At 65.1% G+C, this 96,091-nt stretch carries 86 protein-coding genes, 2 tRNA genes and 1 pseudogene (1 of these 89 cut by a window edge); 43 read left to right on the top strand and 46 right to left on the bottom strand.

Going from position 1 to position 96,091, the window contains the following annotated elements:
• On the bottom strand, window positions 1–854 hold an 854-nt coding region (cobG, locus tag DN388_RS15020), incomplete at its 3' end, for a precorrin-3B synthase (RefSeq protein ID WP_303627121.1).
• A 116-nt stretch (window positions 855–970) separates the two neighbouring features.
• Here cobG and DN388_RS15015 point away from each other — a divergent pair.
• The 12 genes from DN388_RS15015 (at window position 971) to cycA (ending at window position 14,413) form a co-directional block, all read left to right on the top strand.
• On the top strand, window positions 971–2,182 hold the full coding sequence (locus DN388_RS15015; RefSeq protein ID WP_043863474.1) for a bifunctional cobalt-precorrin-7 (C(5))-methyltransferase/cobalt-precorrin-6B (C(15))-methyltransferase: 1,212 nt from the start codon (window positions 971–973) through the stop codon (window positions 2,180–2,182).
• On the top strand, window positions 2,175–3,269 hold the full coding sequence (locus DN388_RS15010; RefSeq protein WP_043863475.1) for a cobalt-precorrin-5B (C(1))-methyltransferase: 1,095 nt from the start codon (window positions 2,175–2,177) through the stop codon (window positions 3,267–3,269). Before DN388_RS15015 ends, DN388_RS15010 begins: the two co-directional genes overlap by 8 nt.
• Window positions 3,266–3,979 (top strand): cobalt-precorrin-6A reductase, encoded by a 714-nt coding sequence (locus tag DN388_RS15005; RefSeq protein ID WP_104572974.1) that lies wholly within the window; start codon window positions 3,266–3,268, stop codon window positions 3,977–3,979. Before DN388_RS15010 ends, DN388_RS15005 begins: the two co-directional genes overlap by 4 nt.
• A 175-nt stretch (window positions 3,980–4,154) precedes the next feature.
• Entirely contained in the window at window positions 4,155–4,541 is a 387-nt protein-coding gene (locus DN388_RS15000) for a DUF2946 domain-containing protein (RefSeq protein WP_116052611.1), read from the top strand.
• Between the two features lie 47 nt (window positions 4,542–4,588).
• The gene (locus DN388_RS14995; protein ID WP_043863478.1) at window positions 4,589–5,059 is read left to right on the top strand and encodes a copper chaperone PCu(A)C; all 471 of its coding nucleotides are present in this window, start codon (window positions 4,589–4,591) and stop codon (window positions 5,057–5,059) included.
• Window positions 5,060–5,079: 20 nt separating this feature from the next.
• Window positions 5,080–5,496 (top strand): DUF2946 domain-containing protein, encoded by a 417-nt coding sequence (locus DN388_RS14990; RefSeq protein WP_088514157.1) that lies wholly within the window; start codon window positions 5,080–5,082, stop codon window positions 5,494–5,496.
• An 82-nt stretch (window positions 5,497–5,578) separates the two neighbouring features.
• A complete protein-coding gene (locus DN388_RS14985; protein WP_043863480.1) occupies window positions 5,579–7,639 on the top strand; it encodes a TonB-dependent copper receptor in 2,061 nt (686 codons plus the stop codon).
• A gap of 198 nt (window positions 7,640–7,837) precedes the next feature.
• Window positions 7,838–9,976, top strand: coding sequence for a TonB-dependent siderophore receptor (locus DN388_RS14980; protein WP_043863481.1), 2,139 nt, complete (start codon window positions 7,838–7,840; stop codon window positions 9,974–9,976).
• A gap of 97 nt (window positions 9,977–10,073) precedes the next feature.
• Window positions 10,074–10,862, top strand: coding sequence for an ABC transporter ATP-binding protein (locus DN388_RS14975; RefSeq protein ID WP_043863482.1), 789 nt, complete (start codon window positions 10,074–10,076; stop codon window positions 10,860–10,862).
• A complete protein-coding gene (locus DN388_RS14970) occupies window positions 10,859–11,803 on the top strand; it encodes an ABC transporter substrate-binding protein (RefSeq protein ID WP_210013874.1) in 945 nt (314 codons plus the stop codon). Before DN388_RS14975 ends, DN388_RS14970 begins: the two co-directional genes overlap by 4 nt.
• The gene (locus DN388_RS14965; RefSeq protein ID WP_043863484.1) at window positions 11,800–12,813 is read left to right on the top strand and encodes an iron ABC transporter permease; all 1,014 of its coding nucleotides are present in this window, start codon (window positions 11,800–11,802) and stop codon (window positions 12,811–12,813) included. Before DN388_RS14970 ends, DN388_RS14965 begins: the two co-directional genes overlap by 4 nt.
• A 178-nt stretch (window positions 12,814–12,991) precedes the next feature.
• Window positions 12,992–14,413, top strand: coding sequence for a D-serine/D-alanine/glycine transporter (cycA, locus tag DN388_RS14960; RefSeq protein WP_054916158.1), 1,422 nt, complete (start codon window positions 12,992–12,994; stop codon window positions 14,411–14,413).
• Here cycA and DN388_RS14955 read toward each other — a convergent pair.
• Window positions 14,404–14,934 carry a hypothetical protein gene (locus tag DN388_RS14955; RefSeq protein WP_043863486.1) on the bottom strand — a complete coding sequence of 177 codons (531 nt, stop codon included), beginning with the start codon at window positions 14,932–14,934 and terminating at the stop codon, window positions 14,404–14,406. The two genes, cycA and DN388_RS14955, sit on opposite strands and share 10 nt — an antisense overlap.
• Before the next feature lie 247 nt (window positions 14,935–15,181).
• On the opposite strand from DN388_RS14955, the gene urtA reads away from it, so the two are divergent.
• From urtA to DN388_RS14925, 6 genes are all read left to right on the top strand, one after another.
• Window positions 15,182–16,447: an urea ABC transporter substrate-binding protein gene (gene urtA, locus DN388_RS14950; protein WP_043863487.1), complete on the top strand. Its 1,266-nt coding sequence runs from the start codon at window positions 15,182–15,184 to the stop codon at window positions 16,445–16,447.
• Window positions 16,448–16,544: 97 nt separating this feature from the next.
• The gene (gene urtB, locus DN388_RS14945) at window positions 16,545–18,044 is read left to right on the top strand and encodes an urea ABC transporter permease subunit UrtB (protein WP_255000763.1); all 1,500 of its coding nucleotides are present in this window, start codon (window positions 16,545–16,547) and stop codon (window positions 18,042–18,044) included.
• Window positions 18,044–19,123: an urea ABC transporter permease subunit UrtC gene (gene urtC, locus DN388_RS14940; protein WP_255000743.1), complete on the top strand. Its 1,080-nt coding sequence runs from the start codon at window positions 18,044–18,046 to the stop codon at window positions 19,121–19,123. Before urtB ends, urtC begins: the two co-directional genes overlap by 1 nt.
• Entirely contained in the window at window positions 19,120–19,980 is an 861-nt protein-coding gene (gene urtD, locus DN388_RS14935) for an urea ABC transporter ATP-binding protein UrtD (protein WP_167400197.1), read from the top strand. The genes urtC and urtD overlap by 4 nt, the downstream gene beginning before the upstream one ends.
• A gap of 91 nt (window positions 19,981–20,071) precedes the next feature.
• A complete protein-coding gene (urtE, locus tag DN388_RS14930; RefSeq protein WP_043863491.1) occupies window positions 20,072–20,770 on the top strand; it encodes an urea ABC transporter ATP-binding subunit UrtE in 699 nt (232 codons plus the stop codon).
• Between the two features lie 32 nt (window positions 20,771–20,802).
• Complete coding sequence (locus tag DN388_RS14925; RefSeq protein ID WP_078479886.1) at window positions 20,803–21,324, top strand: GNAT family N-acetyltransferase; 522 nt, start codon at window positions 20,803–20,805, stop codon at window positions 21,322–21,324.
• A gap of 15 nt (window positions 21,325–21,339) precedes the next feature.
• Here the strand turns inward: DN388_RS14925 and DN388_RS14920 are convergent, their stop codons facing one another.
• Window positions 21,340–21,645, bottom strand: a complete 306-nt coding sequence (locus DN388_RS14920; protein WP_043863493.1) for a chaperone modulator CbpM — start codon at window positions 21,643–21,645, stop codon at window positions 21,340–21,342.
• Window positions 21,646–21,647: 2 nt separating this feature from the next.
• Window positions 21,648–22,610 (bottom strand): curved DNA-binding protein, encoded by a 963-nt coding sequence (gene cbpA, locus DN388_RS14915; protein ID WP_043863494.1) that lies wholly within the window; start codon window positions 22,608–22,610, stop codon window positions 21,648–21,650.
• A 166-nt stretch (window positions 22,611–22,776) separates the two neighbouring features.
• Here cbpA and DN388_RS14910 point away from each other — a divergent pair, with 166 nt between their 5' ends.
• Genes DN388_RS14910 through DN388_RS14900 form a run of 3 tightly spaced genes read left to right on the top strand, consistent with a single transcriptional unit; the run spans window position 22,777 to window position 25,919 of the window.
• Entirely contained in the window at window positions 22,777–24,042 is a 1,266-nt protein-coding gene (locus DN388_RS14910) for an Hsp70 family protein (protein WP_043863495.1), read from the top strand.
• A 27-nt stretch (window positions 24,043–24,069) separates the two neighbouring features.
• Window positions 24,070–24,984, top strand: coding sequence for a hypothetical protein (locus DN388_RS14905; protein ID WP_043863496.1), 915 nt, complete (start codon window positions 24,070–24,072; stop codon window positions 24,982–24,984).
• Window positions 24,981–25,919 carry a hypothetical protein gene (locus DN388_RS14900; protein WP_043863497.1) on the top strand — a complete coding sequence of 313 codons (939 nt, stop codon included), beginning with the start codon at window positions 24,981–24,983 and terminating at the stop codon, window positions 25,917–25,919. The genes DN388_RS14905 and DN388_RS14900 overlap by 4 nt, the downstream gene beginning before the upstream one ends.
• A gap of 44 nt (window positions 25,920–25,963) precedes the next feature.
• On the opposite strand, the gene DN388_RS14895 is transcribed toward DN388_RS14900, so the two are convergent.
• Window positions 25,964–26,971, bottom strand: coding sequence for an AI-2E family transporter (locus tag DN388_RS14895; RefSeq protein WP_054916161.1), 1,008 nt, complete (start codon window positions 26,969–26,971; stop codon window positions 25,964–25,966).
• A gap of 166 nt (window positions 26,972–27,137) precedes the next feature.
• Between DN388_RS14895 and DN388_RS14890 the strand changes: the two genes are divergently transcribed.
• Entirely contained in the window at window positions 27,138–27,689 is a 552-nt protein-coding gene (locus DN388_RS14890) for a hypothetical protein (protein ID WP_213606834.1), read from the top strand.
• A complete protein-coding gene (locus DN388_RS14885) occupies window positions 27,682–28,626 on the top strand; it encodes a hypothetical protein (protein ID WP_043863500.1) in 945 nt (314 codons plus the stop codon). Before DN388_RS14890 ends, DN388_RS14885 begins: the two co-directional genes overlap by 8 nt.
• Window positions 28,627–28,639: 13 nt before the next feature.
• Here DN388_RS14885 and DN388_RS14880 read toward each other — a convergent pair whose 3' ends face one another.
• Window positions 28,640–28,924, bottom strand: a complete 285-nt coding sequence (locus DN388_RS14880) for a PsiF family protein (protein WP_043863501.1) — start codon at window positions 28,922–28,924, stop codon at window positions 28,640–28,642.
• Between the two features lie 75 nt (window positions 28,925–28,999).
• Window positions 29,000–29,785, bottom strand: coding sequence for a helix-turn-helix domain-containing protein (locus DN388_RS14875; RefSeq protein WP_255000733.1), 786 nt, complete (start codon window positions 29,783–29,785; stop codon window positions 29,000–29,002).
• A 113-nt stretch (window positions 29,786–29,898) separates the two neighbouring features.
• Between DN388_RS14875 and DN388_RS14870 the strand changes: the two genes are divergently transcribed.
• Entirely contained in the window at window positions 29,899–30,810 is a 912-nt protein-coding gene (locus DN388_RS14870) for a DMT family transporter (RefSeq protein ID WP_043863503.1), read from the top strand.
• Here the strand turns inward: DN388_RS14870 and DN388_RS14865 are convergent.
• A complete protein-coding gene (locus DN388_RS14865) occupies window positions 30,770–31,660 on the bottom strand; it encodes a triacylglycerol lipase (protein ID WP_255000731.1) in 891 nt (296 codons plus the stop codon). The genes DN388_RS14870 and DN388_RS14865 overlap by 41 nt on opposite strands.
• A gap of 134 nt (window positions 31,661–31,794) precedes the next feature.
• Here DN388_RS14865 and osmE point away from each other — a divergent pair, with 134 nt between their 5' ends.
• Together osmE and DN388_RS14855 are read left to right on the top strand one after the other, a co-directional pair.
• On the top strand, window positions 31,795–32,139 hold the full coding sequence (gene osmE / locus DN388_RS14860; protein ID WP_043863505.1) for an osmotically-inducible lipoprotein OsmE: 345 nt from the start codon (window positions 31,795–31,797) through the stop codon (window positions 32,137–32,139).
• A gap of 85 nt (window positions 32,140–32,224) precedes the next feature.
• Window positions 32,225–32,755 carry a bacterioferritin gene (locus DN388_RS14855; RefSeq protein WP_043863506.1) on the top strand — a complete coding sequence of 177 codons (531 nt, stop codon included), beginning with the start codon at window positions 32,225–32,227 and terminating at the stop codon, window positions 32,753–32,755.
• Window positions 32,756–32,840: 85 nt separating this feature from the next.
• Here the strand turns inward: DN388_RS14855 and DN388_RS14850 are convergent, their stop codons facing one another.
• Window positions 32,841–34,913: an AsmA family protein gene (locus DN388_RS14850; RefSeq protein ID WP_043863507.1), complete on the bottom strand. Its 2,073-nt coding sequence runs from the start codon at window positions 34,911–34,913 to the stop codon at window positions 32,841–32,843.
• Between the two features lie 177 nt (window positions 34,914–35,090).
• Between DN388_RS14850 and DN388_RS14845 the strand changes: the two are divergent.
• From DN388_RS14845 to DN388_RS14835, 3 genes and pseudogenes are all read left to right on the top strand, one after another.
• Window positions 35,091–35,354 (top strand): annotated as a pseudogene (locus DN388_RS14845) (phage infection protein); the annotation flags it as partial.
• A gap of 124 nt (window positions 35,355–35,478) precedes the next feature.
• Entirely contained in the window at window positions 35,479–36,111 is a 633-nt protein-coding gene (locus DN388_RS14840; protein WP_058541583.1) for a TetR family transcriptional regulator, read from the top strand.
• Between the two features lie 90 nt (window positions 36,112–36,201).
• On the top strand, window positions 36,202–37,311 hold the full coding sequence (locus tag DN388_RS14835; protein ID WP_255000725.1) for an AGE family epimerase/isomerase: 1,110 nt from the start codon (window positions 36,202–36,204) through the stop codon (window positions 37,309–37,311).
• 66 nt (window positions 37,312–37,377) lie between these two features.
• On the opposite strand, the gene DN388_RS14830 is transcribed toward DN388_RS14835, so the two are convergent.
• The 6 genes from DN388_RS14830 to DN388_RS14805 form a co-directional block, all read right to left on the bottom strand.
• Window positions 37,378–38,142 (bottom strand): SDR family oxidoreductase, encoded by a 765-nt coding sequence (locus DN388_RS14830; protein ID WP_255000722.1) that lies wholly within the window; start codon window positions 38,140–38,142, stop codon window positions 37,378–37,380.
• An 804-nt stretch (window positions 38,143–38,946) separates the two neighbouring features.
• Complete coding sequence (locus DN388_RS14825) at window positions 38,947–39,663, bottom strand: ABC transporter ATP-binding protein (RefSeq protein ID WP_043863511.1); 717 nt, start codon at window positions 39,661–39,663, stop codon at window positions 38,947–38,949.
• The gene (locus tag DN388_RS14820) at window positions 39,660–40,535 is read right to left on the bottom strand and encodes an ATP-binding cassette domain-containing protein (RefSeq protein ID WP_054916169.1); all 876 of its coding nucleotides are present in this window, start codon (window positions 40,533–40,535) and stop codon (window positions 39,660–39,662) included. The genes DN388_RS14825 and DN388_RS14820 overlap by 4 nt, the downstream gene beginning before the upstream one ends.
• Entirely contained in the window at window positions 40,532–41,815 is a 1,284-nt protein-coding gene (livM, locus tag DN388_RS14815) for a high-affinity branched-chain amino acid ABC transporter permease LivM (protein WP_043863512.1), read from the bottom strand. Before livM ends, DN388_RS14820 begins: the two co-directional genes overlap by 4 nt.
• Before the next feature lie 2 nt (window positions 41,816–41,817).
• Window positions 41,818–42,732, bottom strand: coding sequence for a branched-chain amino acid ABC transporter permease (locus tag DN388_RS14810; protein WP_043863513.1), 915 nt, complete (start codon window positions 42,730–42,732; stop codon window positions 41,818–41,820).
• Between the two features lie 162 nt (window positions 42,733–42,894).
• A complete protein-coding gene (locus DN388_RS14805) occupies window positions 42,895–44,031 on the bottom strand; it encodes a branched-chain amino acid ABC transporter substrate-binding protein (RefSeq protein WP_043863514.1) in 1,137 nt (378 codons plus the stop codon).
• 458 nt (window positions 44,032–44,489) lie between these two features.
• Here DN388_RS14805 and pncB point away from each other — a divergent pair, with 458 nt between their 5' ends.
• Both pncB and nadE read left to right on the top strand, forming a co-directional pair.
• Window positions 44,490–45,692 (top strand): nicotinate phosphoribosyltransferase, encoded by a 1,203-nt coding sequence (gene pncB / locus DN388_RS14800; RefSeq protein WP_043863515.1) that lies wholly within the window; start codon window positions 44,490–44,492, stop codon window positions 45,690–45,692.
• A gap of 3 nt (window positions 45,693–45,695) precedes the next feature.
• Window positions 45,696–46,523: an ammonia-dependent NAD(+) synthetase gene (gene nadE / locus DN388_RS14795; protein WP_043863516.1), complete on the top strand. Its 828-nt coding sequence runs from the start codon at window positions 45,696–45,698 to the stop codon at window positions 46,521–46,523.
• A 101-nt stretch (window positions 46,524–46,624) separates the two neighbouring features.
• Here the strand turns inward: nadE and azu are convergent, their stop codons facing one another.
• The 11 genes from azu to rnr form a co-directional block, all read right to left on the bottom strand.
• Window positions 46,625–47,071, bottom strand: a complete 447-nt coding sequence (gene azu / locus DN388_RS14790) for an azurin (protein WP_043863517.1) — start codon at window positions 47,069–47,071, stop codon at window positions 46,625–46,627.
• Window positions 47,072–47,366: 295 nt separating this feature from the next.
• Entirely contained in the window at window positions 47,367–48,269 is a 903-nt protein-coding gene (locus DN388_RS14785; protein WP_058541585.1) for a transglutaminase family protein, read from the bottom strand.
• Window positions 48,269–50,740 (bottom strand): circularly permuted type 2 ATP-grasp protein, encoded by a 2,472-nt coding sequence (locus tag DN388_RS14780; protein WP_196932994.1) that lies wholly within the window; start codon window positions 50,738–50,740, stop codon window positions 48,269–48,271. The genes DN388_RS14785 and DN388_RS14780 overlap by 1 nt, the downstream gene beginning before the upstream one ends.
• A gap of 180 nt (window positions 50,741–50,920) precedes the next feature.
• Complete coding sequence (locus DN388_RS14775) at window positions 50,921–53,224, bottom strand: YgiQ family radical SAM protein (protein WP_255000707.1); 2,304 nt, start codon at window positions 53,222–53,224, stop codon at window positions 50,921–50,923.
• Between the two features lie 101 nt (window positions 53,225–53,325).
• Window positions 53,326–54,723 (bottom strand): replicative DNA helicase, encoded by a 1,398-nt coding sequence (gene dnaB, locus DN388_RS14770; RefSeq protein WP_043863521.1) that lies wholly within the window; start codon window positions 54,721–54,723, stop codon window positions 53,326–53,328.
• 110 nt (window positions 54,724–54,833) lie between these two features.
• Window positions 54,834–55,280 (bottom strand): 50S ribosomal protein L9, encoded by a 447-nt coding sequence (rplI, locus tag DN388_RS14765; protein WP_043863522.1) that lies wholly within the window; start codon window positions 55,278–55,280, stop codon window positions 54,834–54,836.
• A gap of 21 nt (window positions 55,281–55,301) precedes the next feature.
• On the bottom strand, window positions 55,302–56,192 hold the full coding sequence (locus DN388_RS14760) for a hypothetical protein (RefSeq protein WP_043863523.1): 891 nt from the start codon (window positions 56,190–56,192) through the stop codon (window positions 55,302–55,304).
• A 36-nt stretch (window positions 56,193–56,228) separates the two neighbouring features.
• Window positions 56,229–56,459: a 30S ribosomal protein S18 gene (gene rpsR / locus DN388_RS14755; protein ID WP_003171373.1), complete on the bottom strand. Its 231-nt coding sequence runs from the start codon at window positions 56,457–56,459 to the stop codon at window positions 56,229–56,231.
• 28 nt (window positions 56,460–56,487) lie between these two features.
• Window positions 56,488–56,913, bottom strand: coding sequence for a 30S ribosomal protein S6 (gene rpsF / locus DN388_RS14750; RefSeq protein WP_043863524.1), 426 nt, complete (start codon window positions 56,911–56,913; stop codon window positions 56,488–56,490).
• Window positions 56,914–57,177: 264 nt separating this feature from the next.
• Complete coding sequence (rlmB, locus tag DN388_RS14745; RefSeq protein ID WP_043863525.1) at window positions 57,178–57,930, bottom strand: 23S rRNA (guanosine(2251)-2'-O)-methyltransferase RlmB; 753 nt, start codon at window positions 57,928–57,930, stop codon at window positions 57,178–57,180.
• The gene (gene rnr, locus DN388_RS14740) at window positions 57,927–60,566 is read right to left on the bottom strand and encodes a ribonuclease R (RefSeq protein WP_058541588.1); all 2,640 of its coding nucleotides are present in this window, start codon (window positions 60,564–60,566) and stop codon (window positions 57,927–57,929) included. Before rnr ends, rlmB begins: the two co-directional genes overlap by 4 nt.
• A 264-nt stretch (window positions 60,567–60,830) precedes the next feature.
• Here rnr and DN388_RS14735 point away from each other — a divergent pair.
• The 4 genes from DN388_RS14735 (at window position 60,831) to DN388_RS14720 (ending at window position 63,888) form a co-directional block, all read left to right on the top strand.
• A tRNA-Leu gene (locus DN388_RS14735) sits at window positions 60,831–60,917 on the top strand.
• A gap of 83 nt (window positions 60,918–61,000) precedes the next feature.
• Window positions 61,001–61,087, top strand: a tRNA-Leu gene (locus tag DN388_RS14730).
• Window positions 61,088–61,309: 222 nt separating this feature from the next.
• Window positions 61,310–62,323 carry an extracellular solute-binding protein gene (locus DN388_RS14725; RefSeq protein ID WP_043863527.1) on the top strand — a complete coding sequence of 338 codons (1,014 nt, stop codon included), beginning with the start codon at window positions 61,310–61,312 and terminating at the stop codon, window positions 62,321–62,323.
• Window positions 62,323–63,888, top strand: a complete 1,566-nt coding sequence (locus DN388_RS14720) for an iron ABC transporter permease (protein ID WP_043863528.1) — start codon at window positions 62,323–62,325, stop codon at window positions 63,886–63,888. Before DN388_RS14725 ends, DN388_RS14720 begins: the two co-directional genes overlap by 1 nt.
• Window positions 63,889–63,975: 87 nt before the next feature.
• On the opposite strand, the gene DN388_RS14715 is transcribed toward DN388_RS14720, so the two are convergent.
• The 12 genes from DN388_RS14715 to DN388_RS14660 all read right to left on the bottom strand — a co-directional run bounded on the left by DN388_RS14715 (window position 63,976) and on the right by DN388_RS14660 (window position 78,348).
• Complete coding sequence (locus DN388_RS14715) at window positions 63,976–65,910, bottom strand: methyl-accepting chemotaxis protein (protein ID WP_043863529.1); 1,935 nt, start codon at window positions 65,908–65,910, stop codon at window positions 63,976–63,978.
• A 199-nt stretch (window positions 65,911–66,109) separates the two neighbouring features.
• A complete protein-coding gene (locus DN388_RS14710; protein WP_043863530.1) occupies window positions 66,110–67,399 on the bottom strand; it encodes an adenylosuccinate synthase in 1,290 nt (429 codons plus the stop codon).
• Window positions 67,400–67,453: 54 nt separating this feature from the next.
• Window positions 67,454–68,641, bottom strand: a complete 1,188-nt coding sequence (locus tag DN388_RS14705) for an ATP phosphoribosyltransferase regulatory subunit (RefSeq protein ID WP_043863531.1) — start codon at window positions 68,639–68,641, stop codon at window positions 67,454–67,456.
• Window positions 68,642–68,919: 278 nt separating this feature from the next.
• Entirely contained in the window at window positions 68,920–69,789 is an 870-nt protein-coding gene (gene hflC, locus DN388_RS14700) for a protease modulator HflC (protein WP_043863532.1), read from the bottom strand.
• Window positions 69,789–70,955, bottom strand: coding sequence for an FtsH protease activity modulator HflK (gene hflK, locus DN388_RS14695; RefSeq protein ID WP_043863533.1), 1,167 nt, complete (start codon window positions 70,953–70,955; stop codon window positions 69,789–69,791). The genes hflC and hflK overlap by 1 nt, the downstream gene beginning before the upstream one ends.
• 66 nt (window positions 70,956–71,021) lie before the next feature.
• A complete protein-coding gene (gene hflX, locus DN388_RS14690) occupies window positions 71,022–72,353 on the bottom strand; it encodes a ribosome rescue GTPase HflX (protein ID WP_058541590.1) in 1,332 nt (443 codons plus the stop codon).
• Window positions 72,354–72,365: 12 nt separating this feature from the next.
• Window positions 72,366–72,626, bottom strand: coding sequence for an RNA chaperone Hfq (gene hfq, locus DN388_RS14685; RefSeq protein WP_043863535.1), 261 nt, complete (start codon window positions 72,624–72,626; stop codon window positions 72,366–72,368).
• 95 nt (window positions 72,627–72,721) lie between these two features.
• Window positions 72,722–73,696, bottom strand: a complete 975-nt coding sequence (gene miaA, locus DN388_RS14680; protein ID WP_043863536.1) for a tRNA (adenosine(37)-N6)-dimethylallyltransferase MiaA — start codon at window positions 73,694–73,696, stop codon at window positions 72,722–72,724.
• 1 nt (window position 73,697) lies between these two features.
• Window positions 73,698–75,605, bottom strand: coding sequence for a DNA mismatch repair endonuclease MutL (gene mutL / locus DN388_RS14675; RefSeq protein ID WP_043863537.1), 1,908 nt, complete (start codon window positions 75,603–75,605; stop codon window positions 73,698–73,700).
• A complete protein-coding gene (locus DN388_RS14670; RefSeq protein ID WP_196932996.1) occupies window positions 75,602–77,026 on the bottom strand; it encodes an N-acetylmuramoyl-L-alanine amidase in 1,425 nt (474 codons plus the stop codon). The genes mutL and DN388_RS14670 overlap by 4 nt, the downstream gene beginning before the upstream one ends.
• A gap of 3 nt (window positions 77,027–77,029) precedes the next feature.
• Window positions 77,030–77,500 (bottom strand): tRNA (adenosine(37)-N6)-threonylcarbamoyltransferase complex ATPase subunit type 1 TsaE, encoded by a 471-nt coding sequence (gene tsaE / locus DN388_RS14665; protein WP_054916175.1) that lies wholly within the window; start codon window positions 77,498–77,500, stop codon window positions 77,030–77,032.
• Entirely contained in the window at window positions 77,488–78,348 is an 861-nt protein-coding gene (locus DN388_RS14660) for an NAD(P)H-hydrate dehydratase (RefSeq protein ID WP_255000683.1), read from the bottom strand. The genes tsaE and DN388_RS14660 overlap by 13 nt, the downstream gene beginning before the upstream one ends.
• Before the next feature lie 64 nt (window positions 78,349–78,412).
• Here DN388_RS14660 and queG point away from each other — a divergent pair, with 64 nt between their 5' ends.
• Window positions 78,413–79,480, top strand: coding sequence for a tRNA epoxyqueuosine(34) reductase QueG (gene queG, locus DN388_RS14655; RefSeq protein ID WP_043863541.1), 1,068 nt, complete (start codon window positions 78,413–78,415; stop codon window positions 79,478–79,480).
• 106 nt (window positions 79,481–79,586) lie between these two features.
• Here the strand turns inward: queG and DN388_RS14650 are convergent, their stop codons facing one another.
• Window positions 79,587–80,201 (bottom strand): trimeric intracellular cation channel family protein, encoded by a 615-nt coding sequence (locus tag DN388_RS14650; RefSeq protein WP_173925102.1) that lies wholly within the window; start codon window positions 80,199–80,201, stop codon window positions 79,587–79,589.
• A gap of 90 nt (window positions 80,202–80,291) precedes the next feature.
• Window positions 80,292–80,834: an oligoribonuclease gene (gene orn, locus DN388_RS14645; protein WP_043863543.1), complete on the bottom strand. Its 543-nt coding sequence runs from the start codon at window positions 80,832–80,834 to the stop codon at window positions 80,292–80,294.
• A gap of 100 nt (window positions 80,835–80,934) precedes the next feature.
• On the opposite strand from orn, the gene rsgA reads away from it, so the two are divergent.
• Window positions 80,935–81,963 (top strand): small ribosomal subunit biogenesis GTPase RsgA, encoded by a 1,029-nt coding sequence (gene rsgA / locus DN388_RS14640; protein ID WP_255000677.1) that lies wholly within the window; start codon window positions 80,935–80,937, stop codon window positions 81,961–81,963.
• A gap of 6 nt (window positions 81,964–81,969) precedes the next feature.
• On the opposite strand, the gene DN388_RS14635 is transcribed toward rsgA, so the two are convergent.
• Window positions 81,970–82,257: a DUF3077 domain-containing protein gene (locus DN388_RS14635; protein WP_255000675.1), complete on the bottom strand. Its 288-nt coding sequence runs from the start codon at window positions 82,255–82,257 to the stop codon at window positions 81,970–81,972.
• A gap of 681 nt (window positions 82,258–82,938) precedes the next feature.
• On the opposite strand from DN388_RS14635, the gene DN388_RS14630 reads away from it, so the two are divergent.
• Window positions 82,939–83,418: a toll/interleukin-1 receptor domain-containing protein gene (locus tag DN388_RS14630; RefSeq protein WP_043863546.1), complete on the top strand. Its 480-nt coding sequence runs from the start codon at window positions 82,939–82,941 to the stop codon at window positions 83,416–83,418.
• 67 nt (window positions 83,419–83,485) lie between these two features.
• Here the strand turns inward: DN388_RS14630 and motB are convergent, their stop codons facing one another.
• Together motB and motA are read right to left on the bottom strand one after the other, a co-directional pair.
• A complete protein-coding gene (gene motB, locus DN388_RS14625) occupies window positions 83,486–84,502 on the bottom strand; it encodes a flagellar motor protein MotB (RefSeq protein WP_043863547.1) in 1,017 nt (338 codons plus the stop codon).
• 3 nt (window positions 84,503–84,505) lie between these two features.
• Window positions 84,506–85,357, bottom strand: a complete 852-nt coding sequence (gene motA / locus DN388_RS14620) for a flagellar motor stator protein MotA (RefSeq protein WP_043863548.1) — start codon at window positions 85,355–85,357, stop codon at window positions 84,506–84,508.
• Window positions 85,358–85,505: 148 nt separating this feature from the next.
• Here motA and DN388_RS14615 point away from each other — a divergent pair, with 148 nt between their 5' ends.
• The 3 genes from DN388_RS14615 to asd are packed head-to-tail and all read left to right on the top strand — an operon-like array spanning window position 85,506 to window position 88,755.
• Window positions 85,506–87,026, top strand: coding sequence for an HDOD domain-containing protein (locus DN388_RS14615; protein ID WP_054916178.1), 1,521 nt, complete (start codon window positions 85,506–85,508; stop codon window positions 87,024–87,026).
• Window positions 87,027–87,072: 46 nt separating this feature from the next.
• Window positions 87,073–87,879, top strand: a complete 807-nt coding sequence (locus tag DN388_RS14610; RefSeq protein ID WP_255000667.1) for a rhodanese-like domain-containing protein — start codon at window positions 87,073–87,075, stop codon at window positions 87,877–87,879.
• 9 nt (window positions 87,880–87,888) lie between these two features.
• Window positions 87,889–88,755, top strand: coding sequence for an archaetidylserine decarboxylase (asd, locus tag DN388_RS14605; protein WP_043863551.1), 867 nt, complete (start codon window positions 87,889–87,891; stop codon window positions 88,753–88,755).
• 153 nt (window positions 88,756–88,908) lie between these two features.
• Here the strand turns inward: asd and serB are convergent, their stop codons facing one another.
• Window positions 88,909–90,123 (bottom strand): phosphoserine phosphatase SerB, encoded by a 1,215-nt coding sequence (gene serB, locus DN388_RS14600; protein ID WP_104572992.1) that lies wholly within the window; start codon window positions 90,121–90,123, stop codon window positions 88,909–88,911.
• Window positions 90,124–90,258: 135 nt separating this feature from the next.
• On the opposite strand from serB, the gene DN388_RS14595 reads away from it, so the two are divergent.
• Together DN388_RS14595 and DN388_RS14590 are read left to right on the top strand one after the other, a co-directional pair.
• The gene (locus DN388_RS14595; protein ID WP_043863553.1) at window positions 90,259–91,752 is read left to right on the top strand and encodes a HAMP domain-containing protein; all 1,494 of its coding nucleotides are present in this window, start codon (window positions 90,259–90,261) and stop codon (window positions 91,750–91,752) included.
• A gap of 123 nt (window positions 91,753–91,875) precedes the next feature.
• A protein-coding gene (locus DN388_RS14590) for an IS3 family transposase (protein WP_100635030.1) occupies window positions 91,876–93,095 on the top strand; the annotation gives its coding sequence in 2 pieces (ribosomal slippage) (window positions 91,876–92,224 and window positions 92,224–93,095; 1,221 coding nt in all).
• 52 nt (window positions 93,096–93,147) lie between these two features.
• Here DN388_RS14590 and DN388_RS14585 read toward each other — a convergent pair.
• Together DN388_RS14585 and parC are read right to left on the bottom strand one after the other, a co-directional pair.
• The gene (locus DN388_RS14585) at window positions 93,148–93,858 is read right to left on the bottom strand and encodes a membrane integrity-associated transporter subunit PqiC (RefSeq protein ID WP_043863554.1); all 711 of its coding nucleotides are present in this window, start codon (window positions 93,856–93,858) and stop codon (window positions 93,148–93,150) included.
• A 172-nt stretch (window positions 93,859–94,030) separates the two neighbouring features.
• Window positions 94,031–96,091 carry the 3' portion of a DNA topoisomerase IV subunit A gene (gene parC, locus DN388_RS14580; protein WP_255000659.1) on the bottom strand. It continues 204 nt past the right edge of the window, so the window shows 2,061 of its 2,265 coding nt (coding positions 205–2,265); its start codon lies off the right edge, out of view; it ends in the stop codon at window positions 94,031–94,033.

Below are 96,091 nucleotides of genomic sequence, written 5' to 3'. Positions count from 1 at the left end.
CGCAACTGCGCGGCGCTCAGGCGCCCCAGCGGTGCGGCGGCGCCCACCGCGACCCTGCCCGTCTGGCGCTGTGGGTAGACACCCAGATGGCGGGCCTGGTCACGTCGCGGCCGGCGCCAGCCCAGCACCGCGTGGTCGCGGCGCAGCGCCACGCCAAGGCCCTGCACGAAAGCCTCGCTGCCGCATTCGGCCAGCAACTGGCGCATGCGCGCCTGCTGCGCAGTGGCCAGGTCGAGAAACCGCTGCAACACCGCCAGCACCAGCGCGTGCCCAGCGGCCAGCGGCACCGCGCCCAGCGCACCCTCCTCGGCCGGGCAGCCGGCCAGGCCGAAGGCCAGCCACACCTCGCCGTCCAGGCGCAGTGCCGACAGCCACAGGTCGTGGGGGTGGGTGAGCATGGCCAGGTCTTCGCCAGCGTCCAGTTGCACGGCGAACTTGGCAGACAACTGATGAAAGCGCTCGCAGGTCTGCAGCGATTCGAGGATCTGCCCCGCCAGCGCCCGGCTGTCGAACAGCATGGCCGGGTCGAGACCGGCCGCCGGGCTGAGCATCAGGTTGCGCACATCGTCGCCCGCCGCCTGGCGCGGGCCCAGGCCGGCGTCGAGCAGGCATGCCACCAGCCCGGCGTGGTCGGCACCGATGCCGCGAATCTGCAGGTTGCTGCGGTTGGTTACCTCGATCACGCCGCCGGCAAAGCGCTCGGCGGCGTCGGCCACTGCGTGTGCCTGGGCCGCGCTCAGGGTGCCGGCGTCGAGCTTGATGCGTGAAATGCCGCCGTCCAGCGCCTGCACGATACGCCACAACCCCGGGCAGGCCGAGGGGCGAAGAGCTGGAGTGGGCAGGGGTTGTGGCAAGGGATCACCCGGCAATCGTCAAAAGGCGCTGGTAGCACAAAGGCGCGGTATTATGCCTGCTTTGTCCGTCGGCAGGCTAAGCCAGCCGGTCGGATAGGCAAGCGAAGAGGAACGGCATGGCGCCCTGGTTGACGGTAGTAGGTATTGGCGAAGACGGCTTCACGGGCCTGGGCAAACAGGCTCGGCATGCCCTGCTGCGAGCCACCAAGGTGTTCGGCAGCCCGCGCCAGCTGGCCCTGCTGCCCCACTGCTCGCGCGCCGAACGGGTCGCCTGGCCCAGCCCGTTTTCCCTGGCGCCGCTGCTGGCCGAACGTGGCGAGCCGGTGTGCGTGCTGGCCAGCGGCGACCCGATGCTCTACGGCGTAGGCGCCAGCCTGGCGCGCCAGCTGCCGGCCGAGGCCATGCGGGTGCTGCCTGCACCGTCTTCCTACTCGCTGGCCGCCGCCCGCCTGGGGTGGCCCCTGCAGGACGTGGTCACGCTGTCGGTGGTAGCGCGCCCGGTCGCCGCCGTGGCCGCCCACCTGTACAGCGGCCAGCGCCTGCTGGTGCTGAGCAATGACCGCAGCAGCCCCGCCGCCCTGGCCGCCCTGTTGCGCGAGCGCGGCTTCGGCCCCAGCCACCTGAGCGTGCTGGAGCACCTGGGCGGCGCCGACGAACGGCGCATCGATGCCCGTGCCGATGGCTGGCAGGACGCCGACTTCGCCGACCTCAACCTGGTGGCCATCGACTGCCGGGCCGGCGCCGATGCACCACGCCTGTCGCCGCTGGCCGGCCTGCCCGATTCGGCCTTCGCGCACGACGGGCAGATCACCAAGCGCGACGTGCGCGCCATCACCCTCGCCCGCCTGGCCCCGCAGCCGGGCGAGCTGCTGTGGGACGTGGGCGCCGGCAGCGGCTCGATCGGCATCGAATGGATGCGCGCCCACCCCAGCTGCCGGGCGCTGGCCATCGAGGCCGACGCCGGCCGCCAGCAACTGATCGAACACAACCGCGACGCCCTGGGCGTGCCTGGCCTGCAACTGGTGCGCGGGCGCGCCCCGCAGGCGTTGCAGGGCCTGGAGCGGCCCCACGCGATCTTCATCGGTGGCGGCGTGACCCGCGAGGGCGTGCTGGACGAATGCTGGGCGCACCTGCGCCCCGGTGGCCGGCTGGTGGCCAATGCCGTGACCCTGCAGAGCGAGACCCTGCTGATGAGCTGGCGCGAACGTCATGGCGGCGAGCTCACCCGTATCCATGTGGCCCAGGCGCAGCCGCTGGGCGAGTTCGACACCTGGCGCCAGGCGCTGCCGATCACCCTGCTTGATGTGGTAAAGCCCCTCGATGCGTGACGAAACCGCAGAACAGCCGGCGCCGCTGCGCAGCGGCCTGACCACGGGCAGTTGCGCCACCGCCACCAGCCTGGCGGCGGCGCGCCTGCTGTTGAGCGGGCAATGCGACGACGCGGTGCAGATCACCCTGCCCAAGGGCAGACAGGTGCAGATGCGCCTGGAGTTCTGCCGGCTGGCCGGGCCAGGCGCCGAAGCCGGCACCCTCAAGGATGCCGGCGACGACCCCGACGTGACCCATGGCGCGCTGCTCTACAGCCAGGTGCGGCTGCTGGCCGAGCCGGGCGTACGTTTTGTCGCCGGCATCGGCGTGGGCACCGTGACCCGCCCCGGGCTGGTACTGGGGGTGGGCGAGCCGGCGATCAACCCGGTGCCGCGGCGCATGATGACCGAGCACCTGCAGCGTCTGGCGCTGGAGTGCGATTACGCGGGGGGCTTCGAGGTCACCGTGAACGTGCAGGACGGCGACAGCCTGGCCCTCAAGACCATGAACCCGCGCCTGGGCATCCTCGGCGGGCTGTCGATACTGGGCACCAGCGGCATCGTGCGGCCGTTTTCCTGCGCGGCCTACATTGCCTCGATCCACCAGGGCATCGACGTGGCCAAGACCAATGGCTATGAACACATTGCCGCGTGTACCGGCAATGCCAGCGAAGACACCATGCGCCGGGTCTACGGCATTCCCGACATCGCCCTGATCGAGATGGGCGATTTTGTCGGCGCGGTGCTCAAGCACCTGCGCAAGGTGCCGGTTGGCAAGCTGAGCATCTGCGGCGGCTTCGGCAAGATCAGCAAACTGGCGGCCGGGCACATGGACCTGCACAGCCGGCATTCGAGCATCGACCTGCCGCAACTGGCTGGCTGGGCGGCGGCGGTGGGTGCCGACGCCGCGTTGCAGGCGGCGATCATCGGCGCCAACACCAGCCAGCAGGCGTTGGCCCTGGCCAGTGCGGCGGGGGTCGGGCTGGGGGATGCGGTGTGCGAGCACGCGCTGGCTTTCGCCCGCAGCGTGGTGCCGGCGCAGGTACAGGTGGAGGTGTTCGCCATCGACCGCCAGGGCGGCATCGTCGGCCGGGCGGGTGTTCGATGAGCCGGCGCATCCTGTTGCTGGGCGGCGTGACCGAGGCGCTGTTGATAGCCCGTCAGCTGGGCCCGCAGCACGTCTACAGCCTGGCCGGTATCGGCCGGGTGCCCAGCGACCTGGCGTGCCAGGTGCGGGTGGGCGGCTATGGTGGGGCCGAGGGCCTGGCCGCTTACCTGCGGGCCGAAGGCATCGGTCTGGTGATCGACGCGACCCACCCGTATGCGGCGCAGATCAGCCGCAATGCGGCGCAGGCAGCGCGCCTGGCCGGGGTTGAATGCTGGGCGTTGCGGCGCCCGGCGTGGCAGGCGCAGGCCGGTGACGACTGGCGGGAAGTGGCAGACTGGACGCAGTTGATCGAGGCATTGAAACCGTTTCGCCGGCCCCTGTTCACCCTGGGGCGCGAGCCGTTGCAGCACCTGCACGAGATACCCGCGCAGCAGTTCTGGACCTTGCGCGCGCTGGAGGCGTGCGAGGGGAATGCGCGATGCGAAGTGATCGGCGCGCGGGGGCCGTTTCGCCTGGAGGATGAACGGGCGTTGTTCGAGCGTTGCCGGGTGGATGTGCTGATCAGCAAGAACAGTGGCAGCGCCGCGACCGAACCCAAGCTCGAAGTGGCGCGCGAGCGGGGTGTGCCGGTACTGATCCTGAAGCGGCCGGCGCTGGCGGGGATGGATCGGGAGTTCGTGGGGGTGGCCGATGTGCTGGCGGCGCTTTGACGGGCGCACACAGCTCCAGAGTCGATCAAAAAAGGCTGACACAAGGTCAGGGGAAGGATAGATGCGCTGTCGACGCAGTTACCCCACCTGCGACACTCCATCACACCCCGGCTTTTTTACATATACTTCGACATCTGGCTAAATAGCCCCACTCGATTCCTGACCGGATCTCCCCATGCCCGCACACCGGCTCGCCTACGCCTGGATCGCCTGCTTCGCAGTGCTGTTCAATCTGCTGGCCATGCCGTTGTCCGCCGCCGCTGCAAAAGCCCAACCCGAACAACTGCTGTGGGGCACCTTCTGCTCCAGCGGCGTGACCAAGATGATCGCCATCTCGCTGAATGCCCCCGACGGCCAACAGCAGAACGACGACCACTCCACCATGCAGCACTGCTGGTGCTGCTCCGGCACTGCCCCGCTGCTGGCCCTGCCCGGCCACCCGCCACGGCTGGTGACGTCCGAGCCCACCCTCAACACCCCGTCACCGCTACTCGCCAGCTACCACCCCACGCCACGCCAGCAATGGCCCGCGCTCAATCCCCGCGCCTCCCCCCAGGCCTGAGTTCACTACGCTACCAGTTGCGAACCTGACCCGAACGGAGATTGACCATGCTCAAGAACGCCCTGCTGCTGGCCGCCCTGCTGCTGCCCGCCACCTTTGCCAACGCCCATGAATACACCGTGGGCGACCTGCATATCGCCCACCCGTGGTCGCAGGAGCTGCCGCCCAACGCCCCCAACGTGGCCGCCTATTTCATCGTGCACAACAACGGCAAGAGCGCCGACCGCCTGCTCGGCGTCGACAGCCCGATCACCGACAACGCCGAACTGCACGAGCATGTGCACAAGGACGGCCTGATGAAGATGCAGCAGGTGCAGGGTGTCGACATCCCCGCCGGTGCCGACCTGGTGTTCGCCCCCGGCGCCTACCACGTGATGCTGATGCAGCCCAAGGACCGCAGCCTGCTCAGCGACGGCAAGCGCTTCCCGCTGACCCTGCATTTCCAGAAGGCCGGCAACATCACGGTCGAAGTGGCCGTGCAGAAACAGGCCCCCGAGGGCACTGCCCACAGCCATTGATTCGCTGACGGCTGCACGCCATGCGCCTGCCCCGCAGCAGGCTCGCCCGCCCCGCTGACCTCCAACGAGCACGCGGCAGCTGGCTGAGCCTGTTCGCCATGTTGATGATCTTCATCGGCCCACTGGTCTCCCAGTCGATGCCGATGGATCACCGTGCCTCCATGCCCGGCATGGACATGGCCATGGACTGCCACTCAGGCAGCCACGCCAGCAGCCCGGCCGACAACCCGGCAGCGCTGCACGTCATCTGGGAAAAGTGCGGCTACTGCAGCCTGTTCTTCCACTGCCCGGCGCTGCCGCAGACGCTCAGCCTGCTCGACACCGAGGCCGTCTCGCCCCACACCACCCTGCGCGCCCAGCCGCGCCAGGGCCATGCGCGCCAGGCCATCTTCCCCGGCGCCCGCAGCCGCGCGCCACCTGCCCACATCGTCGTCTGAACCCACTTTGCATGCGCCCCAGGGCCCGGCTTGCTGCCGAGGCTCTTGCGCACCCTCACGACCACACGATGTTGGAAATACTATGTCCGGCTCTACCGTTACCCTGCGCCTGTCGCTGCAAGGCACCATCGCCCTGCTGTGCGGCACCCTGTTCAGCCACGTGGCCCTGGCCGCCGACAGCGGCCACGAAGGCCACGACCACGCCGAACTGAGCCCCACGGTGATCACTGCCGTGGCGCCCAGCTCGCCGCTGACCATCGTCACCAACCCCAAGGACCCACGCCAGCCGGTACCGGCCAGCGACGGCGCCGACTACCTCAAGACCATCCCGGGCTTCTCGGCCATCCGCGCCGGTGGCACCAACGGCGACCCGGTGCTGCGCGGCATGTTCGGCTCGCGCCTGAACATCCTTACCAACGGCGGCGTGATGCTCGGCGCCTGCCCCAACCGCATGGACGCACCCACCTCGTACATCTCGCCGGAAACCTACGACCGCCTCACCGTGATCAAGGGCCCGCAGAGCGTGCAGTGGGGCCCCGGCGCCTCGGCCGGCACCATCCTCTTCGACCGCGAGCCCGAACAGTTCGGCGAGCTCGGCAGCCGCGTCAACGCAAGCCTGCTGGCCGGCTCCAACGGGCGCTTCGACAAGGTGCTGGATGCTGCGGCAGGCAACGCACAGGGCTATGCACGCTTTGTCGGCAACCAGTCGCGCTCCGACGACTACAAGGACGGCAACGGCGACACCGTGCCCTCGCGCTGGGACAAGTGGAACGGTGACGTGGCCCTGGGCTGGACCCCGGATGCCGACACCCTGCTCGAACTCACTGCCGGCAAGGGCGATGGAGAGGCGCGCTATGCCGGGCGCGGCATGGACGGTTCGCAGTTCAAGCGCGAAAGCCTGGGCCTGCGCTTTGAGAAATCCAACCTGGGCGGGGTGCTCGACAAGCTCGAAGCCCAGGTCTACTACAACTACGCCGACCACGTGATGGACAACTACAGCCTGCGCACCTCGCCCACCAGCGGCATGATGGCCGGGCCGATGGTCAGCAACGTCGACCGCCGCACCCTCGGCGGGCGGCTCAAGGCCACCTGGCGCTGGGAGGACGTGACCCTGGTCAGCGGTGTCGATGCGCAGACCAACGAACATCGCCAGCGCGGCGGCATGGGCGTGGATGCGCACAAGGCCGAGCCCTGGACCAAGGACGCGGACTTTCACAACTACGGCGTGTTCGGCGAGCTGACCTGGGAAACCTCCAGCCAGGACCGCCTGGTCAGCGGCGCGCGCCTGGACCGCGCCTCGGCCAAGGATTTTCGTGAAGCCAGCGCCACCCGCGGCAACACCCGCGCCGACACCCTGCCCAGCGGGTTCGTGCGCTACGAGCACGACCTGCTCGACCTCCCGGCCACCACCTATGTGGGCCTGGGCCATGCCCAGCGCTTCCCCGACTACTGGGAGCTGTTCTCGCCCAAGTCGGGCCCGGCCGGCTCGCTCAATGCGTTCGACTCGATCAAGCCGGAGAAGACCACCCAGCTCGACGTGGGCATCCAGTACAAGACCGAGCAGCTCGAAGCCTGGGCCTCGGGCTATGTCGGCCAGGTGCGCGACTACATCCTGTTCGACTACCGTCCCGGCATGATGGGCATGCTCAGCTCCCAGGCGCAGAACATCGATGCCCGTATCATGGGCGGCGAGCTGGGCGCGGCCTATCAGTTCGCGCCCAACTGGAAAGCCGACGCCACTCTGGCCTACGCCTGGGGCAAGAACAGCAGCGATGGCAAGGCGCTGCCGCAGATGCCGCCGCTGGAAAGCCGCCTGGGCCTGACCTACAGCCGCGACGCCTGGAGCGCCGGTGCGCTGTGGCGCCTGGTCTCGGCGCAGAACCGCATCGCCGAGGGTTCCGGCAACGTGGTGGGCAAGGACTACGAGAAAAGCGCAGGCTTCGGCGTGTTCTCGCTCAACGGCGCCTACCGCGTGAGCAAGAACATCAAGCTCAGTGCCGGCGTCGACAACCTGTTCGACAAGGCCTACGCCGAGCACCTGAACCTGGCGGGCAATGCCGGCTTCGGCTACCCGGCCAGTGATCCGCAGGCGATCAACGAGCCAGGGCGTACCCTCTGGACCAAGGTCGACCTGAGCTTCTGATGCACCACACGGGCGCGGCCACTGGCCGCGCCCTCTGGCAGACCGGCGGCGCCAACCTGAGCCCTGCTCATGCAGCACATGAGCACGCTGCGCTACCGCCAATCGGCAAAATGTTACATTATACGCCCCGAAAAACACCCGCCTCGAACCCGGCGCACCGACGCGCCCGGGCCTTATGGACAAGCGATTTCCCTTCCGATGAACAAGTACCTGATCGGCTCCCTGAGCCTGCTGGCCGCGTGCGATTGCGCCCTGGCCAACACCCTGACCCTGCCTGCCGGCACCATCACCGCCACGGCCGACGCCGAACAGCGGGTCAGCCTCGATACCCCGACCAGCGCCGGTTCGCGCCTGAACCTGAACGCCCTGCAAACCCCGGGCAGCGTCGAGAGCCTGAGCGGCGAGCAGGTACGCGCACGTGGCGATCGCAGCGTACAGGACGGCGTGTCGCGCAGTACCGGCATCAGCCGCACCGGCACCCCGGGCGATGGCGGCACCTCGCTGCAGGCCCGCGGCTTCACCGGGCAGAGCTCGGTGATGCAGCTGTTCGACGGCAACCGCATGTACACCGGCATGGGCACCGTGACCTTCCCGGTAGACACCTGGTCGGTGGAACGCATCGACGTTCTGCGCGGCCCGGCCTCGGTGCTGTATGGCGAAGGCGCCACCGGTGCGGTGGTCAACGTGGTGCCGAAAAAGCCCTTCGAGGGCGAGATCGTCAACCACCTGCGCCTGGGCTACGGCAGCCACGACAGCCAGCAGACCGCCCTCGACAGCGGCGGCTCGCTCACCGACAGCCTGAGCTACCGCCTGAACATCAACCAGCTGCGCAGCAACGGCTGGATCGACCACGGCGACTCCAGCAGCACCGCCATCAGTGCGGCGCTGCGCTGGCAGGCCAATGACGACCTGGCCTTCACCCTGGCGCACGACTATGGCGACCAGAAGCCGATGAACTACTTCGGCACGCCGCTGATCAACGGCCACCTGCGCGAGAGCCTGCGCGACAAGAACTACAACATCAGCAACGACAAGCAGCACTACAACGACCAGTGGACGCGCCTGACCACCGAGTGGCAGATCAGCGACAGCGTCAGCTCCACCAACGAGCTGTACTACCTCAAGGCCAACCGCCGCTGGCAGAACGCCGAGAACTACACCTGGGATGCGGCCAGCCAGCAACTGCTGCGCAGTGGCAACTTCGGCATCAAGCACCAGCAGGAGCAGCTGGGTGATCGCCAGACCTTCACCTTCAGGCACAGCCTGTTCGGCCTCGACAGCCAGACCCTGGTGGGCGCCGACTACAACCGCATCCGCTTCCAGCTCAACAGCAACGCGCCATTCAACGACAGCATCGTCGGCGGCGAGCCGATCGACCTGCGCCACCCGCAGCGCAGCGGCTTTGCCAGCGATTCGGCGTACCGTCCGCAGTTCGACAGCCTGACCCACCAGTTCGCGCTGTTCGCAGAAAACCGCCTGCAACTGACCGAGCGCCTGTCGCTGGTGACGGGCGTGCGCCGCGACGTGGTGCACCTGGACCGCAACGACCTGCGCAGCGAAGTGACCGGCAACACACGCAGCGACACCAGCCTGGACGGCAACAACTGGAAGGCCGGGCTGGTGTTCGCCCTCACCCCCGAAACGTCGCTGTATGCCCAGCACGCCACCAGCACCGATGGCGTTGGCGGCTTGATCTCGCTGAGCCCCGACCAGCAGCAGTACGGCCTGGCCAAGGCGCGCCAGACCGAGGTCGGAGTCAAGCAGCAGTTCTGGCAGCAGCGTGGCGAATGGACCCTGGCGGCATACCACATCGTCAAGAAGGACCTGCTCACCGACGACCCGTCGCAGATCGGCACCGGCCGGCAACTGCAGGTGGGCAAGCAGTCGTCCGACGGCATCGAGGCCAGCCTGGACCTGCAGCTGCCGCACGACTGGCAGGTACAGGCCAACGCCGCGTTCGTGCGTGCACGCTATGACGAATTCGAGCAGGAGGTGAACGGCGTGATGGTATCGCGGGCCGGCAACCGCCCCACCGACGTACCGGGGCGCACCGCCAACCTGTGGCTGAGCAAGGGCCTGACCGACAGCCTGCGCGCCGGCGCCGGGGTGCGCTATGTGGACGGGCGCTATGCCGACATGGGCAACACTACCCGGCTGCCGAGCTACACGGTGGTGGATGCCTCGGTGGCGTGGCAGGTGCTCAGCGATACCACGCTGGGCCTGCAGTTGAACAACCTGTTCGACCGTCGGTACGCCCAAAGTCAGTACAATGACGGCCAGCAATGGATCCTGGGTGAGCCGCGCTCGTTCTTCGTGACGGCCGACTACACCTTCTGACCGCGTCGCCCCATTCGCCGGCAAGGCCGGCTCCTACACACCACACCGGTCCTGCAGGAGCCGGCCTTGCCGGCGAAGAGGCCCGAATAGACGACACATGACCACCCTGAATATCCACAACCTGCACTGGTCCCCCAAAGGCCACGGCCACTGCCACCACCAGTTCCAGCTGCGTGGCGTCGACCTGCAGGTGCGCCCCGGCGAATTCGTCGGCCTCATTGGCCCCAACGGCAGCGGCAAGACCAGCCTGCTGCGGTGCGCCTACCGCTTCAACGCGCCCGAACGCGGGCACATCACCCTCGACGACCACAACCTCTGGCAACAATCGCCGCGCTGGTGTGCCCAGCGCATCGCGGTGGTGCTGCAGGAGTTTCCCGACGCGTTTGGCCTGAGCGTGGCCGAAGTGGTCGCCATGGGGCGCATTCCGCACCAGGGCCTGTTCGACGGCGACAGCCGCCAAGACCGCCAGCGTGTGCAGCAGGCGCTGCTCGATGTCGGCCTGCACGGCTTCGACGACCACGCCTTCGCCACCCTTTCGGGCGGTGAAAAGCAGCGCGTGATCCTGGCCCGCGCCCTGGTGCAGCAACCGCGCGTGCTGATCCTCGACGAACCGACCAACCACCTCGACCCGCGTTACCAACTGGCCCTGCTGCACCAGGTGCGCCAGCTGCGCATTGCCACCCTGGCCAGCATCCACGACCTGAACCTGGCCGCGGCCTTCTGCGACCGCCTGTACGTGCTCGACCACGGCCGCATCGTGGCCAGTGGCACACCGCACCAGGTCCTCACCGCCGAGCTGCTGCGCGAGGTGTTCGGCGTTCAGGCGCTGATCGACCGCCACCCGCTGGCCGACCATCCACGCATCACCTGGATAGCCCCCCAATGATTCGATCCGCCCTGCTTGCCGCGCTGCTGCTGGTCGCCGGCCCGGCCCTGGCCGAGGTCACGCACTACCCGCTCACGGTGCACAGCTGCAACCGCGAGGTGACCTTCGCCAAGGCCCCCGAACGCGCCCTGAGCCACGACATCAACATGACCCAGATGATGCTCGCCCTGGGCCTGCGCACGAAGATGGTCGGCTACAGCGGCGTCAGCGGCTGGAAGGCAGTGACCCCGGCGCTGCGCAAGGAACTCGACGGCCTGCCGGAGCTGGCCAGCAAGTACCCTTCGGTGGAAACCCTGCTCAACGCCAACGTCGACTTCTTCTTCGCCGGCTGGGACTACGGCATGCGCGTGGGCGGCGACCTCACCCCGCAGAGCCTGGCGCCGCTGGGCATCGCGGTGTACGAGCTGACCGAATCGTGCGCGTTCGTGATGAAGCGCCCGCCGGCGAGCCTGGACGACACCTACACCGACCTGCGCAACCTGGGCCGGATCTTCGACGTGCAGGCCCGCGCCAGCCAGCTGATCGAGCAGATGCAGCAGCGCGTGGCCAGCGTGCAGCAGCACCTGCCGACGCAGCGCCCGCGGGTGTTCCTGTATGACAGCGGCGAAGACCGCGCCATGACCTCCGGGCGCCTGGGCATGCCCGAGGCGCTGATCAACGCCGCCGGCGGGCGCAACATCCTCGATGACATCGAGGCCAGCTGGACCCGCGTGAACTGGGAAAGCGTGGTCGAACGCAACCCCGAGGTGATCGTGATCGTCGACTACGGCGAGATCACCGCCGCGCAGAAGCAGCAGTTTCTGGAACAGCACCCGGCCCTGCAATCGGTCGACGCGGTGCGTAACCGGCGCTTCGTGGTCATCCCCTATGTGGCCGCCACGCCGAGCCTGGAAAACGTCGAGGCGATCGAGGCCATCGCCAAGGGCCTGCACGGCGCATGAACACTCGCTATCGCCTGATGCTGCTGGCGCTGAGCGGCCTGCTGCTGGTGTCGTGCGTGCTCTCGCTGGGGTTCGGTTCGGCCCCGGTGCCGGTCGAGGTGGTCGCCCGGGTGCTGCTGTTCAAGGTGTTCGGTATTGCCCCCGAGGTGCCCGCCTGGACCGCCGGCCAGGAACATATCGTGTGGCTGATCCGGGTGCCGCGCATGCTCCTGGGCGCGCTGGTGGGCGGCGGCCTGGCGATGATCGGCGCGGTGCTGCAGGCGGTCACGCGCAACCCGCTGGCCGACCCGCACCTGCTCGGCGTGACCTCCGGCGCCACGCTGGGTGCGGTGCTGGTGGTGCTGCATGTGGGTGAACTGATCGGCGTGCTGACCCTGCCGCTGGCAGCCTTTGTCGGCGCGCTGTGCAGCATGCTGCTGGTGCTGGCGATTGCCAGCCGGCATGGCCGCCTGGACAGCGACCGCCTGTTGCTGTGCGGGGTGGCCGTGGCCTTCGTGATGATGGCGCTGGCCAACCTGCTGCTGTTCATGGGCGATCATCGTGCAAGCTCGGCGGTGATGTTCTGGATGCTCGGCGGCCTGGGCCTGGCGCGCTGGGAACTGCTGGCGGTGCCGGCAGCCAGCGTGCTGCTGGGGCTGGGCCTGCTGCTGGGCATGGCACGCGCGCTCAATGCGCTGATGGCCGGCGAGCAGACCGCCGTGACCCTGGGCCTGAACGCACGCTCGGTGCGCCTGCTGGCGTTTCTGATCTGCTCGCTGCTGACCGGCGTGCTGGTGGCGATCAGCGGTTCCATCGGCTTTGTCGGCCTGATGGTGCCGCACATTGCGCGGCGCCTGGTGGGCGCCGAGCACCGCCGGCTGCTGCCGGTGTCGCTGCTGCTGGGCAGCCTGTTCCTGATCTGGGTGGATGTGGCCGCACGCACCCTGATCGCCCCTGAAGACCTGCCCATCGGCATCGCCACGGCAGCCATCGGCGGGCTGTTCTTCATCGGCATGATGCGCCGGCGCTGAACTGCTGCCTGGCGCTGAGCCCTTGCCTGGCCGGGAAATCCTGCCTTGACCGCGATCAACAAAGCGGTGCGAACGTACCAACTTGAGACGTATTGCCACCTCGCCAGGGCAAAAGCCCGTGATAGCCTAGCGAGCGCTTCACGCACAAGAAGACTGACTCCTCAATGGAATGCCACCCATGACCAACCAGCAACCGCCGGACACCCCGGCCCACGACCTGCAACGCAACCTCACCAATCGCCATATCCAGCTCATCGCGATTGGCGGGGCCATCGGCACCGGCCTGTTCATGGGCTCGGGCAAGACCATCAGCCTGGCTGGCCCGTCGATCATCTTCGTCTACATGATCATCGGTTTCATGCTGTTCTTCGTCATGCGTGCCATGGGCGAACTGCTGCTGTCGAACCTCAACTACAAGTCGTTCATCGATTTCTCCGCCGACCTGCTCGGCCCCTGGGCCGGCTACTTCACCGGCTGGACCTACTGGTTCTGCTGGATCATCACCGGCATTGCCGACGTGATCGCAATCGCCGCCTACTCGCAGTTCTGGTTCCCTGACCTGCCGCAGTGGGCGCCAGCCCTGGCCTGCGTCGGCGTGCTGCTGTCGCTGAACCTGATCACGGTGAAGCTGTTCGGCGAAATCGAGTTCTGGTTCGCCCTGATCAAGATCATCGCGATCATGGCGCTGGTGTGCACCGGCCTGTACATGGTGTTCGTCGGCTTCCAATCACCCACCGGCACCAGTGCACAGCTGAGCAACCTGTGGAATGACGCGGGCATGTTCCCCCATGGCCTGATGGGCTTTTTCGCGGGCTTCCAGATTGCCGTGTTCGCCTTCGTCGGCATCGAACTGGTGGGCACCACCGCCGCCGAGGCGAAGAACCCCGAGCGCACCCTGCCGCGGGCGATCAACTCGATCCCGATCCGCATCATCATGTTCTACGTGCTGGCGCTGATCGCGATCATGGCCGTCACCCCGTGGCGCGACGTGGTGCCGGGCAAGAGCCCGTTCGTCGAGCTGTTCGTGCTGGCCGGGCTGCCGGCGGCGGCGAGCATCATCAACTTCGTGGTGCTGACCTCGGCGGCCTCCTCGGCCAACAGCGGGGTGTTTTCCACCAGCCGCATGCTGTTCGGCCTGGCCCAGCAGGGCGATGCGCCGAAAAGCTTCGAGACCCTGTCCAGCCGCAAGGTGCCGGCCAACGGCCTGTACTTCTCGTGCACCTGCCTGCTGCTGGGCGCGGCCCTGATGTACGTGATCCCCGACCTGATCGAGGCCTTCACCCTGGTGACCACGGTGTCGGCGATCCTGTTCATGTTCGTGTGGACGCTGATCCTGCTGTCGTACCTCACTTACCGCAAGGAGCGTGCGCCGCTGCACCAGGCCTCGAAGTACAAGATGCCGGGCGGGCGCTTCATGTGCTGGGTATGCCTGACGTTCTTCGCCTTCATCCTGGTGTTGCTGTGCCTGGAGAGCGATACCCGCCAGGCCCTGCTGGTGACGCCGCTGTGGTTCGTGCTGCTGGCCGTGACCTACCAGACCGTGCGCCGCAAGCGCCAGGCGCGTGTGCCGGTGCCCGCTACCACGCCGCGTCAGTCGTAGTCGTACTCCTGCTGCTGGAGGGCTTGGGCAAGCCCTTCCAGCACGCCATCGGCCTCGGCCCGCTGTTCGGGCGAAGGGCCGCTGGCAAACTGGCTGCGCTGCTGGCCCAGGGTGAGGAACGCATTGTCGCCATCACCCCAGATATACGAATAGACCAGCAGGAAGCTGTCCGACTCCGGCTTGGCGTACTTCGCCATCTGACGCAGAGGGGCCAGCAGCTGGATCATCTCGCCGTAATTGTTGGTGAACTCCACCAACGCGAACTGCCAGACCTGCGACGCCTCGTCGTACTGCATCAGGCTGCCGTACATGCAGTCGACCCAGCCCTGAAGCAAATCGCCCAGCGCCACCGCATTTTCAGGCGCCTTCTGGTCAAGATCACGTACCCCGTGCACCTCCGCGGCGTCCAGCCATTGCTGCCAGTCATCGAACTCGCCAGCGCCCGCCGCAGGTGAGGTCACCGCGGCCTGGTACTGGGCCGGGGTGATGTTGCAGCGAAAGTACAGCGATGACGCTTCCATGGCGAAAATCCTTGAGCCGAGTTGAAGTGAGGGCGCAAGCATAAGGCATCGCCGTGAACTATTGCTGTGCAGCCTTGCGCGTACTGCACCACGGCAAGCGCCATCCCGGTGCACCCACCCTACCCTGCACCTTGTGAACACGCCGCTGGCAAGCCTGTGTACGACATCGGCACAGCCCTTGCTAAAGCTCTCTGCACAAAGTCGCCGTCTGCCCAGCAGAACCATTCGATCCCATGGAGAGAGCACTATGAAGCGTCGCAGTCTGATCAAGGCATTCACCCTCAGCGCGTCGATTGCCGCGATGGGCCTGAGCTGGACGGTCCAGGCCGCCGAGACCATCAAGGTCGGCATCCTGCATTCGCTGTCGGGCACCATGGCGATCTCCGAGACCTCGCTCAAGGACATGGCCCTGATGACCATCGAGCAGATCAACGCCAAGGGCGGGGTCAACGGCAAGCTGCTGGAGCCGGTGGTGGTCGACCCGGCCTCCAACTGGCCGCTGTTCGCCGAGAAGAGCCGCCAGTTGCTGACCCAGGACAAGGTCGCGGTGGTGTTCGGCTGCTGGACCTCGGTGTCGCGCAAGTCGGTGCTGCCGGTGTTCGAGGAACTCAACGGGCTGCTGTTCTACCCGGTGCAGTACGAAGGTGAAGAGATGTCGCCCAACGTGTTCTACACCGGGGCAGCGCCCAACCAGCAGGCGATACCGGCGGTGGAATACCTGATGAGCGAGGACGGTGGCGCAGCCAAGCGCTTCTTCCTGCTGGGCACCGACTACGTGTACCCACGCACCACCAACAAGATTCTGCGTGCGTTCCTGCACAGCAAGGGCGTGGCCGACAAGGACATCGAGGAGGTGTACACCCCGTTCGGCCACAGCGATTACCAGACCATCGTGGCCAACATCAAGAAGTTCTCGGCCGGGGGCAAGACGGCGGTGATCTCCACCGTCAACGGCGACTCCAACGTGCCGTTCTACAAGGAACTGGCCAACCAGGGCCTGAAGGCCACCGACGTGCCGGTGGTGGCGTTCTCGGTGGGTGAAGAGGAGCTTCGCGGCATCGACACCAAGCCGCTGGTGGGGCACCTGGCGGCATGGAACTACTTCGAATCGGTGGACAACCCGGTCAACACGCAGTTCGTGGCCGATTGGAAGGCCTATGCCAAGGCGAAGAACCTGCCGGGCGCCGACAAGGCAGTGACCAACGACCCGATGGAGGCCACCTATGTGGGCATCCATATGTGGGCCCAGGCGGTGGAAAAGGCCAAGAGCACCGATGTGGACAAGGTGCGCGAGGCGCTGGCGGGGCAGACGTTCAAGGCGCCGTCGGGCTTCACCCTGACCATGGACAAGACCAACCACCACCTGCACAAGCCGGTGATGATCGGCGAGATCCAGGATGACGGGCAGTTCAGCGTGGTGTGGCAGACCGAGCAGCCGCTGCGCGCGCAGCCGTGGAGCCCGTTCATTCCGGGCAACGACAAGCGGCCGGATTATGCCGTGAAAGGCAACTGAGGCAGGGGGCCGCCGTGCGGCCCATTCGCCGGCAAGGCGCTGCCTTGCCGTTGTAGGAGCCGGCCTTGCCGGCGAATGCCGACTCCAGGACACCGATATGCCCAAGGTCCTCCACCGACTGTTGCTCGCCCTGCTCCTGCTGCCTCTGGCAGCCCGGGCCGCTGGCGACGCCGACTACTTCATCGCCGCCAAGCCCAACGAACAGGCCAGCCTGCTGCAAGGCTGGGCGGCGCAACCCGACCCCGCGCGCCTCGAACTGCTGAGTTCGCTGCAGCAAGGCCGCCTGGGCCCGGACGACAGCCGCAAGCTGCGCCTGAACAACCGCCTGCGCGGCCTGGTGGACAACGCCCTGGCCAGCCATCAACTGCTCAGCGATGACGCCAGGGTCCGCCTGGCCGCCGCCCAGCAACTGCAGAAAAGCGCGCAGCCCGCTCAGGTCGCCTTCCTCGACCGGCGCTTTGCCAGCGAGCCCGACGCCGCCGTGCACGCAGCCCTGGGCCTGGCCCTGGCCAACCTGCAACTGGTCGCGACAGACCCCGCCGTACGCCTGGCCGCCGTGCGCCTGCTGGGCGAAACCGGCGACCCGATGGCCCGCACCCGCCTCGAAAGCCTGCTCGACCCCAGTGTGGAAACCGACCCCACGGTGCGCACCGCCGCCGAAACCAGCCTGGCCCAGGTCAAGCGCAAGCTGCTGATCGGCGAGCTGCTCGGCCAGGCCTTCAGCGGGCTGTCGCTGGGTTCGATACTGCTGCTGGCAGCCCTGGGCCTGGCGATCACCTTCGGCCTGCTGGGGGTGATCAACATGGCCCACGGCGAAATGCTGATGCTCGGCGCCTACAGCACCTACGTGGTGCAAGTGCTGGTGCAGCGCTACGCCCCCGGCGCGCTGGACTTCTACCCGTTGCTGGCACTGCCGGTGGCCTTCGGTGTGAGTGCCGGGGTCGGCATGCTGCTCGAACGCACGGTGATCCGCCACCTGTACGGGCGCCCGCTGGAAACCCTGCTGGCCACCTGGGGCATCAGCCTGATCCTGATCCAGGCCATCCGCCTGCTGTTCGGCGCGCAGAACGTCGAGGTGGCCAACCCGGCCTGGCTCTCCGGCGGCCTGCAGGTACTGCCCAACCTGGTGCTGCCCTACAGCCGCCTGGTGATCATCGGTTTCGCCCTGTGCGTGGTGCTGCTCACCTGGCTGCTGCTCAACCGCACCCGCCTGGGCCTGAACGTGCGCGCCGTCACCCAGAACCGCAACATGGCCGCCTGCTGCGGCGTGCCCACCGGGCGCGTGGACATGCTCGCCTTCGGCCTGGGTTCGGGTATCGCCGGCCTTGGCGGCGTGGCCCTGAGCCAGATCGGCAACGTCGGCCCGGATCTGGGCCAGAGCTACATCATCGACTCGTTCCTGGTGGTGGTGCTCGGTGGCGTCGGGCAACTGGCCGGCAGCCTGTGGGCCGCGTTCGGCCTGGGCATAGCCAACAAGTTGCTGGAGCCGCAGATCGGTGCGGTGCTCGGCAAGATCCTCATCCTTGCGCTGATCATTCTGTTCATCCAGAAGCGTCCGCAAGGCCTGTTCGCCCTCAAGGGACGGGTAATCGACTGATGAACCAGCCACTGCTTGTCACTGCTACACAAAAGGCCGGCCCGCGCCTGACCCTGGCCGTCGGCGCCCTGGTGCTGCTGGTGCTGATCGCCCTGCCACTGCTGTCGTTGCTGCCAGCCGGCCACAGCCTGCAGGTGTCGGCCTACACCCTGACCCTGGTGGGCAAGATCCTGTGCTACGCCATCGTTGCCCTGGCGCTGGACCTGGTGTGGGGCTACGCCGGGTTGCTGTCGCTGGGCCATGGCCTGTTCTTCGCCCTGGGCGGCTACGCCATGGGCATGTACCTGATGCGCGAAGCGGCCGGCGACGGCCTGCCGGCGTTCATGACCTTTCTGTCGTGGAGCGAGCTGCCGTGGTACTGGGCCGGCACCCAGCACTTTGCCTGGGCACTGTGCCTGGTGGTGCTGGCGCCGGGGCTTTTGGCGCTGGTGTTCGGCTACTTCGCGTTCCGTTCGCGGATCAAGGGCGTGTACTTCTCGATCATGACCCAGGCCCTGACCTTTGCCGGCATGCTGCTGTTCTTTCGCAACGAGACCGGCTTTGGCGGCAACAACGGCTTCACCAACTTTCGCAGCATCCTGGGTTTCGAGATCACCGCCCAGGGCACCCGCGCGGTGCTGTTCCTGCTCACCGTGGCCTTGCTGGCGGGCAGCCTGTACCTGGGCTGGCGCCTGGCGCGCAGCAAGTTCGGGCGCGTGCTCACGGCGCTGCGCGACGCCGAGAACCGCCTGATGTTCTGCGGCTACGACCCGCGTGGCTTCAAGCTGTTCGTGTGGGTGCTGAGCGCCGTGCTGTGCGGCCTGGCGGGTGCGCTGTACGTGCCGCAGGTGGGCATCATCAACCCCAGCGAGATGTCGCCCACCAATTCCATCGAGGCCGCCGTGTGGGTAGCCCTGGGCGGGCGCGGCACGCTGATCGGGCCGTTGCTGGGCGCCGGCGTGGTCAATGGCATGAAGAGCTGGTTCACCGTGGCGTTCCCCGAGTTCTGGCTGTTCTTTCTCGGTGCGCTGTTCATTCTGGTAACGCTTTACCTGCCCAAAGGCGTGGTCGGCCTGCTGAAGAAAAGGGGTGAACAATGAGAAGCGTACCACTGCCTGCCGTACACCCCGAGTTCATGCTCGAACCGATCATCGACGCCGGCAGCGGTCGCGATGCCATCGGCCTGGGCCAGGCACGCCAGCCGGGGCTGGACGTGCGCCACGGCACGGTGCTGACGCTGGAGGACATCAGCGTGAGCTTCGACGGCTTCAAGGCGCTGAATGCGCTGAACCTGTACATCGGCGTGGGCGAGTTGCGCTGCATCATCGGGCCCAACGGGGCGGGCAAGACCACGCTGATGGACGTGATCACCGGCAAGACCCGCCCCACCACCGGCAAGGCCTGGTTCGGCGAGACCCTGGACCTGACGCGCATGAGCGAGGTGCAGATCGCCCAGGCCGGCATCGGGCGCAAGTTCCAGAAGCCGACGGTGTTCGAGGCCTTGAGCGTGTACGAAAACCTGGAACTGGCGCAGAAGGCCGACAAGTCGGTGTGGGCCAGCCTGTGCGCAAGACTCGGCGGCGAACAGCGCGACCGTATCGACCAGGTGCTGCAGACCATTCGCCTGACCGGGTCGGCGCAGCGCCCGGCGGGGTTGCTGTCCCATGGGCAGAAGCAGTTTCTGGAGATCGGCATGCTGCTGATGCAGGACCCGCAGTTGCTGCTGCTGGACGAACCGGTGGCGGGCATGACCGACGCCGAGACCGAATTCACCGCCGAGCTGTTCAAAAGCCTGGCCGGCCGGCATTCGCTGATGGTGGTGGAGCACGACATGGGGTTTGTCGGCAGCATTGCCGACCATGTGACGGTGCTGCACCAGGGCAGCGTGCTGGCAGAGGGTTCGCTGGAACAGGTGCAGGCCGATGATCGGGTGATCGAGGTTTATCTGGGGCGCTGAAAAGCTTCGCCGGCAACGCCGGCTCCTACAGAGACACCGCGGCTCTTGTAGGAGCCGGCGTTGCCGGTACAGACAAAAAAGGACAAGGCACATGCTGAAAATCGACACCCTGCACCAGTACTACGGCGGCAGCCACATCCTGCGCGGCCTGTCGTTCCAGGCCAAGGTCGGTGAGGTCACCTGCCTGCTGGGCCGCAACGGCGTGGGCAAGACCACCCTGCTGCGCTGCCTGATGGGCCTGCTGCCCGCCCGCGAAGGCAGCGTGCACTGGGAGGGCCAGGCCATCACCACGCTCAAGCCGCACCAGCGCGTGCACGCCGGAATCGCCTACGTGCCCCAGGGCCGCGAGATTTTCCCGCGCCTGACGGTGGAGGAGAACCTGCTGATGGGCCTGTCACGCTTCGGCGCCAGCCAGGCGCGGGAGGTGCCGGCCTTCATCTACGAACTGTTCCCGGTACTGCTGCAGATGAAACACCGCCGCGGCGGCGACCTGTCCGGTGGCCAGCAACAGCAACTGGCCATCGGCCGCGCCCTGGCCAGCCGCCCGCGCCTGCTGATTCTCGACGAGCCCACCGAAGGCATCCAGCCATCGGTGATCAAGGAGATCGGTGCGGTGATCCGCCAACTGGCCGCGCGTGGCGACATGGCGATTCTGCTGGTGGAGCAGTTCTACGACTTTGCCGCCGAACTGGCCGACCAGTACCTGGTGATGTCCCGCGGCGAGATCGTGCAGCAGGGCCGCGGGGAAAACATGGAGGCCGAAGGTGTACGCGGCCTGGTTACGATTTAATCTGTGCGCCTGTCCCGTTTCGAGAGCCTGTCATGAATCACATCCGCGACGCCGTGCACGCCGACCTGCCGGCCATCCGTGATATCTACAACGATGCGGTGCTCAACACCCTGGCGATCTGGAACGAGCAGACGGTCGACCTGGGCAATCGCCAGGCGTGGTTCGCGGCGCGCCAGGGGCAGGGTTATCCGATACTGGTGGCGGTGAATGAGGCAGGGGACGTGCTGGGCTATGCCTCGTTCGGCGACTGGCGCCCGTTCGAGGGGTTTCGCCACACCGTGGAGCATTCGGTGTACATCCGCAGCGACCAGCGCGGCCAGGGCCTGGGGCCGTTGCTGATGCAGGCGCTGATCGAGCGTGCCAGGGGCTGTGGCAAGCATGTGATGGTGGCGGCGATCGAGAGCGGCAATACGGCGTCGATCCGCCTGCACGAGCGGCTGGGCTTCACCCTGAACGGACAGATGCCGCAGGTGGGGGTGAAGTTCGGCAAGTGGCTGGACCTGACCTTCATGCAGCTGATGCTGGCACCGGGGGCGCAGCCCCCACAGGGCTGAGGGCCTCATCGCGGGTCAGCCTTGCACAAACCTTCCCAGGCGCTGCTTCAACATCGAGTTCTCACTGCGCAACTGCTTCACTTCCTCCAGCAGCTCCAGCGCCAGCGCCACCCCTTCCCACTCCAGTTCCAGCTCCTGGTGCAGCTTGGCCGCGCGCTTGGCCAGCACCGGGGCACGGTCGTCGAACACCCATTCCTCCGGCGTTCGCCCCGAAGGTTCAACGATGCCGTGTTCGACGATCTCGATCACGTAGGCTGCCGGTACATCGGCCTCCTGACAAAGGGTTCGCATGTCCAGTTGAACGATCAGGGTACTGCTCATGGTCACTTACTCCATTGAGTTCGCGGGTTGAACCCGGCCTTCTCCGACAGTTTGGTCCACAGTTCGCGGGCTTCAGCGCTCGATTGCGTCGGCATCACCACCTTCAGCTGCGCATACAGGTCGCCACGCTGGCCTTGCTTGTTGCTCAGGCCCATGCCCTTGATGCGCAGGCGCTGGCCGCTCTGGCTGTCGGGGCGGATGGTCAGGTTGACCTTGCCGGTCAGGGTCGGCATCTCGACCTTGGTGCCCAGCGCAGCCTCCCACGGTGCCAGCGGCACGGTGATGATCAGGTCATGACCTTCGACATCGAACAGCGGGTGGGGTGCCAGGCGAATGATCAGGTACAGGTCGCCATTGGCGCCGCCGCCCACGCCCGGTGCACCCTGGCCCTTGAGGCGGATGCGCTCGCCGTCGGTCACCCCGGCAGGGATCTTGACGTTGAGGGTCTTGGTGGTGTCGCCCGTGCGCTGCCCGGCCGCGTTGTACTGCGGCACCTGGAAGCTGATCTTCTTCGACTCGTTGGCCAGGGTTTCCTCGAGGAAAATCGCCAGTTCCATTTCCACGTCCTGCCCTCGCCGACCGGCACTGCGTTGCTGGCCACGGCCAAAGGGGTTGCCGTTGCCACGTCCGGCCGAGCCGAAAATGGAACTGAAGAAGTCCGAGAAGTCGCCGCCGCCAAAGTCGGCACCGCCACCGCCACCGCCACGGCTTTCCCAGCCCGGCGGGCCCTGGAAGGGCCGGCCGTGCTGGCCGTACTTGCGCAGCTCGTCGTATTCGGCGCGCTTTTCAGGGCTGCTCAGGGCCTCATAGGCCTCGTTCACTTCCTTGAAGTGGTTTTCGGCGTCGCGCTCTTTGCTGACGTCCGGGTGATACTTGCGCGCAAGCTTGCGGTAGGCGGTCTTGATCGCCTTTTCATCCGCCGTGGGCTCTACGCCAAGGATCTTGTAATAGTCTTTGAAGTCCATCTTTACGATTCACCATCGGTTATCGAATGCATCACTGCTGTGAAGATTGGGGTCAAGCATAGCCTTTCAAGTCGGACAAAGGATTGCTGTCGAGCAGATATTCGGTCTTGATTCTGCCGATGGCTGGCATAAACTGCGCGGCCGTTTTTCCCCCGGAAGCACACCCATGAGTCACGCATCCCCGGCCCGCGCCTGCGGTATCGACTTCGGCACCTCCAATTCCACCGTCGGCTGGCACCGTCCCGGCGTGGATTCGCTGATTGCCCTGGAAGACGGCAAGATCACCTTGCCCTCGGTGGTGTTCTTCAATATCGAGGAGCGGCGCCCGGTCTATGGCCGGCTGGCCCTGCACGAGTACCTGGAGGGCTACGAAGGCCGCCTGATGCGCTCGCTCAAGAGCCTGCTGGGCTCCAAGCTGATCAAGCACGACACCAGCGTGCTGGGCACCGCGCTGCCGTTCAAGGACCTGCTGGGCATGTTCATCGGCGAGCTGAAGAAGCGTGCCGAGGCCAATGCCGGGCGCGACTTCGACGAGGTGGTGCTGGGCCGCCCGGTGCATTTCGTCGACGACGACCAGGCCGCCGACCAGGAGGCCGAAGACACCCTGGCCGAGGTGGCGAAGAAGATCGGCTTCAAGGACGTGTCGTTCCAGTACGAACCCATCGCCGCAGCCTTCGACTACGAGTCGAGCATCCAGGGCGAAGAGCTGGTGCTGATCGTCGACATCGGCGGTGGTACCTCGGACTTCTCGCTGGTACGCCTGGCCCCCGAGCGCCACATGCTCGATGACCGCCACGCCGACATCCTGGCCACCGGTGGCGTGCACATCGGCGGTACCGACTTCGACAAGCAGTTGAGCCTGCAGGGCGTGATGCCGCTGTTCGGCTATGGCAGCCGCATGAAAAGCGGTGCCTTCATGCCCACCAGCCACCACATGAACCTGGCCACCTGGCACACCATCAACTCGGTGTACTCGCAGAAATCCCAGCTGGCGCTGGGCAGCATGCGCTACGACATCGAGGACACCGACGGCATCGACCGTCTGTTCAAGCTGATCGAACAGCGCGCCGGGCACTGGCTGGCGATGGAAGTGGAAGCCACCAAGATCGAGCTGACCCACAGCGACAGCCGCCTGGTCGACCTAAAGCGCGTGCAGCCTGAGCTGAGTGTGGAGTTGACCCGTGCGCTGTTCGAGGCGTCCATCGACAGCCTGCTCGAACGTGTGCGTGGCAGCGTCGGCGAGCTGCTGAACAAGGCCGGCGTCGGTGTGGCGCAGGTCGACACGGTATTCTTCACCGGCGGCTCCAGCGGCATCCCTGCCCTGCGCCAGAGCGTGGCGGCCATGCTGCCCAACGCGCGCCACGTCGAGGGCAACATCTTCGGCAGCATCGGTAGCGGCCTGGCGATCGAAGCCCGCAAGCGTTACGGCTAGCCCGCCGCCCCACAAGGACGTGAACAGATGAGTTTCAAACCCCTGGCGCTGATCAGCGCCTTGCTGCTGGCCGGTTGCAACGACGACCTGATGACCCTGCGCTTCGAGGACTCGGCCGGCTCGTCGGGCACCGGCCTGGACGCGCGCAAGCAGCAGATGATCGACGAGGCCCTGGTGCAACGCCAGATCGACCCGAAAAGCCTGCGCTGGCGGGTCGACCTCGAAGACCAACACCTGGTGTACGTGAGGGAACTGCAGCCGCTGAGCGAGGCGCAGCGCAAGGCGTTGCGCGAACCGTTCGACGAGATCCTGCAGGCACGCGCGGCGAACACGCTGCAGATCGAACTCACCCTGGACATCACCCCCGAGCAACGCCAGGCCCTGAGCGCGGCAGAGCGCCAGCGGATCGACGCGCTGCCGCAACCGTTGTTGATCCCGCTGGAGCTCAGCCCGACGGTGCTGACCATGGCGCTGATGCCCAGGGACGACGACAACGTGCCGCGGGACGTGACCGAACGCATCAACTCCAAGGTCACCTGCCAACTGCAGGCGCTGCCGGTAAAGCCGTTGCCGGAAGGCATCACCGGCCTGTGGCAGATGACGCTGGACACGGCCAATCAGGTCAGCGTCGAGCTGGGCGAAGCGCACTACCCGGCGCATTACCGGCTGACCGACGCCGGCCTGCAAGGCAGGATCGACAAAGGCGAACTGTGGCTCGTCGAGCCGAACTACCTGTCGGTGGACCCACTGGTGGTGATGCTGGGTTTTTCGGACCTGGGGCAACAGCGGCTGTACCGCAGTTTTCCGTTGCAACCCAATGCTTCGCAGCTGATCCATTCGTGCGAAAGCGCTGCCAATCACTTGCCACGCCCCCTGAGCTTTCGGGTCGGGGACGGTCTGGACCGGCTCGAATCGGTGACCTACAAGGAAGAAACCCAATGAACCTGGCCAGAACCCTGGCACTGTCGAGCGCGCTGCTGCTGGGCGGCTGCGGCGATGAAACATTCATGAGCGTGCGCTTTCAGACCGACGTCGGCACCGCCCGCTGGGGCCTGGACCCGATCAACCTGCAGATGATCGGCGAGGCCCTCGAACAGCGCCAGGTCGACCCCAAGCGCCTGCGTTTCGACGTGGATGCCGAGGACAAGCGCCTGGTGCATGTGGTGCTGCTGCAACCGCTGGATGAACAGCAGCAGGCCGCCTTGCGCGGGCTGTTCGAGGACATCGTGCAGGCGCGCAACGCTGTCACCTTCGCTATCGAAGTCACCCTGCAACCCACCGCCGCCGAGCGCCAGCGCCTGACCCCAAGCCAGCTGCAGGCCCTGGAGGCGATGCCCGCCTCGTTCACCCTGCCCGCCGAACCGGGCGACGAAGTGAGCACGGTGGCCGCGATGCCGGAGCAATGGCCGGGCACCACGATGGATGTCAACGAACAGGTGCAGGCCGAGGTCAGTTGCCTGCTGTACATCAGTCCGCGCCAGTATTACCCGGGCATGACCGACGTCTACGCGGCCAAGGGCGATGACCCGCAGCGGGTGGTGCTGGAGTTTGCCGAAACAGGCGAAGCGGATGCCTTCAGCCTGTGGAAGGTGAGTGCCCGCTACCGCTTCAAGCAGGCCAGCCTGCAGCAGCAGGTCGACAAGGGTGAACTCGCGCTGCTGCCGGCTGACGAGCAGAACCGCAAGAGCCTGAGCATCGCGTTCAAGCTGGCGGACCTGGGCGAGCACGAGCTGATGCGTGCCTACCAGATCGACTATCGGGTCAAGGCGCTGAACAGCCAGTGCTACGCCGAGCAGATGAAGCTCGGGCGGCCGTACACCTTCTTCATGGGTGCGGGGCTGGATCGGGTGGAAGCGGTCACTTATCCACAGAAATGAGTTGGCCTCTTCGCCAGCAAGGCTGGCGAAGAGGCCCGTCGGCCTTACACCAGCTCGGCCCGGCGCAACTCGCTCTTCAGGTACGCATAGTAGATCGGCCCCGCGACCACGCCCGGCAAGCCGAACGCCGCCTCGAACACCAGCATCGCCAGCAGCAGCTCCCACGACTTGGCGCGAATCTGCCCGCCCACGATGCGCGCATTGAGAAAGTACTCGACCTTGTGGATCACGATCAGGTAGCCCAGCGCCGCCACCGCCACCCAGATCGACAGCGACAGGCCGACGATGGTGATCAGCGTGTTGGACATCAGGTTGCCGATCACCGGCAGCAGCCCCAGCAGGAAGGTCAGCACGATCAGCGTCTTGGTCAGCGGCAGATGCACCCCGAACAGCGGCAGCACCACCGCCAGGAATACCCCGGTAAAGGCGGTGTTGAGCAGCGAGATCTTGATCTGCGCGAACACGATGTTGCGAAACGCCTGCACCAGCAGCGACAGGCGCTCGAACAAGGCCGCGGCCAGCGGTTTGCGCTGGGTCAGGTCGGGGATGCGCTGCAAGGCCACGATGGCGCCCAGGATCATGCCGATCAGCAAGGTCACGAACATGTGCGCCGCGCCCTTGCCCACCAGTTGCAGGTCGGCCAGGTGGGTGCGCAACCATTCGCCGATGGCCACCTTGAACTCCGCCGCACTGGCCGGCAGGTAGGCATCGATGAACGGCGGCAACTGCCCGCGCGCCTGGTCCACCAGCAGCATGAACTTGTCCAACGACGCGCCGGGATTCTCCGCCTCGTGCAGCAGAAAGCTGATGGCCCCGGCAAACAGCAGGCTCAGCACGCTCACGATCAGCGTGCCCAGCAACGCCACCGCCACCCAGCGCGCACGCTGCCCGGCAATCAGGTGCTGCAGCTTGGGCGTGAGCATGTTGACCAGCTCGAACACCAGCAGGCCGGCCAGCAGGCTGGGCAGCAGCTTGAGCGGCAGCGCCAGCAGCAACCCGGTGAACACGATGAGCCAACTCGCCAGGACGATCTGGCGCTGGGTAAATGTCATACAACCTCGGAGGCAGAAAGACCACAAAGACGGCAGTCTGCCAGCCTTCTACGAGCAGGCATAGGGGCACGCGGGGCGCGGCGCGCTGGCGTTGCCAGGGCAATCTTTCTATGATGCCCGCCCTCACGGAATGACCGCGCGCCCATGCGCAATCGCAGGAGCGTGCATGCGCGAAAAAGATATCCTCGAAATACTGGTGCCGATTCTCTGCGTGCTGATTGTCTGGCGCATCACGCCGATCTTCTGGACGTTCTTCATGACCTGGCTCAACCGCGTCAGGTACCTGCGCCGCGCCACCCCGATACGCCAGCTGAACGACGGCGAGCGCGAGGCCCTGGCGTTTCTCGGCGGCCCGGCCTACATGCTGCGCAAGCTGGTCGGCACCACCGACCTGCCCTGGAAGAAACTGGCCCACGTCACCGGCAAGCGCGCCGCGGTGTACCGCCTGCAAGGCCCGCTGGACACCTGGGGCTACTCGCTGCAGCACTTCGGCGAAATACACCACCGCATCCAGGGCATCGCGGTGCACATGCCGCTGGAGGACATCGAGGAAAAGACCGAACCGCACAACGAGGTGGAGGTGATGTTCAGCCGGGGCGTGGCCATCATTCTTAGCGTCAATGGTCGGCCCACCCTCATCGAAACCCTGCGCCTGTGGCAGCCTCGCCTGCTGCCGCTGCAGGAACACGCCGACACGGCCAAGGAACCCCATGCGTAAGGTACTGCTGTGCGCGCTCGCGCTGTTGCTCGCAGGCTGTGACAAGGACTTTCTGGTGCTGCACTTCCAGGCGCCGGTGGGCGACCTGTACTACAGCCGGGACGTGCATTACAGCTACCGCGAATCGATCTTCGCGCTGCTGGCCGCGCACCACATCCCCACCGACAGCCTGGTGATGGAGATGGACGAGTACAACGACAAGGTGGTGCACCTGCGCCTGACGGACGACTCACTGAGCCCACAGCAGCTGGACGAGATTCGCGAGGTGTTCGAAGCCATCATCCCGGCACGCAATGCGGTGACCCTGAACATGAAGCTGCGTTTCGACGCCGACCAGGCCCAGGGGCTGACCGGCCAGCGTCAGGGCACGGGCGCGCCGCCGCGTCACTTCGACACCACCGTGCTGACCCCGCAGAACCTGCACATTGCCCTTGGCCAGGGCATCGGTACCCCGCCGCACAGCAACCCCTACCTCAAGGTGCTGCCGCAGGCCGATGACCAGATGCTCTGCACCCTGGAGGCCGGCATGACTCCGACACTGCCGTTCTACATGCTCGCCACCGGGCCAGGCGAGCTCGGCTCGGGCCGTCAGGGCCTGCTGCACGTGCGCAACCGCGACTTCCAGGCCGCCCAGGTGCCAGTGCACCTGCAGTTCGAAGACGCGGCGCTGCGCCGACTGGTCGATAACGGCACCCTGCAGGTGGCGTTCAGCACCCGCAACTGGCTCGACTACCTGAACCCCGACAACATTCACCTGCACTTCGTGATCGGCCCGCCACTGGTATCGGCGCCGATGGCCGAGATGACCCATGCGCGTGCCCGGGAACTGCACGCCGAGTGCAACCAGCGCATGGACGCACTGGGGCGGCCGTTCTCGTTCTTCTTTGGCGAGGGCGTGGACCGGCTGGTGTATGTGGGCCTGCCGGCACGCGACTGAGCCTCAGCGGGGCTCATTTCTTCTTCAGGCAGGTACTCATGAACGCCTTGCGCTCGTCGCCCTTGAGCGCCTGGGTGGTGGCGTCGGCATTGCAAGTCTTCATCTTCTCCTGCTGGGTCGCGGGCTCGGCCTTTTTCAGGCAGGTGCTCATGAACGCCTTGCGCGCGTCACCCTTGAGCGCCTGGGAGGTGGCGTCGGCATTGCAGGTCTTCATCTTCTCCTGCTGTGCGGTGGCGGCGAACCCCTGCGAACACATCAGGACGCCAAGCAGCAGCAACGGCACACGCAACATTTTCATGGGGCATTCTCCTGGTCGCCACGCCATCCGCGCAGCCTCGACACCAGTGTAGACAAGAATTTTTACAAACCCCTGTCAGCCGCGGCGCGCCTGGCGTCGGTACTGCTCCGGGGTGCACTGGGCCTGGCGCTGGAACATCGCGATAAAAGCCGATGGGCTGCTGTATCCCAGGTCGAAGGCGATCTGCTGGATGCTCTGCTCGCCCTCCAGGGCCTCGATGGCCCGCAGAAACCGCAGACGCTGGCGCCATTCGCCAAAGCTGATACCCAGCTCGCGGATGAACTGGCGGGCCAGGGTGCGCTCGCTCACATGTACGCTGGCCGCCCAGTCGCCCAGCGGACGGTTGTCCCCAGGGTTGCGCTGCAGGGCCTGCAGCACGCTGCGCAGGCCCGGGCCCTGGGCGTACGGCAGGTAGCCGGTGTGCACCGGGGCGCAGTGCAACTGGTCCACCAGCACCTGGGCCAGGCGCTGGTCGGCATCGGTGCGCGGTACCTTGACGTCGCGCCGGGCAAAATCGCCGAGGATGGCCTTGAGGATGTCGCTGATCACCAGGCTGCACGGCTGCGCAGGCAGGCTCTGGCTCAGCTCGCGGGTGATGTACACCGAGCGGTACACCACGGCCTGGGGGTTGTAGCAACCATGCTCGGTGTCCGGCGGCACCCATACCGCGTAGTTGGGCGGCGAGAAGAAGCGCCGGCCGTCGATCTCCAGCTGCATCACCCCGTGGGCGGTGTAGTTGAGCTGGCCCCAGGCGTGACGGTGCGCGGCGCTGTGGGTGTCGGCGCCGAACTCGTCATAGCGGAAGTACACCGGTGCCGGTAGCGCGTCCAGCTGCGGGATGTCGAGGTATTTGCGTGCCATGCTGTCGGTCGAATGCTGTCTGGATCAATGGGCGGGTTGTCTGGATCGCAGTATAAACATCCAGACAGACAGGCGGATAATGACCGCCGTCATCTTCAAAGAGTCCCTGTTGCATGAATTATGCGTTCCCCCTGCTGGCCATTCTGATCTGGGCCGGCAACACCGTGGTCAACAAGCTGGCCGTCGGCGCCATCTTCCCTGCCGAGATCGGCTTCTACCGCTGGGTGCTCGCCGGCCTGCTGCTCAGCCCATTCCTGCTGCGGGCAGTGCTGCGCAACCGCGCGGCGATCCGTCCGCACCTGGGCAAGATTGTCATCCTCGGGGTGCTGGGCATGGCGGTGTACCAGAGCCTGGCGTACTTTGCCGCCGCCATCACCAGCGCCACCAACATGGGCATCATCCTGTCGCTGATGCCGCTGATGTCGCTGGCCCTGGCCATCGCCACCCTGGGCCAGCGCCTGAGCGCCGGCGCGCTGCTGGGTGCGCTGGTGTCGTTCGCCGGGGTGCTGGTGGTGGTGTCCGGCGGCGACCCGGCGGCGCTGCTGGCCCACGGCCTGAACCTGGGAGACGCGATGATGCTGATCGCCACCCTGGCCTATGCGGTGTACAGCACCCTGCTGAAAAAGTGGCAGCTGCGCCTGCCGCCGCTGCAACTGCTGTACCTGCAGGTGCTGGTGGCGATCGTGGTGCTGTTGCCGCTGTACCTGTTCTCGCCCAAGGCCGGGCTGAGCGTGGACAACATCGGCCTGGTGCTCTATGCCTGCGTGCTGGCCTCGATCGTGGCGCCACTGGTGTGGATGCAGGCGGTGGTGCGCCTGGGGCCCAGCCGCACCACGCTGTTCTTCAACCTGCTGCCGGCGCTGACCGCGGTGATCGCGGCACTGGTGCTCGACGAACGCCTGGCGCCGTATCACCTGGTGGGCGGCGTGCTGACCCTGGCCGGGGTGATTCTGGCCGAACGCTGGACCACCCCGCTGCGCCGCCTCAAAGCCCCGCCGCCTTCAGACGCGCCGCGTGCTCGGTAAACAGCCGTACCGGGTCGGCGCCCTTGCCCACCGCGCCGAGTGACTGGTTGACGATATCCAGGTGATCCAGCGGGTAGTCGTCGCCGATCACCTGGCCCAGGTGCGAGCTGAACCGCCCGACCATGCCGTCGCACTGGCCCGGTTCACGCTCGAAGGTGCGCGCGAACAGGCGGCAGAAGCGGTTGCTGCCATCGAAGCGGTTGCGCCCGCTGTCGGTGATGCCCGGCTGCAAGGTGCCCGACCACGAGTAGTAGCGCACCCCGTCGACCTCGGCCGGCCCCTGGCCACCCCAGGTCAGCGGCAGGCCCTGTGGATAACGCTGGTTGAACAGGGCCACGCCCTCGAATGTCAGCGACTGGTGCGAGGCGTGGACGTCGATGGGCAGGCCTGCCCCGCGCCAGCCGGTTTCCAGCCAGCCCATCAGCCGTGCCAGCCCGTGCAGCACCAGTTTGAGAAGGCGCCCGCGGGCGGAATCGCCGGGGTAGTGCTTGTCCAGGTAGTCGGCCAGTTCGGAGCCGTGGTTGGGGCCCGCGATGGAGGTGACCGAGGCCACCCATTCCGGGCGCCTGGCCGCCGCATAACGGGCGGTCAGCGCACCCTGGCTGTGGCCCAGCAGGTGAACCTTGTCGGCGCCGGTGCGGCGGCGCAGGTCGTCGATGATGCGCAGCAGCTGTTCACCGCGCACCTCGTTGCCGTGGACCGGCGAGACCTGCACCGGGAACACCGTAGCCCCGCCCCGGCGCAGGGCCGCGACAATGCCGAACCAGTACGGGTACAGCACCAGGCGCACGAAGCCGAGCATGCCCGGCACCAGTACCAGTGGATAACGCGTTGCAAGCGCTTGCGACATGGCGGCCCCTCCCGATCCGTGGCAGTGCGCACCACCCTACAGGCACAACAATGGCAACTGCAATCGAACTCCCGGCGTGCGCTGCGGTTCCAACCCTTATCAGGCCATGACGGCCTTCACAAGGGAGCGAGACCATGTACAAGCACGCCCTGGCAGCCCTGCTGGCAAGCGCCACCCTGGTAGGATGCGGCAGCAACCGCCCTGAAAACCCTGTGGACTACGTGACCTACCGCGAACAACCGCTGGTCAAGCAGGTGGGCAACGGCATGACCATGCAGCAGGTGATCGCCATCGGCGGCAGCCCTTCCTCCGTCATCGACCTGCCCCACGGCGGCACATGCAACAACTACGTGCTAAACCATGAAGGCAAGCAACAGGCTTACTACGTGCGTTTCGATGCCACCGGGCATGTGGATGCCAAGGGCTTCAAGACGTGCGAGCAACGCCAGAAGGACGAACAGGCCCTTCCCGGCGCGTAAAACTTTTAGCGCGCCAATCAATCACACGCTGTGCACCCGACGCGCCGTCAGAGCGTGAAACCCCGTTTTCAGCTTGGAGAACATGATGAGCAACGTTGAACTGACCGATGTACAAACCCTGCGCCACCGCGCCCGCCAGCACGTGGAAGACGGTGCGGTGACCGAAGGCTACACCGCCGACCGCGAAAAGATCCTGCGCCTGCTGAACGAGTCGCTGGCCACCGAGTGGGTGTGCGTATTGCGCTACAAACGCCACTACTTCATGGCCGAGGGAATCAAGGCCAACGTGGCCGCCGAAGAGTTCCTGGAGCACGCCAACCAGGAGATGGAACACGCCGACAAGCTGGCCGAGCGCATCGTGCAACTGGGCGGCGAACCGGACTTCAACCCCGACAACCTGAGCAAGAACTCCCACGCGCAGTACGTGGCAGGCAAGACCCTCAAGGAAATGGTGCTCGAAGACCTGGTCGCCGAGCGCATCGCCATCGACAGCTACCGCGAGATCATCCAGTACATCGGTGACAGCGACCCGACCACCCGGCGCATCTTCGAAGACATCCTGGCCCAGGAAGAAGAGCACGCGGACGATATGGCGGATCTGCTCAAAGGGCTGTAAACCGCAGCGACTTCATCGCGGGTCAAGCCCGCTCCCACAGGGTCCGTGGTGATCCTTGTGGGAGCGGGCTTGACCCGCGATGCGTTTAGCCAGCCTTGACGGTCTTGGGCGCCTTGCCCGAACGCATCTGCTCCAGCAACGGCGTGCACTGGTTCTCGTCCCCGCCGCTGGGCGCCACCAGCGCCAGCAACGCCGCCGCCGGCGCTACCGCCACCCCCAACGCCACCATCCCGGCCCCGCGCAACGCCAGCGGAATTGCCTGCACGCCCGCACTCGGCTTGGCGAACGGCCCGCGCACGTACAACGGCGAGCGCAGCGAGAACAGGCGCAGGCCCTTGGACTCGGGGTTGATCTTCAGGTCCAGTTGCTCGGTGGCGAAGTTGGCCGTGCCATCGATGTAGATGATCGCGTTCTCGGTGTCGAACACGAACAGGCGCGTACTGGCCAGGCCGTCCTTGATGCCGAAGTCCGCCGCCGCGCAGTTGATCTTCACCTCGTTGTCGCCAAACAGCTTGCCCACCACGTAGTTGCCCACGTTGAGCCCGGCGATCTCCATCAGGCCACGGCTGATCGCGCCATCGTTGATCAGCAGCCGCAGGTCGCCATTGGAGGTGCCCAGCAAGGCCGCCACAGAGTTGCCGCGGCCACTGATGTCGGCATCGCCATTGAGCGCACCGAAGCTGGTCTTCATCGGTTCGAAGGTGGGGAACAGCTGCTTGAGCTTGAAGTTGCGCGCACTCAGGCGCGCACGCCCCTGCATCGGCACCGCGCGGCCATCCAGGCGGATCTGTGCATCCAGCTTGCCGCCGGCCACGCCGAAACTCAGCGGCTCCAGGCGCAGAACGCCGTCATCGAGCACGAAGTGCGCGGCCAGGTCCTTGAAGGGCAGTTCTTCGCTGTGCACGATGCGCTTGCCGCTGAAGCTCACGTCGGCGTCCATGGTGCGCCAGCGCTCGGTGCGAAACTCCTCCACCGGCAGCACCTTGCCGGCCGGCTGCTTGCTCGCGCCACCACGGGCCTTCTGTTCGGCGTTGGAGTCGGCGCCGATCAGCGGGCCAAGATCCTTGAACAGCAGTTGGTTGGACACCAGCTTGCCGGTGAGCTTTGGCCGCGGCTGGCTGGCGACGAAAGCCAGGTCGCCATGGATATCGCTGTCGCCGATCTTGCCGTTGAAGCCCTCGTAGCGGAACACCGCCCCGCCCGGCTCGTGCAGCTTGGCGATCAGGTGGCCGTCGGTGGAATAGGCCGGCGAGTCGGGCAGGGTCACGCCGGTCAGTGGGTACAGATTGCCCAGGCTTGCGCCCGACAGGCGCAGGCGCAGGTCGAGCGCGCCAAGGTTGCGCGGGTCGGTCAGGGTGCCGGCCACCGCGACGCGCGTGTCGGCGATGCGCACGTCAGCCTGCAGCGGAAACGGCTGCGTGGCGTCCTGCAGTGCCAGCAGCCCGCCGATCTTGCCGCTGCCATTCAACGGCTGGCCCTTGTAGCGGCCGTCGACCTTGAAGCCGAAGGCGTAGTCCTGGGGCGCCGAACCCTGGCTCGCCGCCTTGTCGGCGCTGGCCTTGCCGACGATGTCGGTGAACGGGATGGGCTTGCCCAGCGGGTCGACCTGCACCTTCACCACGGTCTTGAGGGTCTGGTCGTCGAAGGCCACCTCGCCCTTGTCGAAGCCGATGGCACCGATATCCAGCACCCATTTGGAAGGCTCGGCGTTCTCGTCCTTGGGCCCGAAATCGAAGGTCCAGTTGGCGCGGCCATCGGCCAGGCGCTTGAGGCTGGCCACCGGCAGGGTCAGGTCGATGCGCGGGATCACGATGCGCTGGGCCAGCAGCGGCAGCGGCGAGAGGCGAAACTCCACGCGCTGCAGGCCGACCATCTGCGGCGCCTTGAGCCACTCGGGGTTGCCCAGGGTCAGGTCCTGGGCGATGAAGCGCGGCCATGGCACCCAGGCGCGCCAGCCGCCCTCGTCGCGATCGCGCTGCCAGCGCACGGCCAGGTCGCCATTGATCGCAAAGGGTCGGTGCAAGGCCTCGGAGACCTTTTCGTTGAGGGTGGGCTTGATGCGGTTCCAGTCGAAGGTGGCGATGACGATGATCAGGACCGCCAGCAACAACAGCACAGTGGCGAAGGTCCAGGTGAGAATTTTGGCAGGGCGCGTCATTGCACGAATCTCCTGATGACAGCATGGCGAACAGCCATGCCCGTTGAGGGCACTTAACACTTCCGACTATCAATGCCGTCGATTGTTACCATTATCTTTATGAACTTCTTTATCTGACCCCCAAGCGTAGCATTGGCGCCGTACCCACTTACCAGCCCTCCCAAGGAGCGCCAGATCATGAAACGCCCATTGCTGCTCAGTTTTGCCCTCAGCCTGCTGGCTGCCAACGCCTTCGCCGTACCCGCCACCGAACAGAACCTCTCGGCCGAAGCCCGCGACAGCGCCAGCGTCATTGCACAACCCCTCAAGACCCTGGCCGAAGGCGGTTCTGACCGCCTGATCGAGCGCAGCAACCGCGTTGCCGAAGGTGGTTCCGACCGCCTTGTCGAACGCAGCACTCGCATCGCCGAAGGCGGCTCGGACCGTCTGATCGAACGCAACAGCCGCGCGAGCTGAGCCCATGCGCCAGTGCCCGCGCCCACAGCCCGGTCCATCGACCGGGCTTTGTTTTTTGCGGCCCAGGCCCTAGAGTGCAGGGCTGTATGACTGTGAACCGATACTCGCCATGCTGCCGCGCGCCGAACAAAAGCTACAGACCCGACAGGCCCTGCTGGATGCCGCCCGCCACCTGATGGAGAGCGGCCGAGGCTTCGGCAGCATCAGCCTGCGCGAGGTAGCCAAGACCGCCGGCATCGTGCCCACCGGCTTCTACCGCCACTTCTGCGACCTGGACCAGCTGGGGCTGGCACTGGTCAACGAGGTGGACGAAACCTTCCGCCAGACCATCCGCCTGGTGCGCCACAACGAATTCGAGCTGGGCGGCATCACCGATGCTTCGGTGCGCATCTTTCTCGATGTGGTGGCGGCCAACCGGGCGCAGTTCCTGTTCCTGGCCCGCGAGCAGTACGGTGGCTCGCAGCCGGTGCGCCAGGCCATCGCCAAGCTGCGCGAAGGGATCAGCTCGGACCTGGCGGCGGACCTCCAACGCATGCCGCGCTGGCGGCATCTGGACGACGCGGCACTGGGGGTGATGGCCGACCTGGTGGTCAAGACCGTGTTCGCCACCCTGCCCGAGCTGATCGACTCGCCGGCCGAGCCGGTACCGGGGCAGTTGAGCGCGCAGGCGAAGATCACCCAGCAGTTGCGCTTCATCTTTGTCGGGGCCAAGTACTGGCAAGGGCTCGGCGATCTGCGCTGAGCCCTTGGCTTGCCAGCGAAGGGGTGCTCAAGCCGAACCGCAATTCCTGCTACCATGCGCCACAAACGCCCACCGCGACGACGCCTCTCCATGCCCGACCTTCGTACCGCCCAGCCTGAACTCCCTGCCCTGCTCGACAGCGTCCAGCAGCACTTCGCCCAGCGCATCGTGCCGCTGTGGCAAGGCCCGGGCTGGAACGCGGACATGGCCCTGCCATTCGAAGCCCTCGACCCGCAGCACCGGCCCCTGCCGGTACAGCGCTACCGTGCCATGGCCTGCGCGCGCCAGCTGTACCTGTTCAGCAGCCGCATCGAGCAGCCCGGCGCCGCGCAACGTGCCGCCGCCCTGCTGCGCACCCTGCAACGCCACTTTCACGACGCCGAGCACGGTGGCTGGTTCTACAGCATCGACGCCCAGGGCAACCCGCTGGACCGCACCAAGGACCTCTACACCCACGCCTTCATCGTGTTCGCCTGCGCGCATTACTGGGGCAAGGTGAACGAAGCAATGGCCGAGTCGACCTTGAATGCAGCCCTTGAAGTGGTGCTGGAGCGCTTTGCCACCGAGCACGGCCTGTACGAGGCGAGCCTGGCCGAAGACTGGTCGACGCTGGGCAGCGGGCCGTTGCAGAACCCGCTGATGCACCTGGCCGAAGCCTTCCTCGCCACCCTGTCGGTGCGTCACGACGCGGTGGTACAGGACGCGCTGGTGAACCTCACCGAGGCCATGCAGGCGCACTTCATCGACCCGGCACATGGGGTGATGCTGGAAAAACCGCGCGGGGCTGTGGATAACTGGTTCGAACCCGGGCACCAGTTCGAGTGGTTCTATCTGCTCGAATCCTCACCGCTGCTGCGCGGCGGCGCGCTGCATGGCTCGTTGAGCCGCGCATTCGGCTATGCCGAGCAACAGGGGGTAAAGGACGGTGCGGTGCTGGCGATGCTCAATGTCGACGGCAGCGTGCGTGACGCCACCCAGCGCATCTGGGCCCAGGCCGAATACCTGCGTGCGTTGGCGCTGCGGCCCGACAGCGCGGGCAAGGTGCTGGCGCAACTGCAGGCATTGCAGCAGAACTTTCTGCATGACGGCGGCTGGCATGAATGCCGCGACGCCAGTGGCGCGGTGAGCCGGCACGATATGCCGTCGACCACGCCGTACCACCTGGCGACCTGCCTGGAAGGGTTGCAGCGCGCCCTCTGACGCCTTCGCCAGCAACGCTGGCTCCTACATGAGTTGCAGGAGCCGGCCTTGCCGGCGAAAGTGCACTCAGGCCTTCGAACGATCGATCGAGAACCCCGCCCACGCCTGGCTCACCGGCATCAGCTCGAGGCCGTTGATGTTGATGTGCGCCGGCTGGTTGAGAATCCAGAAGATGGTCTCGGCAATGTCCTGCGGCTGGATCGGCTCGGCACCGGCATAGGTGGCGTCGTAGCGCGCCTTGTCACCCCCGAAGCGCACCAGCGAGAACTCGCTCTCGCACAGCCCCGGCTCGATGTTGCTGACCCGCACGCCCGTGCCCTGCAGGTCGCAGCGCAGGCTCAGCGAGAACTGCCCGACGAACGCCTTGGTACCGCCATACACATGGCTGCCCGGGTACGGATAGTTGCCCGCCACCGACCCGACGTTGAGGATCGTCGCGCCACGCCCGTGGGCGATCAGGCGCGGCAGCAGCAGGCGGGTGCTGTACATCAGGCCCTTGATGTTGGTGTCGACCATGGTCTCCCAGTCGTCCAGGTCGCACTTGGGCGCCGGGTCGGCACCCAGGGCCAGGCCGGCGTTGTTGATCAGCCCGCGCAGCTTGGCAAAGGTCGGCGGCAAGCCTTCGATGGCCGCTTCCATGGCCTTGCGGTCACGCACATCGAGTACCAGGCCATGCACTTCGGTCTGCTTGGACAGCTCCGCACACAGCGCCTCCAGGCGCTCCTGGCGCCGACCGGTCAGCACCAGCGACCAGCCCGCCTCGGCGAAGCGACGTGCGCAGGCTTCGCCAAAACCGGAGGTGGCGCCCGTGATGAATACGGTGGAAGTCATGGAAAATCTCCTCGGGAAAACGTGCCCACGGGCAACTGATCGACAGGGCGTGCAGCATGCCCCGCCACGGCGCTGCGCAGCAAGCCGAAAATCAACTGTACAAAAAACGATCAAAACCCTGAAAGCCTTGCCCCGCAAGGCCCGGCGCGAGCTGTACGCACGTTATCCACAGGCCCTTCCACACAGACTGGGGGCAACTGCACAGGCTGCGGCCCACGGTTTGAGCGGGCTGTGGCCTGGCGTGGGAAGTATTTCGCTTGACCTGGCGGCCGCCCCTTGAACAACGCGACAGTCAGAGATGCAAAAGGATAACTGCAGTGATGGCCCGAGGCCTTTGATCTCGCTGCCTGCGCCAGTCTTTCCAGTGCTTGCCCACAGAGTTATCCACAGGCTGCACAGGTGAAATGAGGGGCAATCGACCTCGCCATAAAAGCCTTGGCAAATGCCCGCTGCAGCGTCAGAAAAACCGCTGCTCAAAAAACAACCACACCTCTGTAAGCCTTGTATTACATGGTCTTCAGCCATGTACTACCAAGTTACCCACAGTCGGTTCCACACGAATCGGGGACAACTTCAATGCCTTTGAAAACAAGTGCCTGGAGCGACGTTGTGTCGCGTTACCTGCACACCTTCAAATAACTTTTCCACAATCTGCCGCAAGGCCGATCTGCGGCCCGATCGCGGGTCAAGCCTGCTCCCACAAGGTTCACCGCTGCCCCTGTGGGAGCGGGCTCGACCCGCGATTGGGTCGTAATACGCACAAAAAAAACCCCGGCAAGCCGGGGTCTTCTTTAATGTTCGCCGTCAGTGCCCACCCAGATACGCGTTGCGCACCTCCTCGTTGACCAGCAGTTCCTGCCCGGTGCCGGTCATGCGGATCTGCCCGTTGACCATCACGTAGGCGCGGTCCGACAGCTTGAGCGCATGGTTGGCGTTCTGTTCCACCAGGAAGATGGTCATGCCGGTCTTGGCCAGCTCGCGCAAGGTCGAGAAGATCTGCTTGACCACGATCGGCGCCAGCCCCAGCGACGGTTCATCCAGCAACAGCAACTTGGGCCGGCTCATCAGCGCCCGGGCAATCGCCAGCATCTGCTGCTCGCCACCGGACATGGTCATCGCCCGCTGGTTGCGCCGTTCCTTGAGCCGCGGAAAAAGCTCGAACATGCGCTGCATGTCCTCGCCGGCGAACTTGTCGCCAATCGGGATGGTGCCCATCATCAGGTTCTCTTCCACCGACATGTCCGGGAACACCCGGCGCCCCTCCGGCGACTGCGCAATGCCGTTGGAGGCGATGTAGTGGGACGACTTGTGGGTGATATCGGTGCCCCGGTAGAGGATCTGCCCCGACGCCGCGCGCGGCTGGCCGAAGATCGACATCAGCAGCGTGGACTTGCCCGCGCCGTTGGAGCCGATCAGGCTTACCGTCTCGCCTTCGTCGATGTGCATCGAGACCTTTTTCAGCGCCTGGATCGGGCCGTAGAACACGTCCAGGTCCTTCAGTTCGAGGATCGGTACGCTCATGCCAGCTCCTCTTCATCGGCGCCCAGGTAGGCCGCGATCACCGTCGGGTTGTTGCGGATCTCCTGCGGCGCGCCCTCGGCGATCACGTTGCCGTGGTCCAGCACCACGATATGGTCGGAAATGCTCATTACCATGCCCATGTCATGTTCGATCAGTACCACCGTCAGGTCATGCTCGTCGCGCAGCACGCGGATCATGCGGCTGAGCGCCTCGGTTTCCTGCGGGTTTAGGCCGGCGGCGGGTTCGTCCAGGCAGATGATCTGCGGGCGCGTGCACATGGCCCGGGCAATTTCCAGGCGGCGCTGCTGGCCATACGAGAGCTCGCCGGCCAGGCGGTTGGCGCAGTCCACAAGGTCGACCACCTCCAGCCAGTAGAAGGCATGGTCCAGGGCGTCGCTCTCGGCCTGACGGTAGGCCTTGGTGTTGAGCACTCCGGCCAGCAGGTTGCGGTTGACCCACATGTGCTGGGCCACCAGCAGGTTCTCCACCACCGACATTTCCTTGAACAGGCGAATGTTCTGGAAGGTACGCGCCAGCCCCGCCCGGTTGACCAGGTGGGTGCCGCCGAACATCTTGTAGTACAGGCGGCTGGCAAAGCTTCTGGGCGACACGAAGTCGGCCGCCTGGAAGCGTTCGCCCAGCAGCTGGATGACATTGGTGCGGGTGCCGCGCAGGTTCAGCTCGATCTTGCCGCCGCTGGCCTTGTAGAACCCGGTAAGGCAGTTGAACACGGTGGTCTTGCCCGCGCCGTTGGGGCCGATAAGCGCGAAGATGGCGTTGCGCCGGACCTTCAGGCTCACGTCGCTGAGCGCCTTGATGCCGCCGAACTGCATCATCAGGTTGTCGACCGAAAGAATCACTTCGTCGCTCATGGCGCCACTCCTTTACGCGGGACCACACCGGTGCGGCTGATGCGGATCAGCCCACGCGGTCGCCAGATCATCATCAACACCATCAGCACACCGAACAGCAGCACGCGGTACTCGGAGAAGCTGCGCAGCAGCTCCGGCGCCACGGTCAGCACGAAGGCGGCGATCACCACCCCGACCGTCGAGCCCATGCCGCCGAGCACCACGATGGCCAGGATCAGCGCCGACTCGAAGAAGGTGAACGAGGACGGGTTGACGAAGCCCTGGTAGCTGGCGAAGAACACCCCGGCCAGGCCTGCGGTGGACGCACCCAGGGTGAACGCCGAGAGCTTGACCAGCACATGGTTCAGGCCCATCGAGCGGCAGGCGATCTCGTCCTCGCGCAGCGCTTCCCAGGCGCGCCCCACCGGCATGCGGGTGAGCCGGTGCTTGATGTACAGCACCGCCAGCACCACCAGGAACAGCACGATGTAGATGAACAGGAATTTCACGTTGGGGTTGTAGTCGATGCCGAAGAACTCGTGGAACGGTACCCCGCCGTCCTTGGCCCGGCGCCCGAATTCCAGGCCCATGAAGGTCGGCGACGGTACCGGCATGCCGTTGGGCCCGCCGGTGAACGACAGCCAGTTGTTGAGCACCAGGCGGATGATCTCGCCAAAGCCCAGGGTCACGATGGCCAGGTAGTCCCCGTGCATCCTCAGCACCGGAAAGCCCAGTATGCAGCCGGCCAGTGCCGCGGCGATCGCCGCCAGCGGCAGCACCGTCCAGAAGCCCAGCCCCAGGTACTGGTAGCCCAGCGCCAGGCCATAGGCACCGATGGCGTAGAACGCCACGTAGCCCAGGTCGAGCAGCCCGGCCAGGCCCACCACGATGTTCAGCCCCAGGCCCAGCAGCACGTAGATCAGCCCCAGGATGACCACGGTAAGCAGGTACTTGTTGGCGAAGAACGGGAACACGATGGCAATCACGATCAGTGCCGGGATGATCCAGCGCAGGCGCGACTTGTAGTCCGGCGCCAGCACATGCACACCCGAGCCACTGCTCTCGAAGCCCTGCAGGATGGCCTGGCCCTTGCTGGTCTGCAGGAACAGGCTGAGCACGAAGCGACCCAGCATCACCCCCGCCACCAGCCAGGCGACACGCGCGGGCTGCATGTTGAAGCTGTAGCCGTCGAGCACCACGCCGACGATGGGGCCGAACACGATCAGGGAAATCAGCCCGGCGAGAACCATATCGACCAGGCTGCGCTTGATATCGATGGAAGCGTTTTTGGCAGCAGACATACTTACACCTTGGCCACGAGTGGGCGACCCAGCAGGCCTTGGGGACGGAAGATCAGGATCAGTACCAGCAGCGAGAAGCTGAACACGTCCTTGTAGTCGGAGTTGATCAGCCCGGAGAACAGCGACTCGGAAATCCCCAGGATGATGCCCCCGAGCATCGCGCCCGGCAGCGAGCCGATACCGCCCAGCACCGCCGCGGTGAAGGCCTTGATGCCGATGATGAAGCCGGCATAGAAGTCGAAGGTGCCGTAGTTCATGGTGATCAGCACGCCGGCCAGCGCGGCCATCACCGCGCCGATGACGAACACGTAGGAGATCACCCGGTCGGTGTTGATGCCCAGGATCGAGGCCATCTTGCGGTCCTGCTGGGTGGCCCGGCACATGCGCCCCAGCTTGGTGAACTTGATGATGTAGGTGAGCGCGGCCATGCCGACGAAGGCTGCCACCAGGATGAAGATCTTGGTGTAGGTCAGTTGCACGAAGCCGGTGCCCACTTCAAGGCGCCAGGCGCCTTCGAGCAGGGTCGGCACGCCCTGTTGGCGGGCGCCCTGGCTGATCTGCGCGTAGTTCTGCAGGATCAGCGAAATGCCGATGGCACTGATCAGCGGTGCCAGCCGGGTGGAGTTGCGCAGGGGTTTGTAGGCGATGCGTTCGATGGTCCAGCCATACACGCCGGTGACCACCACCGTGAAGATCAGCGTCCCGAGCATCAGCAGGGGAAAGGACTCGATACCGAAATACGCCAGCAATGCCAGGCTGATAGCCGCCAGGTAGGCGGAAATCATGTACACCTCGCCGTGCGCGAAGTTGATCATGCCGATGATGCCATAGACCATTGTGTAGCCGATGGCGATCAGACCATAGACCGACCCCAGGGTCAGACCATTGATCAGTTGCTGCAGGAAAATACCATCCATAACGCAATCTCACGTATTTGAGATTGCACAAGCGCCGACCACGTTGCACCGCCGCTGAGGCGGTACAAGCGGCGCCGGGTTGTGCAGATCTACGAGAAAAGACAGGTACGGCAAAAACCGGGGCGCGCCCCGGGCAGCGAGTGCCCGGGGTGCCGGCCGTTGTTATTTTTGTTTTTCCAGTTGGTGATACTTGCCGTCCTTGTCCCACTGGTAGACCACGTAGTCGGACACGGTCAGGTCACCCTTGGCGTCCCACTTCTTCTCGCCCATCACGGTCTGCACCGGGTTGGCCTTGAGCCACTTGGCAGCGTCTTCACCCTTGTTCGACTTGGAACCGTTGAACGCGGCGGCCAGGGCCTGGATCGAGGCGTAGGCGTACAGGGTGTAGCCTTCGGGCTCGGTACCGGCCTTGCGGAACTCGTCCACCACCGCCTTGCTGTCGGGCAGCAGGCGCGGGTCGGCGCCAAAGGTCATGTACACGCCATCGACGTACTGCTTGCCGCCGGCGGTCGACACCAGTTCGTCGGTGACGATGCCGTCGTCGGACATGAACTTGACGTCCTTGAGCCCCTGCTCGCGCAACTGGCGTACCAGCGGGCCGGCTTCGGGGTGCAGGCCGCCGAAGTAGACCACGTCGGCACCGGTGGAGCGGATCTTGGTGACCACGGCGCTGAAGTCCTTCTCGCCACGGGTCAGGCCCTCGTACAGCACCGGGGTGACGCCGCGCTTGGTCAACTGCGCCTTGGTGGCGTCGGCCAGGCCCTGGCCATAGGTGTCCTTGTCGTGCAGCACGGCAACCTTCTTGCCCTTGAGCACATCGACGATGTAGTCGCCGGCCACGATGCCCTGCTGATCGTCGCGCCCGCACATGCGGAACATGGCGCTCAGGCCACGTTCGGTGACCTGCGGGTTGGTCGAGCCGGGGGTGATGGCGATGACCCCGGCCTCGTCGTACACCTCCGACGCCGGGATGGTGTTGGACGAGCAGAAGTGCCCGACCACGCCGATGACCTTGTCCTGGTCGACCAGGCGGTTGGCCACGGCCACCGCCTGCTTGGGCTCGCAGGCATCGTCGCCCTTGACCAGCACGATCTTCTCGCCGTTGATGCCGCCCGCGGCATTGATCTTGTCGGTGGCCGCCTGCGCACCTTTCATGTATTGCTCGCCAAACGCCGCGTTGGCACCGGTCATCGGGCCCGCTACACCGATCTTGACGTCGGCCTGTACATACGAAGACACGCCCATCGCCGTGGCAACGGCGAGGGCCAGAAAGCCTTTCTTGTAAAACGTCTGCGACATGAGGTGGTGCTCCTGAGTTTTTTTGGTTGGCACTACAACGTTCAGCAATTGCGATGAGCAAGGGCCGTGCCATTGGATTTTTATTCTGTAAAAACTCGCGATCAGGTTCGGCAGGCGCCGCTTTCGCGCCTTTTCCACGGGCCGTGCAACCTCCTGCCCTGCACCTGGCGCCACCCACGAACCGCTTGAAGCGCAACCCTTGAGTGCCATCATTGCAACCCTGACCTGTGTTTACGTGCAACCAGCCTGTAACAAGATACGTAACCGAACTGCACATCCTTGGTGCGCATCTGCTACAGCGGGCACCATAAGAGGCTAGCTGGCCAATGCGAAAACCGCCGCTACCCATAGCCTGCTACCGAATTACCCCGTCGGCGCCGGCCTCAGCGGCAAAAAGACTGGCACAATGGGCTGCATTGGCGGCCCCGGATGGGCGCACGCCCGACCTGGAGTCCTTTATGAGCGAAAGTGCCTTCGCCAACCGCATCGTGCAGAGCCTGCTCGATACCGATTTCTACAAGCTGACGATGATGCAGGCGGTGCTGCACAACTACCCCAACGTGGATGTGGAGTGGGAGTTCCGCTGCCGAAACGGCGAAGACCTGCGCCCCTATCTGGCGCAGATCCGCGCACAGATCGAGCGCCTCAGCGAGCTGAGCATCAGTGCCGAGCAGTTGGGCTTCCTGGAGCAGATCAGCTTCATGAAGCCGGACTTCCTGCGCTTTCTGGGGCTGTTTCGCTTCAACCTGCGCTACCTGCACCTGGCCATCGAGCACGATGAACTGGTATTGCGCCTGCACGGTCCGTGGCTGCACGTGATCCTGTTCGAGGTGCCGCTGCTGGCGATCATCAGCGAGGTGCGCAACCAGCACCGTTATCCACAGATCAAGCTGGTGGATGCACGCGACCAGCTGTACCGCAAGTTCGACTGGCTGCGCGCCAATGCCAGCAGCGAGGAGCTGGCCGAACTGCAGGTGGCCGACTTCGGCACCCGCCGACGCTTCTCCTACAAGGTCCAGGAACAGGTGGTGAAGGTGCTGACGGCGGAGTTCCCGGCGCGCTTCGTGGGCACCAGCAACGTGCACCTGGCACGCAAACTGGATATCAAACCGCTGGGCACCATGGCCCACGAGTGGATCATGGCCCACCAGCAGCTCGGCCCGCGGCTGATCGACAGCCAGATCGCCGCCCTGGACTGCTGGGTGCGCGAGTACCGCGGGCTGTTGGGAATAGCACTGACCGACTGCATCACCATGGATGCATTCCTCGGCGACTTCGACCTGTACTTCGCCAAGCTCTTCGACGGCCTGCGCCATGACTCCGGCGATCCGGTGCAATGGGCAGAGAAGGCCATCGCGCATTACCGCAAGCTGGGGATCGACCCGATGACCAAGACGCTGGTGTTCTCGGACGGGCTGAACCTGACCAAGACCCTGGAGATATTCCGCGCCTTGCGCGGGCGCATCAATGTCAGCTTCGGCATCGGCACCAACCTCACCTGTGACATTCCCGGGGTGGCGCCGATGAGCATCGTACTTAAAATGACCGACTGCAACGGCCAGCCCGTGGCGAAGATTTCCGATGAAGCGGCCAAGACCCAATGCCGCGACGCCAACTTCGTCGCCTACCTGCGCCACGTATTCAAAGTGCCCAAGGAGTAACCCATGCAAGCCGTCCAGCGAGAGATTGCGCAGCAGCTCAAGGTTCAGCCGCCGTTCGCCGACGCGGCCGCGCTCGAGGCCGAGAAGGCCCGGCGCGTGGCCTTCATCCAGCAATGCCTGAAGAACGCCGGGCTCAAGACCCTGGTGCTGGGCATCAGCGGTGGTGTCGACTCGCTGACCGGCGCCCTGCTCGCCCAGCGCGCGATCAACGAGCTGCGCGAACAGACGGGCGATGTGCATTACCGCTTCATCGCCGTACGCCTGCCGTACCAGGTGCAGCATGACGAGCATGACGCCCAGGCGTGCATCGATTTCATCCAGCCTGACGAATGCCATACGGTGAACATCGCGCCGGCGGTGCAGGCGCTGGCGGCCGAGGTCGAGGCGCTCAGGGACGGCAAGCCGGCGCTGGTGGATTTCGTGGTGGGCAACACCAAGGCGCGCATGCGCATGGTGGCGCAGTACACCATTGCCGGGGCACGTGGCGGGCTGGTGATCGGCACAGATCACGCGGCCGAGGCGGTGATGGGGTTCTTTACCAAGTTCGGTGACGGGGCCTGCGACCTGGCGCCGTTGAGCGGGCTGGTGAAACATCAGGTGCGCGACATTGCACGCAGCTTTGGCGCGCCGGAATCACTGGTGGAGAAGGTGCCGACCGCCGACCTGGAAGACCTGGCGCCGGGCAAGCCGGACGAGGCATCGCATGGGGTGACCTATGCGCAGATCGATGCGTTTCTGCACGGCGAGGCAGTGAGCGAGGAAGCGTTCGAGATCATCAGGCGCACGTACGAGAAGACGCATCACAAGCGCGAGATGCCGTTCGCCCCATAAAAGCATCGCGGGTCAAGCCCGCTCCCACAGGTACATCACTGCCTTCAAGACCAGTGTTGTACCTGTGGGAGCGGGCTTGACCCGCGATTGGCAACGCCGCGTTACTTCAGGGTAACAGTGCCTTTCATCATCGAGATGTGGCCAGGGAACGAGCAGAAGAAGCCGTACTTCTCGTCAGCCTTGAGCTTGGAAACATCGAAGGTCACCGAGTCCTTCTCACCAGCACCGATCACCTTGGTGTGGGCGATCACGCGGTCATCACCTTCCTTCAGGTAATCCTTGTCGATACCGGCGCTCAGGCCGTCGGTGGCGATTGGCTGCATGTCAGCTTCTTTGCTGATCACCAGGTTGTGGCCCATGACGTTCTTCGGCAGGTTGCCCGAGTGGGTCAATTCGACGGTGAAAGTCTTGCAGCTCTTGTCGATCTCAATGGCCTTGGTGTTGAAGGACATCTGGTCGGTGGAATCGACCGTGACCTTGCAATCGGCAGCGAAGACCTGGGCACTGGCGAGGGTCAGCAGGGATACCGCAACAGCTTTGGCAAACATCGTGAATCTCCTTGGCAGGGGTTTTTTATCCGTTTCTATACTGCCCCAGAGCGTCCCCCACCGGCCTGATATGAGTCAAGGGGCAGGTTAGGCGCGCTGGTAGTAAATTTTCGCTATGGATTGTATACACAAAATCCGCGGGACCATCATGCGCCATTCAGGGACGATGAGACAACCTCTCAATTAGGAGTACAGGACATGTCCCTTGGTAGTCTGATGCGCAGCCTGCTGGCTGCCTATGCCTGCGGTGCCACTGGCAGCAACGTCGAATTCGCGCGCCCGGAGTGATGGGCCGTCACGCCGGGCCTTCATCCAGCGGCAACACCGTCACCTGCACCTGCGGGTCATGGCTGCCCCCGCCCAGAATCACCCCACGCAGCGGTGACACATCGGAAAAATCCCGGCCCCAGGCCAGGGTGATGTGCTCCAGCGCCGGCAGCAGGTTGTTGGTGGGGTCGAAATCCACCCAGCCGTTGACCGGGCAATACACCGACACCCACGCATGCGAGGCATCGGCCCCGATCAGCCGGGCCTGCCCGGGCGGCGGGCGCGTCAGCAGGTAGCCGCTGACATAGCGCGCCGCCAGCCCGCGCGAGCGCAGGCACGCGAGCATCAGGTGGGCGAAGTCCTGGCACACGCCGCGGCGACGCTGCAGCACCTCAACCAACGGGGTGGCCACCTGGGTGGCACCGGCATCGAAGGTGAACTGGCTGAAAATCTGCTGCATCAGGGCCTGCACGCACAGCAGCAACGGCTGGCCCGGGGCGAAACACGGCTCGGCAAACACGACGAAACGCTGCTTCAGCCGCACATACGGCGACTCGAAACGAAAGCGGCACGCCTCCAGCGTGGCCGCAGTCAGCGCCTGCCCCGAATACGCCAGCGCCTGGCACACCTGTTCCCACGGCGGCGAGGCAGCCAGCACCGGCGCGGCGCGCGACAGCACGTTCACCTGCACCCGCGTCACCACGCGCAGTTGATCATGCTGGCGCTCCAGCGCCAGCCGGGTCAGCGGGTTGCCGAAGCCGTCGAGCTCGTCGCGCCGCCGGGTCGGCAGCGGGTCGACCTGCAATTGCCGGTCTTCGCACTGCTGCCAGGCACAGGCCCGTGGCCACAGATGCACCAGTTGCTGGGCCAGGGACACCGGGCTGTCATAGCGGTAATGGGTGTCGTGCAGTACCTGGTAGCGCGCGCTCATCAGGCCGACACCGTCTGCTGGCTGATGTCATCGACATGCACGAAGTGGCGCAGCGCCAGTCGCTCGGAGGCCTGCAGGCTGGCCTTGGCGATCTCGCCCAGCAACTCGGCCAGGCCATCGAGCACCGCGCGTACGCTGGCCTTGCCGAACAGCGCGTGCTCCAGGCTGCCCAGGTCGAAGTGGTACAGGCGCTCGGCCAGCAGGGCCAGGGTCGGGTCTGGCGGGCTGCCGAACTCATCGCTGGATCGCTCCAGGGCACGCACCAGCAGCTTGAGCTGGAACAGCACCGCATGGGGGTTCTGCTGGTCGAGCAGGAGCAGGTCCAGCACCGGGATCAACTGCGCCACCGCCAGGTAGCGCGAGCGGTAGGTGATGCTGCTGTTGCCCAGTTCAAGCAGCCATTCCAAACCCGCCTGGTCGAAGGCGCCGGGGCCGCGCAGAAAACTGGCCAGGCTCAGGCTCAAGCCCTGCAGGCGCTCGATGCGCCGCCCGATCATCAGAAAGCGCCAGCCTTCATCGCGGGTCATGTCGTCCAGGGCAAAGCCGGACAGCGCCGCCAGCGACATCACCAGGCGGTTGAGAAAATCCAGCAGCTCGCCGAAGTCCGCCGTCTGCCCACCCAGCGCCTGGGCTTCGTGCTGCAACTCCACCAGCGCCTGCCAGTTCTCCCGCGAGAGCTTGCCGCGCACCTGGGCGGCGGTCCACTGCAGGCGCTGCAGGTTGGCGCGCAGGCTGAACGCCCAGTCGGCATCGAGCAAGGCGGCGCGCAGGCGCTCGGCCAGGGTGCCCTCGGGGGGCAGCAGCTCAAGCTCTTCGGCCAGGGCCACCGCCGCCTGCCAGGTGGACGGATGTTCGCCATCCAGGTAGCGGCTGAGCAGGATGCGCAGCAGGCGCGCGCTGGTGTCGCAGCGCTCGCAATAGCGGCCGAACCAGAACAGGTTTTCCACGACCCGCGACGGCAGGTACGGGTCCTGGCGGATCAGATCGGCCACGCCAAGGGTGCGGCTGGCCTGCCACTGTTCGCCGACCGGGGCCGCCTCGCCGAGTACCCAGGTGTCCTTGCTGGCCCCGCCGCGCTGCATCGACACCACCTCGGCATCGGCCAGGGCGGCCACCCGGGTCAAGCCGCCGGGCAGCACCCGGTAGCCATCGGCGGTGGCCACCGCATACACCCGCATGCCGATCGGCCGCGCCTGCAGCGTGCCCTGCCATACCGGCGCCTGGGACAACTGCGCCAGTTCCTGTGCCACGTAGGCATACGGGCGTGCACGGATGCGCCCGGCCAAGGCATCGCGCGCCGCCTCGTCCAGGTCGCGCCCGAACAGCGCAGCGAAACTCTGCGAGGGGAACGCCGGCTTGATCAGCAGCTCCGGCAGCCTGGCCAGGGCCTGCTCCAGCGCAGGCGGCTCGCCGCACCACCAGGTGGCGATCGACGGCAGGCTCAGGGCCTCGCCGAACAGGTGCTGGTTGATGGCCGGCAGAAAGCCGAGCAGGCCGGGAGATTCGAGCACCCCGCTGCCCAGCGCATTGGCCACCAGCACGCGGCCCTGGCGTACTGCGTCGAGCAGGCCGGGCACGCCGAGGGCCGAGTCGGTACGCAGTTCCAGCGGGTCGCAGAAATCGTCGTCCAGGCGGCGCATGATCGCGTGTACCCGGCGCAGCCCGCCCAGGGTCTTGAGGTAAACCGTGGCATCGCGCACGGTCAGGTCGCTGCCTTCGACCAGCGGGTAACCCAGCTGGCGGGCGAGGAACAGGTGCTCGAAATAGCTTTCGTTGAAGCGCCCCGGGGTCAGCAGCACCACCAGTGGCGGTTCCTGGCCGCTGGGTGCCAGGCGCAGCAGGCTCTGTTGCAGGTTGCGAAAGAAGCCGGCCAGGTGCTGCACGTGCAGGTCGCGGTACAGGTCCGGCAGGGTGCGCGTGACCAGCGTGCGGTTCTCCAGCGCGAAGCCGGCCCCGGAGGGCGCCTGGGTGCGGTCGGCGGTGACCCACCAGCGCCCATCGGGACCGCGGGCAAGATCGGCAGCGTACACATGCAGGAAGGTCGAGCCGGGCGGCGTGATGCCCTGGCACGGCCAGAGAAAATTGTTGTGGCCGAACACCAGCTCGGACGGCAGCAGGCCTTCGCCGATCAGGCGCTGCGGGCCATAGATGTCGGCCAGTACCGCGTTGAGCAGGTGCGCGCGCTGGGCGATGCCCGCCGCCAGCGCCTGCCACTCCTGCGCGGGGATCAGCTGCGGCAGCAGGTCCAGCTCCCACGGGCGATCGGTGCCGTCGGGGTCGGCGTAGATGTTGTAGGTGACGCCGTTCTCCTGGAGATGACGCGCCAGTTGGGCCTGGCGCTGGGCCAGCTGGGTGGGGCCGCTGCGTTGCAGGTGCTGGTGCAGGCGCTGCCAATGCGGGCGCACGCTGCCATCCGCCGCGAACATCTCGTGGTAGGAGGCAGGGCTTGGTGAGGCCAGCGGGTCAGCCATGGGCGTGCTCGGTGACGGCAGGTGATGCAGGGTAGCGTGTGGCGGGGATGGGGAGAAGGATGGATGTGGCCTTGCGGGCCTCATCGCGGGTCAAGCCCGCTCCCACAGGATAGTCAGTGGCCTATGGATCTGCACTGTACCTGTGGGAGCGGGCTTGACCCGCGATGGCCGCGACGCGTATCAGCGTGGCAACACCGGCTCGCGGGTCTTCTTGCCCTTGCCCTTGCCACCCTTGGCGGCGTCCTTGCGTGCCTTGGCCGCTTCCTGGTTACGCGCAAAGGCGGCCGCCTTGGCCTGCTCGCGCTTGTCCCACGGCTTGGCACCGTCGCTGGCACGCGGCGGCAAGCCGGTGTGCTGGGTCAGGATCTTGGTTTCCTTGGCCACCTTGTGGCTGCCCGCCGGCGTCGAGTTCTTGCGCCGCGCACTCTGGTAGCTGTCGGTCGCCGGCTGGTGCAGCGGGATCAACTGGTGCTTGGCCGGCCCGATCAGGTCGGCACGCCCCATGCGCTGCAGGGCTTCGCGCAGCATCGGCCAGCCCTTGGGGTCGTGGTAACGCAGGAACGCCTTGTGCAGGCGGCGCTGCTCCTCGCTCTTGACGATGGTCACCGCGTCGCTCTTGTAGGTGACCTTGCGCAGCGGGTTCTTGCCCGAGTGGTACATGGCAGTGGCCGAGGCCATCGGCGACGGGTAGAACGCCTGCACCTGGTCGGCGCGAAAGCCATTGCCCTTGAGCCACAGGGCCAGGTTCATCATGTCTTCGTCGGTAGTGCCCGGGTGCGCCGCGATGAAGTACGGGATCAGGTACTGCTCCTTGCCCGCCTCCTTGGAGTACTTCTCGAACATGCGCTTGAAGCGATCGTAGCTGCCGATACCAGGCTTCATCATCTGGTTCAGCGGGCCTTCCTCGGTATGCTCCGGGGCAATCTTGAGGTAGCCGCCCACGTGGTGGGTGACCAGCTCCTTGACGTACTCCGGCGACTCGACTGCCAGGTCGTAGCGCAGGCCCGAGGCGATCAGGATCTTCTTCACCCCCGGCAGGTCACGCGCACTCCGGTACAGCTGGATCAGCGCCGAGTGGTCGGTGTTCAGGTTGGGGCAGATGCCGGGGAACACGCACGACGGCTTGCGGCACGCAGATTCGATTTTCGGGCTCTTGCAGGCAATGCGGTACATGTTGGCGGTCGGCCCGCCCAGGTCGGAGATGACCCCGGTAAAGCCCGGCACCTTGTCGCGGATTTCTTCGATCTCGCGAATGATCGAGTCGTGGGAACGGTTCTGGATGATGCGGCCTTCGTGCTCGGTGATCGAGCAGAAGGTGCAGCCACCGAAGCAGCCACGCATGATGTTCACCGAGAAGCGGATCATGTCGTAGGCCGGGATCTTCTCCTTGCCATACGCCGGGTGCGGGACGCGCGCATAGGGCATGCCGAACACGTAGTCCATCTCTTCGGTGGTCATCGGGATGGGCGGCGGGTTGAACCACACGTCCACCTCGCCGTGCTTCTGCACCAGCGCACGGGCGTTGCCCGGGTTGGTTTCCAGGTGCAGCACGCGGTTGGCGTGGGCGTACAGCACCGCATCGCTGCGCACCTTCTCGTAGGACGGCAGGCGGATCACGGTCTTGTCGCGGGTCATGCGCGGGCTGGCCAGAATCTGCACCACCTTGGCTTCCTGCGGGTCTTCGACCGGGCCCTTCTCCTGCTCGATGGCGCAGGCCTGGGTGTCCTGGGTGTTCACGTACGGGTTGATGATCTTGTCGACCTTGCCCGGCCGGTCGATACGCGTGGAGTCCACTTCGTACCAGCCCTGCGGGGTATCGCGGCGCACGAAGGCGGTGCCGCGGATGTCGGTGATGTCTTCGATCTTGTGGCCGTAGGACAGGCGCTGGGCGACTTCGACGATCGCGCGTTCGGCGTTGCCGTACAGCAGGATGTCGGCGCAGGCGTCGATCAGGATCGAGTGCCGCACCTTGTCCTGCCAGTAGTCGTAGTGCGCGATGCGGCGCAACGAGGCCTCGATGCCACCCAGCACGATCGGCACGTGCTTGTAGGCTTCCTTGCAGCGCTGGCTGTAGACCAGGCTGGCACGGTCGGGGCGCTTGCCGGCCAGGCCGCCCGGGGTGTAGGCGTCGTCCGAGCGGATCTTCTTGTCGGCGGTGTAGCGGTTGATCATCGAGTCCATGTTGCCGGCCGCGACACCGAAGAACAGGTTCGGCTCGCCCAGCTTCATGAAGTCGTCTTTGCTCTGCCAGTTCGGCTGGGCAATGATGCCCACCCGGAAGCCCTGGGCTTCGAGCAGCCGGCCGATGATGGCCATGCCGAACGACGGGTGGTCGACGTAGGCGTCACCGGTCACGATGATGATGTCGCAGGAATCCCAGCCGAGCTGATCCATCTCCTCCCTGCTCATCGGCAGGAATGGCGCTGGCCCGAAGCATTCGGCCCAGTACTTGGGATAGTCGAAAAGTGGTTTGGCTGCTTGCATGTCAGTGACCGGTTCTTGGTATCAGGGAAATCGCGGGCGCGGAATATAGCACAAATTTTGACCAATTCCGACGTCAGAAGTCGGAATTGGCCATCGGCACCTTATTCGTCGTCGTCGAAGTTGTAGCTGCCCGGTGCCAGGTTCTCGAAGCGCGTGTACTTGCCGATGAACGCCAGGCGCACGAAGCCGATGGGGCCGTTACGCTGCTTGCCGATGATGATCTCGGCGATGCCCTTGTGCTCGGTCTCGGGGTGGTACACCTCGTCGCGGTACACGAACATGATCACGTCGGCGTCCTGCTCGATCGCACCCGATTCACGCAAGTCGGAGTTCACCGGGCGCTTGTTGGGGCGCTGCTCGAGGGAGCGGTTGAGCTGCGACAGGGCGATGACCGGGCAGTTGAATTCCTTGGCCAGGGCCTTGAGCGAACGCGAGATCTCGGAAATCTCGTTGGTACGGTTGTCACCGCTGGAGCCCGGGATCTGCATCAGTTGCAGGTAGTCGATCATGATCATGGCGATCTCGCCATGCTCACGCACCAGGCGCCGGGTACGTGCGCGCATTTCCGACGGGCTGATGCCGGCGGTGTCGTCGATGAACAGCTTGCGGTCATTGAGCAGGTTGACCGCCGAAGTCAGGCGCGGCCAGTCGTCGTCGTCCAGCTGGCCGGAACGCACCTTGGTCTGATCGATGCGCCCCAGCGAGGAGAGCATACGCATGATCAGCGATTCGCCTGGCATCTCCAGGGAGTACACCAGCACCGCCTTGTCGCTGCGCAACACGGCGTTCTCCACCAGGTTCATGGCGAAGGTGGTCTTACCCATCGACGGACGGCCGGCCACGATGATCAGGTCGGCCGGTTGCAGGCCGCTGGTCTTCTCGTCCAGGTCGGTGTAGCCGGTGGAAATACCGGTGATGGCGCTGTCGGAGTTGAACAGCGTGTCGATGCGGTCGATGGCCTTGGTCAGCAGTTCGTTGACCCCTACCGGGCCACCGGTCTTGGGCCGTGCTTCGGCGATCTGGAAGATCTGCCGTTCGGCCTCGTCGAGGATCTCGGCGGCGTTGCGGCCCTGGGGGTTGAACGCGCTGTCGGCGATCTCGCTGCTGATGCTGATCAGCTGGCGCAGTGTGGCGCGCTCGCGAATGATCTGCGCATAGGCCTTGATGTTGGCCACCGACGGGGTGTTCTTGGCCAGCTCGCCCAGGTAACCCAGGCCACCGACCTGGGAGCTCAGGCCTTCCTTGTCGAGCTGCTCGTGCAGCGTCACCACGTCGAACGGGGTGTTGAGGTCGGCGAGCTTGTAGATGGCGCGGAAGATCAGGCGATGGTCATGCCGGTAGAAGTCGCCGTCGGAGACTTGATCGAGCACGCGCTCCCAGGCGTTGTTGTCCAGCATCAGGCCACCGAGTACGGCCTGTTCGGCCTCGATGGAATGCGGCGGCACCTTCAGGGCAGCGGTTTGCAGATCATATTGCTCGGGGGCGGTTATCTCGTTCATGGCCACTTGGGAATCAGGGTGTTGAAAAAGACAAAGGGCACGACCTGCAATGCAGGATCGTGCCCGATGTTAACCGGCTGGCACCCAGGGTGCCAGTCGATTGGTCCAGCTTAGGCTGCGACGACAACCACGCGAACGGTGGCTTCTACGTCGCTGTGCAGGTGCACGGCTACGTCGAATTCGCCAACGTTGCGGATGGTGCCGTTCGGCAGACGCACTTCAGACTTGGCCACTTCAACGCCGGAGGCGGTCAGGGCGTCAGCGATGTCGTGGGTGCCGATCGAACCGAACAGCTTGCCTTCGTCACCGGCGGTGGCAGTGATGGTCACTTCCAGCTCGGCCAGTTGGGCAGCGCGGGTTTCAGCCGAAGCTTTCTTGTCAGCAGCCAGTTTTTCCAGCTCGGCGCGACGCTCTTCGAACGCAGCCAGGTTGGCAGCGGTCGCAGCGGTAGCCTTGCCGAATGGCAGCAGGAAGTTACGACCGTAACCGGCCTTAACATTTACCTTGTCGCCCAGGTTGCCCAGGTTGGCGACTTTTTCCAGCAGGATCAGTTCCATTAGGTATAAACCTCTTAACTTTTAACCTTCACCGTTCGCGTCACCGGCATCTTTCGATGCAGAACGACCGCGAAAATCAATCAGGCTGTCGACAATGGCCAGAACCACGAGCAACGGATAAATCAGCTGCATGAACAGCACCAGCGTCACGTACATCCCCACCAGCCAGAACCTGGCCAGGCGCTTCTGCGCGACCAGCCCGTGAATCAGGGCCAGCCCGGCGAACACCAGCGGTACGCTGCACAACGGTGTCAACATCGCCAGTTCGCTGCCGAAATTCGGCGCTATCAGCATGCACACCAGCAGCAACAGCGCCGGTACCAGCGGGAGCCGTATGGCGCGAAACTCGCTGCCAAAGCCTCCCGGGTTGTACAACGCGGCTTGCCAGTAGCGACCCAACATCAGGGCCAGCAGACTGACTGCCTGCAGCAATGCCGCAATCAGGCCGGTAAGCACCGGTGCGATCACGCTCCCCAGGCGGGCCCGCTCTTCTACCGTCAACTGCTGGTAGAGACCGTCGAGCATCTGCGGCAGGGCTTTTTCAAGCACCTGCGCCAGCGCTTCGATCGGTTCGCGGAACACCGAACCCAGGATGACGCCATACACCAGGCCCCAGGCGATGCTGAACAACAGCACCCGGCTCCAGGACTGTCCGGCGCGTAGCAACGCAGCCAGACCGAAGGTTCCCAGCAACACCATCAAGGTGCGCGGTTCACCGAAGAACCACCAGACCAGCGCGGGCAGCAATGCCCAGGCGAGGATCCCGGAGGCGTCCTTGAAACCGCGCCGCAGGAACACCAGGCTCCCGGCGGCGGCACTCAACCAGAACAACAGCGGCAATGCCGCACAACCGACCACTACCAGAGTGGCCTGCACGCGACCGCGCATGATGAAATCAGCTAACGCTCGCATGCACTTTATCCCTTGCTACCTGTCGACGACCCGGTCTCAGCGGCCGTGGCTGTCGGTGTAGGCCAGCAGGGCCAGGAAGCGGGCGCGCTTGATAGCGGTAGCCAGCTGACGCTGATAACGAGCTTTGGTACCGGTGATACGGCTTGGAACGATCTTGCCGGTTTCGGATACATAAGCTTTCAGGGTGTTGAGATCTTTGTAATCGATCTCTTTCACTTCTTCAGCAGTGAAGCGGCAGAATTTACGACGACGGAAGAAACGTGCCATGTAATAGGCTCCTCAAAAGGTCCGTGGATTACTCGTCAGCGTTATCGCTGTTGTCGCTGTTGTCGCTGTCATCGCCTTCGGCGTTGTCAGCGTGCTCAGGACGGTCGCGACGCTCACGGCGCTCACTGCGGTTTTCTTCAGCCTTGAGCATCTCGGACTGGCCGGTAACGGCTTCGTCGCGACGGATGACCAGGTTACGGATCACGGCATCGTTGTAGCGGAAGTTGTCTTCCAGCTCGGCCAGGGCCTTGCCGGTGCACTCAACGTTCAGCATCACGTAGTGAGCCTTGTGAACATTGTTGATTGCGTAGGCCAGTTGACGACGGCCCCAGTCTTCCAGACGGTGGATCTTGCCGCCGTCTTCTTCGATCAGCTTGGTGTAACGCTCAACCATGCCGCCGACTTGCTCGCTCTGGTCAGGGTGGACCAGAAAGATGATTTCGTAATGACGCATGAATGCTCCTTACGGGTTGTAGTCTGCCACCAGGGTGGTCAGACAAGGAGTGAATGACACTGTTTGTCTTGCCTTGTGCGGTGGGCGCATGCGCGCCTGCCAGCGGGGCAAGGGGCGCAATTGTAGAGAAGCGCCGGGGCGCACGCAAGGCAATTGGTGATTATTTGAACAGCCTTGAAAGCATCGCGGGCCAGGCCCGCCCCCACACAGGCCACCGAAAGCCCTGTGGGAGCGGGCTTGACCCGCGAAAGTGGCAACGCCTTATCAGGCCTTGCGCTTGGCCTGACGCTGACGCACCGCCTCGAACAGGCACACGCCCGTGGCCACCGACACGTTCAGGCTGCTGACGCTGCCGGCCATCGGCAGCTTCACCAGAAAATCGCAATGCTCGCGGGTCAGGCGGCGCATGCCCTTGCCCTCGGCGCCCATGATCAGGATGGTCGGGCCGGTCAGGTCCTGCTGATACAGCTCCTGTTCGGCCTCCCCCGCCGTGCCCACCACCCACAGGCCGCGCTGCTGGAGCTTCTCCAGGGTACGCGCCAGGTTGGTCACGGCCACCAGCGGGATCACCTCGGCAGCGCCACACGCCACCTTGCGTACCGCCGGGGTCAGGGTCGCCGACTTGTCCTTGGGCACCACCACTGCCAGCGCACCGGCCGCATCGGCGGTGCGCAGGCAGGCGCCCAGGTTGTGCGGGTCGGTCACACCGTCCAGCACCAGAATCAGCGGCGCGCCTTCGGTACGGTCCAGCAGCTCTTCGAGCATCGCCTCGCCCCACACCTGGCTCGGGCTGACCTCGGCGACCACGCCCTGGTGCACGCCCTCGACCCAGGCGTCCATCTCGCGGCGTTCAGCCTGGCCGACCGTCACTCGGTTCTGTGCGGCCAGCTCCAGCAGGGCCTGCACCCGCGGCTCGCTGCGGCTGTCGGCCAGCCAGATCTGCTTGACCCGCTTGGGGTGGTGGCGCAACAGGGCCTCCACCGCATGCACACCGTAGATCTTTTCCAGCTGACTCATGACTTGCCCTTGGGTTTACGTGAAGCGGAACCGGCTTTTGGCGGCCCCTTGCGGTGCTTGCTCGGTTTCTCCGAAGACGTCTTCGAGCCCTTGGCCGCAGGCTTGCCCACGGCGTTCTTGGCATCGGACAGCAACGCCTTCTTCATTTCCCGGCTCTTGCGCACTTCGGCGTTCTTGGCTGCGGCATCGGCCGGGAAATAGGCTTCGGAGGTTTCGTTCTTGCGGCTGCGGCGCGGCGGCTCGGCCGGCGCCGCTTCGACCTTGGCGGCCTTGGCCGGCGCGCTGTAGGGCTTGGCGGCACCATTGGACTTGGCCGGGGCAGCGCCCGTCTTGCCCTTGGCGGCAGGCTCGGCACCACGCTGCTTGCGACCGATCGGCGCATTCAGGGTGTTTTCGGCCATCTCGAAATCGATCTTGCGCTGTTCGAGGTCCACGCGCATCACGCGCACTTCGACCGTGTCGCCCAGGCGGAAGCTGCGACCGGTGCGCTCGCCCGCCAGGCGGTGGTGTACCGGGTCGAAGTGGTAGTAGTCACCCGGCAAGGCACTGACGTGCACCATGCCTTCGACGTAGATGTCGGTCAGTTCGATGAACAGGCCGAAACCGGTTACCGCGGTGATCACACCCGGGAAGCTTTCGCCCACGCGATCCTTCATGTACTCGCACTTGAGCCAGTTGGTCACGTCGCGGGTGGCTTCGTCGGCGCGTCGCTCGCTCATCGAGCACTGCTCGCCCAGCTGCTCCAGGGCCGCCTCGTCGTACGGGTAGATGCGCGCCTTGGGAATGCTCATCGCGCCGGCCCGCTTGACGTGCGGGGTTTCCTGGCGCGAACGGATCACGCTGCGGATGGCACGGTGGGTCAGCAGGTCGGGGTAACGCCGGATCGGCGAGGTGAAGTGGGTGTACGCCTCGTAGTTCAGGCCGAAGTGGCCGTTGTTGTCGGCGCTGTACACCGCCTGGCTCAGCGAGCGCAGCATCACGGTCTGGATCAGGTGGAAGTCAGGGCGACCGGCGATCTGCGACAGCAGCGCCTGGTAGTCCTTGGGCGACGGACCATCCTTGCCCTTGTGCAGCGAAAGCCCCAGCTCGCCGAGGAAGGCGCGCAGTTTTTCCAGGCGCTCCGGCGGCGGACCGTCGTGCACGCGGTACAACGCAGGGATCTCGTGCTTCTTGAGGAACTCGGCCGTCGCCACGTTGGCCGCGAGCATGCATTCTTCGATCAACTTGTGCGCATCGTTGCGCACGGTCGGGCGAATTTCCGCGATCTTGCGCTCGGCACCGAAGATGATGCGGGTTTCCTGGGTTTCGAAGTCGATCGCGCCACGGGTGTGACGGGCCGCCAGCAACACCTTGTACAGCGCATACAGCTGCTTGAGGTCCGGCACCACGTGGCTGTACTGCTCGCGCAGCGCCTTGCCTTCACGGGTACGGGCATGTTCGAGCATGCTGCTGACCTTGTTGTAGGTCAAGCGCGCGTGGGAGTGGATGACCGCTTCGTAGAACTGGTAATCGACCATCTGGCCGGACTTGTTGATGGTCATTTCACAGACCATCGCCAGCCGGTCGACGTTCGGGTTCAGCGAGCACAGGCCGTTGGAAAGTTCCTCGGGCAGCATCGGGATCACCCGCTCGGGGAAGTACACCGAGTTGCCGCGCACCTGGGCTTCGTTGTCCAGGGCAGAGCCCAGGCGCACGTAGCTGGACACGTCGGCAATCGCCACGAACAGGCGCCAGCCACCGGAGAACAGGCGCAACTTGCCCAGGCTTTCGCAGTACACGGCATCGTCGAAGTCCCGTGCGTCTTCGCCGTCGATGGTGACGAACGGCAGGTGACGCAGGTCGATGCGGTGTTCCTTGTCCTTCTCTTCGACTTCAGGCTTGAGCTTGCGCGCTTCCTTGATGACCGCCTCGGGCCATACATGGGGAATGTCGTAGCTGCGCAGCGCCACGTCGATTTCCATGCCCGGCGCCATGTAGTTGCCGATCACTTCGACGATATCGCCCTGCGGCTGGAAGCGCTGGGTCGGCCAGTGGGTGATCTTCACCTCGACGAACTGGCCGACCTTGGCGCCGGCATTGCGGCCCGGGGTCACCAGCACTTCCTGCTGGACCTTGGGGTTGTCGGGGGTCACGAAGCCCACCCCGCCTTCCTCGAAGTAGCGCCCCACGATGCTTTCGTGGGCACGGGAGATCACTTCGACCACCACGCCTTCACGCCGGCCGCGCCGGTCAAGCCCGGACACGCGCGCCAGCGCTCGGTCGCCATCGAACACCAGGCGCATCTGCGCCGGGCTCAGGAACAGGTCGTCGCTGCCATCGTCGGGGACGAGAAAACCGAAACCGTCGCGGTGGCCCGAGATGCGACCCAGGATCAGGTCCAGCTTGTCTACCGGGGCATAGGTGCCGCGCCGGGTGTAGATCAGCTGGCCGTCGCGCTCCATGGCGCGCAGGCGGCGACGCAAGGCCTCGATCTGGTCCTCGGTCTGCAGGCCGAACTCTTCCACCAGTTGCTCGCGGGCGGCGGGAGAGCCGCGCTCGTCAAGGCGCTGGAGGATCAGCTCACGGCTAGGAATGGGGTTTTCGTATTTTTCCGCTTCACGAGCGGCCTCGGGATCGAGGGTCTGCCAATCGGCCATTAGTAGGGGTTCACCTTGTCTATATAGGGTTAGTTTGGCATAGCCGTATTGAAACCGGAAATCCGAGGCTTTGACAGCCCCGTCAGGGCCCTTGAGTGATGCCAAAACAGCCCAAGGAACAACGACTTGAAATTTTTGAGATTTTTTCTGAACGGGGCTTTACAGCCTTCGAGGGCATCCGTATAGTGCGCACCACAACGACGGACAGCGTCGTTATAGTTGAGAAGCGGCGCGATGCGAAGCATCATGAAGCCTCGACGATATGCCCAGATGGTGAAATTGGTAGACACGCCAGCTTCAGGTGCTGGTGACCTTACGGTCGTGGAAGTTCGAGTCTTCTTCTGGGCACCAATTTTCAAGTTTCAGATTAGCTTGCCTGTCTGGAATTTACGCAACACACGCTACACCGTTTCATGTTTCAATGCTTCAACTTTGCCCAGATGGTGAAATTGGTAGACACGCCAGCTTCAGGTGCTGGTGACCTTACGGTCGTGGAAGTTCGAGTCTTCTTCTGGGCACCATATTCTAGAGAAACCCGCGAAAGCGGGTTTTTTTATGCCTGCGATTCGAGCTCACCCCACTGCCGCCCATTCGGACGCTGCGTTGCCACCCCGCCCCGCCCAACAAATCAAGTGAGTTAACCGATAGTCAGCTCATGAATTTTTCCTCACGGGCGTACTTGAGAAACTATATCGTTTATCATTGTTTCAAGATTTGTAGCCCGCAAGCGAGGAACCACCCGCATGACGATCCGCATCAACCCGATTTTGCGCGGCCTGGCCGTTTCCGTGTTCAGCCTGGTGCTCGCAGCACCCGCCGCCATGGCCGCCGACCCTGTGACGCTGACCCTGTACAACGGCCAGCACAAGGAAATCGGCGAAGCCATCGCCAAGGCCTACGAGGCCAAGACCGGCATTCACATCAATATCCGCAAGGGCAGCAGCAACCAGCTGGCCAGCCAGATCGAGGAAGAAGGCGCACGCTCCCCGGCCGACGTCATCTATACCGAAGAATCGCCGCCGCTGAACAACCTGGGCGAGAAAGGCCTGCTGGCCAAGATCGACGATTCGACCCTGCAAGTGCTGCCCAAGGAATACGTGGCCAGCAACGGCACCTGGATGGGCGTGACCGCTCGCACCCGCGTGGTGGCCTTCAACCCCAAGGTGATCGACGAAAAAGACCTGCCCCAATCGGTGATGGACTTCGCCGACCCCGAGTGGGACGGCAAGGTCGGCTTCGTGCCCACCAGCGGCGCGTTCCAGGAACAGGCCGTGGCCATCCTCAAGCTGCACGGGCGTGAAGCGGCCGAAGAATGGCTGACCGGCCTCAAGGCCTTCGGCAAGACCTACACCAACAACATGGTTGCCCTCAAGGCCGTGGAAAACGGCGAAGTGGCTGCCGTACTGGTGAACAACTACTACTGGTACGCCCTCAAGAAAGAGCGCGGCCAGCTGGACTCCAAGCTCTACTACCTGGCCGACGGCGACGTCGGTGGCCTGGTGACCATCTCCAGCGCCGCGGCGGTCAAGGCCAGCAAGCACCCCAAGGAAGCCCAGGCCCTGCTCGCCTGGATGGCCAGCGAAGAAGGCCAGCGCGTGATCACCCAGACCACCGCCGAGTATCCGCTGCACAAGGGCATGGTCTCGGACCAGGGCCTGAAGCCGTTCGAAGACCTGCGCCCGCCGAAGATCACCCCGGCCGACCTGGGCAATGCCGAGGAAGCCCTGGAACTTGAGCGCGAGGTCGGCCTGCTCTGATGGAAGCCGTGCTGCCTGCGCCGTCTGTGGCGCGTTATGTTCCGCGCCGCAAGCGCCCCTCGATCTGGGTGGTGCTGCCGGTGCTGCTGCTGGTGGGCCTGAGCCTGCTGCCGTTGCTGTACGTGGGCCTCAAGGCCTGGCAGGCCGGCTGGCGCGAGGCGTTGTACCTGCTGTGGCGGCCCTTCGTCTGGGGCCTGATGAAAAACACCCTGCTGCTGATGGCCGGGGTGACCGTGGCCTGCGCCGTGGTCGGCCTGGCCCTGGCCTGGCTGCTGGAGCGCAGCGACCTGCGCGGGCGGCGCTTGTGGGGCGTGATCCTGTGCCTGCCGTTTGCCGTGCCGGCGTTCGTCAGCGGCTTCACCTGGGTCTCGCTGAGCCCGCGCTTCGAGGGGCTGGGCGGGGCGATCCTGGTGATGGCGCTGTCCAAGTATCCACTGGTGTTCCTGCCGGTGGCCGCGACCCTGCGCAACCTCGATACCTCGCTTGAAGAATCGGCGCGCACCCTGGGCTACAACCGCTGGGGTGTGTTCCGCCGGGTCACCCTGCCGCTGCTGTGGCCGTCGATCCTGGGCGGCAGCCTGCTGATTGCCTTGCACATGCTGGTGGAATTCGGCGCGCTGTCGATCCTGGGCCTGCAGACCTTCACCACCGCGATCTACCAGCAGTTCGAGCTGGAGTTCAGCAACGCCAATGCGGCGATGCTCTCGGCGGTGCTGCTGTTCATGTGCCTGTTGCTGCTGTGGTTCGAGCTGCGGGTACGCGGCAAGGCGCGGCACGTGCGCATCGGCCAGGGCGTGGCACGCCGCGCCAAGCCGATCCGCCTGGGTGGCTGGAGTGTACTGGGGCAGTTGAGCTGCCTGCTGCTGGCAGTGCTGGGCAGCGGCATCCCGCTGGGCATGCTGGGCTACTGGCTGAGCGTGGGATCGTCGGCGGCCTTCCCGGTGGCCGACATCAGCCGGGCGCTGTTCTCGTCGCTGTCGCTGGCACTGGGCGGCGCGGGGGTGAGCCTGCTGCTGGCGTTACCGGTGAGCTTTCTGGTGGTGCGCTACAAGGGCCGCCTGGCGATCTGGGCCGAGCGCCTGCCCTACTTGCTGCACGCGCTGCCGGGGCTGGTGATTGCGCTGACCCTGGTGTATTTCGCCCTGCACTATGTACCGGCGCTGTACCAGACCACCGGCCTGCTGTTGCTGGCCTATGCGCTGCTGTTCTTGCCGCTGGCGCAGGCGCCGGTGCGTACCGCGCTGACCAAGGCCGCACCACAGCTGGAAGAGGCGGCGCGCACCCTGGGCGCGACGCCGTTCAAGGCGTTCTGCAAGGTGACCCTGCCGATCATCTTCCCGGCCCTGGCGGCAGCGTTTGCGCTGGTGTTCCTGGATGCGATGAAGGAGCTGACCGCCACCCTGCTGCTCAGCCCCACCGGCATGACCACGCTGGCGACCGAAGTGTGGGCGCATACCGCCAACGTCGAATTCGCGGCGGCGGCGCCCTATGCGGCGCTGTTGATTGTGGTGTCGGGGTTGCCGGTGTACCTGCTGACGACGCGGATGTACCTGAACCGCGCCTGAAAGGCATCGCGGGTCAAGCCCGCTCCCACAAGGATCGATGAGGCCCTTGTGGGAGCGGGCTTGACCCGCGATACAAACGACACTATCTCAGGCCCTGAACTGCCCCAGGCTGGCCTTCAACTGCGCCGCCAGGTCATCCAGCACCTTGCTGCTGGCCGTGGTCTGCATCACCACCTGCGCTGCACGCTCGGCCTGGGCATGAATCGTCTCGACCCGCCCACGCACCGCCTGCGCCCCCTGCGCCTGCTGCTCGGCCGCCCGGGTGGCCAGGCCGATCGCCGCATGCACCTGCTCCACCGACACCTGCACCGACTGCTGCAGGCGCGCGTTGTCCTTGAGCACGGTCAAGCCTTCGCTGGCCTGACGCCCGGCCTGGCTGATGGCTGCCACTGCCTCCCGCGCGCCCTGCTGCAAGGCACCGATGTGCGCCTGGATATCGCCGGTCGAGCTCTGGGTCTTGCTCGCCAGCGCCCGCACTTCGTCGGCCACCACGGCAAACCCGCGCCCGGTCTCGCCAGCCCGCGCCGCCTCGATGGCGGCATTGAGCGCCAGCAGGTTGGTCTGCTCGGCAATCCCGTGGATCACCTCCAGCACCACCTCGATCTGCTGGCTCTGCTCGGCCAGCCGCTCGATCACCTTGGAGCCCGCCCCCACCTGCCCGGCCAACGCTTCGATCAGCTTGGCCACCTGGGCCGAGGTACGGCTGTTCTCGTCGGTGGCCTGGCGAATGTCCACCACCTGCTGCAACGCTGCCTGCATGGCCTGGCTTTCGGCCTGGGCTTCATCGGCCATGCTCGACAGGGCACGCAGGCTCTCGGCCACCTCATCGCGCTGCGAAGCGGCCGCCGCATCGGCGCCCGCGTTGTTCTGCGCCATGGTGCCGATCTCGACCCCGGTGCGCTGCGCCACCTCGCCCGCTTCGCGCACGATGGGCTGCAGCTTGTCGACGAACTGGTTGACCGCTGCAGCCATGTCGCCGATCTCGTCTCGGCTGTCGATCGGTACGCGCTTGGTCAGGTCGCCGTCGCCGGCCGCCAGGTCGTTGAGCGCGGCAATCAGCAGGCGCAGCTTGCTCAGCACGCGCCGGCCGAGTACCACGGCCACCACCAGCAATACGCCGAAGCCCACCGCCACCAGCCCGAGGCCGATGTTCCAGCGCAGGGTCGCCGCTGCTTGCTGCACGGTCTGCGAGGTGTTGGCCTGCATCGCCGCGGCACTGGCCTGGGCCGCCTGCAGGCGGGCGCTCAGGGCCTTGTTGCTGTCGGCCGCAGCGCCCACCAGGCTGTCGCCGACCAACTGGTCGCCGCTGGCGATCAGCGCCGAGAAGCGCGCGTCCAGCGCCTTGAGCTCGTTGTCGACCGACGCCGTGGAGACGCCCATCACCACCTTGCCGATCTCCGTGCCGTTGGGGTTGATCGAGGCTTCGATCATGTACACCGCCGGGTCGTTGCGCGCCGCATCCAGCACCTTGTCGAGCGCCCGTTCGCCCTGGCCCTTTTCCATCAGGGCCTGGTTGATCGGGTTCTGCCGGTTCAGGTAGCGGGTCAGGTGCTGGCCCTGGGCGTCGTCGTAGACCACGAAGAGCACGTTGGCATTGCGCTGGGCGCGCCGGGAAAACTCCGACAGTGCCGGTATGTCGTCATCCCAGATGGCCCGCGGCGCAACCGATGCCAGCAGTTCGGCCATGTGATTGGCCGACTCCTTGAGGCTTTTTTCGAGGGTGACGCGCAGTTGCGCCTGCTCCTCCTGAAGGCGTGCGGATAGCCCGGCGGACAAACGCTGGCGGGTACTGGCCGAAAGGCTGTCCAGGCCCGAGCTGAGCTCACGCCCGGCTTGTTCCAGTTCACCCGACAGTTTCTGGCTATCTGCACCCAGGCGATTACCCAGATCGGCCTCCAGCGCAGTCACCGTGCTCCGCGTCAGCGCGACCGCAACCAGCACCTGCACCAAAAGAGCGATACCCAACGCAACAAAGACAGGCCGCAACAGGCGGCTTCGTAACAATGAGAGAACGGCCGACACACAAGAACCCTCCGTATCGCGGGGCCATTATAGTGATGGCACCTTATAGGACGATTCTTACAGCAAAGGCCGTGCCGGGCAGCAGGCATACCGGTCAAATTCATAGCCAGGGCTGACCTTTATGACCCTTTCACCAACTGGCCAAAAAAAACGCCGCTGGCCCGGAGGGACAGCGGCGTTCTTTACTGCCTACAGCGAATCAGGCAAACGGATGGCGCAGCACGATGGTCTCGTTGCGGTCCGGGCCGGTGGAGACGATGTCGATCGGCGCACCGATCAGCTCTTCCACACGCTTGATGTAGGCACGGGCGTTGGCCGGCAGTTCTTCCAGGGTCTTGGCGCCCACGGTCGACTCGCTCCAGCCCGGCACTTCTTCGTACACAGGCTGCAGGCCCACGTAGCTGTCGGCGTCGGTAGGGGCAACGTCCTTGCCCGCTGCGTCCTTGTAGCCGACGCAGATGTTGATGGTTTCCAGGCCATCGAGCACGTCCAGCTTGGTCAGGCAGATGCCCGAGATGCTGTTCACGTCGATGGCGCGACGCAGGATGACGGCGTCGAACCAGCCGCAACGACGGGCACGGCCGGTGGTTGCGCCAAATTCGTGGCCCTGCTTGGCCAGGTGCGCACCAACGTCGTCAAACAGCTCGGTCGGGAACGGGCCCGAACCCACGCGGGTGGTGTAGGCCTTGGTGATGCCCAGGATGTAGTCCAGGAACATCGGACCAACGCCCGAACCGGTCGCAACGCCACCGGCGGTGGTGTTGGAGCTGGTCACGTAGGGGTAGGTACCGTGGTCGATGTCCAGCAGCGAACCCTGGGCACCTTCGAACATGATGTCCTTGCCGGCGCGACGCAGGTCGTGCAGCTCGGCAGTCACGTCCAGCATCAGCGGCTTGAGCAGTTCGGCGTATTCCTTGCACTCGGCCAGGGTCTTTTCGAACTCGATGGCCGGCTCTTTGTAGTAACCCACCAGCATGAAGTTGTGGTAGTCCACCAGCTCGCGCAGCTTGTCTTCGAAGCGTGGCATGTTGAGCAGGTCGCCCACACGCAGGCCACGACGCGCAACCTTGTCTTCGTAGGCCGGGCCGATGCCGCGACCGGTGGTGCCGATCTTCAGCTCGCCACGGGCCTTTTCACGGGCCTGGTCCAGGGCCACGTGGAAGGACAGGATCAGCGGGCAGGACGGGCTGATGCGCAGGCGCTCGCGCACCGGTACGCCCTTCTCTTCCAGCTTGGTGATCTCGCGCAGCAGGGCGTCGGGAGCAACCACCACACCGTTGCCGATCAGGCACTGCACGCCTTCGCGCAGCACGCCCGAAGGGATCAGGTGCAGCACGGTCTTCTCACCGTCGATCACCAGGGTGTGGCCGGCGTTGTGGCCACCCTGGTAGCGCACTACGGCGGCAGCATGTTCGGTCAGCAGATCGACGATCTTGCCTTTGCCCTCATCACCCCACTGGGTGCCCAGGACTACGACATTCTTACCCATAACACTTGTCCTCATTCGCGCAAACTTGGCGCCGGCTCGTGCCGGCGTGGAATCTCAAATGGCCAGCGGCAGAACCTGCCAAAGCCCGTTTTGCTGAATCAATTGCCGATCGCAATCCGCCTCGACGGCGGCGGTCAGCGGCTGCCCAGGCAACGCCTGAACCACCCGCTGGCCCTCACTGCGCAATTGGCAGACCAACTGCCAAAGTGCTGCATCGCTGCTGTCGGGCATCCAGATCCCGCCAGACGGCAACACCACCTCGGCTCGCCCCAGTGTGACCAGGGTCTTCAAATCCGTGGAGAAACCGGTAGCCGGGCGTGCCCGGCCAAAGTCCGCTCCGATGTCGTCATAACGACCGCCCTGGGCGATCGACTGGCCGACGCCTGGCACGAAGGCGGCAAACACCACACCGGTGTGGTAGTGGTAGCCGCGCAACTCGCCCAGGTCGAAATACAGCGGCAGCTCGGGGTAACGCGTGGCGAGGCGCTCGGCGATCGCCATCAGGTCATCCAGCGCCGCCAGCACTGCGGCCGGGGCACGGCCCAGGCGCACACGTGCCTGCTCGAGCACTTCGCGCCCACCGCACAGCTCGGTCAGCGAACGCAGCATGCCGGCCAGGTCAGCCGGCAGCGTGGCGGTCAGCTCGATCACTTCGTCGATGGCCTTGCGCTGCAGGGCGTCGAACAACTGCTGCTCGACCGCGCCCGACAGGCCGGCCGCACGGGCCAGGCCGCGGTAGATACCGACATGCCCGAGGTCCATGTGCACATCCGGCACGTCGGCCAGTTGCAGCATGGCCAGCATCAGGCTGATGACCTCGACGTCGCTGACCGGGCTGGCATCGCCATACAGCTCGGCGCCCAGCTGAATCGGGCTGCGCGAGGTCGACAGGGCACGTGGCAAGGCGTGCAGCACGCTGCCGGCATAGCACAGGCGGCTCGGCCCTTCACGGCGCAGGGTGTGCGCGTCGATGCGCGCCACCTGTGGCGTGATGTCGGCCCGAAAGCCCATCTGCCGCCCGGATTGCGGGTCGATGACCTTGAAGGTGCGCAGATCCAGGTCCTGGCCGGCACCGGTGAGCAGCGATTCCAGGTACTCGATATGCGGGGTCACGACAAACTCGTAACCCCAGCTCTGGAACAGGTCCAACACCTGACGACGCGCGATCTCGATGCGCGCCGCCTCAGGTGGCAGTACTTCTTCGATGCCATCTGGCAGCAGCCAGCGGTCTACCGTTGCCATTACGCCATTTCCCCTATGGTCCGGGCGGCCTGCCCGCGGGCGAGCCTTGAGTGAAGCAGCTATCGGCACACAATGACGGGCAGCGCTGATTCCAGCGAAACCGCAGTGCCGATACCCTCGTAAAACCTGAAGTGCGCCACAAGCCCGGGCCCGATAAAGGCCAATCGATCTTGCAGACGCAAAAAAGCCGGGAATTTCCCGGCTGCCGCATCATACACCCGTTTTCTCGCGGGAGGCACCCCGCCCGACGTTTTAGCCGCCGGGCGGGGTGTGCATGCTTACGGTTTGGTCTTGCCCATGAAGCGGAAGAACTCGCTGCTCGGGTCCAGCACCAGCACGTCGCTCTTGTCGGCGAAGCTCTCGCGGTAGGCCTTCAGGCTGCGATAGAACGCGTAGAACTCCTGGTCCTGGCCATAGGCCTTGGCGTAGATGGCTGCTGCCTGGGCATCACCATCACCACGGGTTTCTTCCGACTCGCGATAGGCTTCGGCCAGCAACACGCGGCGTTGACGATCGGCGTCGGCACGGATGCCTTCGGCCAGCTCGTTACCCTTGGCGCGGTGCTCGCGAGCTTCACGCTCACGCTCGGTGCTCATGCGTTCGAACACGCTGCGGTTCACTTCCTTGGGCAGGTCGATGGCCTTGACGCGAACGTCGACCACTTCGATGCCCAGCTCCTTGCTGGCCATGCGGTTCAGCGAAGCGGTGATGTCAGCCATCAGCGCGTCACGTTCACCGGAAACCACCTCATGCAGGGTGCGCTTGCCGAACTGGTCGCGCAGGCCGCTTTCCAGACGGCGCGACAGACGTTCGTCGGCGATCTGCTTGAGGCCCGAAGTCGCGGTGTAGAAACGCTCGGCGTCCTGCACGCGCCACTTGGCGTAGGCATCGACCATCACCGCTTTCTTCTCCAGGGTCAGGAACCGCTGGGTCGGTGCGTCAAGGGTCATCAGCCGCGCGTCGAACTTGCGCACCTGGTTGACGTAGGGAACCTTCACATGCAGGCCAGGCTGCACATCGGCCTGTACCACACGGCCGAATTGCAGCAGCACGGCGCGTTCGGTCTGGGCCACGATGTAGAAGCTGTTCCAGGCGACGATCGCCAGCACCACGGCGACGATCACGGCGATCAGGGATTTATTGCTCATCAGCGGCTCTCCCTGGAGCGCGTCTCGCGCTGTTGCTGTTGCAGGTCTGCGGCGGCACGGTTGGCGGCGTCATTGGCCGACGGCGTGACGCTGGTGACCGGGGTGCTGCCACTGCGGCGGCTGTCGATCATCTTGTCCAGCGGCAGGTAGAGCAGGTTGCTCTGACCGTCCTTGCCGGATACCAGGACCTTGCTGGTGTTGCTATACACTTCCTGCATGGTGTCCAGGTACAGACGCTGACGGGTCACCTCTGGAGCCTTGCGGTACTCGGCCACCAGCTTGGTGAAGCGGTCGGCCTCACCCTTGGCACGCGAGACCACTTCATCGCGGTAGCCGTTGGCATCCTCGATGATGCGCTGTGCCTGACCACGGGCTTCCGGCACCACGCCGTTGGCGTAGGACTCGGCCTGGTTGCGCGCACGCTGCTCGTCTTCACGGGCACGGATCACGTCGTCGAAGGCTTCCTGCACTTCACGCGGGGCTGCCGCGCTCTGCACGTTGACCTGGGTCACGGTGATGCCGGTGCGGTAGGTGTCGAGGAAGCGCTGCAGACGCTCCTTGATTTCCACGGCCATCTGCTCACGACCTTCGGTCAGCACCTTGTCCATCGAGGTGGAACCCACCACGTGGCGCAGGGCACTGTCGGTCGCGTGCTGCAGGCTGACTTCAGGCTGATCGACGTTCAGCACGAAATCCTGCAGGTTGGTGATCTTGTACTGCACGGTCAGCGGCACTTCGACGATGTTCTCGTCTTCGGTCAGCATCTGGCCCTGCTTGGTATAAGCACGCTCGCGGGTGACGTTCTCCATGTACTTGCGATCGATCGGCGGGAAGTAGATGTTCAGGCCCGGCCCTACGGTTTCGTAGTATTTGCCGAAGCGCAGCACCACGGCCTGCTCCTGTTCGTCCACCACGTACACGGCGCTGTACAGCCATATGGCCGCCAGTACGGCCAGGCCGATACCCAGCAGACCGAAACCGGCACCCTTGCCGGAGCCGCTGTCGCCGCCCCGTTTCTTGCCACTGCCGAACATGCCGTTCAGGCTATCCTGCAGCTTGCGGAAGGCCTCGTCGAGATCCGGTGGTCCCTTCTTGTCGCCGCCACCACGGCGCCCACCCCAAGGATCCTGATTGTTCGAGTTGCCACCCGGCTCATTCCAAGCCATAGCGCTCTCCATCTGATAAAGCAAAGACGCGCCCACGGCGCGCCGTCCAATGCTACAGAATGCCTGTCACGGCTGCCCGACCGCGAGGTCGGGCTTGTATTGCAAAGTGTGTTGCTCGATGAACTCCAGCGGTTTCATCCCCTCGCGGCTTACCAGGCGATTGAACTCGACCCGGGACAAGCGTACCGCCAGCAGGGTGTTGCCGTCTTCGTCATGGTCTTCGCTCTGCACCGCCCCCAGGTCGAAGAACAGCGCGCGCAACCGCGCGAAACGCTGTTCCAGGCGCAGGGTACCGATGAACAGGTCATCCCCCAGCAGTTCTGCAATCGCCTGCCCCACCAGCTCCAGGCCACGACCGTCACGGGCCGATACCCATACCCGCTGCGGCTTGCCGTCGGCATCGCGCTGGATCTGCGGCTCGACCCCTTCGAGCAGGTCGAGTTTGTTATACACCTCGAGGATCGGCAAGCCTTCGGCACCGATCTCGCCGAGCACCGCCATGACCTGCTCGATCTGCTCCATGCGCTCCGGCTCATGGGCGTCGATCACGTGCAGCAGCAGGTCGGAGTTGCTCGACTCTTCGAGCGTAGCCCGAAATGCCTCGACCAGCTTGTGCGGCAGGTGACGGATGAAGCCCACGGTGTCGGCCAGCACCACCGGCCCGACGTCATCCAGCTCGAGCCGACGCAGGGTCGGGTCGAGGGTGGCGAACAGCTGGTCGGCCGCATACACCTCGGACTGGGTCAGCGCATTGAACAAAGTGGACTTGCCGGCGTTGGTGTACCCCACCAGCGACACCGAGGGGATATCCGCGCGCTTGCGCCCGCGCCGTGCCTGCTCGCGCTGGCTGCGCACCTTCTCCAGGCGACCCTTGATCTGGCGCAGGCGTATGCGCAGCAGGCGCCGGTCGGTTTCGAGCTGGGTTTCACCCGGCCCGCGCAGACCAATACCGCCCTTCTGCCGCTCGAGGTGAGTCCAACCGCGCACCAGGCGCGTGCTCATGTGCTCGAGCTGGGCCAGTTCGACCTGCAGCTTGCCTTCGTGGGTACGTGCCCGCTGGGCGAAGATGTCGAGAATCAGACCCGTGCGGTCAAGCACGCGACACTCGAAGATACGTTCGAGGTTACGTTCCTGACTGGGCGTGAGGGTGTGATTGAAAATGACCAAATCGGCCTGTTCGGCTTTGACCAGGTCGCGAAATTCCTCGACCTTGCCGCTGCCAATCAGGAACTTGGCGGTAGGCTGGTGTCGCGCCACATTGGCGAACGCGACAATATCGGCACCGGCCGACAGGGCCAGCTCGCGGAACTCCTGCGGGTCTTCGCGCGCCTCAGGGCTCTGACCTTCCAAGTGAACGAGGATTGCCCGTTCACCACCACCGTGGCGCTCAAAGAACAAAGCAGACTCCTATCAGGCGTTACCTGGCTCAGCGTCGCCCTGTTCGGCATCGGCTGCGCTTGGCAGACGAATCGGACGAACCGGCACCACTGTCGAGATCGCGTGCTTGTAGACCATCTGGCTGACGGTGTTCTTCAGCAGAATCACGAACTGGTCGAACGACTCGATCGTGCCCTGCAGCTTGATGCCGTTGACCAGATAGATCGAAACGCCGACCTTCTCTTTTCTCAAAGTATTCAAGTAAGGGTCTTGTAGCGAATGCCCTTTTGACATATGCCGCACTCCTGTAAGGATCAATAGTAAAAAATCAAAGAAATATGATGGCTCAGGCCGCCCCACCCCCAAGAGTAGACGGCAATTGCAGGGACTCAGCCCAATATGGAGACCGATCCCAGGTATTTCAAGGTGCGTGGCAGATTGTCGCAAGCCAGGCTGTCCAACCAGTGCAGATCGGCCCAACTGCGCAACCAGGTAAACTGCCGCTTCGCCAATTGGCGAGTGGCAATGATGCCGCGCTCCTGCATTTCAGCTGCACTCAACTTGCCATCAAGGTGATCCCAGACCTGGCGATAACCGACTGCCCGTATAGACGGCAGCCCTGCATGCAAGTCACTTCTGGCACGCAGTGATCGGACCTCGTCGACGAAGCCCTGTTCCAGCATTTGCCCAAATCGTAGCGCAATTCGCTCGTGCAGCACCTTTCGATCCTGCGGGGCGATTGCCAGGCTGGCGACAGTATAGGGCAATTGTTCCTGGCCCGAAGCGCCTGCGACGCTACTTTGCGCCGATTGACGCTCGCGATGTGACGTCATCGTCATGCCGCTGACCCGGTACACCTCCAGCGCCCGTACCAACCGCTGCGGATCGTTGGGGTGGATGCGCGCCGCCGATTCGGGGTCGACCGCCGCCAGCTGGGCGTGCAAGGCCTGCCAGCCCAGCTGTGCAGCCTCGGCTTCAAGCTCGGCACGCACCTGCGCATCGGCCGCAGGCATATCGGCCAGGCCTTCGAGCAGCGCCTTGAAATACAGCATGGTGCCGCCCACCAGCAGCGGGATATTGCCGCGCGCGGTGATCTCGGCCATGGCCTGCAGCGCATCGCGGCGAAAATCGGCTGCCGAATAGCTCTGGGCCGGGTCGAGGATGTCGATCAGCCGGTGCGGGTGCTCGGCCAGCAGCGCCTTGGACGGCTTGGCGGTGCCGATGTCCATGCCGCGGTAGACCAGCGCCGAGTCGACGCTGATAAGCTCGCACGGCAGCACCTTGGTCAGCTCGATGGCAAGGTCGGTCTTGCCGGCGGCGGTGGGGCCCATCAGGAAGATGGCCGGGGGATTGCGAACTGCCATATCAGCGACCGCGCAGGAACAGTTTGTCCAGATCGTCCAGGCCCATCTGGGTCCAGGTCGGTCGGCCATGGTTGCATTGACCGCTGCGCTCGGTGTTTTCCATGTCGCGCAGCAGGCCGTTCATTTCCGGCAGGGCCAGGCGCCGGTTGGCGCGAATCGCGCCATGACAGGCCATGGTGCCGAGCAGCTCGTTCAGGTGTGCCTGGATACGGTCGCTGGTGCCGTATTCCATCAGGTCGGCCAGCACGTCCTGCACCAGGCGATTGGCCTCGGCCTGCTTGAGCAACGCAGGGATCTGCCGGATCGCCAGGCTTTCCGGGCCCAGGCGCTGCAGTTCGAAGCCCAGGCGCTGGAACCACGCCGCGTGTTCTTCGGCGCAATCGGCCTCGCGCTGGCTCAGGGCCAGGGACTCGGGCACCAGCAGCGGCTGGCCGCTCAGGCCCTCGCTGGCCATGGCCACCTTGAGCCGCTCGTACATGATCCGCTCGTGGGCCGCATGCATGTCCACCAGCACCAGGCCCTGGGCGTTCTCGGCAAGAATATAGATGCCCTTGAGCTGCGCCAGCGCATAGCCCAGCGGCGGAATATCGCCCTGGCCCTGAGGCAGGTTGGCCGGCTCGCTGCCGGGCAGCGGGGCGAAGAATTCGCGATACACCCCCTGGGCCTCGGCCGCGGGCAATGCCTGGGCCGGACGCGGGGTGTACTGGTACTGGTAGCCGGCGCCCGAGCCACTGCCCGCGGCGCTGCCCGCCGTGTTCAGCATCGGCTGCGCCGGGGGCTGTTCGAGCAGGTTGGCGGCCAGGCGCATCTCGCCCTGCGGGCCGAACTCGCCGGCCTGCAGGCCACTGGGGCGCTCCACCTCGGGGGCAGCGGCTGCACCCGGCTGGTGATCCTGCGGGCGCACATCGGCCAGCGCCCGGTGCAGGGTGCCGTACAGGAAGTCGTGCACCATGCGCCCGTCACGAAAGCGCACCTCGTGCTTGGTGGGGTGCACGTTCACGTCCACGCCGGTGGGGTCGACCTCCAGAAACAGCACGAAGGTCGGGTGCCGGCCATTGAACAGCACGTCGCGGTAGGCCTGGCGCACCGCGTGGGCGACCAGCTTGTCGCGCACGGCACGGCCGTTGACGAAGAAGTATTGCAGGTCGGCCTGGCTGCGCGAGAAGGTCGGCAGGCCGACCCAGCCCCACAGATGCAGGCCGTTGCGCTCCACCTCGATCGGCAGCGCCTGCTCCAGAAAGCCCGGGCCGCAGATCGAGGCCACGCGCCGTGCGCGGGCCGTGTCGTCATGGGCTTCATGCAGGCTGAGGACGCTCTTGCCGTTGTGGCGCAAATGGAAGGCCACGTCGAAGCGCGCCAGCGCCAGGCGCCGGATGACTTCCTGCAGATGGTCGAATTCGGTTTTTTCGGTCTTGAGGAACTTGCGCCGGGCCGGGGTATTGAAGAACAAGTCGCGCACCTCGACCGAGGTACCCACCGGATGCGCTGCCGGCTGCACCCGCGGGGACATGTCGCGGCCTTCGGTTTCAACCTGCCAGGCTTGGTCGGCGTCGCGGGTGCGCGAGGTCAGGGTCAGGCGCGCGACCGAGCTGATCGACGCCAGTGCCTCGCCGCGAAAGCCCAGGCTCATTACCCGCTCGAGGTCTTCCAGGTCGCGGATCTTGCTGGTGGCGTGCCGCGCCAGGGACAACGGCAGGTCGTCGGCAGCGATACCGCTGCCATCATCGCGCACCCGCAGCAGCTTGACCCCGCCCTGCTCCACCTCGACGTCGATGCGCCGGGCGCCGGAGTCGAGGCTGTTTTCCAGCAGCTCCTTGATCACCGAGGCCGGGCGTTCGACTACCTCGCCTGCGGCGATCTGGTTGGCAAGCCGCGGGCTGAGCAGCTCGATGCGAGCGCCGCTGCTCATGGCTGGCCAGCCAGCGTGGTGGCCGGTACGTCGAGGTTCTGGCCAACCTTCAGCTCATCGGTTTTCAGGCCGTTGGTGCTGCGCAGGCTGGCCACGCTGACCTGGTAGCGCACGGCGATCATGGCCAGGGTCTCGCCCGGACGCACGGTGTGCTCGCGCGGGCCCTGGGCGATCTTGCCGCTGTCACGCAGGAAGGCGATGTAGGTGCCCGGCGGCGGGTTCTGCTGGAAGAACTGGCGCACGCCACTGTGGATCGAGCGTGCCAGGGCCTGCTGATGGCTGGCAGTGGCCAGCTTGGAGGCCTCGTTGGCGTTGGAGATGAACCCGGTTTCCACCAGGATCGACGGGATGTCCGGCGACTTGAGCACCATGAACCCGGCCTGTTCCACGCGGCGCTTGTGCAGCGGCGTGACCCGGCCGATATTGCCCAGCACCTTCTGCCCCACGTTGAGGCTGGAGCTGAGCGAGGCGGTCATCGACAGGTCGAGCAGCACGCCAGCAAGCATGCGGTCCTTGTCGTCGAGGCTGACGTTGCCGGCACCCCCGATCAGGTCGGAGCGGTTTTCGCTGTCGGCCAGCCAGCGCGCCGTCTCGGACGTGGCGCCACGGTCGGACAGGGCGAACACCGAGGCACCGAAGGCCGCCTTGGACGGTGCGGCGTCGGCGTGGATCGAGATGAACAGGTCGGCGCCCTTCTTGCGCGCAATCTCGGTACGCTTGCGCAGCGGGATGAAGTAGTCGCCGGTACGCGTCAGCTCGGCGCGAAAGCCCTTCTCGCTGTTGATCTGGCGCTGCAGTTCCTTGGCGATGGCCAGCACGATGTCTTTCTCATGCTGGCCGCGCGAGCCGGACGCACCCGGGTCTTCGCCGCCGTGACCGGCGTCGATGGCGATCACGATGTCACGCTTGCCGCTGGGCACCGGGGTCAGCTTGATCGCCGGCTGCGTCGGGGTCACCGGCACGGCCGGCGTGGTGGCCACCGACGGGGTCGGGGTGGGTGGCGTGGCGTCGGATTCCTGATCGAACAGGTCGACCACCAGACGGTTGCCGTACTGGGCGTTGGGCGCCAGGGTGAAGCTTTTGGGTGTCACCGACTTTTTCAGGTCGATGACCACGCGAAGGTCGGTAGGGGTGCGCTGCGCCGAGCGCACGCTGGTGATCGGGGTATTGGAGGTGGACACGTTCAAAGGCGCACCCAGGGTTGCGCCATTGATGTCGATCACCAGGCGATCCGGGGCCGTCAGGGTGAACACACTGTGCTGCACCGGGCCGGACAGGTCGAACACCAGGCGTGTGTTGTCCGGCGCACGCCATAAACGGACACTCTTGACTTGCGTGATCGCGAAGGCATCGACGGTGACTGCCGCCAGCAGCAGCCCTACAACGCCAAACAGTGCGCGAAAGCGCATACCTATCCCCATTTTCTAATTGATTTCCAAGGCCAGAGCGGCACACCAGGCTTCACCGCGAGAGCCCTGCGGCAACAGGTTCAGCGAACGCCCGTCCGCCTGGGGGCTTATGGTAATGGTCAGGTCGGGCTTTGGCAAAATGCCCGCCCCCTTCTGGGGCCACTCGAACAGGCACAGGGCGTCGTCTTCGAAGTAGTCGCGAATGCCCATGAACTCCAGCTCCTCCGGATCGACCAGGCGATACAGGTCGAAATGGAAGGCACGAATATCGCCAATCTCGTAGGGCTCAACCACGGTGAAGGTAGGACTTTTCACCGCGCCGGTGTGTCCCAGACCACGGATGATGCCCCGTGACAGGGTGGTCTTGCCGGCCCCCAGGTCACCCTCGAGGAAAATCACGCCGTGACCCTTGGTCACCTGGGCGATACGGGCGCCGAACTCACACATGGCCGCTTCGTCGGCCATAAACAGGGTTACACCTGACACGCTGAATGCTCCTCCAGAACTTGACGAATGACCGGTATCAGGTCGCTGGCCGCCAGCCCGCGACCTTGTACGCCCAGGCGCTCGCCGGCACAGGCGTGCAGCCACACCCCCAGGCAGGCGGCGTCCCAGGCCGGCATGCCCTGGGCCAGCAGCGCACCCAGCACGCCGCTGAGCACATCGCCCAGGCCGGCACCGGCCATGGCCGGGTGACCGCGCTGGCACAGTGCCAATTGCCCGGCCGGGTCGGCCACCAGCGTGCCGGCGCCTTTAAGCACACACACCGCCGCGTACTTGCGCGCCAGCTTGAGCGCCGCCCAGGAGCGATCGGCCTGCACCGCTTCGGTGGAAATCCCCAGCAGGCGCGCCGCCTCCCCCGGATGCGGGGTAATGATGCTGCCCGCCGCCAGCGGCAAGGGTGCTTGCGCCAGCAGGTTCAGCGCATCGGCATCCCACACCTGGGCGTGCCTGGCCGGCACCACCGCCGAGAGCAGGCTGCGCCCCCAGGCGGCCTGCCCCAGTCCGGGTCCGACCACCAGTACGGTGGCGCGTTCAATCGGCGTCATCAACTGGTTGGCCGAATGCACGCCCAGGCTCATCACCTCGGGCAGGCGGGCCAGCGCGGCGGGCAGCTGCTCGCTGCGGGTGGCCAGTGACACCAGGCCGGCGCCGCAGCGCAGCGCCGCCTCGGCACTGAGCAGCACCGCACCGCCCGTGCCACGGTCGCCACCGACCACCAGCACATGGCCGAAGTCGCCCTTGTGCGCGGCATTCGAGCGCGGCGCGAGGCTCGCCAGGGTGACGCTGGTGAGCACCAATGGCTGATTTGCAGGGTGTTTGGTCTGAGGCATGCGTCGTTCGGCTCCGATGTCTGGCAGAATTATACGCACCTGAGTCATCGTTGCCCTATTTCGCATGTCTGCTTCCCCCCTCGATCTACCCGCCCTCGCCCAATCGATCAAGGATTGGGGCCGTGAACTGGGCTTTGCGCACGTCGGCATTGCCGGTGTGGAGCTGGGCGAACACGAAAAACACCTGGAACGCTGGCTGGCCGAGGGCTATCACGGCGAGATGGAGTACATGGGCGCCCATGGCAGCAAACGCTCGCACCCCGACGAGCTGGTGCCGGGCACCTTGCGCGTGGTGTCGCTGCGCATGGACTACCTGCCGGGCGACACGCAGATGGCGCAGATGCTCGCCCAGCCCGAAAAGGCCTACATCTCGCGCTATGCGCTGGGGCGCGACTACCACAAGCTGGTCCGCAAGCGCGTACAGCACCTGGCCGAGCGCATCCAGAAAGACATCGGGCCGTTCGGCTTCCGCGCCTTCGTCGACAGCGCGCCGGTGCTGGAAAAGGCCATCGCCGAACAGGCCGGGCTGGGCTGGATCGGCAAGAACACCTTGTTGCTCAACCGCAAGGCGGGCAGCTACTTCTTCCTCAGCGAACTGTTCGTCGACCTGCCGCTACCGGTGGACGAGGCGCAGGCCACCGAGCATTGCGGGCGGTGCAGTGCATGCCTGGACATCTGCCCCACCCAGGCCTTCGTGGGGCCGTATGTGCTGGATGCGCGGCGCTGCATTTCGTACCTGACCATCGAACTGAAGAGCGCGATCCCCGAAGAGCTGCGGCCGCTGATCGGCAACCGGGTGTTCGGCTGTGACGATTGCCAGATCGTGTGCCCGTGGAACCGCTTTGCCCGGCCCACCGGCGAAGCGGATTTCAAGCCGCGCCACGGGCTGGACAACGCCGGGCTGGCGGAGCTGTTCATGTGGGATGAAGAGACGTTTCTGGCCAGCACCGAAGGCTCGCCGCTGCGCCGGGCGGGGTATGAGCGCTGGTTGCGCAACCTGGCGGTGGGGCTGGGCAATGCGCCCTCGACCATCCCGGTGCTGGAGGCGCTCCAGGCGCGGCGGGAGTATCCGTCGGAGCTGGTGAGGGAGCATGTGGAGTGGGCGCTGCGTCAGCATCAGGCACGGCTTTAGGTCTGCAGCGCGACCATCGCGGGTCAAGCCCGCTCCCACAGGGACAGCACCGGTTTCAAGAACAGTGGTGATCCTGTGGGAGCGGGCTTGACCCGCGAAGAAGCCCTCAATGCTCGTCGTTGTACTGGAACTTGGGCATTTCCCAGCGAAACCGTATCGCCAGCAGCCTGAGCAGCAACCCGCCAAACAGCGTCAGCAGAATCGCCTGCTCCCCCGGCACCTTGAAGTACACGCACCCCAGGTAGAACCACGCCGCCAGAAACGACACGCTGGCATACAGCTCACGCCGGAAGATCAGCGGAATGTCGTTGCAGAAGATATCCCGCAGGATGCCGCCAAACACGCCGGTGATCACCCCGCTGATCGACGCCACCAGCATGCCCTGGCCCATTTCCAGCGCGGTCATGCAGCCAATCAGGGTGAACGCCACCAGCCCCAGCGCATCGAGCACCAGAAACAGCGAACGCAGGTGGCGCATCAGCGGCGCGATGAAAATGGTGATCAAGGCCGCCACGCTGGTCAGCACCAGGTACTCCGGGTGCTTCACCCAGGTCAGCGGGTAGTGGCCCAGCAGCACGTCGCGCACCGAGCCTCCGCCCAGGGCCGTGACGCAGGCGATCAGCACCACGCCGAACCAGTCCATGCCGCGCCGCCCGGCCGACAGCGCCCCGGTCATGGCTTCGGCGGTAATGGCGATCAAATAGAGCATCAACAGCATGATGGCGCAGGTCCGTGCAAAGAGGCGCGCAGTCTACCCAGTTGCCCCAGGCACCAAAAGGGGGCGCGCCAACGATTGTTGGCGCAGTGCGGGTCAGAACTTGATGAAGTGCTCGCGGTAGTGGCGCAGCTCGGCGATGGATTCGCGAATATCGTCCAGCGCCAGGTGCGTGCCACCCTTCTTGAAGCTGTCGCGCACCTCGGGAGCCCAGCGTGCGGCCAGCTCCTTGAGGGTGGACACGTCCAGGTTGCGGTAGTGGAAGAAATTCTCCAGCTCGCGCATGTGGCGGTACAGGAAGCGACGGTCCTGGCAGATGCTGTTGCCGCAGATCGGCGACTTGCCCTTGGGCACCCACTGCTCCAGGAAGCGGATCGTCTCGGCCTCGGCCTCGGCCATGCTCACCTTGCTCTCGCGCACGCGCTGGGTCAGGCCGGAGTTGCCGTGGGTACGGGTGTTCCACTCGTCCATGCGCGCCAGCACCTCGTCACTGTGGTGGATGGCGATCACCGGGCCTTCGGCCAGGGTGTTCAGGTCACTGTCGGTGACGATGGTGGCCATCTCGATGATGACGTCGCTGTCCGGATCCAGGCCGGTCATTTCCAGATCGATCCAGATCAGGTTCTGTGGGTTCTGCATGATTCTGCTCCTCGGTAGGCGCGCAGTTTAGCCTAGTGGAGCGTGCTAGACTCGACGCCGTTGCACCCTCACATGCTTTGCTTGACGAAACGAGACCTACATGGCCAAACGCCAGCTCAATCGCCGCCAGAACTGGCGCATCGAAAAAATCCAGGGTGAGCGCGCCGCCCGCGCTGCCAAACGCGAACAGCACACGCTGGACACCCTCGAAGGCGGCGACCTGGGGCCTGAACAACTGGGCCTGGTGATTGCACACTTCGGCGTGCAGGTAGAAGTCGAAGCACAGGACGGCGACGTGGCCGGCCAGGTGTTCCGTTGCCACCTGCGCGCCAACCTGCCGGCGCTGGTCACTGGTGACAAGGTGGTATGGCGCGCCGGCAACCAGGGTATCGGCGTGATCGTGGCGCAGATGCCGCGCAGCACCGAGCTGTGCCGCCCCGACAGCCGTGGCCAGCTCAAGCCGGTGGCGGCCAACGTCGACCTGATCGTGATCGTGTTCGCCCCGGCCCCCGAGCCGCATGCCAACCTGATCGACCGTTACCTGGTGGCCGCCGAGCATGCCGGTATCCGCCCGCTGCTACTGCTGAACAAGGCCGACCTGATCAACGAGCAGAACGCCCCGGCGCTGAATGCGCTGCTGGCGGTATACCGTCAGCTGGGTTACCCGCTGCTGGAAGTGTCGGCGCACCATGGCGACGGCATGCAGCAGTTGCAGACCTTGCTCGATGGGCACATCAGCGTGTTCGTCGGCCAGTCCGGGGTGGGCAAGTCGTCGCTGGTCAACAGCCTGCTGCCCGATGTCGACACCCGCGTGGGCGAGCTGTCGGAGTGGTCGGGCCAGGGCCAGCACACCACCACCACCGCGCGGCTGTACCACTTCCCGGGTGGCGGTGAGCTGATCGACTCGCCGGGCATTCGCGAGTTCGGCCTGGGGCACGTGAGCCGGGCGGACGTGGAGGCCGGCTTCATCGAGTTCAACGACCTGATCGGCACCTGCCGCTTCCGCGACTGCAAGCACGACCGCGAGCCGGGCTGTGCGCTGCTCAAGGCGCTGGAAGACGGGCGCGTGCAGCAGCAGCGCATGAACAGCTATCGCTCGATCATTGCCAGCCTGCCGCAGGACAGCTAATGACGGTCATGGCGCAGGCGTTTGTTCGATGAACATCGCATGCGCCACATCCTCGACCAGGGCCTTGGACATGCCGCTCAGGTAATGTGCCGCCCAGACAAGCGTGCCATCCGGCTCGATGCCGGCTTGCAAGGTGAGCTTGTAGGCGCAACTGAGCAGCAGGGCTGATTCTTCCAGGGCGAAGTCGGCGTTGTGGCCGGCTTGCACGCGAAACAGGCGCTCGGCGGTGGGGCCGCCCTCGCCTTCGCCGAAAGTGCCGACGCCTAGTGTCTTGAAGACTGAGCTGTTTTCCATCTGTTATCTCCCGACGACTTTCTTAATTGGCTCTACGGGCGTCTTCGCCGGCAAGGCCGGCTCCTACAGGTACTGCGAGCCTTTGTAGGAGCCGGCCTTGCCGGCGAACGAGCGCACAGCGCTCGCGATCAGTGCACGAGAGGATGTCTTCGAGGGGCAGATTGGCGTAATGCGGTGGATCGGGGACGATTTTCAACATGACCAACTCCAGTATCAGTGGAGCTACCACGCTTTGCTGTCAAACAAATAGGTGGCAGCTGTACGCGGGTTGACAGACCGAGGATACCGGAACTCGGCGCACACGAAGTGCCCCACGCACAGCCGCCATAAAGCGATGCACATGTGGTCCGAAATCAGTAACGGCCTGTCAAAACCGGTCGTTGAACACCAACGACGCGACGCAGACTAGAGCGCTACCGTGACCACCGCAATGGCGGGAAAGCGGCAAAAGTATGATTGGGAAGGGGCCTACAGGGAATAGGGAAATTCCGAAGATTCGCCTTACGCGGACACCTGTAGGAGCCGGCCTTGCCGGCGAAGGCGTCAGTTGTCGCAACACATTTGTAGGCCTTTTCACCCAGGCATGTAGTCCACCTCCTGATTCAATCCCACGCCTTGCACCACGCGTCGTAATCATCAAAGGTATCCCGCACCAGATTTGCGCCCACCAGGGACCTCCGGATGCCAGTCTCACTCCTCTACTGCCGCAACGACCTGGCCGCCGCCATGGCCATCGGCGAGCACCTGCGCCTCGAGGGCCTCGCCACCTGCCTGGAGGCCATCGACCCCCAGGCCGACGATGCCTGCACCCTCACCACCCTCATCAGCCGCAGCCTGCACGGCTGCACCCACCTGATCGTGCTGGTGTCGGGCAACACCTGCGGCGCCTGGTGGGTGCCCTTCGCCCTGGGCGCCGCAGCGCTGGCCGACCGACGGGTCGCCACGTTCCAGCTGGGCGAGCCGGCCAGCCCCACCTACCTGGGCGAACTGCCGACCATGGCGCAAGCCACCGACCTGGACCTGTTCGTCAGCGCGTACCGCCTGGAACACACCCTTGGCCGTGCCCTCAACCTGCCCACGCAGGCCGCACCCGGCGACAATCGCTGCAATGCCCAGCACTTCCAGGCCGAGCTCAAGGCCAGCATCGGTCGCGGCTACTGAAATGCCGAACCCCACACAGCACAACGCCCGCACGGATCACTCCATGCGGGCGTTGTCGGCTGCCGGCTCACTGCGGCTTGTTGGGCTCGTCCATCTTCAACACGCCATCCTCGAAGATGTTCAGCTTCTCGCGCAGTTCACGCGGCTGCATCGGCTCGGGCTCGGGCGTCGGTGCCGCAGCGCCCGGCGCAGGTGCCGCACCCGGCTGGGCTGCGTCCGGCGGCGTCGGCGAGGTCTGTTCGCCCTCAATGGTGCGCTGGGCCTTCTTGGTCAGCACGATGATGTCGATACGACGGTTCACCGGGTTGAGCGGGTTCTCGCGGTCGAACAGCGACGACGATGCATACCCCACCACCCGCGCCACCTGGGCATCCGGATAGCCACCGGCCACCAGCGCCCGACGCGCCGCGTTGGCACGGTTGGCCGACAGCTCCCAGTTGCCGTAATCACCGGTGCCGGCGTAGGGCTTGGCATCGGTGTGGCCGCTGATGCTGATCTTGTTCGGCACCGCCTTGATGGTGTCGGCCATCGCCAGCAGGATGTCCTCGAAGTACGGCTGCAGGCGCGCACTGCCCAGGTCGAACATAGGCCGGTTCTCGGCGTCCATGATCTGGATGCGCAGGCCGTCCTGGGTGATCTCGAACAGGATCTGGTCCTTGAACTTCTGCAGTTGCGGGTTCTCTTCGACCTTGTTCTGCAGCTCCTGCAGCACCAGGTTCAAGCGGTCTTTCTCGACCTGCTCGGCCATGCTCTCGACCGCGTCCTTGTCCAGCTGGATGCTGGTGTCAGGCGTCGGCTCGGACTGCACTTCAGGGTTGATGGTCTTTTCCGGGGCCAGCTCCGGCGAGCCGCCCAGGTCGATGATGTACGGGGTGCCACTCTCGGAGAACCCGATGGGGTCCTTGAAGTAGCCGGCAATCGCGATCTTCTGCTCGGGCGTGGCGGTGGACAGCAGCCACAGCACAAGGAAGAACGCCATCATCGCCGTGGCGAAGTCGGCGAACGCGATTTTCCAGGCGCCGCCGTGATGGCCGCCGCCGAAGCGCTTTACGCGCTTGATGATGATCGGCTGATTGTTTTCCATGGATCAGCGACCGCGAACTGCTTGTTCCAGCTCGGCAAAGCTTGGACGGTGCTTGGGGAACAGCACCTTGCGACCGAACTCCACCGCCAGCGATGGCGGCATGCCGGAGGCCGACGCCACCAGTGCGGCCTTGATCGCCTCGTACACGTTGACCTCTTCCTTGGCGTCGTGGGCCAGGGAGGTGGCCAGCGGGCCGAAGAAGCCGTAGGCCGCCAGAATACCGAAGAAGGTACCCACCAGCGCCGCACCCACGTGCAGGCCGATGGACTTCTGGTCGCCCTCGCCCAGCGAAGCCATGGTCACCACGATACCCAGTACCGCCGCCACGATACCGAAGCCGGGCATGCCGTCGGCGATGCCGGTCACGGCATGGGACGGGTGGTCGAGCTCTTCCTTCATGCTCAGCAGTTCCATGTCGAACAGGCCTTCGAGCTCGTGCGGGGCCATGTTGCCGGTGGACATGATGCGCAGGTAGTCGCAGATGTACGCGGTCATGCGCTCATCCTTGAGTACCGCCGGGTACTTGGCGAAGATCGGGCTGGCCGCGGCGTCTTCGATATCGCCCTCGATCGCCATCATGCCTTCGCGCCGGCTCTTGTTGAGGATCTCGTAGATCAGGCCCAGCACTTCTATATAGAAGGTGTGCGAGAAGCGCGAGCCGAACATGCTCAGCGACTTCTTGATCACGTGCATGGTCATGTAGCCGGGGTTGGCCTGCAGGAACGCACCAAAGGCGGCACCGCCGATGATCAGCACCTCGAAAGGCTGAATCAGGGCCGCGATCTTGCCGTGAGAAAGAACGTATCCGCCAAGCACGCTCGCGAATACGACAATGATGCCGATAATTTTAGCCATAGATTGGAAGCACTTACTGTCGTGGTCAGGGTCGGGGGCGGAAGTTCGTAAAACTCTTCTTCTACTTATCGGCAGTTCTGCGCCAGACTATAGCCAGTCAAGGCGAAAAGCCAGTTCGGCCACCTCCCAGCATGCCTAGTGAACTCACGTGCCAACTCAAATTCCAAAGACCCTAGACGCCTGGATCAAACTGCTCGACAGCGTGCAACTGCCGGTGCCGCTGGACAGTCACGAGCGGGTAAAAGCCGCCATCGGCGACAGCCGCCGCTCGCTGCGTGACATCGCCGATCTGATGCAGGACAGCCCCGCGCTGGTGCTCAGCGTGATGCGCGAAGCCAACCGGCATACCCACGCCAGCATGGCCGAGCCGGCCGAAAGCCTGGAAATCGCCCTCAACCGGCTTGGCCTCAAGCGCGCCGAAGAACTGCTGCTGCGCCTGCCCACCGCGCCGCCGGCGCAGATCCCCAAGGCCCTGCGCCACCTGCAGATGATCAGCCTGCATGCCAGCCAGCAGGCCAGCGGCCTGTTCGCCAGCCAACTGGCGCGGCTGTGGCAGGAGATCCACTGGGGCAGCCTGCTGTTCCTCTCGCCGTTGTGGACCCTGGCCCTGGCGCACCCCAAGCTGATCGAGGAATGGGAAGTGCGAGTGGTGCACCGCGGCGAGCCGGCCCTGCGCGTGGAGCGCGAACTGTTCGGTGTACCCCTGCTGGCGCTGTGCCGCGCCCTGGCCGACTACTGGCGCCTGCCCAACTGGGTCACCCAGGGCTACCACGTGCTCAGCGAAGAACGCCGCCTGCTGGTCAAGGTCATGCACATCGCCCGCCTGCACGACAACCCGCTGCGCCAGCAACAGCTGCTGGACGCCGACCCGGCCCTGCGCCGCTGGCTCAACCAGCCGGCCAATACCGTGCTGCTGGCCAACGGCCTGGCCCTGGCGGCGCAGCACGCCTGGGACTGCCCGCACAGCCAGCGCTGGCAACGCCTGACCAGCCTGTACCTGCAGGTGCCGCTGAGCGACGTGCAGCAACAGGTGCACCAGCAGGCCGCCAACAGTGCGCGCCTGCACGCCGACGACGACCTCTACCACCCCGCCGAATCGCTGATCTGGCCGACCGGCTCGCACTACGTGCACCGCCGCCTGCGGCCTGCCGACGTGCCCTCGACCGAATCGCTGGGGGCCTGGCGCAAGTACTGCGCCGACCTGCTGGTGGAGCCCAGTGCATTCACCAACGCCATGCACCTGACCACCTACGCCCGCGATGCCCTGGTGGCCTGCGGCATGCAGCGGGTGATGATGCTGATGGCCGACAAGGGCATGACCCACCTGCGCGTGCACCAGATCGCCGGGCTGCCCGCCGAGGCCGGCGGCCTGGTGGTGCCGCTCGCCCAGAGCAAGCTGCTGCAACGCCTGCTGACCCAGTCGGCACAACTGCGCCTGACCCCGGACAACTATGCCCAGTTCGGTGCCCTGCTGCCCGGCACCCTGCGCGTGCTGTTCCGTGGCCAGCACCTGCTGCTGCGCTCGCTGTCGAGCAACGGCAAGGTGGTGATGGTGGTGCTGGCCGACCAGGGCGGCGGCCCGTTCTCGGAGATCAGCGTGCAGGCGTTCGGCAAGACCGCCCAGTGCATCGAGCGCGCCCTCACCGCCTTCAGCAACCGCAGCACCTGACCCATGCGCTACAATCGCCCACTCTGTTCCGATCTGGAGACTCTGGATGACTGACTTTTCCGGCTTGCCCCTGGTGATTGAACCCGCCGACCTGCAAGCCCGCCTGGATGCGCCGGGGCTGATCCTGGTCGACCTGACCAGCACGAAACGCTATGGCAGCGGGCACATTCCCGGTGCGCGCTTCGTCGACCCCAAGCGCACCCAGCTGGGCCAGCCACCGGCGCCCGGGCTGCTGCCGAGCCAAGGCGACCTGGAAAAGCTGTTCGCCGAGCTGGGGCACAACCCGGACGCCGTGTATGTGGTGTATGACGACGAAGGCGGCGGCTGGGCCGGGCGCTTCATCTGGTTGCTGGATGTGATCGGCCATACCCGCTATCACTACCTCGACGGTGGCGCGCTGGGCTGGACGGGCGAGCTCTCGACCGATGTGCCCGCGCCCGCTGCCGGCAGCGTCAGCCTGACCCTGCACGAAGCCCCCACCGCCACCCGCGAATACCTGCAAAGCCGCCTGGGCGCTGCCGACCTGGCGGTCTGGGATGCGCGCAGCCCGCAGGAATACCGGGGTGAGAAAGTACTGGCCGCCAAGGGCGGACACGTCCCGGGCGCGGTCAACTTCGAGTGGACGGCCGGCATGGACCAGAACGATCACCTGCGCATCCGCAAGGACATGCCCCAGATCCTCGAGCAGTTGGGCATCACCCGCGACAAGGAAGTGATCACCCACTGCCAGACCCACCACCGCTCCGGCTTCACCTATCTTGTGGCCAAACACCTGGGCTACCCACGGGTAAAGGCCTATGCCGGCTCATGGGGCGAATGGGGCAACCACCCCGACACGCCTGTAGAAGTTTAAGGAAATTCAATGAAATCCCGCTTGTTCATCATCAGCCAGTACCTGCTGCCCCACCACCTGCTGTCGCGCCTGGCCGGCTGCGTGGCCGAATGCCGCGTGAAATGGTTCAAGAATGCCTTCACCGCCTGGTTCGCCAAGCGCTACCAGGTCGACATGTCCCAGGCCCAGGTCGAAGACCTGACCGCCTACGAGCACTTCAACGCATTCTTCACCCGCGCGCTCAAGCCGGATGCCCGCCCGCTGGACCAGACCCCGGGGGCGATCCTGTGCCCGGCCGACGGCGCTGTCAGCCAGCTGGGCCCGATCGAGCATGGCCGCATCTTCCAGGCCAAGGGCCACAGCTTCAGCGCCCTTGAGCTGCTGGGCGGCGACCCGGCCAATGCCGCGCCGTTCATGGGTGGCGAATTCGCCACCATCTACCTGTCGCCCAAGGACTACCACCGCGTGCACATGCCGCTGGCCGGTACCCTGCGCGAGATGATCTACGTGCCGGGCCGGCTGTTCTCGGTCAACCAGACCACCGCCGAAAACGTGCCGGAGCTGTTTGCGCGCAACGAGCGCGTGGTGTGCCTGTTCGATACCGAGCGCGGGCCGATGGCCGTGGTGCTGGTGGGCGCGATGATCGTGGCGTCGGTCGAGACGGTATGGGCCGGGCTGGTCACGCCGCCCAAGCGCGAGCTGAAGACCTTCCGCTACGACGAGGCAGCGCGTGCACCGATCCACCTGGAAAAAGGCGCCGAGCTGGGCCGCTTCAAGCTGGGTTCGACGGCTGTCGTGCTGTTCGGGCCAGAGCAGGTGAAGTGGGCCGAATCGCTGGGTGCGGGGTCGGTGGTGAACATGGGCGAATGCCTGGGGTTGCCGGCGCAGCACGCCTGACCCAACAAAAAGCCCGCAGCGATGCGGGCTTTTTTGTGCCTGGCTGTCGGGCCTCATCGCGGGTCAAGCCCGCTCCCACAGGGGCTGCACGGCCTTCTGGAGCGATGGCAAACCTGTGGGAGCGGGCTTGACCCGCGCAGCGGCCGCGCTTTCTCAGTCGCGACCGTCGCGATCCCTGAAGCCCAGCAGATACAGCACCCCATCCAGCCCCAGCGTCGAGATCGCCTGCTTGGCCGACTGCTTGACCAGCGGCTTGGCCCGGAACGCCACGCCCAGGCCGGCAATCGCCAGCATCGGCAGGTCGTTCGCACCGTCGCCCACGGCAATCGTCTGCTCCATCTGCAAGCCTTCCTTGCGTGCCAGCTCGGTCAACAGGTCAGCCTTGCGCTGCGCGTCGACAATCGGCTCCACGGCCACGCCGGTCACCTTGCCGTCCACCACTTCCAGCTCGTTGGCAAACACATAGTCGATGCCCAGCTTGGCCTGCAGCTGCTTGGCAAAGTAGGTGAAGCCACCCGACAGGATCGCGGTCTTGTAGCCCAGGCGCTTGAGCTCGGCGAACAGCACCTCGGCGCCCTCGGTCAGGCGCAGCGAAGCACCGATCTCGTCCAGCACGCTGACGTCCAGGCCCTTGAGCAGCGCCAGGCGCTCCTTGAAGCTGGCACGAAAATCCAGCTCGCCACGCATGGCACGCTCGGTGATTTCCGACACCTGCTCGCCCACGCCTGCCGCCTTGGCCAGCTCGTCGATGACCTCGGCCTCGATCAGGGTGGAGTCCATGTCGAACACCGCCAGGCGACGGTTGCGGCGGAACAGCGAGTCCTGCTGGAAGGCGATGTCGACGTTCAGCTCCTGCGCCACGCTGAGGAACTCGGCACGCAGGGCCTGCGGGTCGGCCGGCTCGCCACGCACGGAGAACTCGATGCAGCCCTTGCCCTGGTCGGCCGGGGTGTCCAACGCGATACGACCCGACAGACGGTCGATATGGTCGATGTTCAACCCGTACTGGGCGGTGATGGAGCTCACCCGCTGCAACTGCTCGGCAGTTACCTTGCGCGTCAGCAGGGTCACGATGTGGCGGGCCTTGCCCTGGCCGTCGACCCACTGCTGGTAGTCCTGCTCGGAAACCGGGGTGAAGCGCACCTGCTGGTCCAGCTTGTACCCGGTGAAGAGGATGTCCTTGAGCACGGCGCTGGCCTGCTCGGTGCTGGGGATTTCCACCAGGATGCCGAACGACAGCGTGTCGTGGATGACCGCCTGGCCGATGTCGAGGATGTTCACCCCGCCCTGGGCGAGCACGCCGGTAATGGCCGCGGTGAGACCCGGACGGTCCTCGCCGGTGATGTTAATCAGAACGATTTCGCGCAAAACGGGCTCCGACACAGTGACAAAACGCGCATTCTACCCACTTTCGCAGACCATCGGGCGCAGTCGATACTTTGCCGGCCCATGCCCTGTCGCTATACTGCGCAGCACCTTCTCCGACATAAAGAGCCGCGCTCTGTGAACCGGCCCACGCCAGTTAAAACCGACAATTTCTTCCTGCTGATCTTCCGTGCCCTGCGCCAGCGCCGTGTGCCGTTGGCCTTGCGGATCGCCTGCCACAACGTGTTTCTGGTAGCGCTGGCGCTGGTCATCTACGCCGGGGTCATGGGCCTGCAGTTCAAGCAGGCCATGCACGAGCAGGCCGACGCCCTGGGTCAGAGCCTGACCACGCAGACCGCCACGTCTGCCACCGAACTGCTGGTGTCCAACGACATCCTCAGCCTCAACGTGCTGCTCGGCAACCTGGTGAAGAACCCGCTGGTGGCCCATGCCGCCATCTACAGCGTCGACAACCGGATCCTCGCCGAAGCCGGCCAGCGCCCGAAAAACGGCCTGCTGGGCGAGGTCGAGGGCCTGTACCAGACCAAGATCACCTTCCAGGACGTGACGGCCGGGCAACTGCGCATCAGCCTGGACATGAGCCAGTTCCAGCAGCCGCTGACCATCAGCCTGCAGAGCATGGGCATTCTGGCGGCGATCCTGCTGGCCCTGGCCCTGGCCTTGAGCCTGCGCCTGGGGCGCTTCATTTCGACGCCGCTGCTGCAACTGCGGGTGTGGCTGCGCGACCTGGATGCCTACACCCCGGCCACCGACCGCCAGGACGAGATCGGCGACCTGGCGCGCCAGCTGCATTCGCGCTTTGCCCCGCCACCGCCGGAGCCTGAAGCAGAGCCCGAGGAAGAAGACGACTACGACGAACATGAAGCGCAGCCGGCCTTGCAGGTGCGCAACCTGCGCGAGCCGGCGCTGGAGCCCAAGCCGGCGCTGCCCAGGCCAGTAGCGCATGATGAAGACGACGACGAGGCGTTTGCCGACCTGCGCGACGACAGCGATGCCGCGCCGCAGGCTGTAGTACCCGCTGCGCCACGCGAGCCGCAGGCCAGTGCGGTGCTGGCGGTGCAACTGGGCTCCCAGGAGCAACTGCGCCGCCTGCCTCGGGCACGCCTGACCGAACTGCTGGACCGCTACCGCGACTGCCTCGACCAGGCCGCGTCGCTGTATGAAAGCGAAGTGCACACGCTCAACGATGGCAGCACGCTGCTGTTGTTCCACAGCTCGGAAAGCGGCGAGGACTACCTGACCAACGCCATCTGCTGTGGCGAACTGCTGCGTGCCCTGGGGCATGCGTTGCAGGTGGAAGTGGCCGACAGCGGGATTACCCTGCAATTGCAGCTGGGCCTGGCGCTGGGTGAAGACCTGCACGGCCTGAGCCAGATCGACCTGCTGCTGACCGACAAGGCCCAGGATGCCCTGGCGTTGTCGCAACACAGCCGCAACCTGCTGCTGGTGGAGCGCAAGGTCAGTGATGATGCGCTGATTCGCCAGCGTGCCCGCATCCGCCCGATTGCCAGCCCTGAAGGGGCGTGCTGTGTGGAGCGCCTGATGGAGCCGTATCCGTCGATGCTGGAGCGCCAGCTGGCACGGATGCACGAGCGCCAGATCAAGACCTGAGGCCCCGTAGGAGCCGGTTTCAACCGGCCACAAAAAAGCCCGCATCGCTGCGGGCTTTTTTGTGGCCGGTGTCCCGTCCTGAATAAGGTTTACACCTCCCATCCCGAATTTCCGGAGAGTCAGATGGAGCAAGGTGTAAAGCGCACACAGCGTGATTACTCACTGTCTTTTAAATTGGCGGTGGTTGATCAGATTGAAAAAGGCGAACTGACCTACAAGCAGGCCCAGGTGCGGTATGGCATCCAGGGACGGTCGACGGTTCTGGTATGGTTGCGTAAGCACGGTCGGCAGGATTGGAGCCAGGGGGCCTCGATCCGCGACGAGAGGAGCTGCGCGATGTCTGACCCCAAAACGCTCACTCCAGAGCAGCGGATCAAAGAGCTTGAGCAGCAGCTTGAGCTGATGAGCCAGAAGGCTCAGTTCTTTGAAACGGTCGTTGATGTTCTGAAAAATGAATACGGTGTCTCGGTCGTAAAAAAGCGATCCGGCAAGTCCTCTCGCAAGGTCAAGTCGCAGGACTGAGCATTGCCAGGGCTTGTCAGTTTCTAGGCATCAGTCGACAGGCTTACTACAAGCGCAACCGAGCTGCTGATGGCAAAGAGCGCCAGGCAGATCGGGTGGTTCAGTTTGTTCAGCAAGTCCGGCTGCGCCAGCCCCGTCTGGGTACCCGTAAGCTGCACTATTTGCTGCATTGCCAACCTGACAAACGATTCCAGGTCGGCCGAGATAGACTGTTTCAGGTCTTGGGAGAGCGCCGTTTGCTGGTACTGCCCAAGCGGGCATACCACAAGACAACACAGAGCTTTCATCGCTTCTACCGCCATCCCAACTTAATCAAGCCCGGTCCAAGCCAAGTCGTTCCGACAAGGCCGGAGCACGTCTGGGTTGCCGACATTACTTATCTGCCCGCACGCAACGGCCCGCTGTACCTGAGCCTGGTAACGGACGCGTACTCCAGGAAAATTGTTGGTCACCACGTCCATGAAAGCCTGCATGCCGAGTCAGTAGCGCAAGCCTTCAAGCAGGCCTTACGAAAGCGACGTCGTCACCAGCCATTAGTCCACCATTCGGATCGAGGCATCCAATATTGCTCGGCGCTATACCAGTCACTGCACCAACGGCACGGCGTTCAGTGCTCCATGACTGATGGGTATGACTGCTACCAGAACGCACTGGCTGAGCGAATCAACGGAATCCTCAAGATGGAGCTGCTGTTGAGCAGCCCTGAAGATCTGGAGCAAGCGAGGCAGATGGTTGATGAGGCAGTGCAGATCTACAACACAGAACGGCCCCATATGGCCCTGAAAAACAAAACGCCCGATGCGGTGCATCGGGCGTTTTGAGGCCTATCGGCCTACCTGAACAGGTCTAAACCTATTTCAGGACTAGACACGGTTAAAACCGGAACACTTCCATCTCGGTACGAATCGGTGTCGCCATCGGAATCTTCGGTTTCTCCGGCTCCTTGCGCACCTGCTGTACCGGCGTGGCCTTCTTCGGCTGTTCCTGCACGATCGGCGGCTGATTGGCCAACGGCTTCAACGCCACGCTCAACTGCTCGGCCAGACGCTGCAGCAGTTGCCCCTGCGCCTGTACCTGCGCCGCCGAGCTGCCTTCATGGGGCTGCTCGAAATGCACGATGCGGTTGTCACGCACCTGGCCACGACGATCAAGCAAGCGCCACTGGGCATCGAGGATCGCCGGCTGGCCAACGCCCGAGTCCAGGCGCGTGATCGACAGCAGCACCTGCACATCCGGGTTGAACCCGGTGCTGGCCGGTGCCAGCACCACACGCTGGCTGTCCAGGCGCCAGGCCAGCTGGCGCACCAGCAACTGGTCGATGTCGGCCGACAGGCTGCCCGCCCAGCGACCATCGGTCGCTGCCGTCAGGCTGCCGTCACGCTGGCGTTGCAGCAGGGTTTCGCGTTGCAGGTAGTCGGCCACCGAGACCGGCCCCAGCACCACGGCCATGCCGTTGCTCTGGCCAGGTTGCCCCGGCTCGCCACTGTCGAGCTGATACAGCGCTACCGGCTGGTGCATGCTGCACCCGGCCAAGCCCAGCACGCCACTGAGCAGTAGAACAAATGGAAGGCGCAGAAAAGTCATCATCCCATCCAGGCGGCCGCCACACGGCTTGCCGCAGTGATACTCATGAATACGTCGGGCACACAGCTACGCTGGCACCACAAGGGGCCTATCATCCGCGAAAGTTCCGTGCGACTCCAGTGTTTAAGCCGCAAACGGTCACTAAAATACCCGTTTGCGGCCACCAGGTCGCTTATTCGACGTTTTCCACCAGCAGCGCATCGACCCGCTGGAAGCCGCGCGGCAGCTTGTTGCCACGCCGCCCACGCTCGCCCTTGTAGTGCTCCAGGTCATCGCCCTTGAGCGACAGGGTACGCTTGCCGGCCTGCAATACAAGGGTCGAACCTTCGGGAATCACTGCCAGGTCGGTGACAAATTCTTCACGACTGGCCACGCGATCGCCCGGAATGCCGATGATCTTGTTGCCCTTGCCCTTGCCCAGCTGTGGCAGGTCGCTGATCTTGAACACCAGCAGGCGCCCTTCGGTGGTCACCGCCGCCAGCCAGTCCTGCTCGCGGTTGCCCACCGGGCGCGGCAGGATCACCTTGGCGTTGTTCGGCAGGCTCAACAGGGCCTTGCCGGCCTTGTTCTTGGCCTGCAGGTCTTCGCCCTTGACCACGAAGCCGTAGCCGGCATCGGAGGCAATCACGTACAGGCCGTCATCCTCGGGCATCAGCACGCACTCGAACGAAGCACCGGGCGGCGGGGTCAGGCGACCGGTCAGCGGTTCACCCTGGCCCCGTGCCGACGGCAGCGTATGCGCCGGCACCGAGTAGCTGCGGCCGGTGGAGTCGATGAACACCGCGTACTGGTTCGAGCGCCCCGCGGCTGCGGTCTTGAAGCCGTCGCCGGCCTTGTACGAGAGCCCGGTGGCATCGATGTCGTGGCCCTTGGCCGAACGTACCCAGCCCTTCTCGGACAGCACCACCGTGACCTTTTCGTTGGGCAGCAGGTCGTGCTCGGTCATCGCACGGGCTTCGGCGCGCTCGACGATCGGCGAGCGACGGTCGTCGCCATAGGTTTCGGCGTCCTGCAGCAGTTCGGTGCGCACCAGCTTCTTGAGCTTGGCTTCGCTGCCCAGCAGCGCCAGCAGCTTGGCCTGTTCCTTGAGCAGTTCGTCCTGCTCGTTGCGCAGCTTCATCTCTTCCAGACGGGCCAACTGGCGCAGGCGCGTGTCGAGGATGTAGTCGGCCTGGATCTCGCTCAATGCAAAGCGCTCGATCAACCTGGCCCGCGGGTGCTCCTCGGTACGGATGATGTGGATCACTTCATCCAGGTTGAGGTAGGCGATCAGCAAGCCGTCCAACAGGTGCAGGCGACGCTCCACCTTGTCCAGGCGGAACTGCAGGCGACGGCGCACGGTATGCACGCGGAACTGCAGCCACTCGACCAGCAGCGTGCGCAGGTTCTTCAACTGCGGCTTGCCGTCCAGGCCGATGATGTTGATGTTGACCCGGTAGCTGGACTCAAGGTCGGTACTGGCGAACAGGTGCTGCATCAGCGCTTCGTGGTCGACGCGGCTGTGCACCGGGATGATCACGATGCGGCACGGGTTCTCGTGGTCCGATTCGTCACGCAGGTCGGCCACCTGCGGCGCCTTGGACGGCTTGGCCTGCATCATCGCGGCGATCTGTTCCAGCACCTTGGCGCCCGACACCTGGTGCGGCAGCGCGGTGACCACGATGTCGCCGTCCTCGATGTGGTACACGGCGCGCATGCGCACCGAGCCACGGCCGGTTTCGTAGATTTTCAGCAGGTCGGCGCGCGGGGTGATGATCTCTGCTTCGGTCGGGTAGTCCGGGCCCTGGATGTGCTCGCACAGCTGTTCGACCGTGGCCTTGGGCTCGTCGAGCAGGCGCACGCAGGCGGTGGCCACTTCGCGCAGGTTGTGCGGCGGCACGTCGGTGGCCATGCCCACGGCGATACCGGTGGTGCCATTGAGCAGGATGTTCGGCAAACGTGCCGGCAACACCAGGGGCTCGTCGAGGGTACCGTCGAAGTTCGGGCCCCAGTCCGCAGTGCCCTGGCCCAGTTCGCTGAGCAGCACCTCGGAATAGCGCGACAGGCGCGCTTCGGTGTAGCGCATGGCCGCGAAGGATTTGGGATCGTCCGGCGCACCCCAGTTGCCCTGGCCGTCGACCAGGGTGTAGCGATAGCTGAAGGGCTGCGCCATCAGCACCATGGCTTCATAGCAGGCCGAATCGCCATGCGGGTGGAACTTGCCGAGCACGTCACCGACGGTACGCGCCGATTT

It is taken from the genome of Pseudomonas sp. S12(2018) (assembly GCF_024355235.1).
Lineage (GTDB): Bacteria > Pseudomonadota > Gammaproteobacteria > Pseudomonadales > Pseudomonadaceae > Aquipseudomonas > Aquipseudomonas palmensis.
This window is presented reverse-complemented; position numbering and strand designations above follow the sequence as displayed.

Coding starts and splice junctions, on each gene's coding strand:
- mutL (WP_043863537.1), bottom strand. CDS start 75,605: ATGAGCAGCGGCGCTCGCATCGAGCTGCTCAGCCCGCGGCTTGCCAAC.
- livM (WP_043863512.1), bottom strand. CDS start 41,815: ATGTCTGCTGCCAAAAACGCTTCCATCGATATCAAGCGCAGCCTGGTC.
- DN388_RS14975 (WP_043863482.1), top strand. CDS start 10,074: ATGACCACCCTGAATATCCACAACCTGCACTGGTCCCCCAAAGGCCAC.
- DN388_RS14635 (WP_255000675.1), bottom strand. CDS start 82,257: ATGGAAAACAGCTCAGTCTTCAAGACACTAGGCGTCGGCACTTTCGGC.
- DN388_RS14990 (WP_088514157.1), top strand. CDS start 5,080: ATGCGCCTGCCCCGCAGCAGGCTCGCCCGCCCCGCTGACCTCCAACGA.
- DN388_RS14785 (WP_058541585.1), bottom strand. CDS start 48,269: ATGAGCGCGCGCTACCAGGTACTGCACGACACCCATTACCGCTATGAC.
- osmE (WP_043863505.1), top strand. CDS start 31,795: ATGTACAAGCACGCCCTGGCAGCCCTGCTGGCAAGCGCCACCCTGGTA.
- DN388_RS14885 (WP_043863500.1), top strand. CDS start 27,682: ATGCGTAAGGTACTGCTGTGCGCGCTCGCGCTGTTGCTCGCAGGCTGT.
- DN388_RS14725 (WP_043863527.1), top strand. CDS start 61,310: ATGACGATCCGCATCAACCCGATTTTGCGCGGCCTGGCCGTTTCCGTG.
- rpsF (WP_043863524.1), bottom strand. CDS start 56,913: ATGCGTCATTACGAAATCATCTTTCTGGTCCACCCTGACCAGAGCGAG.
- queG (WP_043863541.1), top strand. CDS start 78,413: ATGTCTGCTTCCCCCCTCGATCTACCCGCCCTCGCCCAATCGATCAAG.
- DN388_RS15000 (WP_116052611.1), top strand. CDS start 4,155: ATGCCCGCACACCGGCTCGCCTACGCCTGGATCGCCTGCTTCGCAGTG.
- dnaB (WP_043863521.1), bottom strand. CDS start 54,723: ATGAACGAGATAACCGCCCCCGAGCAATATGATCTGCAAACCGCTGCC.
- cbpA (WP_043863494.1), bottom strand. CDS start 22,610: ATGGACTTCAAAGACTATTACAAGATCCTTGGCGTAGAGCCCACGGCG.
- DN388_RS14585 (WP_043863554.1), bottom strand. CDS start 93,858: ATGACTTTTCTGCGCCTTCCATTTGTTCTACTGCTCAGTGGCGTGCTG.
- DN388_RS14880 (WP_043863501.1), bottom strand. CDS start 28,924: ATGAAAATGTTGCGTGTGCCGTTGCTGCTGCTTGGCGTCCTGATGTGT.
- rpsR (WP_003171373.1), bottom strand. CDS start 56,459: ATGGCACGTTTCTTCCGTCGTCGTAAATTCTGCCGCTTCACTGCTGAA.
- rsgA (WP_255000677.1), top strand. CDS start 80,935: ATGGCCAAACGCCAGCTCAATCGCCGCCAGAACTGGCGCATCGAAAAA.
- urtC (WP_255000743.1), top strand. CDS start 18,044: ATGAACCAGCCACTGCTTGTCACTGCTACACAAAAGGCCGGCCCGCGC.
- DN388_RS14780 (WP_196932994.1), bottom strand. CDS start 50,740: ATGGCTGACCCGCTGGCCTCACCAAGCCCTGCCTCCTACCACGAGATG.
- azu (WP_043863517.1), bottom strand. CDS start 47,071: ATGTTTGCCAAAGCTGTTGCGGTATCCCTGCTGACCCTCGCCAGTGCC.
- DN388_RS14705 (WP_043863531.1), bottom strand. CDS start 68,641: ATGGCAACGGTAGACCGCTGGCTGCTGCCAGATGGCATCGAAGAAGTA.
- DN388_RS14905 (WP_043863496.1), top strand. CDS start 24,070: ATGAGTTTCAAACCCCTGGCGCTGATCAGCGCCTTGCTGCTGGCCGGT.
- DN388_RS14670 (WP_196932996.1), bottom strand. CDS start 77,026: ATGGGGATAGGTATGCGCTTTCGCGCACTGTTTGGCGTTGTAGGGCTG.
- DN388_RS15010 (WP_043863475.1), top strand. CDS start 2,175: ATGCGTGACGAAACCGCAGAACAGCCGGCGCCGCTGCGCAGCGGCCTG.
- urtD (WP_167400197.1), top strand. CDS start 19,120: ATGAGAAGCGTACCACTGCCTGCCGTACACCCCGAGTTCATGCTCGAA.
- DN388_RS14870 (WP_043863503.1), top strand. CDS start 29,899: ATGAATTATGCGTTCCCCCTGCTGGCCATTCTGATCTGGGCCGGCAAC.
- DN388_RS14805 (WP_043863514.1), bottom strand. CDS start 44,031: ATGTCGCAGACGTTTTACAAGAAAGGCTTTCTGGCCCTCGCCGTTGCC.
- DN388_RS14660 (WP_255000683.1), bottom strand. CDS start 78,348: ATGCCTCAGACCAAACACCCTGCAAATCAGCCATTGGTGCTCACCAGC.
- DN388_RS14820 (WP_054916169.1), bottom strand. CDS start 40,535: ATGAGCGACGAAGTGATTCTTTCGGTCGACAACCTGATGATGCAGTTC.
- DN388_RS15005 (WP_104572974.1), top strand. CDS start 3,266: ATGAGCCGGCGCATCCTGTTGCTGGGCGGCGTGACCGAGGCGCTGTTG.
- DN388_RS14855 (WP_043863506.1), top strand. CDS start 32,225: ATGAGCAACGTTGAACTGACCGATGTACAAACCCTGCGCCACCGCGCC.
- DN388_RS14985 (WP_043863480.1), top strand. CDS start 5,579: ATGTCCGGCTCTACCGTTACCCTGCGCCTGTCGCTGCAAGGCACCATC.
- miaA (WP_043863536.1), bottom strand. CDS start 73,696: ATGGCAGTTCGCAATCCCCCGGCCATCTTCCTGATGGGCCCCACCGCC.
- DN388_RS14890 (WP_213606834.1), top strand. CDS start 27,138: ATGCGCGAAAAAGATATCCTCGAAATACTGGTGCCGATTCTCTGCGTG.
- hfq (WP_043863535.1), bottom strand. CDS start 72,626: ATGTCAAAAGGGCATTCGCTACAAGACCCTTACTTGAATACTTTGAGA.
- DN388_RS14955 (WP_043863486.1), bottom strand. CDS start 14,934: ATGGAAGCGTCATCGCTGTACTTTCGCTGCAACATCACCCCGGCCCAG.
- DN388_RS14925 (WP_078479886.1), top strand. CDS start 20,803: ATGAATCACATCCGCGACGCCGTGCACGCCGACCTGCCGGCCATCCGT.
- DN388_RS14970 (WP_210013874.1), top strand. CDS start 10,859: ATGATTCGATCCGCCCTGCTTGCCGCGCTGCTGCTGGTCGCCGGCCCG.
- urtA (WP_043863487.1), top strand. CDS start 15,182: ATGAAGCGTCGCAGTCTGATCAAGGCATTCACCCTCAGCGCGTCGATT.
- urtE (WP_043863491.1), top strand. CDS start 20,072: ATGCTGAAAATCGACACCCTGCACCAGTACTACGGCGGCAGCCACATC.
- DN388_RS14840 (WP_058541583.1), top strand. CDS start 35,479: ATGCTGCCGCGCGCCGAACAAAAGCTACAGACCCGACAGGCCCTGCTG.
- rplI (WP_043863522.1), bottom strand. CDS start 55,280: ATGGAACTGATCCTGCTGGAAAAAGTCGCCAACCTGGGCAACCTGGGC.
- motB (WP_043863547.1), bottom strand. CDS start 84,502: ATGGAAAACAATCAGCCGATCATCATCAAGCGCGTAAAGCGCTTCGGC.
- DN388_RS14630 (WP_043863546.1), top strand. CDS start 82,939: ATGCCAGTCTCACTCCTCTACTGCCGCAACGACCTGGCCGCCGCCATG.
- hflC (WP_043863532.1), bottom strand. CDS start 69,789: ATGAGCAATAAATCCCTGATCGCCGTGATCGTCGCCGTGGTGCTGGCG.
- DN388_RS14610 (WP_255000667.1), top strand. CDS start 87,073: ATGACTGACTTTTCCGGCTTGCCCCTGGTGATTGAACCCGCCGACCTG.
- DN388_RS14980 (WP_043863481.1), top strand. CDS start 7,838: ATGAACAAGTACCTGATCGGCTCCCTGAGCCTGCTGGCCGCGTGCGAT.
- DN388_RS14895 (WP_054916161.1), bottom strand. CDS start 26,971: ATGACATTTACCCAGCGCCAGATCGTCCTGGCGAGTTGGCTCATCGTG.
- DN388_RS14810 (WP_043863513.1), bottom strand. CDS start 42,732: ATGGATGGTATTTTCCTGCAGCAACTGATCAATGGTCTGACCCTGGGG.
- orn (WP_043863543.1), bottom strand. CDS start 80,834: ATGCAGAACCCACAGAACCTGATCTGGATCGATCTGGAAATGACCGGC.
- DN388_RS14720 (WP_043863528.1), top strand. CDS start 62,323: ATGGAAGCCGTGCTGCCTGCGCCGTCTGTGGCGCGTTATGTTCCGCGC.
- DN388_RS14865 (WP_255000731.1), bottom strand. CDS start 31,660: ATGTCGCAAGCGCTTGCAACGCGTTATCCACTGGTACTGGTGCCGGGC.
- DN388_RS14875 (WP_255000733.1), bottom strand. CDS start 29,785: ATGGCACGCAAATACCTCGACATCCCGCAGCTGGACGCGCTACCGGCA.
- DN388_RS14850 (WP_043863507.1), bottom strand. CDS start 34,913: ATGACGCGCCCTGCCAAAATTCTCACCTGGACCTTCGCCACTGTGCTG.
- rnr (WP_058541588.1), bottom strand. CDS start 60,566: ATGGCCGATTGGCAGACCCTCGATCCCGAGGCCGCTCGTGAAGCGGAA.
- DN388_RS14910 (WP_043863495.1), top strand. CDS start 22,777: ATGAGTCACGCATCCCCGGCCCGCGCCTGCGGTATCGACTTCGGCACC.
- DN388_RS14775 (WP_255000707.1), bottom strand. CDS start 53,224: ATGCAAGCAGCCAAACCACTTTTCGACTATCCCAAGTACTGGGCCGAA.
- DN388_RS14920 (WP_043863493.1), bottom strand. CDS start 21,645: ATGAGCAGTACCCTGATCGTTCAACTGGACATGCGAACCCTTTGTCAG.
- motA (WP_043863548.1), bottom strand. CDS start 85,357: ATGGCTAAAATTATCGGCATCATTGTCGTATTCGCGAGCGTGCTTGGC.
- DN388_RS14965 (WP_043863484.1), top strand. CDS start 11,800: ATGAACACTCGCTATCGCCTGATGCTGCTGGCGCTGAGCGGCCTGCTG.
- DN388_RS14835 (WP_255000725.1), top strand. CDS start 36,202: ATGCCCGACCTTCGTACCGCCCAGCCTGAACTCCCTGCCCTGCTCGAC.
- pncB (WP_043863515.1), top strand. CDS start 44,490: ATGAGCGAAAGTGCCTTCGCCAACCGCATCGTGCAGAGCCTGCTCGAT.
- DN388_RS14710 (WP_043863530.1), bottom strand. CDS start 67,399: ATGGGTAAGAATGTCGTAGTCCTGGGCACCCAGTGGGGTGATGAGGGC.
- DN388_RS14995 (WP_043863478.1), top strand. CDS start 4,589: ATGCTCAAGAACGCCCTGCTGCTGGCCGCCCTGCTGCTGCCCGCCACC.
- DN388_RS14900 (WP_043863497.1), top strand. CDS start 24,981: ATGAACCTGGCCAGAACCCTGGCACTGTCGAGCGCGCTGCTGCTGGGC.
- nadE (WP_043863516.1), top strand. CDS start 45,696: ATGCAAGCCGTCCAGCGAGAGATTGCGCAGCAGCTCAAGGTTCAGCCG.
- urtB (WP_255000763.1), top strand. CDS start 16,545: ATGCCCAAGGTCCTCCACCGACTGTTGCTCGCCCTGCTCCTGCTGCCT.
- cycA (WP_054916158.1), top strand. CDS start 12,992: ATGACCAACCAGCAACCGCCGGACACCCCGGCCCACGACCTGCAACGC.
- asd (WP_043863551.1), top strand. CDS start 87,889: ATGAAATCCCGCTTGTTCATCATCAGCCAGTACCTGCTGCCCCACCAC.
- hflK (WP_043863533.1), bottom strand. CDS start 70,955: ATGGCTTGGAATGAGCCGGGTGGCAACTCGAACAATCAGGATCCTTGG.
- DN388_RS14825 (WP_043863511.1), bottom strand. CDS start 39,663: ATGAGCGTACCGATCCTCGAACTGAAGGACCTGGACGTGTTCTACGGC.
- DN388_RS14830 (WP_255000722.1), bottom strand. CDS start 38,142: ATGACTTCCACCGTATTCATCACGGGCGCCACCTCCGGTTTTGGCGAA.
- DN388_RS14760 (WP_043863523.1), bottom strand. CDS start 56,192: ATGCGAGCGTTAGCTGATTTCATCATGCGCGGTCGCGTGCAGGCCACT.
- DN388_RS15015 (WP_043863474.1), top strand. CDS start 971: ATGGCGCCCTGGTTGACGGTAGTAGGTATTGGCGAAGACGGCTTCACG.
- rlmB (WP_043863525.1), bottom strand. CDS start 57,930: ATGAGTCAGCTGGAAAAGATCTACGGTGTGCATGCGGTGGAGGCCCTG.